General features: G+C 32.2%; 113 protein-coding genes, 8 tRNA genes, 3 rRNA genes, 2 pseudogenes and 2 other annotated features (1 of these 128 cut by a window edge). Of the genes and pseudogenes, 8 read left to right on the top strand and 118 right to left on the bottom strand.

All coding sequences use genetic code 11. The features are described from left to right. Positions 1–151 precede the first annotated feature (151 nt). The 10 genes from KEC93_RS01225 to cdaA form a co-directional block, all read right to left on the bottom strand. Complete coding sequence (locus tag KEC93_RS01225) at positions 152–460, bottom strand: YerC/YecD family TrpR-related protein (RefSeq protein ID WP_039772824.1); 309 nt, start codon at positions 458–460, stop codon at positions 152–154. 199 nt (positions 461–659) lie between these two features. Beyond that, positions 660–1,496, bottom strand: coding sequence for an AIM24 family protein (locus KEC93_RS01220; protein ID WP_039772695.1), 837 nt, complete (start codon positions 1,494–1,496; stop codon positions 660–662). Positions 1,497–1,534: 38 nt separating this feature from the next. Next, on the bottom strand, positions 1,535–2,359 hold the full coding sequence (gene folK, locus KEC93_RS01215; RefSeq protein WP_039772697.1) for a 2-amino-4-hydroxy-6-hydroxymethyldihydropteridine diphosphokinase: 825 nt from the start codon (positions 2,357–2,359) through the stop codon (positions 1,535–1,537). Positions 2,360–2,371: 12 nt separating this feature from the next. Then, positions 2,372–3,181, bottom strand: a complete 810-nt coding sequence (folP, locus tag KEC93_RS01210; RefSeq protein ID WP_039772826.1) for a dihydropteroate synthase — start codon at positions 3,179–3,181, stop codon at positions 2,372–2,374. A 16-nt stretch (positions 3,182–3,197) separates the two neighbouring features. Beyond that, positions 3,198–3,671 (bottom strand): HD domain-containing protein, encoded by a 474-nt coding sequence (locus tag KEC93_RS01205; protein WP_039772699.1) that lies wholly within the window; start codon positions 3,669–3,671, stop codon positions 3,198–3,200. 144 nt (positions 3,672–3,815) lie between these two features. Continuing rightward, positions 3,816–4,883, bottom strand: a complete 1,068-nt coding sequence (gene buk / locus KEC93_RS01200; protein ID WP_039772701.1) for a butyrate kinase — start codon at positions 4,881–4,883, stop codon at positions 3,816–3,818. Between the two features lie 144 nt (positions 4,884–5,027). Then, the gene (gene ptb, locus KEC93_RS01195) at positions 5,028–5,936 is read right to left on the bottom strand and encodes a phosphate butyryltransferase (RefSeq protein WP_011967555.1); all 909 of its coding nucleotides are present in this window, start codon (positions 5,934–5,936) and stop codon (positions 5,028–5,030) included. A 272-nt stretch (positions 5,937–6,208) separates the two neighbouring features. Beyond that, positions 6,209–7,810, bottom strand: a complete 1,602-nt coding sequence (locus KEC93_RS01190; RefSeq protein ID WP_039772828.1) for an NAD(P)/FAD-dependent oxidoreductase — start codon at positions 7,808–7,810, stop codon at positions 6,209–6,211. 171 nt (positions 7,811–7,981) lie between these two features. Further along, on the bottom strand, positions 7,982–9,202 hold the full coding sequence (locus KEC93_RS01185; RefSeq protein ID WP_039772704.1) for a CdaR family protein: 1,221 nt from the start codon (positions 9,200–9,202) through the stop codon (positions 7,982–7,984). Further along, positions 9,175–10,023: a diadenylate cyclase CdaA gene (gene cdaA / locus KEC93_RS01180; protein ID WP_011967552.1), complete on the bottom strand. Its 849-nt coding sequence runs from the start codon at positions 10,021–10,023 to the stop codon at positions 9,175–9,177. Before cdaA ends, KEC93_RS01185 begins: the two co-directional genes overlap by 28 nt. Positions 10,024–10,264: 241 nt before the next feature. Between cdaA and KEC93_RS01175 the strand changes: the two genes are divergently transcribed. Together KEC93_RS01175 and KEC93_RS01170 are read left to right on the top strand one after the other, a co-directional pair. Further along, on the top strand, positions 10,265–10,870 hold the full coding sequence (locus KEC93_RS01175) for a cell wall hydrolase (protein WP_011967551.1): 606 nt from the start codon (positions 10,265–10,267) through the stop codon (positions 10,868–10,870). A gap of 127 nt (positions 10,871–10,997) precedes the next feature. Next, a pseudogene (locus KEC93_RS01170) lies at positions 10,998–12,609 on the top strand (IS1182 family transposase). 85 nt (positions 12,610–12,694) lie between these two features. On the opposite strand, the gene KEC93_RS01165 reads toward KEC93_RS01170, so the two are convergent. The 3 genes from KEC93_RS01165 to KEC93_RS01155 all read right to left on the bottom strand — a co-directional run bounded on the left by KEC93_RS01165 (position 12,695) and on the right by KEC93_RS01155 (position 16,932). Continuing rightward, a complete protein-coding gene (locus tag KEC93_RS01165; RefSeq protein WP_111944659.1) occupies positions 12,695–14,089 on the bottom strand; it encodes an IS5 family transposase in 1,395 nt (464 codons plus the stop codon). Positions 14,090–14,324: 235 nt separating this feature from the next. Continuing rightward, complete coding sequence (gene iadA / locus KEC93_RS01160; protein ID WP_039772707.1) at positions 14,325–15,500, bottom strand: beta-aspartyl-peptidase; 1,176 nt, start codon at positions 15,498–15,500, stop codon at positions 14,325–14,327. Between the two features lie 160 nt (positions 15,501–15,660). Next, positions 15,661–16,932: a tetratricopeptide repeat protein gene (locus KEC93_RS01155; RefSeq protein ID WP_077870056.1), complete on the bottom strand. Its 1,272-nt coding sequence runs from the start codon at positions 16,930–16,932 to the stop codon at positions 15,661–15,663. Between the two features lie 215 nt (positions 16,933–17,147). Between KEC93_RS01155 and KEC93_RS01150 the strand changes: the two genes are divergently transcribed. Further along, a complete protein-coding gene (locus KEC93_RS01150; RefSeq protein WP_111944693.1) occupies positions 17,148–18,470 on the top strand; it encodes an IS3 family transposase in 1,323 nt (440 codons plus the stop codon). 72 nt (positions 18,471–18,542) lie between these two features. On the opposite strand, the gene ptsP is transcribed toward KEC93_RS01150, so the two are convergent. The 72 genes and pseudogenes from ptsP to radA all read right to left on the bottom strand — a co-directional run bounded on the left by ptsP (position 18,543) and on the right by radA (position 79,335). Beyond that, positions 18,543–20,162 carry a phosphoenolpyruvate--protein phosphotransferase gene (gene ptsP, locus KEC93_RS01145; protein WP_077868553.1) on the bottom strand — a complete coding sequence of 540 codons (1,620 nt, stop codon included), beginning with the start codon at positions 20,160–20,162 and terminating at the stop codon, positions 18,543–18,545. A gap of 230 nt (positions 20,163–20,392) precedes the next feature. Continuing rightward, the gene (locus KEC93_RS01140; protein ID WP_039772711.1) at positions 20,393–21,427 is read right to left on the bottom strand and encodes a ribonucleotide-diphosphate reductase subunit beta; all 1,035 of its coding nucleotides are present in this window, start codon (positions 21,425–21,427) and stop codon (positions 20,393–20,395) included. A 254-nt stretch (positions 21,428–21,681) separates the two neighbouring features. Continuing rightward, positions 21,682–23,913, bottom strand: coding sequence for a ribonucleoside-diphosphate reductase subunit alpha (locus KEC93_RS01135; RefSeq protein WP_077868552.1), 2,232 nt, complete (start codon positions 23,911–23,913; stop codon positions 21,682–21,684). Positions 23,914–24,109: 196 nt separating this feature from the next. Then, positions 24,110–25,465, bottom strand: coding sequence for a sensor histidine kinase (locus KEC93_RS01130; protein WP_023974807.1), 1,356 nt, complete (start codon positions 25,463–25,465; stop codon positions 24,110–24,112). Beyond that, positions 25,437–26,129: a response regulator transcription factor gene (locus KEC93_RS01125; RefSeq protein ID WP_023974808.1), complete on the bottom strand. Its 693-nt coding sequence runs from the start codon at positions 26,127–26,129 to the stop codon at positions 25,437–25,439. The genes KEC93_RS01130 and KEC93_RS01125 overlap by 29 nt, the downstream gene beginning before the upstream one ends. Positions 26,130–26,194: 65 nt before the next feature. After that, positions 26,195–26,956, bottom strand: coding sequence for a tetratricopeptide repeat protein (locus tag KEC93_RS01120; RefSeq protein ID WP_023974809.1), 762 nt, complete (start codon positions 26,954–26,956; stop codon positions 26,195–26,197). A 40-nt stretch (positions 26,957–26,996) separates the two neighbouring features. Beyond that, positions 26,997–27,554: a Fe-S-containing hydro-lyase gene (locus tag KEC93_RS01115; protein ID WP_023974810.1), complete on the bottom strand. Its 558-nt coding sequence runs from the start codon at positions 27,552–27,554 to the stop codon at positions 26,997–26,999. Between the two features lie 204 nt (positions 27,555–27,758). Further along, positions 27,759–28,601: a fumarate hydratase gene (locus tag KEC93_RS01110; protein WP_077868551.1), complete on the bottom strand. Its 843-nt coding sequence runs from the start codon at positions 28,599–28,601 to the stop codon at positions 27,759–27,761. 578 nt (positions 28,602–29,179) lie between these two features. Continuing rightward, positions 29,180–29,842 carry an N-acetylmuramoyl-L-alanine amidase CwlD gene (gene cwlD / locus KEC93_RS01105; protein WP_017209690.1) on the bottom strand — a complete coding sequence of 221 codons (663 nt, stop codon included), beginning with the start codon at positions 29,840–29,842 and terminating at the stop codon, positions 29,180–29,182. 505 nt (positions 29,843–30,347) lie between these two features. After that, entirely contained in the window at positions 30,348–30,740 is a 393-nt protein-coding gene (rpsI, locus tag KEC93_RS01100) for a 30S ribosomal protein S9 (RefSeq protein ID WP_008426638.1), read from the bottom strand. Positions 30,741–30,766: 26 nt separating this feature from the next. Beyond that, positions 30,767–31,201: a 50S ribosomal protein L13 gene (gene rplM, locus KEC93_RS01095; RefSeq protein WP_011967539.1), complete on the bottom strand. Its 435-nt coding sequence runs from the start codon at positions 31,199–31,201 to the stop codon at positions 30,767–30,769. Between the two features lie 160 nt (positions 31,202–31,361). Further along, positions 31,362–32,096 carry a tRNA pseudouridine(38-40) synthase TruA gene (gene truA, locus KEC93_RS01090; RefSeq protein ID WP_023974813.1) on the bottom strand — a complete coding sequence of 245 codons (735 nt, stop codon included), beginning with the start codon at positions 32,094–32,096 and terminating at the stop codon, positions 31,362–31,364. Positions 32,097–32,112: 16 nt separating this feature from the next. Next, positions 32,113–32,919 (bottom strand): energy-coupling factor transporter transmembrane component T family protein, encoded by an 807-nt coding sequence (locus KEC93_RS01085; protein ID WP_017209692.1) that lies wholly within the window; start codon positions 32,917–32,919, stop codon positions 32,113–32,115. 8 nt (positions 32,920–32,927) lie between these two features. Further along, positions 32,928–33,797 (bottom strand): energy-coupling factor transporter ATPase, encoded by an 870-nt coding sequence (locus tag KEC93_RS01080; RefSeq protein WP_023974814.1) that lies wholly within the window; start codon positions 33,795–33,797, stop codon positions 32,928–32,930. Next, the gene (locus KEC93_RS01075; protein ID WP_023974815.1) at positions 33,782–34,633 is read right to left on the bottom strand and encodes an energy-coupling factor transporter ATPase; all 852 of its coding nucleotides are present in this window, start codon (positions 34,631–34,633) and stop codon (positions 33,782–33,784) included. The genes KEC93_RS01080 and KEC93_RS01075 overlap by 16 nt, the downstream gene beginning before the upstream one ends. Before the next feature lie 233 nt (positions 34,634–34,866). Continuing rightward, positions 34,867–35,208 carry a 50S ribosomal protein L17 gene (gene rplQ / locus KEC93_RS01070; protein ID WP_011967534.1) on the bottom strand — a complete coding sequence of 114 codons (342 nt, stop codon included), beginning with the start codon at positions 35,206–35,208 and terminating at the stop codon, positions 34,867–34,869. Between the two features lie 12 nt (positions 35,209–35,220). After that, positions 35,221–36,168 carry a DNA-directed RNA polymerase subunit alpha gene (locus KEC93_RS01065; RefSeq protein WP_011967533.1) on the bottom strand — a complete coding sequence of 316 codons (948 nt, stop codon included), beginning with the start codon at positions 36,166–36,168 and terminating at the stop codon, positions 35,221–35,223. 102 nt (positions 36,169–36,270) lie between these two features. Continuing rightward, positions 36,271–36,891 (bottom strand): 30S ribosomal protein S4, encoded by a 621-nt coding sequence (gene rpsD, locus KEC93_RS01060; RefSeq protein ID WP_011967532.1) that lies wholly within the window; start codon positions 36,889–36,891, stop codon positions 36,271–36,273. Between the two features lie 30 nt (positions 36,892–36,921). Continuing rightward, positions 36,922–37,317, bottom strand: a complete 396-nt coding sequence (gene rpsK / locus KEC93_RS01055; protein ID WP_011967531.1) for a 30S ribosomal protein S11 — start codon at positions 37,315–37,317, stop codon at positions 36,922–36,924. A gap of 15 nt (positions 37,318–37,332) precedes the next feature. Further along, positions 37,333–37,701 (bottom strand): 30S ribosomal protein S13, encoded by a 369-nt coding sequence (gene rpsM, locus KEC93_RS01050; protein WP_011967530.1) that lies wholly within the window; start codon positions 37,699–37,701, stop codon positions 37,333–37,335. 216 nt (positions 37,702–37,917) lie between these two features. After that, positions 37,918–38,031, bottom strand: coding sequence for a 50S ribosomal protein L36 (rpmJ, locus tag KEC93_RS01045; protein ID WP_003156543.1), 114 nt, complete (start codon positions 38,029–38,031; stop codon positions 37,918–37,920). A 54-nt stretch (positions 38,032–38,085) separates the two neighbouring features. Beyond that, positions 38,086–38,304, bottom strand: a complete 219-nt coding sequence (gene infA, locus KEC93_RS01040) for a translation initiation factor IF-1 (protein ID WP_002582630.1) — start codon at positions 38,302–38,304, stop codon at positions 38,086–38,088. 7 nt (positions 38,305–38,311) lie between these two features. Next, positions 38,312–38,593: a KOW domain-containing RNA-binding protein gene (locus KEC93_RS01035; RefSeq protein WP_011967529.1), complete on the bottom strand. Its 282-nt coding sequence runs from the start codon at positions 38,591–38,593 to the stop codon at positions 38,312–38,314. Positions 38,594–38,680: 87 nt separating this feature from the next. Next, complete coding sequence (gene map, locus KEC93_RS01030; protein ID WP_023974816.1) at positions 38,681–39,430, bottom strand: type I methionyl aminopeptidase; 750 nt, start codon at positions 39,428–39,430, stop codon at positions 38,681–38,683. Further along, entirely contained in the window at positions 39,430–40,080 is a 651-nt protein-coding gene (locus tag KEC93_RS01025) for an adenylate kinase (RefSeq protein WP_011967527.1), read from the bottom strand. Before KEC93_RS01025 ends, map begins: the two co-directional genes overlap by 1 nt. Before the next feature lie 25 nt (positions 40,081–40,105). Next, entirely contained in the window at positions 40,106–41,404 is a 1,299-nt protein-coding gene (secY, locus tag KEC93_RS01020) for a preprotein translocase subunit SecY (protein WP_023974818.1), read from the bottom strand. A gap of 1 nt (position 41,405) precedes the next feature. After that, positions 41,406–41,846 carry a 50S ribosomal protein L15 gene (gene rplO, locus KEC93_RS01015; protein WP_011967525.1) on the bottom strand — a complete coding sequence of 147 codons (441 nt, stop codon included), beginning with the start codon at positions 41,844–41,846 and terminating at the stop codon, positions 41,406–41,408. A gap of 21 nt (positions 41,847–41,867) precedes the next feature. After that, positions 41,868–42,047 (bottom strand): 50S ribosomal protein L30, encoded by a 180-nt coding sequence (gene rpmD / locus KEC93_RS01010; protein WP_011967524.1) that lies wholly within the window; start codon positions 42,045–42,047, stop codon positions 41,868–41,870. Between the two features lie 12 nt (positions 42,048–42,059). Then, entirely contained in the window at positions 42,060–42,557 is a 498-nt protein-coding gene (gene rpsE, locus KEC93_RS01005; RefSeq protein ID WP_011967523.1) for a 30S ribosomal protein S5, read from the bottom strand. Between the two features lie 20 nt (positions 42,558–42,577). Continuing rightward, positions 42,578–42,937 (bottom strand): 50S ribosomal protein L18, encoded by a 360-nt coding sequence (gene rplR / locus KEC93_RS01000; protein ID WP_011967522.1) that lies wholly within the window; start codon positions 42,935–42,937, stop codon positions 42,578–42,580. 18 nt (positions 42,938–42,955) lie between these two features. Continuing rightward, entirely contained in the window at positions 42,956–43,498 is a 543-nt protein-coding gene (gene rplF / locus KEC93_RS00995; protein ID WP_011967521.1) for a 50S ribosomal protein L6, read from the bottom strand. 68 nt (positions 43,499–43,566) lie between these two features. Continuing rightward, positions 43,567–43,965: a 30S ribosomal protein S8 gene (rpsH, locus tag KEC93_RS00990; RefSeq protein ID WP_008426597.1), complete on the bottom strand. Its 399-nt coding sequence runs from the start codon at positions 43,963–43,965 to the stop codon at positions 43,567–43,569. Positions 43,966–43,997: 32 nt separating this feature from the next. After that, complete coding sequence (locus KEC93_RS00985) at positions 43,998–44,183, bottom strand: type Z 30S ribosomal protein S14 (protein ID WP_009167825.1); 186 nt, start codon at positions 44,181–44,183, stop codon at positions 43,998–44,000. A gap of 16 nt (positions 44,184–44,199) precedes the next feature. Beyond that, positions 44,200–44,739 (bottom strand): 50S ribosomal protein L5, encoded by a 540-nt coding sequence (rplE, locus tag KEC93_RS00980; protein WP_023974819.1) that lies wholly within the window; start codon positions 44,737–44,739, stop codon positions 44,200–44,202. Between the two features lie 22 nt (positions 44,740–44,761). Then, the gene (rplX, locus tag KEC93_RS00975) at positions 44,762–45,076 is read right to left on the bottom strand and encodes a 50S ribosomal protein L24 (protein ID WP_011967519.1); all 315 of its coding nucleotides are present in this window, start codon (positions 45,074–45,076) and stop codon (positions 44,762–44,764) included. A gap of 15 nt (positions 45,077–45,091) precedes the next feature. Then, the gene (gene rplN, locus KEC93_RS00970; RefSeq protein WP_011967518.1) at positions 45,092–45,460 is read right to left on the bottom strand and encodes a 50S ribosomal protein L14; all 369 of its coding nucleotides are present in this window, start codon (positions 45,458–45,460) and stop codon (positions 45,092–45,094) included. A 28-nt stretch (positions 45,461–45,488) separates the two neighbouring features. Beyond that, complete coding sequence (rpsQ, locus tag KEC93_RS00965; RefSeq protein ID WP_011967517.1) at positions 45,489–45,743, bottom strand: 30S ribosomal protein S17; 255 nt, start codon at positions 45,741–45,743, stop codon at positions 45,489–45,491. A gap of 23 nt (positions 45,744–45,766) precedes the next feature. Continuing rightward, positions 45,767–45,979, bottom strand: coding sequence for a 50S ribosomal protein L29 (rpmC, locus tag KEC93_RS00960; protein WP_009167820.1), 213 nt, complete (start codon positions 45,977–45,979; stop codon positions 45,767–45,769). Next, positions 45,979–46,413: a 50S ribosomal protein L16 gene (gene rplP / locus KEC93_RS00955; RefSeq protein ID WP_008426579.1), complete on the bottom strand. Its 435-nt coding sequence runs from the start codon at positions 46,411–46,413 to the stop codon at positions 45,979–45,981. The genes rpmC and rplP overlap by 1 nt, the downstream gene beginning before the upstream one ends. A 17-nt stretch (positions 46,414–46,430) precedes the next feature. Continuing rightward, a complete protein-coding gene (gene rpsC, locus KEC93_RS00950) occupies positions 46,431–47,096 on the bottom strand; it encodes a 30S ribosomal protein S3 (RefSeq protein ID WP_011967516.1) in 666 nt (221 codons plus the stop codon). 24 nt (positions 47,097–47,120) lie between these two features. Next, a complete protein-coding gene (rplV, locus tag KEC93_RS00945) occupies positions 47,121–47,456 on the bottom strand; it encodes a 50S ribosomal protein L22 (RefSeq protein WP_009167817.1) in 336 nt (111 codons plus the stop codon). A 20-nt stretch (positions 47,457–47,476) separates the two neighbouring features. Continuing rightward, positions 47,477–47,749: a 30S ribosomal protein S19 gene (gene rpsS / locus KEC93_RS00940; protein WP_023974821.1), complete on the bottom strand. Its 273-nt coding sequence runs from the start codon at positions 47,747–47,749 to the stop codon at positions 47,477–47,479. Between the two features lie 65 nt (positions 47,750–47,814). After that, positions 47,815–48,648 carry a 50S ribosomal protein L2 gene (rplB, locus tag KEC93_RS00935; protein ID WP_017209698.1) on the bottom strand — a complete coding sequence of 278 codons (834 nt, stop codon included), beginning with the start codon at positions 48,646–48,648 and terminating at the stop codon, positions 47,815–47,817. 64 nt (positions 48,649–48,712) lie between these two features. After that, complete coding sequence (gene rplW, locus KEC93_RS00930; protein WP_011967513.1) at positions 48,713–49,009, bottom strand: 50S ribosomal protein L23; 297 nt, start codon at positions 49,007–49,009, stop codon at positions 48,713–48,715. Beyond that, positions 49,009–49,629 carry a 50S ribosomal protein L4 gene (rplD, locus tag KEC93_RS00925; protein ID WP_011967512.1) on the bottom strand — a complete coding sequence of 207 codons (621 nt, stop codon included), beginning with the start codon at positions 49,627–49,629 and terminating at the stop codon, positions 49,009–49,011. Before rplD ends, rplW begins: the two co-directional genes overlap by 1 nt. Positions 49,630–49,655: 26 nt before the next feature. Next, positions 49,656–50,285 carry a 50S ribosomal protein L3 gene (gene rplC / locus KEC93_RS00920; protein WP_011967511.1) on the bottom strand — a complete coding sequence of 210 codons (630 nt, stop codon included), beginning with the start codon at positions 50,283–50,285 and terminating at the stop codon, positions 49,656–49,658. A 73-nt stretch (positions 50,286–50,358) separates the two neighbouring features. Then, complete coding sequence (gene rpsJ, locus KEC93_RS00915; RefSeq protein ID WP_002582605.1) at positions 50,359–50,667, bottom strand: 30S ribosomal protein S10; 309 nt, start codon at positions 50,665–50,667, stop codon at positions 50,359–50,361. Between the two features lie 456 nt (positions 50,668–51,123). Further along, positions 51,124–52,317 carry an elongation factor Tu gene (gene tuf, locus KEC93_RS00910; protein ID WP_031276475.1) on the bottom strand — a complete coding sequence of 398 codons (1,194 nt, stop codon included), beginning with the start codon at positions 52,315–52,317 and terminating at the stop codon, positions 51,124–51,126. 187 nt (positions 52,318–52,504) lie between these two features. Next, positions 52,505–54,571, bottom strand: a complete 2,067-nt coding sequence (gene fusA / locus KEC93_RS00905) for an elongation factor G (protein WP_023976906.1) — start codon at positions 54,569–54,571, stop codon at positions 52,505–52,507. An 83-nt stretch (positions 54,572–54,654) separates the two neighbouring features. Then, the gene (gene rpsG / locus KEC93_RS00900) at positions 54,655–55,125 is read right to left on the bottom strand and encodes a 30S ribosomal protein S7 (RefSeq protein ID WP_017210137.1); all 471 of its coding nucleotides are present in this window, start codon (positions 55,123–55,125) and stop codon (positions 54,655–54,657) included. Between the two features lie 149 nt (positions 55,126–55,274). Further along, the gene (gene rpsL / locus KEC93_RS00895) at positions 55,275–55,652 is read right to left on the bottom strand and encodes a 30S ribosomal protein S12 (protein ID WP_011967508.1); all 378 of its coding nucleotides are present in this window, start codon (positions 55,650–55,652) and stop codon (positions 55,275–55,277) included. 256 nt (positions 55,653–55,908) lie between these two features. Next, positions 55,909–59,445 carry a DNA-directed RNA polymerase subunit beta' gene (gene rpoC, locus KEC93_RS00890; protein WP_023976907.1) on the bottom strand — a complete coding sequence of 1,179 codons (3,537 nt, stop codon included), beginning with the start codon at positions 59,443–59,445 and terminating at the stop codon, positions 55,909–55,911. A gap of 21 nt (positions 59,446–59,466) precedes the next feature. After that, the gene (rpoB, locus tag KEC93_RS00885) at positions 59,467–63,177 is read right to left on the bottom strand and encodes a DNA-directed RNA polymerase subunit beta (RefSeq protein WP_039772555.1); all 3,711 of its coding nucleotides are present in this window, start codon (positions 63,175–63,177) and stop codon (positions 59,467–59,469) included. Positions 63,178–63,507: 330 nt separating this feature from the next. Next, entirely contained in the window at positions 63,508–63,873 is a 366-nt protein-coding gene (gene rplL, locus KEC93_RS00880) for a 50S ribosomal protein L7/L12 (RefSeq protein ID WP_011967505.1), read from the bottom strand. A gap of 50 nt (positions 63,874–63,923) precedes the next feature. Continuing rightward, a complete protein-coding gene (gene rplJ, locus KEC93_RS00875) occupies positions 63,924–64,427 on the bottom strand; it encodes a 50S ribosomal protein L10 (protein WP_023976909.1) in 504 nt (167 codons plus the stop codon). 35 nt (positions 64,428–64,462) lie between these two features. Then, positions 64,463–64,588, bottom strand: a sequence feature (ribosomal protein L10 leader region). A gap of 43 nt (positions 64,589–64,631) precedes the next feature. Then, the gene (gene rplA, locus KEC93_RS00870) at positions 64,632–65,321 is read right to left on the bottom strand and encodes a 50S ribosomal protein L1 (protein ID WP_023976910.1); all 690 of its coding nucleotides are present in this window, start codon (positions 65,319–65,321) and stop codon (positions 64,632–64,634) included. Between the two features lie 54 nt (positions 65,322–65,375). Continuing rightward, a complete protein-coding gene (rplK, locus tag KEC93_RS00865; RefSeq protein WP_008419834.1) occupies positions 65,376–65,801 on the bottom strand; it encodes a 50S ribosomal protein L11 in 426 nt (141 codons plus the stop codon). Between the two features lie 78 nt (positions 65,802–65,879). Next, a complete protein-coding gene (nusG, locus tag KEC93_RS00860) occupies positions 65,880–66,401 on the bottom strand; it encodes a transcription termination/antitermination protein NusG (protein WP_023976911.1) in 522 nt (173 codons plus the stop codon). A gap of 37 nt (positions 66,402–66,438) precedes the next feature. Continuing rightward, complete coding sequence (gene secE / locus KEC93_RS00855) at positions 66,439–66,669, bottom strand: preprotein translocase subunit SecE (protein ID WP_023976912.1); 231 nt, start codon at positions 66,667–66,669, stop codon at positions 66,439–66,441. A gap of 48 nt (positions 66,670–66,717) precedes the next feature. After that, a complete protein-coding gene (gene rpmG, locus KEC93_RS00850) occupies positions 66,718–66,867 on the bottom strand; it encodes a 50S ribosomal protein L33 (RefSeq protein ID WP_002583138.1) in 150 nt (49 codons plus the stop codon). 177 nt (positions 66,868–67,044) lie between these two features. Then, a pseudogene (gene tuf, locus KEC93_RS00845) lies at positions 67,045–68,239 on the bottom strand (elongation factor Tu). Positions 68,240–68,304: 65 nt separating this feature from the next. Further along, positions 68,305–68,380, bottom strand: a tRNA-Thr gene (locus KEC93_RS00840). Positions 68,381–68,456: 76 nt separating this feature from the next. Next, a complete protein-coding gene (sigH, locus tag KEC93_RS00835; protein WP_023976573.1) occupies positions 68,457–69,104 on the bottom strand; it encodes an RNA polymerase sporulation sigma factor SigH in 648 nt (215 codons plus the stop codon). 59 nt (positions 69,105–69,163) lie between these two features. Next, the gene (locus tag KEC93_RS00830) at positions 69,164–69,676 is read right to left on the bottom strand and encodes an NYN domain-containing protein (protein WP_011967497.1); all 513 of its coding nucleotides are present in this window, start codon (positions 69,674–69,676) and stop codon (positions 69,164–69,166) included. A 13-nt stretch (positions 69,677–69,689) separates the two neighbouring features. Next, on the bottom strand, positions 69,690–70,463 hold the full coding sequence (rlmB, locus tag KEC93_RS00825) for a 23S rRNA (guanosine(2251)-2'-O)-methyltransferase RlmB (protein ID WP_236886761.1): 774 nt from the start codon (positions 70,461–70,463) through the stop codon (positions 69,690–69,692). 159 nt (positions 70,464–70,622) lie between these two features. Continuing rightward, positions 70,623–71,036 carry a Mini-ribonuclease 3 gene (locus KEC93_RS00820; protein ID WP_023976575.1) on the bottom strand — a complete coding sequence of 138 codons (414 nt, stop codon included), beginning with the start codon at positions 71,034–71,036 and terminating at the stop codon, positions 70,623–70,625. Between the two features lie 49 nt (positions 71,037–71,085). Next, a complete protein-coding gene (cysS, locus tag KEC93_RS00815; RefSeq protein ID WP_077868549.1) occupies positions 71,086–72,486 on the bottom strand; it encodes a cysteine--tRNA ligase in 1,401 nt (466 codons plus the stop codon). 17 nt (positions 72,487–72,503) lie between these two features. Beyond that, complete coding sequence (locus KEC93_RS00810; RefSeq protein WP_039772853.1) at positions 72,504–74,216, bottom strand: proline--tRNA ligase; 1,713 nt, start codon at positions 74,214–74,216, stop codon at positions 72,504–72,506. Positions 74,217–74,610: 394 nt separating this feature from the next. Beyond that, positions 74,611–75,291 (bottom strand): 2-C-methyl-D-erythritol 4-phosphate cytidylyltransferase, encoded by a 681-nt coding sequence (ispD, locus tag KEC93_RS00805; RefSeq protein ID WP_023976578.1) that lies wholly within the window; start codon positions 75,289–75,291, stop codon positions 74,611–74,613. Positions 75,292–75,312: 21 nt separating this feature from the next. Then, positions 75,313–76,413, bottom strand: a complete 1,101-nt coding sequence (locus KEC93_RS00800) for a PIN/TRAM domain-containing protein (RefSeq protein WP_011967491.1) — start codon at positions 76,411–76,413, stop codon at positions 75,313–75,315. A gap of 242 nt (positions 76,414–76,655) precedes the next feature. Next, a complete protein-coding gene (disA, locus tag KEC93_RS00795; RefSeq protein WP_077869654.1) occupies positions 76,656–77,720 on the bottom strand; it encodes a DNA integrity scanning diadenylate cyclase DisA in 1,065 nt (354 codons plus the stop codon). 238 nt (positions 77,721–77,958) lie between these two features. Next, positions 77,959–79,335: a DNA repair protein RadA gene (gene radA / locus KEC93_RS00790; protein ID WP_077869655.1), complete on the bottom strand. Its 1,377-nt coding sequence runs from the start codon at positions 79,333–79,335 to the stop codon at positions 77,959–77,961. 487 nt (positions 79,336–79,822) lie between these two features. Here radA and KEC93_RS00785 point away from each other — a divergent pair, with 487 nt between their 5' ends. After that, a complete protein-coding gene (locus tag KEC93_RS00785; protein WP_011967488.1) occupies positions 79,823–80,050 on the top strand; it encodes a glutaredoxin family protein in 228 nt (75 codons plus the stop codon). A gap of 75 nt (positions 80,051–80,125) precedes the next feature. Here KEC93_RS00785 and trxB read toward each other — a convergent pair whose 3' ends face one another. The 5 genes from trxB to KEC93_RS00760 all read right to left on the bottom strand — a co-directional run bounded on the left by trxB (position 80,126) and on the right by KEC93_RS00760 (position 85,746). Continuing rightward, positions 80,126–81,061, bottom strand: a complete 936-nt coding sequence (gene trxB / locus KEC93_RS00780; RefSeq protein ID WP_039769019.1) for a thioredoxin-disulfide reductase — start codon at positions 81,059–81,061, stop codon at positions 80,126–80,128. Positions 81,062–81,191: 130 nt separating this feature from the next. Beyond that, on the bottom strand, positions 81,192–83,666 hold the full coding sequence (locus KEC93_RS00775) for an ATP-dependent Clp protease ATP-binding subunit (protein ID WP_039769017.1): 2,475 nt from the start codon (positions 83,664–83,666) through the stop codon (positions 81,192–81,194). Positions 83,667–83,691: 25 nt separating this feature from the next. Beyond that, complete coding sequence (locus KEC93_RS00770; RefSeq protein ID WP_077869656.1) at positions 83,692–84,705, bottom strand: protein arginine kinase; 1,014 nt, start codon at positions 84,703–84,705, stop codon at positions 83,692–83,694. Further along, positions 84,698–85,276: a UvrB/UvrC motif-containing protein gene (locus tag KEC93_RS00765; RefSeq protein ID WP_011967484.1), complete on the bottom strand. Its 579-nt coding sequence runs from the start codon at positions 85,274–85,276 to the stop codon at positions 84,698–84,700. The genes KEC93_RS00770 and KEC93_RS00765 overlap by 8 nt, the downstream gene beginning before the upstream one ends. A gap of 14 nt (positions 85,277–85,290) precedes the next feature. After that, complete coding sequence (locus tag KEC93_RS00760) at positions 85,291–85,746, bottom strand: CtsR family transcriptional regulator (RefSeq protein WP_011967483.1); 456 nt, start codon at positions 85,744–85,746, stop codon at positions 85,291–85,293. A 169-nt stretch (positions 85,747–85,915) separates the two neighbouring features. On the opposite strand from KEC93_RS00760, the gene KEC93_RS00755 reads away from it, so the two are divergent. Then, complete coding sequence (locus KEC93_RS00755) at positions 85,916–86,566, top strand: MBL fold metallo-hydrolase (protein ID WP_023976583.1); 651 nt, start codon at positions 85,916–85,918, stop codon at positions 86,564–86,566. Between the two features lie 64 nt (positions 86,567–86,630). On the opposite strand, the gene KEC93_RS00750 is transcribed toward KEC93_RS00755, so the two are convergent. The 7 genes from KEC93_RS00750 to KEC93_RS00720 form a co-directional block, all read right to left on the bottom strand. Next, the gene (locus tag KEC93_RS00750; RefSeq protein ID WP_008426524.1) at positions 86,631–86,801 is read right to left on the bottom strand and encodes a 4Fe-4S ferredoxin; all 171 of its coding nucleotides are present in this window, start codon (positions 86,799–86,801) and stop codon (positions 86,631–86,633) included. A 122-nt stretch (positions 86,802–86,923) separates the two neighbouring features. Further along, positions 86,924–87,127 carry a heavy-metal-associated domain-containing protein gene (locus tag KEC93_RS00745; RefSeq protein ID WP_077869657.1) on the bottom strand — a complete coding sequence of 68 codons (204 nt, stop codon included), beginning with the start codon at positions 87,125–87,127 and terminating at the stop codon, positions 86,924–86,926. Between the two features lie 11 nt (positions 87,128–87,138). Continuing rightward, the gene (locus tag KEC93_RS00740) at positions 87,139–88,044 is read right to left on the bottom strand and encodes a PSP1 domain-containing protein (RefSeq protein ID WP_023976584.1); all 906 of its coding nucleotides are present in this window, start codon (positions 88,042–88,044) and stop codon (positions 87,139–87,141) included. A 3-nt stretch (positions 88,045–88,047) separates the two neighbouring features. Beyond that, complete coding sequence (locus tag KEC93_RS00735) at positions 88,048–88,980, bottom strand: DNA polymerase III subunit delta' (RefSeq protein ID WP_023976585.1); 933 nt, start codon at positions 88,978–88,980, stop codon at positions 88,048–88,050. A 19-nt stretch (positions 88,981–88,999) separates the two neighbouring features. After that, positions 89,000–89,332, bottom strand: coding sequence for a cyclic di-AMP receptor DarA (locus KEC93_RS00730; protein WP_011967478.1), 333 nt, complete (start codon positions 89,330–89,332; stop codon positions 89,000–89,002). 73 nt (positions 89,333–89,405) lie between these two features. Next, entirely contained in the window at positions 89,406–90,047 is a 642-nt protein-coding gene (gene tmk / locus KEC93_RS00725; RefSeq protein WP_023976586.1) for a dTMP kinase, read from the bottom strand. Between the two features lie 49 nt (positions 90,048–90,096). Beyond that, on the bottom strand, positions 90,097–90,279 hold the full coding sequence (locus KEC93_RS00720; protein ID WP_011967476.1) for a sigma factor G inhibitor Gin: 183 nt from the start codon (positions 90,277–90,279) through the stop codon (positions 90,097–90,099). A 406-nt stretch (positions 90,280–90,685) separates the two neighbouring features. On the opposite strand from KEC93_RS00720, the gene KEC93_RS00715 reads away from it, so the two are divergent. After that, positions 90,686–91,846 (top strand): zinc-binding metallopeptidase family protein, encoded by a 1,161-nt coding sequence (locus KEC93_RS00715; RefSeq protein WP_077869658.1) that lies wholly within the window; start codon positions 90,686–90,688, stop codon positions 91,844–91,846. A 277-nt stretch (positions 91,847–92,123) separates the two neighbouring features. Beyond that, positions 92,124–93,071 carry a magnesium transporter CorA family protein gene (locus tag KEC93_RS00710; protein WP_039769009.1) on the top strand — a complete coding sequence of 316 codons (948 nt, stop codon included), beginning with the start codon at positions 92,124–92,126 and terminating at the stop codon, positions 93,069–93,071. Positions 93,072–93,110: 39 nt separating this feature from the next. Here KEC93_RS00710 and KEC93_RS00705 read toward each other — a convergent pair whose 3' ends face one another. The 9 genes from KEC93_RS00705 to KEC93_RS26400 all read right to left on the bottom strand — a co-directional run bounded on the left by KEC93_RS00705 (position 93,111) and on the right by KEC93_RS26400 (position 101,126). Beyond that, the gene (locus KEC93_RS00705; protein WP_023976589.1) at positions 93,111–94,508 is read right to left on the bottom strand and encodes a sugar porter family MFS transporter; all 1,398 of its coding nucleotides are present in this window, start codon (positions 94,506–94,508) and stop codon (positions 93,111–93,113) included. Positions 94,509–95,187: 679 nt separating this feature from the next. Further along, a tRNA-Cys gene (locus KEC93_RS00700) sits at positions 95,188–95,262 on the bottom strand. A 4-nt stretch (positions 95,263–95,266) separates the two neighbouring features. Continuing rightward, a tRNA-Phe gene (locus KEC93_RS00695) sits at positions 95,267–95,342 on the bottom strand. A 5-nt stretch (positions 95,343–95,347) separates the two neighbouring features. After that, positions 95,348–95,464 (bottom strand): 5S ribosomal RNA (gene rrf / locus KEC93_RS00690). Positions 95,465–95,535: 71 nt separating this feature from the next. Then, a 23S ribosomal RNA gene (locus KEC93_RS00685) occupies positions 95,536–98,446 on the bottom strand. Positions 98,447–98,558: 112 nt separating this feature from the next. Further along, a tRNA-Ile gene (locus tag KEC93_RS00680) sits at positions 98,559–98,635 on the bottom strand. Positions 98,636–98,638: 3 nt separating this feature from the next. Further along, positions 98,639–98,714: transfer RNA gene (locus KEC93_RS00675), tRNA-Ala, on the bottom strand. A gap of 143 nt (positions 98,715–98,857) precedes the next feature. Then, a 16S ribosomal RNA gene (locus KEC93_RS00670) occupies positions 98,858–100,368 on the bottom strand. The 16S, 23S and 5S rRNA genes sit together here with 4 tRNA genes alongside, the layout of an rRNA operon. A gap of 554 nt (positions 100,369–100,922) precedes the next feature. Then, positions 100,923–101,126 (bottom strand): hypothetical protein, encoded by a 204-nt coding sequence (locus KEC93_RS26400; protein ID WP_243099094.1) that lies wholly within the window; start codon positions 101,124–101,126, stop codon positions 100,923–100,925. 55 nt (positions 101,127–101,181) lie between these two features. Between KEC93_RS26400 and KEC93_RS00665 the strand changes: the two genes are divergently transcribed. After that, positions 101,182–101,928 (top strand): DUF5050 domain-containing protein, encoded by a 747-nt coding sequence (locus KEC93_RS00665; protein WP_243099093.1) that lies wholly within the window; start codon positions 101,182–101,184, stop codon positions 101,926–101,928. Between the two features lie 62 nt (positions 101,929–101,990). Here the strand turns inward: KEC93_RS00665 and murD are convergent, their stop codons facing one another. The 12 genes from murD to hpt all read right to left on the bottom strand — a co-directional run. Continuing rightward, a complete protein-coding gene (murD, locus tag KEC93_RS00660) occupies positions 101,991–103,367 on the bottom strand; it encodes a UDP-N-acetylmuramoyl-L-alanine--D-glutamate ligase (protein WP_023977052.1) in 1,377 nt (458 codons plus the stop codon). Positions 103,368–103,515: 148 nt separating this feature from the next. Beyond that, complete coding sequence (locus KEC93_RS00655; RefSeq protein ID WP_011967470.1) at positions 103,516–104,907, bottom strand: glycine--tRNA ligase; 1,392 nt, start codon at positions 104,905–104,907, stop codon at positions 103,516–103,518. A gap of 50 nt (positions 104,908–104,957) precedes the next feature. Then, positions 104,958–105,131, bottom strand: a binding site (T-box leader). A gap of 75 nt (positions 105,132–105,206) precedes the next feature. Further along, positions 105,207–105,281 (bottom strand) — tRNA-Asn (locus KEC93_RS00650). 439 nt (positions 105,282–105,720) lie between these two features. After that, a tRNA-Asn gene (locus tag KEC93_RS00645) sits at positions 105,721–105,795 on the bottom strand. Positions 105,796–106,232: 437 nt separating this feature from the next. Then, positions 106,233–106,307 (bottom strand) — tRNA-Asn (locus KEC93_RS00640). Between the two features lie 311 nt (positions 106,308–106,618). Then, positions 106,619–108,124, bottom strand: coding sequence for a lysine--tRNA ligase (lysS, locus tag KEC93_RS00635; RefSeq protein WP_011967469.1), 1,506 nt, complete (start codon positions 108,122–108,124; stop codon positions 106,619–106,621). 14 nt (positions 108,125–108,138) lie between these two features. Next, a complete protein-coding gene (gene greA / locus KEC93_RS00630) occupies positions 108,139–108,621 on the bottom strand; it encodes a transcription elongation factor GreA (protein ID WP_011967468.1) in 483 nt (160 codons plus the stop codon). 480 nt (positions 108,622–109,101) lie between these two features. Next, entirely contained in the window at positions 109,102–110,067 is a 966-nt protein-coding gene (gene dusB / locus KEC93_RS00625; protein WP_023976913.1) for a tRNA dihydrouridine synthase DusB, read from the bottom strand. Between the two features lie 49 nt (positions 110,068–110,116). Then, positions 110,117–110,917, bottom strand: a complete 801-nt coding sequence (locus KEC93_RS00620; RefSeq protein WP_011967466.1) for a type III pantothenate kinase — start codon at positions 110,915–110,917, stop codon at positions 110,117–110,119. Between the two features lie 191 nt (positions 110,918–111,108). Continuing rightward, a complete protein-coding gene (locus KEC93_RS00615; RefSeq protein WP_023976914.1) occupies positions 111,109–112,779 on the bottom strand; it encodes a formate--tetrahydrofolate ligase in 1,671 nt (556 codons plus the stop codon). Between the two features lie 204 nt (positions 112,780–112,983). Further along, on the bottom strand, positions 112,984–114,792 hold the full coding sequence (gene ftsH, locus KEC93_RS00610) for an ATP-dependent zinc metalloprotease FtsH (RefSeq protein ID WP_023976915.1): 1,809 nt from the start codon (positions 114,790–114,792) through the stop codon (positions 112,984–112,986). Between the two features lie 74 nt (positions 114,793–114,866). Further along, positions 114,867–115,343: the 3' portion of a hypoxanthine phosphoribosyltransferase gene (hpt, locus tag KEC93_RS00605; protein WP_011967463.1), read on the bottom strand. The gene runs 63 nt beyond the window's last position; 477 of the gene's 540 nt are visible here — the last part of the coding sequence; its start codon lies beyond the right edge, outside the window — the gene reads right to left on this strand; it ends in the stop codon at positions 114,867–114,869.

The following is a 115,343-nucleotide window of genomic DNA, read 5'->3' as shown; positions in this document are numbered from 1 at the left end:
CAATGGATAATATTATTTGTAATTTCTTCAGTGCCTACCTTAAATAGTATAATATTTTTAACACGTATTTACAATCTTCTCTTTCTGTTATAATATTACTATTTTACAATCAATTACACATAAGAATAATATTTTTAGAATCAGCGTCTATTTAGTCTATATTTTCATCTTTTAATCTTTCTAAAACTAAATTATATCCATCACTGCCATAGTTCAAACATCTATTAACTCTACTAATCGTTGCAGTGCTCGCTCCAGTTATTTCAGCTATTTCTGAGTAAGTCTTTTTACATTTAAGCAGCTTTGCTACATGTAATCTTTGTGCTAATGATTTAACTTCATTTATTGTCGCTACATCTTCAAAGAATTTATAGCATTCATCTATATTTTTAAGTTCTAAAATTGATTTAAAAAATAAATCTAATTCTTTACTTTTTAGCTTTGACTCTAAAGAACTCACTTTATCACCTCTTGTAATACTTATTTTCTCTTTAATTATAACCATCTAAAGCTTACTTTACAACTTTAATATATCAAAGCATATATTAATATGGATTATATAAAATCCGTAAAACAAAAAAAGAAGCTTATTACAAAATAAAATTTATAATACACTTCTTCTTTAATTAAATTTATAATAATATATTGATATATTCTAATTATAGATCTTCAACATTACTTTCTGCGTTTATACCACTTATCGCGTCCAATCCTTTAATATTTAAATCCTTGTATATGCTTTTTGTAGGTACTAGCCAAACTTCTCCGGTGCCTCTATATACATTAACCATACCTTCTCCACTAACTGCAGTTCCTATAATTGATTTAGATGATTTCTCCACTGAGAATTCAATGTTTCCCGTCCTTAATATAGCAAAGTTTCCATCCACCTTTAAAGTATCGTTAATTAATATACATTTAAATATTTCACTTTCTGGAACTGGGACCTTAAGAACAACTATTCCGCTACCTTCTATCCTAGTTTGATACAGCCCCTCATTCCCTAGAAAAGCTGATGATACATTTTTTTGTATTGTTGCATCAATTTCTATACCTTCTTCACATGCATAAAACATATTATCTCCCACAACTATTTCATCATCCTCTAATTCTATTAATGCAAAATGACCAAAAGAAGGCTCTAAAAATATTTCCCCAGTCCCACTATAAGTAGGCCTAAATATACTTTCCCCTATTAGTTTACTTGATATTATCTTTTTGCCAAGTCCCAACAACCCACCTGATTTATTTGTTATTTGAATCTTCCCTTTCATATAGCTCAAAGAACCTGGCTCAAGTGTTACCGAACTATCTTCTAGCAATATTCTCACTTGTTTTAATTTTATCCCACTCTTTTTCATTATGTTAAGTCCCAAAGCAGTTTGAACATCAGTCGCTCCATCTAAATTCTCGTATTCTAGGATTTGGAACCTTGATTCACATTCCATTTCAGATAACATATTTAATTTGTTAGTAAACTTTAGTGAACTTCTCATAAAATTACCCCTACCTTATAATAAGCTGTTTAATGTTTTTAATTTCCCCTTTTCTCTAACTCCTCTAAAAGAGTGAATACTCTCTTATTGAGCACAGGATGCATAAGATATGGTGCTATTTCACTTAATGGTTTTAATACAAACTCTCTCTCATGCATTCTTGGGTGTGGGAGAATCACCTTTTCATTTGAAGAAACCACTGAATCATATATAATAATATCCAGATCAATAGTTCTAGGTCCCCATTTTATAGTCCTCTTTCTATCTAGATCTGTTTCAATGCCAAGTAATACATCCATAAGTTCCTCTGCTTCTAATATAGTTTCTATTTCAACAACACCATTTAAAAAATCTTCCTGTTCTAAGTATCCCCATGGTTTTGTTTTAATAAACGATGACTTTCTTATTATTTCAATATTTTTTTCTGCAGATATTTTATTTATTGCGTCCTCTAAATACTGTTCTTTATTCCCAATATTAGATCCTAAACTTATATATGCTTTGTGCCTTCTTCTTTCAATCATTATTTCTACAGTATCTAAATGTTTTTTTATAGGTGCCCAAGGCTTTTTTAAAAACACCTTAACACCTTCTATTATCTTATATTCGTTAAGAATAAAGTCAGCTAAATTTAAAGTTGCTGTTTCTATAAGCTCATAGTTCTTTCTTTTAAATTCATCTTCAATTTTTTCACACAATTCACCATAATGAACTGTTTTAGTTAAATCTCCAGTTTTTCCTGCTAATTTCAAATCTATGTCTAGCTCAAAAGATAAAATGAACTTTTGACCTAATCTTTTTTCCTCTTCGAAAACTCCATGAAATCCAAATAACTCTAGCTCTCTTATATACATCTTATCCAAAACTCATCCATCCTATCTTCTTACGATTGCATCAGTCATCTTTGCTGCTCTTGAATTTTCAAGCACATCATGAACTCTTACAAAATCGCAAGCATCTTTCATTATTCCAATAACTGTTGTTGCAACTGTCCCCTCTATTCTTTCCTCTACAGGTAAATTAAGAGCTAACCCTATCATAGACTTTCTGGAAGTGCCAAGTAATATCGGATATCCCAAGTCCTTGATTCTTTCTAAGTTATTCATAGTTTCTAAATTTTGTTCATAGGTCTTTCCGAAACCTATACCTGGATCTAATATTATATTTTCATCTTTTACTCCAGCATCCTTAGCAATATTAATACATTCTTTCAGATCATTTAATATATCTTCCACTAAATTTTTATAATCTGTATTATCTCTATTATGCATTAGACAACAAGGTACATTATATTTTGCCGCAACTTTTGCCATATCTTTATCTTTTTTAAATCCCCATATATCATTAATAAGGTCAGCACCAGCTTGTATTGCCTGCTCTGCAACTTTAGCTTTATATGTATCTATTGATACTGATATATCAAAATTTTCTTTTATAGCTTTTATTATAGGTACAACTCTTGAAATTTCTTCTTCTTCACTTACTAACTTATATCCCGGCCTTGTAGATTCCCCTCCTACATCTATTATGTCAGCTCCATCATCTATCATTTCTTTCACATGTTTTACAGCAACATCGATGTCATTAAATTTTCCTCCATCTGAGAAAGAATCTGGAGTAAAATTTAATATTCCCATAATATATGTTTTTTCCCCTATATTAAATTCCTTACTTCCTATTTTCATTAACTTATAGCTCCTTCTAATAATATATTTTAAAATTTTTCTTTTCATCTCCCCAATTACATTCATCAATAGACTTACAGCTAATACATAGCCGTGAGAGTTTATCTGCTCTATACATGAGCTGTGCAAAGTTTTCACTTTTTTTATCTCTATGGCCTAGTATTCCTTGTCTTATAATTTCAATTTCTTCCTCATTATATCTGTAATTATGTAAAATTTCTTTTGAAATCTCCCATGATGCTATTTCATGAGGTGTTCCAGTTTCATACTGAAGCGACTTTCCTATATCATGGAGAATTGCAGTCGTATATATGATTTCTTTGTTAAATCCTAAACTTTCTTCAATATTTATTAATTGTGCTATTCGTGCTACATCTAAAAAGTGCTTTAAATTATGCTTGCAGAACTTTCTATCTTTTTCAAACTTTTTATTTCTTTTTAGATAATATATATATTCTGTGTCATTCAAAATACAATTAAATCTATCCATATCATACCCCAATTAAACTTATTCTTTACTAAATATCATTACGATTATTTTATTATATCATTTGGTCACAGTTTAGCGATATACATATGCGAATTTTATGTAAAAAAATACACCTAGAAAATATCTCTAGGTGCATCTTTACGTCTAGTAAACCTTAGCTTGTTCTTCTCCATCAAGTACTCTTATAGCACCTTGAGCTAGAGCAAGTAATTCATCTTCTCCAGGATAAACTGTAACTGGGGCTATCCATTCAACTTTTGCTTTAAGGTCTGGAACAAGTGTTGGTGAGTATGCAATTCCTCCGGTAAAAATAATTTGATCAACTTTACCTTCTAATACAACTGACATTTCTCCGATTGCTTTTGAAATTTGATAAACAAATGCTTTGTATATTGATTCACATTCTTTATCTCCTTCTTCCATCTTATCAATAACACCTTTTACATCATTTGTATTTAGATAACCAACAAATCCACCTTTTCCTACAACCTTGCCATATACTTCTGCTTCACTATATTTTCCACTAAAACACATTTTAACTAAATCACCAATTGGAACTGATCCAGCTCTTTCTGGTGAGAATGGGCCATCTCCATCTAATGCATTATTTACATCGACAACTTTCCCATGATTGTGAGCACCAACCGAAACGCCTCCACCCATATGTACAACTACAAGATTTAGGTTTTCATATCCTTGTCCACTTTCTTTTCCATATCTTTTAGCTACTGCTTTTTGATTTAAAGCATGGAATTTACTTTTTCTTGGTAATTCTGGTACTCCAGATAGTCTTGCTACATCCGCTAACTCATCTGTAACAACTGGATCTACTATAAATGATGGAATATTTAATTCATCTCCAATTGACTTAGCAATTATTCCGCCAAGGTTAGAAGCGTGAGGTCCTTGAACTCCAACTTTTAAATCTTCAACCATTGCATCATTTACTGCATATGTTCCCCCTTCAACTGGTCTAAGCATTCCACCTCTACCAACAATAGCACTTAAAGTCTTTATATCAAAATTCTTTTCTTTAAGAACATTTAATATAACTTCTTTTCTAAATTCGAATTGATCATATATTGTATCATATCTCTTTATTTCTTCATTTGTGTGTCTTAAAGTTTCTTCAAATAGTTCCTTTTCTCCTTCGTAAACACCAATCTTTGTTGATGTTGAACCTGGATTGATTATTAATAGCTTATATGACATTCTGAATCCCCCTTAAATTTAATGCATTCTATACAGTCATAATGCATAATTTTCGGAAGAAATTATTATAGAATCTAAAAGTGCATTGCAAATTCCATATAAATCTCTCCATTAATTATGCATTAATTATTATGGATTGATTTATTACTTATTTCTTGCTGCAACTAATGCTGCAAGAGCAATTGAATTAACTTTAGTTTCGAACGAATCTGCTCTTGAAGTTAAAATTACTGGTGCTGATGTACCTACTAAAAGTCCACCATTTCTTGATTTCGAGAAATATGTTAATGTCTTATACATTACATTTGCTGCTTCTATATTTGGTAATAATAATATATCAGCTTTACCTGCTACTGATCCTGTAACACCTTTATGATGAGCTGCTTCTTCTGATATTGCATTATCTAAGGCAAAAGGTCCATCAATTACGCATCCTTTAATTTGCCCCCTGTCACTCATTTTAGCTAACAATGCTGCATCAACTGTTGATTGCATACTTGTATTTACAACTTCAACTGGGCATATAGGTGCTACTCTTGGAACATCTATTCCACATGCATGAGCAACTACAACTGCATTATTTATCATTCCAACTTTATCCTTAAATTCTGGATATGTATTAAATGCTGCATCAGTTAAAAATAATAGTCTATCCCAACCTTCCACATCAAACACAGCTACATGGGACATTAATTTTCCTGTTCTAAGACCAACCTCTTTGTTTAATACGCTTCTTAGGAATGTTGCAGTATCAACTAGACCTTTCATTAACATATCTGCATGACCACTAGAAACTAATTTTACTGCTTCTAACGTTGCTTTCTTTGGATCTTTAATATCCATTATTTCATAATCAGATAAGTCCAAGTTTATTTTCTTTGCGATTTCATGGATTTGTTGTTTATCACCAACCAATATTGCTTGTGCGATGTTATTTTCTGTAGCTTCTTTTATAGCCTCTAATACTGGTTCATCTTGTGCTACGGCTACAGCCACTTTTTTTGTTGGAACTTCCTTTAATCTTGATAATAACTCATCAAAGTTTTTACTCATTTTTTGCACCTCTACTTTAATAATTTTTAACTTTTATATATAATTAATTTAGTTGTTTGTTAAATTTATATCAATCAATGCCATGAATATTTCTTTATACCTTATTGTAACAAAAAAATATTGGAAATGTTGAATTTTCAGAATATTATTTTTATTATATTATTAATTTTATATATTCATTTTTATAAGATTTCACAACATGAACGTAATATAATATATCTTCCTCATCTTCTGAAAAGATTATACTAATTCCATTCATGTTACTTATAATCTTATTTTGGTAAATCGAATTTTTCAATTATATGTTCGGCAACCCTTATCCCATCGACAGCCGCTGATATTATACCACCTGCAAATCCTGCTCCTTCTCCAGTTGGATAAAGTCCGCATACATTTATACTTTCAAGTGAAGCATTTCTATTCAATCTAACTGGTGCTGATGTTCTTGTCTCTATTCCAGTTAAAATTGCATCTTCTCTTGCATACCCTTTTATCTTTTTATCAAAATTTATGATTCCTTCTTTAAGAGCCTCTACAACATAATCAGGTAGACATTCTTTTAATTTCCTAAATTCATACCCTGCAGTATAACTCGGGATGACCGCACCCAACTTAGTTGACACTCTATCTTTCATGAAATCTCCTACTAATTGAACAGGTGCTTTATACTTTCCACCACCTAGCTTAAATGCTAAACTTTCATAATGCCTTTGGAATTCCATTCCTTTAAGAGGTGAACTTCCTTCAAAGTCTTCTGGAGAGACAGTCACCACTAGTGCTGAATTCGCATTATCTAAATCCCTTGCGTGATAACTCATACCATTAGACACAAGTCTTCCTTCTTCTGATGCTGCCGCAACCACTACTCCACCAGGGCACATGCAAAATGAATATACACCTCTTTTTAGCTTTTCACTTTGATATGTAAGTCTATAATCTGCCGCATGTAATTTAGGATGATTATGATTGTTGCCATATTGGTTAACATTTATTAATTCTTGTGGATGTTCAATCCTTACCCCTATTGCAAATGCCTTTGCATCCATTGATACATTTTCTCTATATAACATTTCATATGTATCTCTTGAACTATGTCCTATAGCTAGCACTAAAGCCTCACATGTAATATTCTTTCCATTGACAACTATGTTCTCTAACTTTCCATCTTTATATGTTATTTTCTCTAACTTAGAATTAAAGTTAACCTCTCCTCCAAGTCTCTTTATTTCTTCTCTGATATTCTTAACCACACCTTTTAAAAGATCTGTTCCAACATGAGCTTTGCTCTCATATTTAATTTCTGTCGGTGCTCCTGCCTTTATTAGTTCATCAAGAACGAATGAGCATCTGTGATCTTTAATTCTTGTAGTTAATTTTCCATCAGAAAATGCACCTGCTCCTCCTTCTCCAAATTGAACATTTGATTCTAAATTAAGACGTCCATCCTTCCAAAACTTTTCCACAGTTTCAGTTCTTTTATCTACATCTTCCCCACGTTCATACACAATTGGTTTATATCCATACCTTGCTAATGTTAATGCTGCAAAAATTCCTGCTGGCCCAAATCCTACAACTACTGGTCTCGCTTTAATTTCTTCGGTACCACTTTTTATTGACTCAATTTCTCTAATTTCTTCAAAACTTATATCCTTATCATGTATTCTTGATAGTAACATTTTCTCTTTTTTACAAAATAAATTAACGCTAAAGCTTACCTTTATATCATTCTTTTTTCTTGCATCTATACTTCTCTTGATTATATCTAACCTACTAATATCTTCTTTTGATATATTAAGCTTTTTACATATTTTTTTCTCTAAAACATTTAAATCATCGTCTAAACTCAGATTTATATTATTTATTCTTATAGCCACAGACTTATCACCATATCCTTTCAACAAGCAATCTATAATTATATATCTATTCAATCAAACTTCATATTTTATTTATTATTTCCCATCCTACCTTACTCCAAACTAATTCAAAGAAATTATATCATAAAAAATCACAGTATTAACAAATTAATTAATACTGTGATTTTATTATTATCCCTTTTTCTTTATTGTTACACTAACATTTCCAACATCTGATACTGTTACATTATTAGCATTAACAAGTGTTGCCTGAGGTGTGTAATCAAAAGTCCCTTCTTCTTTTACATTAGCTAAATCTAGTATGACACTTAGATTTTGTGAACTTATCTTATCTAATGCTTCTTGTGTACCTGATAATTTTACATTGGATACTAAACTTTGATTTGTAACCAAAAATGTATCACTTAAATTCTTGTACTGAACATTACATTCTATATTTTTAGTTGTATTCTCTTCCTTCTTTAATTTAAATTTAGCCTTAATTGATCCATCTCCATCACCTATCGAAATACCTTCTGGTAAGTTAAGTTTGACATCGACTTCACTATCAGGCTGCAATGACGACATGTCCACGGCCTCTGTATCTATTGATTCCAACTTATTTAAAACCTGACTATCACCTAATACAGTTACATTATTTTTACTTAATTCATACCCATCTAAAACAAATCCTTGAGGTACATTTCCTTTAGTCTTTAAATTAACTGGTACGGTCTTTCCATTCGTAACCGTAATTGATAGCTTTGCGGTTTTTATATTAGATTCAATATTGCTAACTGCATTTCCAAATGAGTCTATAAATTGTATATTATAATCACCTTGCTTATTTTTATCTACATCCTTTTCTTCGCCAGTCAAAATAGCTTCAGTAACCTTATCTACGGAACTTTTACCCCCTGTTATTGTTACGGTCTTTGGATTTATATTTTGCTCTTTTTCATAAATGTTTTCTTTATAAGTTACTTTTACTTTTGAACTTATAGTAAGTTCCTTTTGGGTCAATTCCTCTAAGTTAACTTTTATACCTAACATCCCATTATTCTTTATAGTTATATTTTCAGGATAACTCATTATTTGAACTGGTATAGTATTTTCCCCTACTTTAAGTGCATAAGCCGACATATCAGCTACAATCTTAAAATCTTCTTTCTTCACCTTTAATATTTCACTTGATGGCCCCTCTAATTTTAGATCCACCGTAAATGGCTGTTTATTTACAATTGCGAATTTTGAATCTACTAGGGAGTCCTCATTAGTTAATTCTACTGGTATTCCTTTTAATTCATATGTTCTGAGCGGGTTCTCAACATTCGAGATATATAGCCACAGAACCACTGATAACAGTAAACAAATAATTTTAACAATTAACGTTCCGTTTTCACTTTTATCCATGACCTCACCTTCTCTCCCGCCGTTTTAACTCTTTTCTGGTTTCTATTTTCTACTACTTTAGTAAGTATAAGTTTTAATCTATCTTTATCATAACCTCGTGTAATTTTTCCATTGATCGCTAGCGATACTACACCAGTTTCTTCAGATACGATTATAACTAGCGCATCAGATACTTCTGATAAACCTATCGCTGCCCTATGCCTTGTTCCTAATTTCTTATTTATAGAATTATTACTAGTAAGCGGTAAAACGCATCCAGATGCTAAAATTCTATTATTTCTTATTATTGTTGCTCCATCATGTAGAGGAGTATTAACAACAAATATATTTTCCAAAAGATTCGAGGTGATTTTGGCATCTAATACTGTTCCTGCGCCAATTAATTCATTCAACCCGGTACTTTGCTCCATTACGATTAAAGCTCCTGTTTTGCTCTCTGCTAAGTTTTGTACAGCAATTGTAATTTCATTAATCATAGTATTAAAATCTTCTCTATTATTAAGATAATGATCATCGAAAGCACTTCTTCCCAAATGTTCTAAAGCCCTTCTAATCTCTGGTTGAAAAATTATAACTACAGATAATACCCCGATGGTTAATGTCTTATTTAATATAAAATATAACATATCTAGCTTTAATAAATAACTGATTGGAATAAGTGCTATAATTAATACTATTCCCTTTAATAGCTGTTCTGCCCTGGTTTCCTTTATTAGCATATATCCTTTATAAAATATATAGGACACTACTAGTATATCTAATATGGACCATATCGATATATTAGAAAAGCTTTTTATTAACATTGTTAAAAGTTCTTGCAAATTTCTCACCTCTTTTTCTCTCACAATAAAATTATACAACAAATACTATGATATTAGATATAAAGAGAATTATTATTTTCTTACTTTTTAATTATTTTTATAGTAATTTTTTATTACTATTAATTAATTATAGTTTATATCGTTATAAAATCCTATAAATGATTATACGAATAAATAGTGTATATAATTACTTTCTTTGGCAATAATATTATTTGTTGCATTATACCGAAGGAGGTTTTTTATGAAAAAGACATATAGTATTTTTGTAACTGCGTTAATACTATATCTTTCCGTTATTAATATGAATCCAGCATTCGCGTCTAATTTGGCTGGATCTCATGGTGAAATTAAGACTACTTATGAAAATCCAAAAATGAAAGTAAACTACTTAAGTGCTAATATAAACAATTCTCAGTCTGATGAGAAAAACAACGAAGTTTTAGAAGTTTTCAAACATGATACTCAACAATTATATATAACGGGTGAAGATATAGATCTAATGGCAAAACTTGTATCTGCTGAAAGTGGTGGTGAACCATATGCTGGAAAGGTTGCTGTAGCTTCTGTAGTATTAAATCGTACTATTGATCCTCATTTTCCAAATACTATTAGAGAAGTTATATTCCAAAAAAATGCCTTTTCATGCGTTAAGAATGGTAAAATAACTGCTAATCCAGATCAAGATTGCTATAATGCAGTATACGATGCGATTAGGGGCGCTGATCCAACAAATGATGCCTTATTTTTCTATAATCCGGCTACCGCAACATGTCATTGGATGAAAGAAACACAAAAAGTGAACGAAAAAATTATAGGGCATCACACTTTTTTCAAAGTAAAAGTGTAGCCTCTATATATTGATTTAAAAATAGGGGCTGTTGCAAAACTAACATAGTTAGTTTTGTAGCGGCTCATTTTTTTAGATATAAAAAATGTGAATTCCGAAGAACTCACATTCATTGTATAATTTACTTATGCTAAAAACCAAATTACACAATAAAGATTATACTGAGATTAATGATAATTTTCAACTTATATTACCATTAAATCTAGAAAATTTAATACCATCAGATGATTCAGTCCGCTTGCTAAGCCATGTATTGGAGGGATTAGATTACACGAAGTTGTATAAGGCGTACTCTTCCGTTGGAAGAAAACCGGCAGTGGAACCTAAAATTATGTTCAAAATAATATCATATGCTTATTCTCAAAATATTTATTCAAGCAGGAAAATCGAAAAAGCATGCAAAAGAGATATAAATTTTAAGTGGTTACTTCAATGTTATAAGGCACCGGATCATGCTACAATCAGTAGATTTCGTAAAGACTATATTTCAAATGAGGTAATTGAAGATTTATTTTATCAACAAGTTAATTATTTAGCAAATCAAAATGAAATACTATTTGAAAATGCATTTATTGATGGTACTAAAATCGAAGCGAATGCTAATCGTTATACATTTGTTTGGAAAAAAACTATTTTAAAAAATGAAGAAAAAATGTTTGATAAAATTCTTGTTCTTTTAGAAAATATTAACCTTGGAGAATTAAAAAAATTTACTGTTCAGAAAGAAACATTAATAGATGATATTGATAAAATTCTTCAATGGCTTGAATATGAAAAAAAGAAAAGAAACATAGAGTTTGTTCATGGAATTGGTAAAAGAAAAACCAAAATTCAAAAGTGGACAGAGCAACTATCTGAATATAAAGAGAGAGAAGAAAAATATAATTTGAGTAAAAAAATATTTTCAAAAAGAAATAGTTATTCTAAAACTGATCCAGACGCAACTTTCATGCATATGAAAGATGATCATATGAGAAATAGTCAATTAAAACCTGCATATAATGTGCAAATCGCAGTTGAAAGTGAATACGTAACCGGCGTCGGAATATTTGATGATAGAAATGATATAGCAACATTAATACCTATGCTTAATAATATGAAAGAAAAAAATTGGTCGTAAATATCTTAATATAATTGCAGACTCAGGTTATGAAAGCGAAGAAAACTATTTATTCTTAGAATCAAATAAGCAAACTCCTTATATAAAACCACAAACTTATGAGAAGTGGAAAAAAAGAAGTTTTAAAAATGATATAAGTAAGCGCGAAAATATGAAATATGATGCTGAATCGGATTTTTATATTTGTCATAACAATAGAAAATTAATACCTACCTCTATTATTTATAGAAAATCCGCAAGTGGATACAAATCAGAAGTAACTGTGTATGAATGCGAAAACTGTGATAATTGCGATTACAAAGTAAAATGCACAAAAGCAAAAGGAAATAGAAAAATGCAGGTTTCAAAAACTTTTGTGGAAAAGCGTGAAATATCCTATAAAAATATTACAACTGAATTTGGAACTAAATTAAGAATGAATAGATCTATTCAGGTCGAAGGAGCATTTGGAGTTCTAAAAAGTGATTATGAATTCAATAGATTTTTAACACGTGGAAAAAATAGCGTTCAAACTGAATTTATTTTGCTTTGTTTTGGTTATAATATTAACAAATTACATTCAAAAATACAAAATGAAAAAACTCAGAATCATCTTCATGAATTGAAACCTACTGCCTAATTATGGAATAAATTAACTAGGCTTATTTTAGTGTGCTTAAAAATCAGAATTCTTTAAATAGGGGGTGCTTTAAAACCCCCTATATTTATATGTAGTATTCCAAAATATAGTAATTTGTAAAATGGCGTAGAATGACCCTCAATTTTTTATCAAGGTTCATTACAAAAAATGCCATATTAATAACGCACTCAGCAGTTTCTTTTAAATCTGCAAATATTCTGGCTAAACCATATCTAGTTTTACCAGTACCAAACTTTCCCTCAACTTCATTTCTTTCGCATGTATCAACATACTCTTGATTTTTTTCAGCTTTAGTTTTATTCTTTTTAGGTCTGCCTAAAGCAGGGCCGGTAATGCTAATTCCATTTTCTTTGCAATAGTTTAAGTTTTTTCTATTTCTATAAATTTTATCAGCCAATATTCTTTCAGGATAAAAGCCATTTCTTGCTTTATAACTCTCTGTTATAGGTATTAAGCTTTCGCATTCGTTGTAAGCATCCCAACTCAACTTTTCCATTCTAACATAACCATTAGCAACACTTATTTCAACTTTTGCCCCGAATTCCGTAGGAGCTTTAGTTTTTCCTCTAACAATTGGTCTAACATGTGGTTGACTGATACTAACAATCCTATTTTCTACTGTATGTTTTCTATTATCAAACATATATTTTTGTTGATGATATAACTGTAAAATCACTTCATATTCTTCTGATTGTCGACTATTAAGCTTTTTTCCATTCGCAATAAAATTTACTACATATCCAATATCTCTAGCAATATAATTTAATTGTTTCCTTATAGCTTTGCGCATCTTTTTAGAATTTTTCTTTCTGGCCTTTGAAACATTTAGAAAATCCTTACGCGCAATTTTCCTATAAGTTCTAGGCTTTTTAGATTCAGAAGGATTATGCAATTGATCAATATATCCTTCAAGTTTTTCTCTTGCAGAATTTAAAAGATTTAAATCTTGTGGATAAGTTATATCGGCTGGAGTACATGTTGCATCAATAATGATAGTGCCTTGATTAGATTGATCTGAATCATTTCCATCATCATTATCGTCATGCTTATCTTTATCATCATTATTTTTAGTAGTATCTTTAAGAATAGTATTATTCATTTCAATAATCATATCATCATCAATTCTTTTTCGAAATTCAACCATTGAAGACGCTCCAAATGGTGCGGAATTTTGGAATTCTTTCAAACCAATAAAATATTGAAGGTAAGGATTTTCGGCGATAGCAGATACCGTTTCACGATCGGAACAATTAAGTTTTTGCTTTATTATTAAGCTTCCTAATACAATTCGAAATGGTTTTGATGGACGACCATTATTAATGAATTGTTTAGCATATGTTTCTTCAAATTCATGCCATGGTATTATTGACGCTAATTTAACCCACCTATTATTTTTATCTAATTCTCCGTATGGAAATATAAAATCTTCTATTTTTAATTGGTTATCAATTGAATACATATAAATTCACTCCTAAGTGCAAGGGTTTTTACCCTATATTTAAAATATCTATGCACTTAGTATTCCATAAAATATCATACATAATACTATTCCAAACACTTAAGCCAATTTGGAGCAGCCCCTAAATAATTAATATTGTATTTCAAATATTTGGAGATTTGCTGGCTTAAACCGAAAAGGAGCATCGCTCCTGATTAAAATTTAATCATTTTGCGACACTCCCCTCTTATTACAATTACTTTTCAAAAAATCCTTTTACAATCACTTCTCCATTCTCCATCATTTTCTTTCCATTTGCAAAAACCATTTCTATATCTAAAGATTTTTCATCCACTATCACTAAATCTGCATCTTTTCCTAACCCAATTGCTCCTTTATTAGCTAATTTCATGATTGAAGCAACGTTCGATGTTACTACTTTAATAGCGTCTTCAATTGGCACATTTTGTTCAGTAATTGCATATTTAATTTCCCTGTATAATGTTGAAACTGAGCAAATTTCATATCCTTCTAACTTTCCGTCCTTATCAAATTTCTCCATGCTTCCATTTCCATCTGAAGTGAAAGTTATATGATCTATAGGTAATTTTTCATCTAAGTATTTTTTTAATCCTTCACCAGCTCTAAGTTCACCTTCTCCTAAATTCTCTAGGTCACAGCTGGTTGTTAAATCAATGAAACCACCTCTTTTAACATACTCTAAACCTTCCTTAAATAGCTTACCGTTTCTATTGATATGAGTCGGCAATAACTGAGTCTCAGGAATTTCTGTCTTATCTAGTAATTCAAATAAATAATTTAATTTCCTGTTTCCTTCACCTAAATGTATGTTAACAATTCCACACTTATTTGATAGAAGACCTCCAACTCTACTTTCTGCTACTGCATTTGCAAATACTTCAAAGGTTTGCTGAGAACTTCTATGATCTGAAATAGCTATTTCCCCTATTCCGATTATTTCTTCAATCAACATTAAATCGCTTTTAATTGAGTCTGTTACAGTCTTAACAGGCAACTCATATGAACCAGTAAAACAGTATGCAGACATGCCATCTTGTTTTAGTGCTTTCGCCTTTGCTATCAATGATTTCATACTTCTGCATGTTCCATCTGTTCCTATACATCCTACAACCGTGGTTATTCCTGCCTTAACCAAGCTAGATAATGGCATTTCAGGAGTTCTTGTGTTATATCCACCTTCGCCTCCAGCACCTATAATGTGAACATGACCGTCTATAAACCCTGGGAAAAGTAATTTATTTCTTCCATCAATAACCTCAACATCTATGGGAGCAATTTTAATATTAAGATTTTCATATATACCTTCTATTTTGCCCCCGGCTATCACAACATCTTTTATTCCAAGGTGTTTAGGTGCATACACGTTACATCCTTTAATTATTGAAATCATATTCTCACCTATCCTTTATTTAAATAAATACTCTAAATCATCACATCTAATAATAAAATGCCGATTATGTGATTATCTTTTCCTAATAGATATATTAATATGACAGTAATTTACTTTTAAATTAAGAAGAATAAGTAATTTCTAATTTGAAACTTATTTCTTATTCCTTAAGTATATTTTTTATATTATTATTAGCATACATTGAATCTGGATAATTATTTATTAGTATACTTGCATACTGCTTACTCTTATCCATATTTATAGAACTGTTTAGTAATGCCAGATCATAGAGTGATTCCTCTACATATACACCATTAGGATACTGACTATAATATTCCTCATATTGTCTTATTGCTGCAGAGTTGTCAGATAACTTTGAAGAGCTGCTTGCTCTATAAAACAATATATGTTCTTTTAAACTATTCCCTTCACAGTATGCATACGCTTTATCTAAAAAAGCTTTAGCATCTGAATATTTATTTTCATTAAAACTCTTTAATCCATTTTCATAAAATCTTGAAACCCCTTGATTTTTTATTAAATCAACAGCTTGCTTATATACTTCTTGATCATCACTAGTTATAGACTCCTGTTTAATATCCTTTATTTGTTCATATATACCATCTAAATCATTGGTATTTATTAATGCTATCATCTTATCTTTATTAAAGTTAATATTATTATTATTATGTTCATCTTTTACTTCTTCTTTTAATATCTCCGGAGCGGATTCTGTATTATCCTTTACCTCATATGTATCAGCTTCTTTATTAATATCACTTTCATCTTTCGTTGTTTCTTCAACGGTATTATTTAAACTCTTATATTTTGATACAGCTGCATATCCACCCACTACAATAGCGACCACTATAACCATAATTATTATTCCAAATAACCCTTTTGAGGAATTTCTTTCCTCTATAAATGTTCCACTGTCTTTCAATTCTTTCTCGATTTTTTTTGCTGTAATTGCATTCTTATCGATATTTAGTACTTTCTCTGCATATTCTCTTGCTCTGTAGAAATCACCTTTCCTTTGATAGCACATAGCAATTCCAGTATTCACCTTAATGGCATTAAAGTCACTTTCTGAACATCTCATAAATATATTTAATGCCTTATCAACCTTTAACTGCTTTAATGCTTGTTCTCCCTGCCTAAATAACTCTAATCTCTTTCTATCTAAAATAGAATCATTTATGTAACTTTTTGCAATATCATCATTATTTAAATCACTATTCATCTTCCATACTGTAACTGCTTCGTCTAAATTACCCTTTTGATATAGTAAGAGCCCTTTAAAGTTCAATACATTTGGGTTATCTAAACCTTCTAGTAATATATCTTCACATATTTCTAAAGCTTTATCTATTTGTCCTATCTCATAGTAACTCATAGCTTTATCATGAGCCCTTTTAACCTTTTTATTCATAAAATTCCCCTTTGTAATTCTTAATGCAATATGTTCTATCAGTTCATAATATATATTATATCGCACTCAATTATAATAATTAAGTATAAAAATTAAAGCTACCTCAATTAATTAAAATGGAACCTATGAAATAGACACTAAAAAAAGACTATTTCAATAGGTTCTTTTTTTGTACAATAAAAGATAAGAAGAAATATAGTAAGGTTGTGAAAAGAATGAGTAAAAAATTATTTTCAGATGAAGAAATTAAAAGTTTATCAAAAAATAGATATGTTAAATCTGTAAGTAAACGTGGAATTACATATACAGATGAATTTAAAATATTGTTTATCGCTGAGCGTAGCAAGGGAAAACTACCTATTCATATTTTTCAAGATGCTGAATTTGATATAGATGTTATTGGAAATAATAGAATTTGGTGTGCAAGTAAAAGATGGCGTAATGCTTATAATGAATCAGGAGAGCTTGGTCTAAGAGATTCTAGAAAATTAAACAGTGGTCGTCCACTTAAACGTGAACTAACCGTTGAAGAAATAATAGCCAAAAAGGATGCAGAAATTGCTTATTGGAAAGCTGAGGCAGAACTATTAAAAAAAATCGAGCTGCAAGAAAGGCAGGTGAAAAATAGTAAACTAAGTGCATCATCAATCTTTGTAATAATACAACATATAATTTTGACATATAACTATAAAAATATGGTTTCACATTTATGCGAAGTAGCTTTAGTATCTAGATCAGGCTATTATAATTATTTAAAATCAACAGGCAAACGTAATCGTAGAGAAGAAAAGGATTTAGAATTGAAGGATATCATTCTTAAAGCATTTAATCATAGGGGCTACAAGAAAGGTTCTCGTTCTATAAAAATGGTGTTAGAGAATGAATTTAATCTTATAATAAATCGAAAATGTATACAACGAATCATGAGAAAATATAATATTGAGTGCCCAATTAGAAAAGCTAACCCTTATCGTAGAATGATGAAAGCTACTCATGAGCATACTGTTGTACCTAATATTTTAAATAGAGAATTCAAGCAAGATTTGGTCGGAAAAGTTTTATTAACAGATATAACTTATTTAACATATGGAGCATCCAATAGGGCTTATTTGTCAACTATTAAAGATGCTTCAACAAATGAAATTCTTTCATATCAGCTTTCCAATAGCCTTACATTAGATATAGCTACCGAAACTATTAAAAAGTTGATGAAAAATCACAAAAATTTACTAAATAAAGATGCCTTTATTCATTCGGATCAAGGAGTTCATTATACTAGTCCTAGATTTCAAAAACTTCTTAAAAAATATAAAATTGGTCAGTCTATGTCTAGGCGCGGAAATTGTTGGGATAATGCCCCGCAGAAATCATTTTTTGGTCATATGAAAGATGAAATTGACTTAAAAAGTTGTTCAACATTTGAAGAATTAGAAGCTTCAATTGATAACTATATGGAGTATTATAATAATTATAGATATCAGTGGGGACTTAAAAAGCTGGCTCCTGTACAATACAGAAACCAGCTCATAGCTGCCTAGCCTTTTTCAAAATGTCCTTGACATAGGAACCATTTTAAATTTTGAGATAGCCTTAATTATATAAACGATATATTATTCTTGTTCTAACATTATCTTTTTAGCATTTAAGATTGATGTAGCACTCATTGAGAATTCATCTAATCCATATTCAACTAATGTTGGGATAGCTGCTTCATCTCCAGCCATTTCTCCACACATTCCAACCCATTTACCGTGTTTATGAGCTCCATCAATAGTCATCTTTATTAATCTTAATACTGCTGGATGCATTGGATTATAAAGATATGAAACTTTTTCGCTCATTCTATCAGCTGCTAATGTGTATTGAATTAAGTCATTAGTTCCTATTGAGAAGAAATCAACATGTTTAGCTAATTCATCTGCATAAACTGCTGCTGCTGGAATTTCAACCATTATGCCCCATTGGATTTTTTCTGAATATTCTTTTCCTTCAGCTTTTAATTCTGCTTTACATTCTTCAACAACTTCTTTTTCTTGCTCAAATTCTTCTAATCCAGAAATCATTGGGAACATAACTGCAAGATTTCCATATATAGAAGCTCTAAGCAATGCTCTTAACTGAACTTTAAATATATCTTTTCTATCTAAACAAAGTCTTATTGCTCTATATCCTAAGAATGGATTCATTTCTTCTGGTAATGGTAAATATGGAAGCGTTTTATCTCCTCCGATATCTAAAGTTCTTATAACAACTTGCTTACCTTCCATTTTTTCAAGAACAAATTTATATGATTCATATTGTTCGTCCTCTGTTGGAGCACTATCTCTATCCATGTATAGAAACTCTGTTCTGAATAATCCAACACCGTCTCCACCATTTGCTAAAACACCTAGTACATCTTCTGGTTTACCAATGTTTCCGCAAACTTCTATTCTTCTACCTGATTTAGTAGTTGTTTTAACATCTATTAATTTCTTTAATTCTTCTTGTTCTGCTTGGAATTTTGCTTTTTTCTCTCTATATTCTGCTAAAACTTCTTCTGATGGATTTATAATAACATCTCCTGTTATTCCATCAACTATAACTGCATCCCCTGTTTTAACAGCTGTAGTTATATCACCTAATCCAAGTACTGCTGGAATCTCTAAAGTTCTAGCCATTATAGCTGCATGTGAAGTTCTTCCACCTATATTAGTTATAAATCCAACAACCTTAGTTCTATCTAATCCTGCTGTATCAGATGGAGTTAAATCGTGAGCTACAACTACTGTATTTTCTTCAGTAATTGCAAAAGAATCTCCGCCCTTACCTGCAAAATTTGATAATATTCTCTTAGATACATCTTTAATATCAGCAGCTCTTTCTCTCATATATTCATTATCCATAGATTCAAATATAGCAACAAAAGTATTAGCAACACTCTCAATAGCCTTTAATCCATTTATACTATTGTTTTCAATTTCCATCATCATTGCTCCAGTAAATTCTGGGTCATCTAATAATGTAATGTGTGCTTCAAATACAGCTGCCTTCTCTGCACCCATTTCTTTTTCTGCCTTATCTTTAATAGCTTCTAATTGTACTTTAGAATCATCCAATGCTTTTTGCATTTTTGCTTTTTCTGCATCTATATCTGCAATTTTACTGTCATTTATAATGATTTCCTCATGCTCTTGTAAAAATACTTTTCCTATTGCATATCCTTTAGAAGCAGCAATACCTTTTTTCATAATATGGAACTCCTCCTTGATTGTAAATTTCATTTATTAAGTAAGTATTTCTTACATTAATTCGTGTATTTGCAAGTTTTATTTTAAGTATAAACCTTTTCTATTATAACATAATTCACAAAAAAATTAACTTAAATTTAATCGTTTTTTATGATTTTTACTAAAAAAAGTATCTCTCCATTTATCTATTACCATCTATTTCCTATTATTTTTATATTTTATAAATCTATTTATAAATCATCAATCAAAGTTGTCACTTTTGCATACGCAGTAGATCTTGCTTCGAAGAAATCAGTTTTAACAGAATTTGCATTTGATAGAGTATCTACCCATGAAGCTGGGTTCTTATCTTGTTCTTTGAATAATGGAGATAAATTTATTTCTTTCAATCTTTTATTTCCTAAATATTTTATATAATTTTCAATTAATTGCTTATTTATCCCTTGTATCTTATCTCCTATAACATAATGTCCCCATAAAATTTCTTGTTCTACACCAATCTTCATCATATTTCTTAATTCATTTTTTACTTCTTCAGTAAATAGCTCCGGATTTTCATTTTGTAGCTCTTTTATAATATTTCTAAAAAGCCACAGATGAGTATTTTCATCCCTATTTATATACCTAATTTCTTGTGCAGATCCTGGCATCTTACCATTTCTCTCCAGGTTATAGAAGAACATAAATCCAGAATAAAAATATATACCTTCTAATATGTAATTAGCCATAAGTGTTCTTAATAAATTGTATTCCGTTGGATTCTCTATAAATTCATTGTATAAGTCTCCTATGAATTTATTTCTTTTCAAGAGTATCTCATCATCTTTCCATTGATATAATATTTCGTTCCTTTTTTCAGGAGAACATATGCTATCAAGCATGTAGCTATAGCTTTGCGAATGTACTGCTTCTTGAAAACTTTGAATTGTTAAACACAGATTTATCTCACTTGCTGTAATATAATTATTTATATTACTTAAGTTTGCTGTTTGTATAGAATCTAGAAATATTAAAAATGACAATATCTTATCATATGCAATTCTTTCTTCTTCTAATAGGTTTTGATAATCCTTTAAATCTTGTGAAAGATTTACTTCCTCCGGTATCCAGAAATTATTCATTCCTTGCCTATACCAGTCTGAAACCCAGCTATATTTCATATTATTAAAATCATTTAAGTTTGTAGTATTACCGTTTATAATTCTCTTTTTACTGATTTCTCTATCTCCCAATTCATTAAAAAGAGGTTTTTTATTTATAGTCATATCTGCACTCCTATTCTCTAAGCATTATATAGCTAACATGTGTTAGTTATATAGCAATTAATTCTAAACATTTTATATCTAAAATATATCATAATTATTCATATATTTTAGTTTTCATAAGTTCAAATAACCAATTAGTATCAAAGAACTAAATTAACTTGAGAACTCAAATATAAAATTTGAGTTCTCGTTTATCAATCTCACTATGTATAACCCCTAATACTAAGTATTGATACGTAGATTATAAAGTACACTTACGCTGAACAAGTTTCACATTCTGTCACTTCTAATGATTTTGATCTGACATAATATATAGATTTAACACCACATTTACATGCTTCTATATATAAGTTCATTATTTGCCTCATTGTATAGCTACTCGTTATATAAAGATTAAAGGATTGACCTTGATCTATATGCCTTTGACGTATTCCATTCATTTTAACACACCACATTTGTTCTATATTATAAGCCGAATTATAATACCAATAATTATCTTCTGAAAGATTTGGTGCAGTCTTAGGAATTATACTTCCCTTTTTTTCTTCTAAATAGAATCTCGCCATAATAGGATCAATTCCTTCTGTTGTTCCTGCAATTGTTGCCGTCGAACCATTTGGTGCTACTGCAATTAAATATCCATTTCTAGTTCCAAATTCATGAACTAGCTCCTTTAGTTCATTCCATTTAGAGCTATTGTAGTTTCTTAATCTGAAATACTCTCCAGTATCCCAATCAGATCCCTTAAACAATTCATAGCATCCTTTTTCTTTTGATATGTTCATACTGGCTTTTACAGCATAGTAGTTTATCTTCTCATAAATTTTATCCACAAAACTTTTATGTTCTTCTTCCGTCCAATGTATCTTATTGTTAACAAGCATATGATGATATCCACTAGTTCCAAGACCTATTGCCCTATACTTTTTGTTCGTAATCTCAGCAAAAGGAACTGAATAATAGTTTAAGTCAATTACATTATCCATTGCTCTAATCTGAGTTTCAACAACATATTCTACTTCTTTATCATTACATACATCTATATTTCCAAGTACTACTGATGAAAGATTACATACAACAAAATCTCCTGGTATTATTTTCTCAACCACAGCATATTCATCTTTATCACTAAGAATTTGACTTTTTTGTATCTTCATCGGACTCATATTCTGCATAATTTCAGTACATAAATTTGATGAATATATCATTCCGTTATGCTTATTAGGATTCATTTTATTTGTCATATCTCTATAAAATGCGAATGGTGCTCCTGTTTCAACTGCACTCTTTATGATTAATCTCACTAAATCTTTTACTGACATTACTCTTTTCTCTATTCGCTCATCGCTTACACATTCATAATACTTTTCTTCCCATTGCTCTCCATAAAAGTCTTCTAATGCATATCCTTTAATGTTCTTAATCTCATGTGGACACATCATATACCAATTAGCATCTATATCATTTTCAGCAAGCCTCCAAAATAGGTCTGGATAACATATACCTGGAAATACGTCATGTGCCTTTTTCCTATCATCCCCATTATTAGTCCTTATTTGAAGAAACTCAGGAATATCCTTATGCCATGCATCTAACCATATTGCTACCGAGCCATTTCTCACACCTAACTGATCTACAGCTATTGCTGTATCATTAAATAATTTAACCCACGGTATTACCCCTCCAGATGCTCCCTTAAATCCTCTTATTGGTGAACCTAATGCTCTAATTTTCCCCATATATATACCCATTCCACCGCCAAATTTAGATACTTTAGCGAAATTATCAAGGGATTTATAGATTCCCTCTAAACTATCTTCCACTGAATCTATAAAGCATGAACTTAATTGATAAAATGGCTTTCGTGCATTAGACATTGTCGGAGTTGCCATAGTGGCTTTTAACGAACTAAGTACATCATAAAATCTCTTTGCCCAATATACTCTATTTTCCTCTTTCTCTGGAATTGCAAGATGCATAGCTATTCCCATAAACATTTGCTGAGGAAGTTCTATAGGGCTTCTATTATAATCTTGAACTAAGTATCTACTTGCTAAAAGATTAATTCCACTATAATTAAATAGAAAATCCCTTTCTGGCTTTATATCCTTCTCCAGTTCTAAAATATCATCTCTTGAGTAATTCTTTAAAATATATTCTCCATAAAGACCTCTTTCAGTTAGAGATTCAATAAATTCGTAATAATCCTGGTATAAATTCTTATCATCCTCTAAGTTTCTAGAACTTCTAACTCTATCATAAAGTTCATATGTATACGCCCTAGCTGCTACATATTGCCAATTAGGCTCCATATCTGTAGTTAATTCCAGAGCTACTTGTATCAATGAATTTCTTATTTCTCTTTTATTCATATCTTTTCTTATAATTGGATTTAAAGCATCTAATAGTTTATCTTCTGTATAAAGCCCCTCATTATCTTTAATTGCATTAATAGCATCTTTGCATAATTCACTCAAAAGCGACATTCAATTATCTCTCCCTACTACATATTGTGTTTTTTGTATGTAATTTAATTTTTCTATACAACATATCGTATATTATAATTGTTAGCATCATAATTGTAAAACCTTAAAATTTATAGATATATATGAAAAAAGTAGCTAATCTTTAGTTTTCTATAGATTAACTACCTAATTGATAAAATTTATTTATTAATATTTTTTATCCCTTATTTATTGGAAGCATAAGATAAATTTTAAACATATCTCCTTCTTTTTTTATTTTAACTTCTCCACCATGAAGTTCAACTATACTCTTTGTGATTGCTAGACCTAATCCCGAACCTTCTACTTTCGAATTTCTAGACTTATCTCCTCTTGCAAATCTTTCAAACATTTCGTCTTCATTAAAATCCATTTCGTAATTAGCAATATTTTTCACGCCGACATTAACATAATCACCATCTATTTTTACATTAATATAAACCCTAGTATTGCTCATTGAATACTTTAGTGCATTAATTATTATATTTTCTAAGGCTCTTGACATCATCTTTCCATCAAGTTCCATATATACAGCATCTTCTTCACTTGTTACTTTAAAGGAAATATTTTTTTCCTCATATAAAGTACTGTATTCACCTATACCTTGATGTATTAATGATAGTATGTCTATTAACTCTCTATTTAACTTAATTTTCCCACTATTGATTTTTGACATTTCAAATAAATCTTCAATTAATACTTTTAATTTTAGCGACTTTCTCTCTAATATTAACAAGTATTCTTCTCTTTCTTCCTCCGTTATATCACTATTCTTTAGTATGTTAACATAATTTATAATTGATGTTAAAGGCGTCTTTAAGTCATGCGATACATTCGATATTAATTCTGTTTTCAGTTTCTCATTGTGGACACCATCTTCTAATATTTCCTTATATCCCGCTTTTATTAAGTTAATATTTTTTGCAAGTTCTTTTATCGCAGGCGATCCATCCAATTTAATATCATCTTGCAAATTTCCTTCACTAACTCTTCTGAGTGCATCATTTACGACTATTATGTCTAGAGTCTTCTTTAATGCATACATCATAGTGAAAAATAATATTATAATAACAAATACACTTCCTTTAAACGGATACGTTTGAAAAAACTTCACAAATATATTATTTTCATATCCTCCAGTAGCAAGAAAATATAAATATGCAATTAACAATATCAATGCTAATGCAATGGATATTATTAATTTGCTCCTTGTTTCTTTATAATGAAATCCATTTTTAATTACAAAAATCACATTATTAACAAAATCAGATTGTATTCTAGGTGAATTTTGATTCTTTTTCAATATGAAAATAATCTTTGTAATAAACGCCACATATATGGCAGCTAAGAAAATTAGTCCTCTTAAATCACTTTTAATTCTATTAACTGCTAAGCTGTGTTGCGACCTATTGATCTGTATATAATCACCCAATGCTGAAAGTAAAAATAATGTTATCAATGCTACGATTATTATATCTACTAAATAGATGCTACTAAAATATAGCTTAATCTTCCTTTTCAATCTTGTATCCAATCCCCCACACCACCTTGATATATTCAGGCTCTTTTGTGTTTATTTCAATTTTTTCTCTTATTCTCCTAATATGTACGGTTACTGTATTTTCACTTTTGTAAAATATCTCTTCCCACACGTTTTCGTATATCTCTTTAATAGAAAATACTTTTCCTAAGTTTGATGCTAGCAAATATAATATTTTGTATTCTGTAGCTGTTACCTTAACATCTTCCCCTCGCAAAGTAATCTTTTTTGCAACGGTATCTATTACTAAATCTTTAACTTTAATTATATCCTTACCCTCTTCTACATTTAGAGGTTTCTCATACCTTCTTAATTGAGATTTAACTCTTGCTACCAATTCTAAGTGGTTAAATGGTTTAGTTATATAATCATCCGCCCCTACATTTAATCCTAATATTTTATCTGAATCTTCGCCTTTTGCAGATAACATTATTATAGGTAAGTTTTGACTTTCTCTTATCTTTAAACAAGTACGTATCCCATCAAATCTAGGCATCATTATATCTAGTATAATTAAATGTATTTTTTCTTTTTCAAGAATATCTAAAGCTTCCAATCCATCCTCAGCCTTAAATACTTTTAAATTTTCGCCTCTTAAATATATTTCAATTGCATCTCGTATTTCCTTTTCGTCATCAACTACTAATACATTGAACATACAAATTCCTCCTAAAGTTCACGTCTCACATAATATTGTTTTACAATGAACTTATCTTCTAAATATTAATTATACACTGCTTTTTTAAATTCTTCTGAATTTTTGACTGGATCAAAATCATGTTCTTCTTTTGCTATTTCCTTTATTGATGCATCTATTTGTATTGCTTTATTCAAATACAGCATTGTATTTTTTATGTCTCCTCTTCTTCCATAAATAGATGCTATACCATAATAACTCCATTCATAATCTTCAACATCTAAAGCCTTATTATACCATTCAAGTGCATCATCCATTCTTCCATATAATTCATATGTAAGTGCTTTATTAAACCTTGCATATCCATAATTGTTATCAATACTTAATGCCTTATCTATATCATCTATACCACTATTGAAATCTCCATTATAAGACTTCGCAATTCCTCTTATATTATATCCCATTGCATTACTTGGAAATTCATTTATAAGCAAATCTGCTTTGCTAATTGACTCAGTGTACTTATGTGAAAAAAATAAATTATATGCTTCGTCGTATAATTCATTTTCCCTTTCCGAATAACTAGACTTTTCATTTGTTTTATCATTAACAGCCTTTTTAGAATCATCCTTCATATCTATACTTTCTAGTTCTTTATTGGCTACATTATTATCTGATTGTTGCGTTCCCTCAGGCATTATTATTTCTTTTTCTTCTTTATATTTCTTATCCTTTCCATTTCCATTTTCTATAAATTCATGAGATATTATTCCCAATGCTATTAGCACTAGCACAAATAATAGTATTCTTTTATTTTTCTCTTTTCCTGGTAACTTAATTCTGCTCATATATTTCTCCTTTTAATACGGCTTAATATATAACTTCATTTTATTTTACCGAATCTAAATATTCTCTTTGACCAATTTCATACAAGTTATTTCCTTGAGCATCTATAATAACAACTAGAGGCATATCCTTAACCTCCATTTTTCTTATAGCTTCAGCACCTAAATCTTCATAAGCGATTATTTCAGACTTAATAATACTTTTTCCTATTAATGCGGCCGCCCCTCCAATTGCTCCAAAGTATACTGCCTCATTGCTTTTGATTGAACTAATTACTTCACCGTTTCTTGCACCTTTACCTATCATTCCTTTTAGTCCAATGTCCATTAATTTAGGTGCATAAGCATCCATTCTGTAGCTAGTTGTTGGACCAGCAGATCCTATAACAGTACCTGGCTTAGCTGGTGATGGTCCAACATAGTATATAACCTGATCTTTTATATTAAAAGGCAGTTCCTTCCCTTCATAAAGCAATTCTATCAATCTTTTATGTGCGGCATCTCTAGCAGAATATATTATCCCACTTAACAAAATACTATCTCCTGCTTTTAATTGTCTTATCTTTTCTTCATTAAGAGGTGTCTCTAATTTAATTTCCATACCTTTTCTCCAATCATACATATAATTTCAATTTTTATTTCTAATGCATTCTTACCAATTAGACTTTTAATAAAATATATGACTCTAAAAAATTTAATTCATCAAAGCTTCATCTTAAGCAGTCAAATAATGAAAGTTAGATAGTTCATAAAGAATTAGCTATGTTATTTAGAACTTATATATATCTTATTTAAATCATAGTTTTTATAGTATTACCTCTTTATGTCTGGTAGCATGACAATTTATATTTACCGCAACAGGTAACCCCGCAATATGCGTTGAATAAGTCTCTATATTTAACCCTAATGCAGTTGTTTTACCTCCGAAGCCTTGTGGTCCAATTCCCAATTTATTTACTTCTTGTAATAGTTCCAATTCTAATTCCTTATAAAATTCATCTTCATTCCTTATATCGATGGGTCTTAATAATGCTTTCTTAGCTAAGTATGCTGCCTTATCAAAAGTCCCTCCAATTCCAACACCTATTACCATAGGAGGACATGGGTTAGGTCCTGCCGCTTTAACTGTATCTATTATGAACTTCTTCACTCCATCCAGTCCATCTGATGGCTTTAACATACCTATTTTACTCATATTTTCAGAACCAAATCCCTTTGGTGCTAATATGATCTTAACCTTATCACCATCCACTATGTCATAATATATTATAGCTGGAGTGTTGTCCTTTGTATTAACTCTTCTTATCGGATCTTTTACTACCGATTTTCTTAGAAATCCTTCCTCATATCCCCTACGTACTCCTTCATTAATAGCATCTTCAATCCTTCCACCAACTAAATGAACATCTTGTCCTATTTCAATAAATACACATGCCATTCCCGTATCTTGGCACATAGGCATTTTTTCATTTCTTGCAATTTCTGAATTTATTAATATCTTATCTAAAACATCTGATGCTAATTTCCATGGTTCTTCTTTCTTAGCATTTAATAATGCATCATTAATATCTGATCCTAAGAAATAATTAGCTTCAATTGATAAATTTTTAATAGCTTCTGTTATAAGTTCAACATTTATTTCTCTCATTCTTACAGCTCCTTTATTATCGCTTATAAACTATACATTTATACTTATTACTACATATAAGTTTAAAAGTATTTCTTACTATTTACAACCCCAAATAAATTTTATTTGATCCAATAATTCTCAGACCTCCATACAAGCAATTGCGGTATATACTGTACATCATAATCATAAACGGAGCATTCTCTATGATGATTTTTAGTATTTTCCTGCTTAATATTACTAAATACTTTCTCTATTTTTAAATTTATCGCTCATAATTATAGTTCATTACTACTATAATTATATATATATGTTGCAATAACTGGCTTACATTTAAAATACTTGTAAGCCAAGTATTGAATTTTAAAAATGCAAGAATTCAATTGCAACATATATAATTATTTTATATATTTGAGAGGTTAATTTATGAACCCTAAAAATTTAGATAAATTCCTTACTATACTAATTTACTTTTTAATTGTTCTTTTAACCTGTTTGTTATTGTATAATCTTTTTTTATTAGTAGACAAATTATACCACTCTTATGACTATCCAAAAAACAGCATAAAAGTTGGTCCCATTTTTATGAAATTAAATAACTAGCTATCTTTACTTTCAAAATATTTATTGATACCAGCTGTTATTCCTTTTGCTATTTTGTCCTGATGTTCATCACTTTTTAGTTTTTGCTCTTCCTCATAATTAGATAAAAAGCCACATTCTACGAGAACACATGCACCCTCATATCCATCTCTAAGTATTCTATATTGTTCCTTTGCTGCCTTGGGAACTCTCTTATTATTGTCATTTATTGTTTCTTTGAGTGATGCTTGAATATTTTCTGCTAAAGACTTGCTGATCTCATTCGATGAATACCAAACTTGAGACCCAAAGCAACTGGACTGTGGAAACATATTCTGATGTATAGATATAAATGTATCACATTTAACATCTTTCTTCATTTGACATCTGGCATTGAGATCTTTAACTTTCTTCGCATCCAATTGAGAATCTCCTTCTCTTGTCATATACACAGCATATCCAGCATCCTCCAGCTCCTGTTTTAACTTTAAGGATATAGATAAATTTATATCCTTCTCTATAGTTCCACTCTTTGATTTTGCTCCCCCATCAATTCCTCCATGACCAGGATCTATCAATATTATCCTTTTATCTTTATTTTCTTCGGAATTTGTTCTTACTGGAATTCCAGACATTAAGCAAAATATGCAGAACAATGCTATCCATTTTTTCATTCTCATAAAACTATTCCTCCAAATCATTTAGACTTACATAGTGTATTGTTTGCTATACAATCTTAATTATTCAAATTCATTTATATTAATAAACTTTTATTTTTTATTAAGCATATTTTATAGAACACCCAATAGATGTATCACCACAATTTTTAATATAATATCTAAAATATTTCATCAATTGAAATCCATTTGTAATTACCATATATAGAAATGTTAATAATTTTATTAAAAATGAATTATACCATTTAGAACTTATATATATTGTATATAGTAGCGCCATATTTAGACTTGTAATAGCTAAAGAATTCATTTAAGGCAAAAATATATAGGCTTAGTTTGAACATATATATAATAGAAGAATTTATAACTATATTAGGAAGTGGCACCAGAACCGCATTACTAGAAATGTAATAACTATTATTTATATTTGTTCTTTAAAATCACATATTTTTATATAAAATAAAAATCCCACAAACACCGCGTTTGTGGGATTTTTGATCTCCAAATATTATCTCTTTGAGAATTGTGGAGCTCTTCTTGCTGCTTTAAGACCGTATTTCTTTCTTTCTTTCATTCTTGGGTCTCTTGTTAAGAATCCAGCCTTCTTTAATTCTGGCTTTAAAGCTTCATCAGATTTAACTAATGCTCTAGCTATACCATGTCTAATAGCTCCTGCTTGACCTGTAAATCCACCACCGTGAACATTTACTAAAACGTCAAATCTATCCTTAGTTCCAGTTAAAACTAATGGTTGGTTTACGATAACTCTTAATGTTTCTAAACCAAAAAAGTTTTCTATTTCTCTTTTATTTACAAGAACCTTACCACTTCCTGGTACAAGTCTTACTCTTGCAACTGATTTCTTTCTTCTTCCAGTTCCCATGTATTGAACTTTTGCCATTTCTTTTTCCTCCTCCCGAGATCGTATTAGTATCTTAATTCTAGTACTTCTGGTTTTTGAGCCGCATGATTATGTTCTGCACCTCTATATACATTTAATTTCTTTAACATTTGTCTTCCTAAAACACCGTTTGGAAGCATTCTTCTTACTGCTTCTTCAAAAGCAAATTCAGGCTTTTTATCTAATACTACTCTATAAGGAGTTTCTTTTAATCCGCCTGGGTAAAGACTATGCTTTCTCATTAATTTTTGATCTAATTTCTTACCAGTTAAAACTACCTTTTCTGCATTAATTACAATAACAAAATCTCCGCAGTCAACATTAGGTGTAAATGTTGGTTTATTTTTACCTCTTAAAATTGAAGCAACTTGGCTAGCAACTCTACCTAGTGGCTTACCAGCAGCATCAACTACATACCATTTTCTTTCAATTTCACTTGCTTTAGCAATGTATGATTTCATCTGTTTCCCTCCCTGAACTTACATTAATTCTTTACTTATTATTTTAAGTAAGATTTTTTATGTCAAGACCCGGGGCTAGTGGATCTTATATACATAAATGTTTTAACAAACAAACCTATTATAATACACGCACACGGGCGTGTCAACACATTTTTATCATTTAATAGAAAACTTTTTCTAATATTAATCCGTTTGGCGGTACGCACATTCCTGCTTTTTTTCTATTTCCTTCTTCTATTATATCTTTTATATTTTCTGCTTCCAGCTTTCCATTTCCAATCTTTATTAATGTGCCTACTATTATTCTCACCATATTATACAAAAATCCATCAGCCGTAATAAATATTTTTATTTCATTTCCATTTTGCTCTATATAGAGATCCTGAATAGTTCTTGTTGTAGTTTTTATTGAGCTTCCTGGAGACATAAACGCCCTAAAGTCATGTCTCCCTATAAAATATTCACATGCTCTTCTCATCTCATTTATATCCAATTTATACTTATAATGATACAGATATTGATGACCTAAAGATAACCTTTCATATCTATTTACGATTGTATAAGAGTATGTCTTTCCCTTTGATGAATATCTTGCATGAAAATCTTCACTTACCTCTTCTGATTTAATTATAGATACATCTTCTGGCAATCTTGTATTAATAGCTTCTCTGAACTTATCTCCAGGTATTGAAGAATTAGTCAAAAAATTTGCAACCATTTCCCTTGCGTGAACACCCGCATCAGTCCTGGAACTTCCATTAATCATAATTTCCTCTCCAGTAGCCTTAAATATTGCTGTCTCTATTACTTTTTGAACAGTTCTTCCTTTAGGTTGCCTTTGCCATCCGCAAAAGTTACTTCCATCAAACTCAATAATTAATTTTATATTTCTCATTTAAGTTATCTTACTCCTATAGCATAATGAATCTTACAGCTATGCACCATAAAACTAAAATACAAAATACAATAAAAGCAACCAGGTCCCTATACGAAAATTCAAGTATTTTCATTCTAGTTCGCCCAGCACCACCTCTATAGCCTCTTGCTTCCATTGCCATTGCTAATTCATCTGCTCTTCTAAATGAACTGATAAATAGAGGCACTAATAATGGTACTAAACTCTTAGCCTTTTTTATTATTCCGCCTGACTCAAAATCAGCTCCTCTAGCCTTCTGAGCTTTCATTATTTTATCCGTTTCATCTATTAAAGTAGGTATAAATCGTAAGGCTATTGTCATCATCATAGCAAGTTCATGAGCCATTTCTTTTCCAATTGGCCTTAATAATTTTTCGATTCCATCAGTTAACTCAATTGGAGATGTTGTTAATGTTAACAGTGATGTTCCTACTATTAATAGAATTAATCTTATTGCCATAAATGCTGCAATACTTAACCCCTCTGGATATGCCTTTAAAAATCCAATACTAAAAACTTCTGTCCCTTCAGCTCCCCTAACCATAAATATATTTAGAGCAGCTGTTAAGACTATCAATAGAAAAATTGGCTTCAATCCATTAAAAATAAATCTAAATGGCACCTTTGCGATCAATATTATAGCTAGTAAAAAAACAACGACAAAAGTATAACCTATAAATTTATTTATGATAAATAAACATGCAATAAAAAGTATTGATATAAGTATTTTTGTTCTAGGATCTAACTTATGAACAAATGACTCTCCAGGTAAATATTGTCCTATTGTAATATTCTTCAACATAATTTTGTCTATTCCCCTTTCACTTTATTTATCCTCAAAGTAGACAAAAGTTGCTTTTTTGCTTCCTCTATCGTAAATATATTATCTGGAATGTCAAATCCTTTTTTTCTTAGTTCTCTTATTAGATATGTTACCTGAGGAACGCCAAGTCCTATCTTCTCTAGCACATCAACTTCTTTAAATACTTCTGCTGGAGTTCCTTGTAGTGCTACTTTTCCACCATTCATCACAATAATTCTTTCTGCAATCTTTGCAACATCCTCCATACTATGACTAACTATAATTATAGTCATATTATAATCCTCATGTAGCTTTCTTATCTGATCTAATATATCATCTCTACCCTTTGGATCTAACCCTGCCGTAGGCTCATCCAATATTAGTGTTGTAGGTTGCATTGCTATAACTCCTGCAATTGCAACTCTTCTCTTCTGACCGCCGCTTAAATCAAATGGCGATCTATCTTTATAAGTCTCATAGTCTAGACCAACCATTTCCATCGCCCTAATTACTCTATCATTAATTTCGCTATCGGAAAGTCCTAAATTTCTAGGCCCAAATTCAATATCCTTAGCTATAGTTTCCTCAAAGATTTGATATTCTGGATACTGAAATACCAAGCCAACCTTTTTTCTTATATCCGTAAGCTTTGCTTTTTTATCAGTAATATTTGTTCCATCAACAATTATTTCTCCACTAGTTGCTTCTAGTAAACCATTAAAATGTTGTATTAAAGTAGATTTACCAGAGCCAGTATGCCCAATTAGTGCTACAAATTCTCCGTCTTTTATTTCTAAAGACACATTGTCCAATGCAATCTTTTCAAATGGACTCTTAGGCATATATATGTGTGTTAAATTTTCTACTTTAATTGACATAATTCATTCACCATCTCATCCACATTTAATATTTTTTCATTTATATCTATTCCTGCCTTTTTTAGCTCATAAGCTAATTCAGTAACCTGTGGAACATCTAAACCTATTTTTTTCATTCGCTCTACCTGAGGAAAAATTTCTCTAGGAGTCCCCTCCATTTTTACACTTCCACCATCCATTACTACAATTCTATCAGCTTGAGCTGCCTCATCCATATAATGTGTTATTAATACTATAGTAATACCATGAACTTTATTTAATTCATTTATGGTTTTTAGAACTTCTCTTCTTCCTGATGGATCCAACATTGCTGTAGGTTCATCAAAAATTATGCATTCAGGTTGTATTGCAAGTATTCCTGCTATAGCAATTCTTTGCTTTTGCCCACCAGATAAAAGATGTGGTGCATGCCTTTTATATTTGCTCATTCCAACTTTCTCTAGACTCTCATCGACTCTTTTTCTTATCTCTAATGGTTCTATTCCTAAATTCTCAGGTCCAAAAGCTACATCTTCTTCTACTATGGTAGCAACTAATTGGTTATCAGGATTTTGAAACACCATTCCTGCTCTAGATCTAATCTCCCAAACATTCTCCATTTTACTAGTATCCAAGCCATCTACAATCACTGTTCCCTCTGATGGTACGACCAATGCATTCATATGCTTAGCTATCGTTGATTTACCTGATCCATTATGCCCTAAAACTACTAAAAACTCCCCCTTTTTCACCTCTAAATCTACATCTTTTATCGCATATTTTTCTTGCTTAACTCCTTCTGTATCCTTTACATATTTAAAAGATACTTTTGCACACTTTATCATCGCATCACTCATAGTGTACCTCCCCATAATGTTTTATAGTTTTAATATATTATACAAATGTTTTTCAAAGACAACATTGTTATCTTTGATATTAAATTATTATTTTCATTATATCTCAAAATCCAGCATATTCAACAAAAAAATATATATCTTGAGTAAGAAAACATCTCTATAATAAATTAAGTTCCAATTTTATTTTCTATGTCAAAATGGGGATTAAGTTTAAACTTAATCCCCCATTAGTATTATACTAATTCAAGTATTACTATCTCAGCTCCGTCCCCTCTTCTAGGACCTTTTTTAATTATTCTTGTATATCCGCCATTTCTTTCAGTATACTTTGGAGCTACATTATCAAATAAATTCTTAACAACTAATTCTTCTTGAACATAAGATAATACTTGTCTTCTAGCATGAAGATCTCCTCTTTTTCCAAGAGTAATCATTTTTTCTGCTATTGATCTAGTTTCTTTAGCTCTTGTTTCAGTTGTCTCGATTTTACCATGTTTTAATAGACTAGTAACAAGATTTCTTAGCATAGCTCTTCTTTGGTCTGTAGGAAGACCTAATTTACGATGACCTGCCATGGATTTACCTCCTTACTCCTCGGTTAGTTTTAGGGCTAAACCTAATTCTTTAAGCTTTCTTTCAACTTCTTCTAAAGATTTCTTTCCTAGATTCCTTACTTTCATCATATCATCCATAGATTTTGTAGCAAGTTCTTGGACTGTATTAATTCCGGCTCTCTTTAAACAGTTATATGATCTAACTGATAAATCAAGTTCTTCTACAGTCATTTCTAGGACTTTTTCTTTCTTATCGTCTTCTTTTTCTATCATTATTTCAACGTCATTAGTATTATCTGTTAATGACATGAATAATTTAAAGTGTTCAATAAGTATTTTTGCTGATAAACTAATAGCTTCATCTATTTTTATAGTACCATTAGTCCAAATTTCTAAAGTTAATTTATCATAATCAGTAATTTGACCAACTCTTGTATTATCAACAGTAAAATTAACTCTTTTTACTGGTGTATAAATAGAATCAACTGCTATAGCAGAAATTGGTAATTCATCACTCTTATTTTTATTCTGAGTAACATATCCTCTTCCTTTATTAACTGTCAATTCCATATAAAGTCTTCCATCGTTATCTAAAGTTGCAATATGTAAATTCTTATTAACAACTTCAACATCACCATCAGTCTTTATATCTGCTCCAGTAACTTCTCCTGGTCCTTTAGCATCAATATAAATAACTTTTGGACCTTCACCATTCATCCTTAGAGCTAATGATTTGATATTAAGAATTAATTCAGTAACATCTTCTTTAACTCCTTGAACAGTAGAAAACTCATGAAGCACACCGTCAATTTTGACAGAGGTTGTTGCAACTCCTGGAAGGGATGATAATAGTATTCTTCTTAGGGCATTTCCTAATGTAATACCGTATCCTCTTTCAAGTGGTTCAACAACGTACTTACCATAAGTACCATCTTCATTAGCTTCTATACATTCTATTATTGGCTTTTCGATTTCTAACATTGACAAACCCTCCTTATTTTAAAAATGGCAACCTTATTATGAGGGCAACTGATTCTATATTTGCATATATTGTGATAAATTTCTCTAACAAATATAAATATATTATTTACTGTATAACTCAACAATAAGTGTTTCGTTAACAGGCACATCTATATCTTCTCTTGATGGCTCTGCAACTACTTTTCCTTCATAGTTATCAACATTAGCTTCTAACCATTTTGGTAAAGTTTTTGGATTTTCAACAAAAGTTTTGAACTTTTCACTTGATCTGCTCTTTTCGCATACAGTAATTACATCATTAACTGAAACATGATATGAACAAATGTCAACCTTTTTACCATTTACTAAGAAATGTCCGTGAGTCACTAACTGTCTTGCCTCATTTCTTGATGAACCATAACCTAATCTATAAACTATGTTATCAAGTCTCATTTCTAGTAATTTAAGTAAGTTTTCACCTGTTATACCTTTAATATGCTCAGCTTTTTCATAATATGTTCTAAATTGGCCTTCTAATATGCCATAAATTCTTCTTGCTTTTTGCTTTTCTCTTAATTGAACACCATAGTTTGATACTTTCTTTTTGTTAGCTCCATGTTGTCCTGGTGCATAGCTTCTTCTAACGAAAGCACACTTATCTGTAAAACATCTATCACCTTTAAGGAAAAGTTTCATACCTTCTCTTCTACATAATCTACATGTAGCGCCAGTATATCTTGCCATTAAATTACACCTCCTATTACTACATTTATATTAGACTCTTCTTCTCTTTGGTGGTCTACAACCATTATGTGGTATTGGAGTAACATCTTTGATCAAAGTTACTTCTAGTCCTGCTGCTTGTAAGGATCTTATAGCTGCTTCTCTTCCTGAACCAGGTCCTTTAACATAAACCTCTATACTTTTTAAGCCGTGTTCCATTGCTACTTTAGCTGCAGTTTCTGCTGCCATTTGAGCTGCAAATGGTGTGCTCTTTCTTGATCCTCTGAAACCTAGTGCTCCTGCACTTGACCATGATAAAGCATTTCCTACTGCATCTGTTAAAGTAACTATTGAATTATTAAAAGTTGACTTAATGTGTGCAGCACCATGCTCAACATTTTTTCTCTCTTTTCTTCTTCTAGTTTTCTTTACTGTTTTAGCTGCCATTATCTTCCCTCCTTACTATTTCTTCTTATTTGCTATTGTCTTCTTAGGACCTTTTCTAGTTCTTGCATTAGTCTTAGTTTTTTGTCCTCTTACTGGAAGACCTCTTCTATGTCTAATTCCTCTATATGATCCTATTTCTACTAATCTCTTGATATTTAAAGCGACATCTCTTCTTAAGTCACCTTCAACCATTAAATTCTTGTTGATATAAGTTCTGATTTCATTAACTTCTTCTTCTGATAAATCCTTAACTCTTGTATCTGGATTAATTCCTGTTACAGCTAAGATTTTTTGTGAAGTTGATAATCCTATTCCATATATATATGTTAAACCTATTTCAACTCTTTTTTCTCTTGGTAGATCAATACCTGATATTCTTGCCATTAAAATTTACACCTCCTGATAATTGAAATGTATAAAAGTTGATTTTATAATTTATAATTTATAATAAAATTTTAGGTCAATAGACGATTCTATTGCCAGCCGCCCTAAAATTTATTTTTGATTAATTAAACGACTATATAATCATATTTGACTTTTGCTGAAATGTCAATATTATTTACATTTATTTTAATGTAAATAATATTGTAAACTTGATCATTAGCCTTGCTTTTGCTTGTGCTTAGGATTTTCACAGATTACCATTACTTTTCCTTTTCTTCTGATTACTTTGCACTTTTCACAAATAGGCTTAACTGATGGTCTTACTTTCATAGCTAACCCTCCTCATATTACTTTTGTAGTAGATCAATGTAAGTTATATCTACTTTATTTTGCTCTCCATGTAATTCTACCTCTGGTTAAATCATAAGGAGAAAGTTCTACTGTAACTTTATCTCCTGGTAAAATTCTTATGAAGTTCATTCTTAATTTACCTGATATGTGTGCTAGAATCTTATGGCCACTTTCAAGTTCAACTTGAAACATAGCGTTTGGTAAAGATTCTAATACCGTACCTTGCATTTCTATAACATCATCTTTTGACATAAGGTAATCAACCCTCCTTAACAATGCCTCTAAGCTTTAGGAATCTCTTAATCTTTAAATTAGTACTCTTATCGCATGAGTTTATTAATGATAATAATTCATCATCTACATCTTCTAAAATACTTAAGTGTTTAATTTTTTTCTTCTTAGGCATCTCAATTAATTTTGTATCTCCATTAGCTAGTAATACATAATCATCATCTATCTGCCTAACAACAACATATAAGTGATCTTTATCTCTTCCTGCTTTTGAAAGTACTACTTTTCCAATCAAGTCATTGTTTTGCAAATTTTTCACCTCTATGATTACCTTAGTATAAATTAACACTACCACAACGGTATTATGCAAATTTATAACTAAGCAACACTCTTTATTCTACTTAATCAGTGTTAATATTTCAGGTCCATCTGATAAAATTGCAACTGTATTTTCATAATGTGCCGATAAAGAAGAATCCGCTGTTACAACTGTCCATCCATCTTTTAATGTCTTAACCTTATAAGTACCAGCGTTAACCATAGGTTCTATTGCTAACACCATACCCTCCAGTAATTTCGGACCTCTACCAGACTTTCCGAAATTAGGTACATTAGGATCCTCGTGAACTTTTCGCCCAATCCCATGACCTACAAAATCTCTTACAACTGAGAAACCTGCTGCTTCTACGTAGCTTTGTATCTCATGTGATATATCAGTTAATTTATTTCCTTGTTTTGCAAACTTTATACCTTGGAAAAAACTTTCTCTTGTTATATCAATTAATCTTTGAGCTTCTACTGAAACTTCCCCTACAGAGAAAGTTCTTGCAGCATCTCCATGGAATCCATCAAAAAACGCCCCACAGTCAATACTAACTATATCGCCTTCTTTAAGAACATATTCTCCTGGGAATCCATGTATTACTTGCTCATTTACTGAAATACATAGTGACGAAGGAAAACCATATAAGCCTTTAAATGAAGGTTTTGCTCCATGCTTAGTTATAAATTCTTCTGCTATTCTATCCAAATTTGCAGTTGTTACTCCGGGTTTTACCTCTTTTTCAAGCAATAGCAATGTTTCTCCTACTATTCTACCTGCTTTTCTCATTATGGCTATTTCATCATGATTCTTTACAGTAATCATTATTTGTTGTTCCCTAACAATTCACATATTCCTCTGAAAACTTCATTAATAGCTTTTGTGCCATCCACTTCTGAAAGCAAGCCTTTTTCACCGTAAAATTCAATTAGCGGTTGTGTTTCCTTTTGATATACATCAAGTCTTTCCTTTACAGTCTCAACTGTATCATCTTTTCTCTGTATAACTTCACTTCCACACAAATCACATTTTCCTTCATTTGTTGGAGGATTAAATTTAACATGATAACTTGCTCCGCATGATGGACATACTCTTCTACCAGTCATTCTTTCTAGAATAAATTCATTAGGTACCTTTATAAGCAATGCGGTATCTAATTGTTCATTCTTATCTACAAGAAAGTTGTTAAGAGCATCAGCTTGAGCCACAGTTCTAGGAAAACCATCTAATAAATATCCGACCTTACAATCGTCCTGTTGCAGTCTATCCTTAACCATATTAATTGTTACTTCATCAGGAACTAATTGTCCGTTATCAATATAACCCTTTGCTTCTATTCCTAAGGGAGTGTTTTCAGAAATATTCTTTCTGAAAATATCACCTGTAGAAATATGTGGTATTGAATATTTATTGCTAATTGATTTAGCCTGTGTTCCCTTTCCAGCTCCAGGAGGACCTAGTAATACTATCTTCACTGGCTTCATCTCCATTTATTCTAATCTATTTAAGAAATCCTTTATAGTGCCTAACTACCATTTGTGATTCTACTTTTCTAGTAAAATCTAACGCAACATTTATAACAATTAATAATCCAGTTCCTGAAAAAGCTATATTTTGAAATTGTGTATAGTTTTGTATTATAACTGGAGTTACAGCCAATACCGCTGCTAATATACCTCCAATAAAAGATAGTCTGTTTAAAACTCTTTCAAAATATGTTGTGGTTTCTTCACCTGGCCTTACTCCAGGCACAAATCCTGCCGATTTATGCAAATTCTCAGACATTTCATCTGGTTTAAATGTAATCTGAGTATAAAACCAATTAAAGAATATTGTCAGTACTGCATATAGTACCATATACATCCAACTCTTTTGATTAAAGACAGATGTAGGATTATTTAATACCCACTTTGCCCACTCTTTTTGACTTTCACCTACTCCACCAAATAATGTGGCAATAGTTTTTGGAAAATCCATTACGGACATAGAAAATATAATAGCAAGAACCGCTGATCCAATTATACTTAATGGTATATGTGTTGATTGTGATTTAACCATATTACTATTGCCTGATGCAAATTTACCAGCATACTGCACAGGTATCCTTCTTTCTGATAAAGAAAAATATAGTATAGTCGCAAGTAGAAATACGGTAAATACTCCAAATAGTACAATTTCCACAATACTTGCACTTCCTGCTTGCTGAAGTGTCATCATTGAAGCAATTGTTGCTGGAACTCTCGAAATTATATTAACGAATATTAGTATTGAAGTACCATTTCCAATGCCCTTAACTGTAAGTTGATCACCTAACCACATACAAAATGTTGTTCCAACCACTAGTGCAAAAACAACAATAGTCTTTTGGATTGCAGTTAATCCAACTGTAGCTCCACTACTTGAAATTGTTGCAAAAATTCCATAAGCTAAGATAAAAGCTATTCCAAGAGATACATAACGTGTTGCATTTTGTATCTTTTTTCTGCCAGTATCTCCTTCTTTTGATAGTTGCTCCAATTGTGGGATAGCAACAGTTAATAATTGAATTATTATTGATGCATTAATGTATGGCATAACTCCTAATGCTAATATACTGGATCTGCTAAAAGCTCCTCCAGAAAGCATATCATAAAATCCTAATAGTCCACCAGACTGAGATAGATTTTTTAAAAAATCAGAGTTAATTCCAGGAAGAGGAATATGACTTCCCATCCTGAAAACTGCAACTAATAATACTGTCCATAAAATCTTTTTTCTAAGTTCAGGAACTTTGAATGCATTGCTTAAAGTTTGAAGCACTTTACATCACCTCAACTTTTCCCCCAGCTGCTTCAATCTTTTCTATAGCAGACTTAGAGAACTTACATCCTTTAACCGTTAAGCTTTTTTCTAATGTTCCGTTTCCAAGAATCTTTACTCCATCCAAAACTTTACTTACAACTCTTCTTTCAAGTAATAATTCTGGAGTAACTTCAGTACCATTTTCAAAGATATTTAATCTGTCAAGATTTATGCTAACAATCTTCTTTGCAAAAATGTTTGTAAAACCTCTCTTAGGAAGTCTTCTATATAAAGGCATTTGACCGCCTTCAAAACCAGGTCTTACGCCACCACCTGATCTTGCATTTTGACCCTTTTCACCTTTACCAGCATTTCTTCCTAATCCAGAACCAGTACCTCTACCAATTCTTTTAGGTGCTTTCTTGCTACCTGCTGCTGGTTTTAATTCGTGAAGTTTCATATTCAGTGCACCTCCTTGTTTTTATACTTCTTCTACTTTTAATAGATATTCAATCTTTTTTATCATACCTTGAACTTGAGGTGTTGCCTCAGGTTCTACTGTTTTTCTTATCTTTGTTAGTCCAAGAGCATTTGCAGTAGCGATATGGTCTTTTTTTCTACCTATTAAGCTCTTAACTAATGTAATTCTTAATTTAGCCATTGCAATATCTCCTTAACCTAATATTTCTTCAACAGATTTGCCTCTTAATTTAGCTATATCTTCTACTGTTCTTAAGCTAGCTAATCCGTTTATTGTTGCATTTACCATGTTATTAGGATTATTTGAACCTAATGATTTAGCTCTAACATCCTTTAATCCTGCTAATTCAAGTACTGCTCTTGCTGGACCTCCAGCAATAACTCCTGTACCTTCTTTAGCTGGCATAATTAGAACATTTGCAGTTCCGAACTTACCATTAACTTGGTGAGGAATTGTTGTTCCTACCATTGCAACGCTTACTAAGTTCTTCTTAGCATCTTCTATTCCTTTTTTTATTGCTTCTGGGATTTCGATTGACTTACCCATTCCAACGCCAACGTGTCCGTTCTCGTCTCCGACAACAACTAGAGCGCTGAATCTGAAGTTTCTACCACCCTTAACAACCTTAGTAACTCTGTTTATGAAAACAACCTTTTCTTTAAGGTCTAGTGTACTAGGATCGATTCTCATTTATTTCCCTCCTTGTTTAATTAGAATTTCAAGCCAGCTTCTCTAGCTGCTTGTGCTAATTCTTGAATTCTTCCGTGATATATGTATCCGCCTCTATCAAATACCACTACGTCAATTCCTTTTTCTATAGCTTTTTTAGCTACTAATTCACCTACAAGTTTAGCACCTTCTTTGTTTCCGCCTTTTGCAGCAAAATCTTTTTCTAAACTTGAAGCAGCTACTAATGTAACACCATTTATATCATCAATAACTTGTGCATATATATTCTTTTCACTCTTAAATACTGAAAGTCTTGGTCTTTCCGCAGTTCCAAAAACTTTTTTACGAACTCTAAGGTGACGTTTTTCTCTGCTCGCCTTTTTGTCTACCTTTTTGAACATAAAACTCACTCCTTTCTATTATTTCTTACCAGTCTTACCTTCTTTACGTCTGATCACTTCATTTTCATACTTAATACCTTTACCCTTATATGGTTCTGGTACTCTCCATTTTCTTATATCCGCTGCAGCAAATCCAACTTTTTCTTTGTCGATTCCACTAACTATTACTCTAGTTGCAGCTGGAGTTTCAAATGTGATTCCGTCAATAGGTTCAATTTCAACTGGATGTGAATATCCAAGGTTCATTACAAGCTTTTTACCTTGTAATTGAGCTCTATAACCAACACCAACTAAATCTAAAGTTTTTTGGTAACCTTGTTTTACTCCAATTACCATATTATTAATTAATGCTCTTGTTAAACCGTGAAGAGCTCTGTGATCTTTTTGTTCACTATGTCTAGTAACAATTACTTCATTGTTTTCAACAGCTATGCTAATATCTTTATGCATAGTTTTAACTAATTCACCTTTTGGTCCCTTAACTGTAACTAAATTGTCTGGTGTTACAGTAACAGTTACATCAGCAGGAATAGCTATTGGTAATCTACCTACTCTTGACATAATTGCACCTCCTGTATTATTTTAAAATTGCATTTTACAATTTTATCTAGTTTAATTTATCTGAGATATTACCAAACGTAGCAGATTACTTCTCCACCTAATCCGTTCTTTCTAGCTTCTCTATCTACCATTATTCCATTTGAAGTTGAAACAACAGCGATACCTAATCCATTAAGAACTTTTGGTACCTCGTCTTTCTTACAATAAACTCTTAATCCTGGTTTAGAAATTCTCTTAATACCAGTTATAACTCTTTCTTTATTAGCTCCATACTTAAGAGATAATCTTAACATTGGAACAACTCCATCGTTATATTCATTTATTTCTTTTATATAACCCTCTTGTAATAATATATTTGCAATTTCCTTCTTTACGTTTGAAGAAGGTACTTCTACCACTTCATGTCTTACAGCATTAGCATTTCTTACACGAGTTAATAAATCTGCTATAGGATCTGTCATAACCATTTAATGTGCCTCCTTTCGTTACATCGTATATCTTACCAACTTGCTTTTCTACAACCTGGAATTTCGCCCTTATAAGCAAGTTCTCTAAAACAAATACGGCATACTCCATATTTTTTTAATACAGCATGTGGTCTTCCACATATTCTACATCTTGTATAAGCTCTTGTCTTGTATTTAGGAGTTTTGCTCCACTTTTCAATAATAGCCTTACGTGCCAATGTGTTTCCCTCCTTATTATTGAGCGAATGGCATTCCAAGGAATCTTAATAATTCCCTAGCTTCTTCGTCAGTGTTAGCTGAAGTAACGAAGATTATATCCATTCCTCTAACTTTATCTATCTTATCATATTCTATTTCTGGGAATATTAATTGTTCTTTAATTCCTAATGAATAATTTCCTCTACCATCAAAAGCTTTGCTAGAAACCCCTCTGAAATCTCTAACTCTTGGTAGTGCGATGCTCATTAGTTTATCAGCAAACTCAAACATGTTAGCTTTTCTTAGAGTAACTTTGCATCCTAATGGCATGTTTTCTCTAATTTTAAAGTTAGCTACAGACTTTTTAGCTCTTGTTAATACAGGCTTTTGACCTGCTATTAAAGTCAAATCATTAACTGCTGATTCTAGCACTTTTTGATTTTCCTTAGCTTCTCCAACTCCCATATTGATTACTATCTTCTCTAGCTTTGGTACTTCCATTATGTTTTTATATCCGAACTTTTCAATCATAGCTGGAACTACTTCTTTTTGATATTTTTCTTGAAGTCTTGTCATATTAGTTACCTCCTTTCAAAATCTAGAATGTTTCTCCGCATTTTTTACATACTCTAACCTTAGTACCATCATCTAAAACTTTGTTACTAATTCTAGTCGCATTCTTACATTTGTTACAATATAACATAACTTTTGAGCTGTTGATCGCTGCTTCTTTTTCAATTATAGCGCTTTCAACTTGACCCTTATTAGCTTTTTGATGTTTTTTAACTATATTAACTCCTTGAACAAGAACTTTTCCTGTCTTTGGATACGCTTTTAACACTTCACCAGTTTTGCCTTTATCTTTTCCAGATATAACAATAACTGTATCATTCTTTCTTACATGTATCTTCAAGTTGGCCACCTCCTCTTATAGAACTTCTGGTGCTAATGATAAAATTTTAGTGAATTCTTTATCTCTTAGCTCCCTAGCAACAGGTCCAAAGATACGAGTTCCTCTTGGTTGCTTATCATCTTTGATTATAACTGCTGCGTTTTCATCAAATTTAATATATGAACCATCAGCTCTTCTTACACCTTTTACTGATCTAACTACAACTGCCTTTACAACATCACCTTTTTTAACAACTCCACCTGGTGTTGCACTTTTAACGCTAGCAACTATAACATCGCCGATATTACCAAACTTTCTTTTAGATCCACCTAATACTCTGATACACATAATTTCTTTTGCACCTGAATTATCTGCAACCTTTAATAAGGTTTGTTGTTGTATCATTAAATTACCCTCCTTTCAGTTTTAAAGCTTATTTAGCCTTTTCAACTATTTCAACAAGTCTCCATCTCTTATCTTTAGATAAAGGTCTAGTTTCCATTATTGATACTCTATCATTAATTTTAGCTTCATTATTCTCATCATGTACTTTAAACTTTGTAGTTCTATTAACTGTCTTACCGTATAATGGGTGTCTAACCTTAGTTTCAACGGCAACTACAATAGTTTTTTCCATTTTATCAGAAACAACCCTACCAATTCTTTTCTTTCTTAATGATCTTTCCATTAGGGCTTACCTCCTTCCAACTTTTATTGTTCCAATGCTTTTAATTCTTCTTCTCTTAAGATGGTTTTTATTTGGGCTATAGATTTCTTAACTTCTCTTATTCTCATTGGATTTTCTAATTGTCCTGTAGCTAATTGAAATCTTAAATTAAATAACTCCGCTTTAAGATCGCCCAATTTAACTGTTAAATCTTGAGGATTGCTTGATTTCAATTCTTTTAATTCTCTAGCCTTCATTATTCTTCACCACCCATTTCCTCAAAATCTCTTTTTGAAACAAATTTTGTTTTTACAGGAAGTTTATGTGAAGCAAGTCTCATTGCTTCTCTTGCAGTTTCTTCTGGTACTCCTGATAATTCAAATAGTACTCTACCTGGTTTAACTACTGCAACCCAGTATTCTGGTGATCCTTTACCTGAACCCATTCTTGTTTCAGCTGGCTTTTCTGTAACTGGTTTATCTGGGAAAATCTTTATCCAAAGTTTTCCACCTCTTTTAATGTATCTATTGATAGCAATTCTGGCAGATTCAATTTGGTTACTTGTTATCCATCCACAAGTTAGCGCTTGGATTCCGTAATCACCATAAGCTAAGAAATTACCTCTTGTAGCTTTACCTTTCATTCTACCACGTTGCACCTTACGATGTTTTACCCTTTTAGGCATTAACATGATCTATTCCTCCTTTCCTATGCGTTAGCCTCTTCCTTTTCTACTTTCTTAGTTGGAAGAACTTCTCCATTATAAACCCAAACCTTAACTCCGATTTTTCCATATGTTGTATCTGCTTCAGCAAATCCATAATCGATATCAGCTCTTAATGTTTGTAGTGGAATTGTTCCTTCATGATAATGTTCAGTTCTTGCTATTTCTGCTCCACCTAATCTACCAGAACAAGCAGTTTTTACACCTTTTATTCCGTGTTTCATAGCTCTTTGCATTGTTTGCTTCATAGCTCTTCTGAATGAAATTCTTTTTTCTAATTGTGCAGCAATATTTTCAGCCATTAATTGTGCATCAGCTTCTGCACTTTTAACTTCAACTATGTTTATTAAAACATTCTTATTTTCAACGAATTGAGTTAATTTATTTTTTAAAGCCTCAATTCCAGATCCACCTTTACCTATTATAACACCAGGCTTTGCTGTATATATGTTTAATTTTACTCTTTTCGCAGCTCTTTCAATTTCAATTTTAGAAATACCTGCAGAAAAAAGTTCCTTTTTCACAAATTTTCTGATCTTGTTATCTTCTATAAGATTATCAGCAAAGTTTTTCTTGTTAGCATACCATTTTGCGTCCCATCCCTTGATAACACCTACTCTAAGGCCATGAGGATTTACTTTTTGACCCACTTGCTTTTCCCTCCTTTTATCTTATTAAGCTCTTTCTTTAACAACTACTGTTATATTGCTTGTTTTCTTTAATATTTTAAATGCTCTACCTTGAGCATGAGGTTGGAATCTCTTTAATGTTGATCCTTGACCAACGAAACACTCTGAAACATATAAGTTATCAGCATTCAATTCCAAATTGTTTTCTGCATTAGCAACAGCTGATTTTAAAACTTTATTTATAACTACCGCTGCTTCTCTTGGAGTATATTGTAAAATAGCAAAAGCTTCGTTAACTTGTTTTCCTCTTATTAAATCAAGAATTACTCCTACCTTTGTTGGAGACATTCTAATATATTTTGCTATAGCTCTAGCTTCCATTTATGATCCTCCTTTCCAGGCTATCTTTTTGATGTTTTATCGTCATGACCTTTATAAGTTCTAGTTAATACAAACTCACCTAATTTATGGCCAACCATATCTTCTGATATATATACTGGTACATGCTTTCTTCCATCATGAACAGCAATTGTATGACCTATGAATTGTGGAAAAATTGTTGAACTTCTTGACCAAGTCTTAACAACCTTTTTTTCTCCATTACCATTCATTTCTTCTATTTTCTTAAAAAGTCCCTCATGAACAAAAGGTGCTTTCTTTGTTGATCTACTCACTAATATGCCTCCCTTCATAAACACTAAGGTCTAAGTTGTGAAGAGAACTTACTATTCTCCTCAAACTACTTAGCTCTTCTATCTTTGATAATAAATTTATCTGAATATTTCTTAGTCTTTCTAGTTTTGTATCCAAGTGCTGGTTTACCCCATGGAGTAACTGGACTTGGTCTACCAACTGGAGACTTACCTTCACCACCACCATGAGGGTGATCATTAGGGTTCATTACAGATCCTCTAACTGTTGGTCTCCATCCCATATGTCTCTTTCTACCAGCTTTACCGATATTAACAATATCGTTTGTCGCATTAGAAAGTGTTCCTATTGTAGCTCTACATTCGATTCTTACATATCTCATTTCACCTGATGGTAATCTAAGAGTTGCATAATCTCCTTCTTTAGCCATTAATTGAGCTGATCCACCTGCTGCTCTAACTAATTGACCACCTTTACCTCTTTGTAACTCTATATTGTGAATAACTGTACCTACTGGTATGTTCTTTAATGGAAGTGCATTACCAGGTTTGATATCAGCATTAACTCCAGACTCTATTACATCTCCAACTTTTAATCCTGCAGGCGCAAGAATATATCTCTTTTCTCCATCGCTATATATAACAAGAGCAATATATGCTGATCTGTTTGGATCATATTCTATAGTTGCAACCTTTGCTGGGATTTCATCTTTATTTCTTTTAAAGTCTATTATTCTATATTTTCTCTTAACACCGCCGCCACGATGTCTAACAGTAATTTTACCTTGAGCATTTCTACCCGCTTTACTCTTTAATGCAACAAGAAGTGACTTTTCTGGTTCTTGTGAAGTTATTTCTTCAAAAGTTGGCATAGTCATTTGTCTTCTTGCTGGTGTAATAGGGTTAAACTTTTTAACTGCCATTTAAAATTCCCTCCTTCTTCAAGCTTCTCTGGTGTTGATCACCAATAATGGCTTTATTCTACTATTATTGCATTCCCTCGAAGAATTCAATTCCATTACTTTCTTCAGTTAATGTAACTATAGCTTTCTTGTAATCTGATCTCTTACCTACATGTACGCCCATTCTCTTAGTTTTACCTAAGCCGTTTATAGTGTTAACAGATTCAACTTTAACATTGAAAACTTCTTCCACAGCTCTCTTTATTTGAGATTTATTAGCATCAACATGAACTATGAAAGTGTACCTTTTTTCGGCCATAGACGCCATACTTTTTTCAGTTATGATTGGCTTTCTTATTATATCATGGCTTGTTAATTTCATTATGCGTACACCTCCTCAATTTTTGATACAGCATCTTTAGTTATGATTAATTTTTCATATTTTAATAAATCATATACATTGATGTTGTTTGCAGGAATAACACTTATTCCTTGAATGTTTCTTGCTGACTTATAAACAACTTCATTTGATTCAGCTGTTATAATTAATGCTTTATTAGCTTCTAAAGCCTTTAGCATTTCTATCATACTCTTAGTTTTTGGTGCTTCAAAATTTAACGAATCAAGAACTATCATTTGATTATCTTGAACCTTGCTAGTTAAAGCAGATTTCATAGCAACCTTTCTCATACTCTTTGGAACTGAAACTCTGTAGTCTCTTGGCTTTGGTGCGAATACAATTCCACCTTTGATCCATTGTGGTGATCTGATAGAACCTTGTCTTGCTCTTCCAGTACCCTTTTGTCTCCAAGGCTTGATTCCGCCTCCTCTAACTTCAGATCTAGTTTTAGTTGATTGAGTTCCTTGTCTTTTGTTAGCTAATAATGCAACTACTACTTGGTGCAATGCATATTCATTAATTTCTGCCGCAAATACATTTTCATTTAATTCCATATCTGCAACTTTATTTCCTTCTTTATTAAATACTCCTACTGTAGGCATTTTATTTCCTCCTTTCTTCAAAGAAATTAAGCTCTAACTGTATCTTTAATTACTACTGTACCTTTATTAGGTCCTGGGATTCCACCCTTAATTAGTATTAAATTCTTTTCAGCTATTACTTTAACAACTTCTAAATTAAGTACTGTTGTATTTACAGATCCCATATGTCCTGGCATTCTCTTGTTTTTGAATGTTCTAGATGGATCTGATGAAGCTCCCATTGAACCTGGCGCTCTATGGAACTTAGAACCATGAGTCATAGGTCCTCTTTGTTGATTCCATCTTTTAATTGATCCTTGGAAACCCTTTCCCTTAGATACTGCAGATACATCAACTTTATCTCCTGCTCCAAATACATCAGCTTTTATTTCATTTCCAACTTCGTATTGACTTATATCGTCAAGTCTAAATTCTTTAAGAGTTCTTCTTAAAGTAGCTCCAGCCTTAGCAAAGTGACCTTTTCTTGGCTTATTAGCTAATTTTTCTCTTATTTCATCGAAACCAACTTGTATTGCTTCATAACCATCATTTTCTAATGTTTTCTTTTGAACAACAACACATGGGCCAGCTTCTACTACAGTTACAGGAATCACTTTTCCTTTTTCATCAAAAATTTGTGTCATTCCAACTTTTCTTCCAATTATAGCTTTTTTCATGTATTTACACCTCCCAAACTAATTAGCGGACTGTTAACAATCATAACTAGCCGTTTTTATATTATTTCCAGTACTAAAGCTTGATTTCTATATCAACACCCGCTGGAAGATTTAATCTCATTAATGCATCAACAGTTTTAGGTGATGGATTAACAATATCGATTAATCTCTTATGAGTTCTTATCTCAAATTGTTCTCTTGAATCTTTGTACTTGTGAACCGCTCTTAATATTGTAACAACATCTTTTTCAGTTGGTAGTGGCACTGGTCCTACAACCTTAGCTCCTGATGTTTTTGCAGTTTCAACAATTTTTTCAGCTGATTGATCTAAAATTGTATGATCAAAAGCCTTTAATCTAATTCTTATTTTTTGCTTTGACATTTCATTTCCCTCCTTTTATGTACGTTTTACTTCTAACGCACAACAGCGGCTATTCTGTAAACTGTTCCAGGTGTTTCGTGATATCCAAACCTAATACAGAATCCCTGTCGTCGGATTCTAGATCCAAACTTACTCATCAAGAATTACCCGGAAGTCCGGCAACCTCTTGAATCCTCGCTGTATGCTATGCAACTTCTTAATTATACTATTGTTATATTGTCTTTTCAAGCTTTTTTTTACATTTTCCTATTTTTTTTTAATTCCTTATATTGGGTGATTTTTTAATTATCTTTACTAAAAATTTTATATCAGTTTGTTATGATTTATTTTGCGATAATAAATAAATATTTGTGATAACAATCCGATTTTATTATGAAATACTAACTAAATTATATAATTCATAAAATAAAAGCAAGGAAATTATACCTTGCTTTTACCGTCAAATATAAATGTATCTTATTCTACTATTTTAGTAACAACTCCAGAACCTACAGTTCTTCCGCCTTCTCTGATAGCAAATCTTAATCCTTCATCCATTGCGATTGGAGTGATTAATTCAACATTCATATCAATGTGATCTCCAGGCATTACCATTTCCATTCCGTCTGGTAATTTGATTGATCCTGTAACGTCTGTTGTTCTGAAGTAGAATTGTGGTCTGTATCCATCGAAGAATGGAGTATGTCTTCCACCTTCTTCTTTCTTAAGTACGTATACTTGACCTACAAATTTAGTATGAGGATGTACTGAATTTGGTTTTGATAAAACTTGACCTCTTTCAATATCAGTTCTTTGAACTCCTCTTAATAATGCTCCGATGTTATCTCCTGCTTGCGCTTCATCCAATAACTTTCTGAACATTTCGATTCCAGTTACTACAACTTTCTTCTTTTCTTCACTTAATCCAACGATTTCTACTTCATCTCCTACATGAAGTACTCCAGCTTCAACTCTTCCTGTTGCAACTGTTCCTCTTCCTGTAATTGTGAATACATCTTCGATTGGCATTAAGAACGGCTTATCTGTTGCTCTTTCTGGAGTTGGGATATAGCTATCTACTGCTTCCATTAAATCCATGATTGGCTTAATTGCTTCTTCATCTGTTGGATTTTCTAATGCTTTTAATGCTGATCCTGTTATTACTGGAATATCGTCTCCTGGGAAGTCATATTCACTTAATAATTCTCTTACTTCCATTTCTACTAATTCTAATAATTCTGGATCGTCTACCATATCTGCTTTATTTAAGAATACTACGATATATTGGATACCAACTCTTGATCCTAGTAGTATATGTTCTCTTGTTTGTGGCATTGGACCATCTGCTGCTGATACAACTAAGATAGCTCCATCCATTTGTGCTGCTCCTGTGATCATGTTCTTAACATAGTCAGCATGCCCTGGACAGTCAACGTGCGCATAGTGTCTGTTTTCTGTTTGGTACTCAACGTGTGCTGTATTGATTGTGATTCCTCTTTCTTTTTCTTCTGGAGCCTTATCAATATCTGCATAGTTAAATGCTTCTGCAAATCCTTTATTTGCTAATACTGTTGTGATTGCTGCTGTTAATGTTGTCTTACCATGGTCTACGTGACCTATTGTTCCAATATTAACGTGTGGCTTACTTCTTTCATACTTTGCTTTTGCCATTATAATTTTCCTCCCTTGATAGACATAATTTAAAGAATCTTTTCGTAAATATTATAACTTATAGATATTTTAATATCTATATTTATTATTCAAGTTTTTTACCATATTATATGAAAATTATTAAAACACATTATATGCTCCGTAAAATAATTTAATATACAATATGATAAAAACTTTATATTACTCTTTATTTAGCTCTGCTACCTGCAATTTGTTCTTGAATATTCTTTGGAACTTCATCATAGTGATCAAATACCATTGAGTAAACTCCTCTACCTTGAGTTCTAGATCTTAAAGTAGTAGCATATCCAAACATTTCTGATAATGGAACAAACGCTCTAATAACTTGCGCTCCATTAAGAGCTTCCATACCTTCCATTATACCTCTTCTTGAATTGATATCTCCGATAACATCTCCCATGTATTCTTCTGGAACTGTTACTTCAACTTTCATCATTGGTTCAAGAAGTACAGGGCTTGCTTTAGCCATTGCATTCTTAAATGCCATAGAACCTGCTATTTTAAATGCCATTTCAGATGAGTCAACTTCATGGTATGAACCGTGTACTAATTTAACTTTGAAGTTAATAACATTATAGCCTGCAATTATACCATTTTTAGATGCTTCTTGAATACCTGCATCAATAGCTGGTATGTATTCCTTAGGAATAGCTCCTCCAACAACAGCATTTTCAAATACATATTCGCCTTCAGTTGGTTCCATTTCAATTACAGCATGACCGTATTGTCCTTTACCACCTGATTGTTTAGCATATTTAGCTTCTGCTTTAACAGCTGATCTAATTGTTTCCTTATAAGCAACCTGAGGTGCTCCAACATTACATTCAACTTTAAATTCCCTTTGAAGTCTATCAACAATTATTTCTAAGTGAAGCTCTCCCATACCCGCAATAATTGTTTGACCTGTTTCTGTATCAGTCCAAGTCTTAAATGTAGGATCTTCTTCTGCTAATTTAGCTAATGCCATACCCATTTTTTCTTGAGCATCTTTTGTCTTTGGTTCAATAGCTACTCTTATAACTGGTTCTGGGAACTCCATAGCTTCAAGAATTATTGGACTATTTTCTGCACATAAAGTATCACCTGTTGTAGTGTTTTTTAATCCAATTACTGCACCAATTTCCCCTGCTTCTAATGATTCAACTTCTGATCTTGAATTTGAATGCATCTTAACAAGTCTACCGATTCTTTCTTTCTTACCTTTTGTTGAGTTAAGAACATATGAACCACTCTGCATTACGCCAGAATATATTCTTGTAAATGCCAATTTACCAACAAATGGATCAGTAGCTATTTTAAATGCTAAAGCTGATAATGGTTCAGAGTCTGAAGAATTTCTATGATCTTCTTCTCCATCTAATGTTGTTCCTTTTATTGCTGGAACATCTAATGGTGATGGTAAGTAATCTACAACTCCATCAATCATTTCTTGAACACCTTTGTTTTTGTATGAAGAACCACAAATACAAGGATATATTTCGTTAGCAATTGTAGCTTTTCTTAAAGCAGCTTTTAATTCTTCAATTGTAAGTTCTTCACCTTCTAAATACTTTTCCATTAATTCTTCATCTGTTTCAGCAATAGCTTCTATCATTGCTGCTCTGTATTCTTCAGCTTGATCAGCATATTCAGCTGGTATAGCTTCTTCTCTCATATCTTTTCCAAGATCATCATAGAATATAAAAGCAACATTCTTTATAAGGTCAACCATTCCTTTGAAGCCTTGTTCGCTACCTACTGGAATCTGAATCGGAACTGCGTTTGCTTTTAATCTATCTTTAACTGTTTGAATACATCTAAAGAAATCAGCACCTGTTGCATCCATTTTATTTACATAAATCATTCTTGGCACACCATACTTATCCGCCTGTCTCCAAACAGTTTCAGTTTGTGGTTCAACACCGCTCTTTGCATCAAGAACTGTAACAGCTCCATCAAGTACTCTTAATGATCTTTCAACTTCAACTGTGAAGTCTACGTGACCAGGAGTATCTATAATATTAAGTTCATGTTCTTTCCAGAAACATGAAGTTGCTGCTGAAGTAATTGTTATACCTCTTTCTTGTTCTTGAACCATCCAGTCCATTGTAGCTTCACCATCATGAACTTCCCCTATTTTGTGACTCACTCCTGTATAGAACAATATACGTTCAGTAGTTGTTGTCTTACCAGCATCTATATGAGCCATTATACCGAAGTTACGGAATTTATCTAAAGGATATTTTCTAGCCATTTATTTGTCCTCCTCTCAATGAGTAAAATATAATTTAATTTGACAAAACTGCCTTAGCATAAGCCAAAACAGTTTTATAGATATTAGTATCTGTAATGAGCAAATGCCTTATTAGCTTCTGCCATTTTATGAGTATCTTCTCTCTTCTTAACAGCTGCTCCTGTATTATTAGATGCATCTAATAATTCACCAGCAACTCTTTCACTCATTAGCTTTTCGCCTCTTTTTCTAGCTGCTATTAACATCCATCTTATTCCTAATGTCTGTCTTCTTTCTGGTCTAACTTCGATTGGAACTTGATAAGTAGCACCACCTATTCTTCTAGCTTTAACTTCTAGTAATGGCATTACATTGTTCATAGCTTCTTCAAATACTTCTAAAGCTTCTTTTCCACTTCTTTTTGCTATTAATTCAAATGCTTCATAGCATATCTTTTGGGCTACACCCTTCTTACCATCTTCCATTATACTATTTATAAATTTAGTAACAACCTTTGAATTGTATACTGGATCTGGTAATACGTCTCTTTTTGCGATATGTCCTTTTCTTGGCACTTTTCTTCCCTCCTTAACATTTTAAATTTAAGTTCATCGGTACTCGGTATTTTTCATACCGTAAAGTGCTACATCTTTTACATGTATATAAACTCAAAATAAAATCTATAATTTCTGTTGAAGATAAGCACTATTCTTTGTTAAAATTCCTATTTCTTCTTAGGTCTCTTAGCACCGTACTTTGATCTTCCTTGTAATCTGTTAGCTACTCCAGCGCAGTCTAGCGCACCTCTTACGATATGGTATCTAACACCAGGAAGGTCTTTAACTCTTCCACCTCTTATAAGAACAACACTATGTTCTTGTAAGTTGTGACCTACTCCACCAATATATGCAGTTACTTCAAATCCATTTGTTAATCTAACTCTAGCAATTTTTCTTAACGCTGAGTTAGGTTTTTTAGGAGTTGTTGTTTTAACTACTGTACATACACCTCTTTTTTGAGGACACTCTTTAAGTGCTGGTGCAGTTGATTTAACTACTGCTGTTTTTCTGCCTTTTCTTACTAATTGGCTAATAGTTGGCATTTTTTCACCTCCTGAAATTTATTTATCTATTTTAAAATTAAGATAAACACTAATTTATCAAGTTATATGAATTAGTATATCATACAACTTATCAAATATACCTAAATTTTACACAATAAATCAATATCCTATGTATTAAGCTATAAATTTACTTTTATAAAATGATATATTCACATTAATTTGTGTGATTTCACATTTAAAATCACACAAATTGTATTTTATCATTTAATTTTACACATGTCAATATAATACATGCTTATTCTTCAACAGTTTCTCCAATAGTTTCTTCAACCAATTCACTATCTGTTTCCACCTTTAAAGATCTATATCTCATCATTCCAGTACCAGCTGGAATAAGCTTACCAATTATTACATTTTCTTTTAATCCAACTAAAGGATCAACTTTTCCTTTAATTGCTGCTTCTGTTAGAACTCTTGTCGTTTCTTGGAACGAAGCTGCTGATAGAAAACTATCAGTTGCTAATGCTGCCTTAGTTATACCTAGTAGAGTTTGTTCTCCTTTTGCTTCTTCTCCACCAAATTCTCTTACTCTAGCATTTTCTTCATAGAAATCAAACATATCAATCATAGTTCCTGGTAATAATTCTGTATCTCCCGAGTCAACAATTTTTATCTTTCTAGTCATTTGTCTAACAACTACTTCTAAGTGTTTATCATTGATATCAACACCTTGTAGTCTATAAACCTTTTGAACCTCCGAAAGTAAATATCTTCTTGCTCCATCTATTCCTTTTATGCTCATTATATCATGAGGATTTACTGAACCTTCTGTAATTTCATCACCAGCTTCAATATAATCACTTTCATTGACTCTCAATCTTGATCCAAAAGGTATATCGTAACTACGTTCTTCTCCATCAGCACCCATAATTATTACTGTTCTCTTCTTCTTCGTCTCTTCTATTCTCGCAGTACCAGCAATTTCACTTACTATTGCAAGCCCTTTTGGCTTTCTAGCTTCAAATAGTTCTTCAACTCTAGGTAAACCTTGAGTGATATCTGCTCCTGCAACTCCACCGGTATGGAATGTTCTCATTGTAAGCTGTGTACCTGGTTCTCCAATTGATTGTGCTGCTATTATTCCAACAGCTTCTCCAATATCAATCTTTTTAGCTGTTGCCATATTCATACCATAACATCTAGCACACACACCAACTTTACATTTGCAAGTGAACACAGATCTAATTTTTACTTTCTTAATTCCTGCTGAAACTATCTTGTCAGCTGCATACGGATCCATATATTCATTTTTTGGATGTACTATATCACCAGTTTTTGGATCAACAATATCTTCTGCTGTATATCTACCAATTAATCTTTCTCTTAATTCTTCGATAACTTCATTACCTTCTTTAATTTCACTTACAAATATTCCTTCATCTGTACCACAATCTTCTTCTCTTACAATAACATCTTGAGAAACGTCAACAAGTCTTCTAGTTAAATATCCAGAATCCGCCGTCTTTAACGCTGTATCTGCATTACCTTTTCTAGCTCCATGAGTAGACAAGAAATATTCTATTACATCTAATCCTTCTTTAAATGATGCTCTTATAGGCAACTCTATAATCTTACCTGACGGACTGGCCATAAGACCTCTCATACCAGCTAATTGCTTAATCTGAGATTTTGATCCTCTGGCTCCAGAATCAGCCATCATATATATCGGATTAAATTTATCAAGACTATCCATTAATGCATTGGCTACATCTTCAGTTGTCTGAGTCCATTTTTCTATAACTCTTTCATATCTTTCTTCATCAGATATGAAACCTCTCTTATACATCTTTTCAATCTTTTCGATCGTTTCATCTGCTTCCTTAAGTAAATCATATTTCACTTTTGGAACTATTATATCTGATGAAGCAACTGTTACAGCGCCGATTGATGAATAATGATACCCTAATGCTTTAATATTATCAAGCATTATAGATGTTTTAACCGGACCATGCTTCATGTAACATTGATCGATTATCGTTCCTAATGACTTTTTCGTAGCTAAGAAATCAACTTCTAAATTGAACATATCTTCTTCATTTTCTCTATTGATTAATCCCAAGTTTTGCGGAATTGATTCATTAAATATAATCTTTCCAACTGTAGTTTTAATTATCTTAGACTTAACTACACCATCAATTTCTCTAAACATTCTAACATTTATTTGAGCATGTATATCAATTTCTTTAACTTCATATGCCATTATAGCTTCATCTTTGCTTGAGAATGTCATTCCATCCCCTTTTGCACCATTCTTATCCATGGTTAAATAGTATGATCCAAGAATCATATCTTGTGTTGGAACACAAACTGGTTTACCATCTGATGGCTTCAAAATATTTGTTGCAGCTAGCATTAAGAATCTAGCTTCTGCTTGAGCTTCTACTGACAATGGAAGATGGACAGCCATTTGGTCCCCATCAAAGTCAGCGTTATAAGCTGTACATGCTAACGGATGAAGTTTTATTGCTCTACCTTCTACTAATACAGGTTGGAATGCTTGAATACCAAGTCTGTGCAATGTAGGTGCACGGTTAAGTAATACTGGATGATCTGCAATTACCTCTTCCAATACATCCCATACTTGTGGTAATACTCTTTCAACCATTCTCTTGGCGCTCTTTATATTATGAGCTATTCCATCTTGTACAAGCTTTTTCATAACAAATGGTTTAAATAATTCTATTGCCATTTCCTTAGGAAGTCCGCATTGATACATTTTTAATTCTGGACCAACAACGATAACTGATCTACCTGAGTAGTCAACTCTCTTACCAAGTAAGTTTTGTCTAAATCTACCTTGTTTACCTTTTAACATATCTGAAAGAGATTTTAAAGGTCTATTTCCAGGTCCAGTTACTGGTCTTCCTCTTCTACCATTATCAATAAGTGCATCTACTGCCTCTTGAAGCATTCTTTTTTCATTTCTCACAATTATATCTGGAGCACCTAAATCTAATAACTTCTTTAATCTGTTATTTCTGTTTATTACTCTTCTATATAAATCATTTAAATCAGATGTCGCAAATCTTCCTCCATCTAATTGAACCATAGGTCTTAAATCTGGTGGTATTACTGGTATCACATTTATGACCATCCACTGTGGATCATTGCCTGATTTTCTAAACGATTCTACAACTTCTAGTCTTCTAATAATTCTAACTTTCTTTTGTCCCGAACTTTGCTTTAATTCTTCTTTAAGTTCTTTTGAAGAAGTTACTAAATCAATTTCATTTAGTAAATCTTGAATTGCTTCAGCTCCCATGCCTGCTACAAAGCTTTCATCTCCATATTTATCTACAGCTTCTCTATATTCCTTTTCATTAAGAAGCTGCTTCTTCAATAGTGGTGTTTCCTTCGGATCTATCACTATATAAGATGCAAAGTATAAAACTTTTTCCAAAGCTCTTGGCGACATATCTAAAATCAATCCCATTCTTGATGGAATTCCTTTAAAGTACCAAATATGAGATACTGGGGCAGCTAATTCTATATGCCCCATTCTTTCTCTTCTCACTTTAGCTTTTGTGACTTCAACTCCACATCTATCACAAACTATCCCTTTATATCTTACTCTTTTGTACTTTCCACAGTGACATTCCCAATCTTTCATTGGTCCAAAAATTCTTTCGCAGAATAAACCATCTCTCTCTGGTTTTAAAGTTCTATAGTTAATAGTTTCTGGTTTCTTAACTTCTCCTCTTGACCATTGTCTTATTTGTTCTGGAGATGCTAAACCAATTTGTATTGCATCAAAATTATTTAATTCAAACAAGGGTAAATCCTCCCTTCAAAATTAGTGTTCATCATTAAAATCATCTAGTTCTAATTCAGTTTCAAGATCAGCTATATCGACACTCTCATCATAATCAATTTCATCTATGTCTTCATCAGTGTTTTGATCATAACTATCGTCCTCTAATACATCTGGTTCCGGCACCATGATCTCTTCACTGCCTTCTATATTAACTTCTAAATTTGCCATATCCTCATCCACAAATTCTTTTAAAGTAACTTCTTCATGTGCATCATTTAATACTTTAATATCCAGACACAATGCTTGTAACTCTTTAATAAGAACTTTGAACGATTCCGGTACTCCTGGTTCAGGTATATTTTCCCCTTTTACTATAGCCTCATATGTCTTCACTCTACCTACAACATCATCTGACTTAACAGTTAATATTTCCTGAAGTGTATGTGCCGCTCCATATGCTTCTAATGCCCAAACCTCCATTTCACCAAATCTTTGACCACCAAATTGAGCTTTACCTCCTAATGGTTGTTGAGTAACCAATGAATATGGTCCTGTAGATCTAGCGTGAATCTTATCATCTACTAAATGGTGAAGTTTTAAAATATACATTATACCAACAGTTACTGGATTATCAAACGGTTCTCCAGTTCTACCATCATATAATATAGTTTTAGCATCTTCTCTAAATCCTGCTTTTATCATGCATTCTGTGATTTCAGGTTGTGTTGCACCATCAAATACAGGTGTAGCTATATGCCATCCTAAATGGCTAGCTGCCCAACCCAAGTGAACTTCAAGTACCTGACCTATATTCATACGAGAAGGTACTCCTAATGGATTTAAGCATATTTGAAGAGGTCTACCGTCCGGTAAGAATGGCATATCTTCTTCTGGTAATATTCTAGAGATAACCCCCTTATTACCATGACGTCCTGCCATTTTATCCCCAACTGAAATTTTTCTTTTTTGTGCAATATAACATCTTACAAGTTCATTTACTCCTGGGTTTAATTCATCCCCATTTTCTCTTGTAAATACTTTTATATCAACTATTATTCCAGCTTCACCGTGAGGTACTCTTAATGAGGTATCTCTTACTTCTCTTGCCTTTTCACCAAAAATTGCTCTTAACAATCTTTCTTCTGCTGTAAGCTCAGTTTCACCTTTTGGCGTTACTTTTCCAACCAATATGTCTCCTGATCTCACTTCTGCACCGATTCGTATGATTCCTCTGTCATCTACATCCTTAAGTGCATCATCACTTACGTTTGGTATGTCTCTTGTAATTTCCTCTGGTCCTAGCTTCGTATCTCTAGCTTCACATTCATATTCTTCTATATGCATAGATGTAAAGACATCTTCTCTGACCAATTCTTCTGAAATTAACATAGCATCTTCGTAATTATAACCTTCCCAAGTTATGAATCCCATTCTGATGTTCTTACCTAATGCAATTTCACCTAAATCTGTAGATGGACCATCTGCAATAACTTGATTCTTGTATACTATTTCTCCCGTATCAACTATCGGTCTTTGATTAATACAAGTTCCTGAGTTACTTCTCTTAAACTTTAATAATTTATATACATCTGTGCCACCATCTGAGTCTCTCTTAACACGAATCTCACTACCCGAAACATAAGTAACTACTCCAGCATTCTTTGCCTTTGGTAATACCCCTGAGTCAACAGCAGCTTTAAATTCGATTCCTGTTCCAACTATTGGCGCTTGAGGACTTAATAATGGAACTGCTTGACGTTGCATGTTTGAACCCATAAGCGCTCTTGATGCATCATCATTTTCAAGGAATGGTATCATCGCAGTTGCAACAGATACAATTTGTCTTGCAGATACATCTATTAAATCAACGTCAGTTGTTGGAACAACTAATATATCCTCTAAATGTCTTACTCTGACCTTTTTATTTATAAAGTACCCATTTTCATCCATGGGCTCCTTTGCTTCAGCTATTAAACATTGATCTTCTTCATCAGCAGTGAAATATCTTATTTCATCTGTAGCTCTTCCATTTTCTTTGTCAACAATTCTATATGGCGTTTCAATAAATCCATACTCATTAACTTTTGCGAAAGTTGCTAACGAATTTATAAGACCTATATTAGGACCTTCTGGTGTCTCAATTGGACACATTCTACCATAATGTGAATGGTGAACGTCTCTTACTTCAAAACCAGCTCTTTCTCTTGAAAGTCCTCCTGGTCCTAATGCCGATAATCTTCTCTTATGCGTAAGTTCTGATAATGGATTTGTTTGATCCATGAACTGTGATAATTGTGAACTACCAAAAAATTCTTTGATAGCTGCTGCTACCGGCCTTATATTAATTAACATTTGAGGAGTTATAGCTTCTTGATCTTGAATAGTCATTCTTTCCTTAACTACTCTTTCCATTCTAGATAGACCAATTCTAAATTGGTTCTGCAATAATTCCCCTACAGATCTCAATCTTCTATTACCTAAATGATCTATATCATCAACATAACCTATTCCATAAGTTAATCCTAGTTCATAGCTTATAGTTGCAAATATATCATCTCTTATAATATGTTTAGGAATAAGTTTACTAATATTCTTCTTGATTTCCTCTTTAATACTTACTTCATCAGAAAAATTATCTAATATTTCCTTCAAAGTAGGATAATGAACTAATTCTTTTATCCCTAGGTCTGAAATATCAAAAGAAACTTGTTTCTTCAAATCTACAAAGTTATTACTAATTACTCTAATAACTTTATCTTCTATTAATACATCAACCGATTTAACACCTGCATTCTGAATCTCTTCAGCTACTAATCTACTTATTTTCTGACCCTTCTCCACCATTATTTCTCCAGTTTGTGGATTAACAATATCAGTGGCTGCTACTTGGTTAGCTATTCTTAGATTTAATGCAAGTTTTTTATTAAATTTATATCTTCCGACTCTAGATAAATCATATCTTTTTGCGTCAAAGAATAATGTATCAATTAAAGATATAGCACTATCTACTGTTGGTGGTTCACCAGGTCTCAATCTCTTATATATTTCAAGTAGTGCTTCCTCTTTAGTTTTAGTATTGTCTTTTTCTATTGAAGCTCTAAATCTTTCTTCTTCGCCGAAGAAATCTAGCAACTCCTGATCACTGCCTAATCCCATAGCTCTTGCTAATATACTAATTGACAATTTTCTAGTTTTATCAATTCTTACATAAATTACATCATTAGAATCTGTTTCGTATTCCAACCATGCTCCTCTATTAGGGATAACAGTTGATGAATATAACTTTTTACCACTCTTATCTATAGAGTAGTTATAATATACACCCGGTGATCTTACTAATTGACTAACTATAACTCTTTCAGCACCATTAATTACAAAGGTACCTTGCTCTGTCATTAATGGGAAGTCACCCATAAATACTTCTTGTTCTTTAATTTCACCAGTTTCATTATTCTGCAATCTGATTGAAACTTTTAATGGCGCAGCATAAGTCGCGTCTCTTTCCTTACATTCTTCGACAGAATACTTGATATTTTCCATATCAAGTTTATAGTCTACGAACTCAAGTACTAAATTCCCCGTGAAGTTTGTGATAGGATTAATATCATCAAAAACTTCATGCAGCCCTTCTCTTAAAAACCATTCATATGAATCTAATTGAACCTCAATTAAATTCGGCATTTCAGTAACATCATTAACCTTACCGAAACTCATTCTTGTTCTTTTTCCAACTTGGACAGGATGTACCATGAATTTTCACCCCTTGTATAAAATAAACTAAAATAGCCAAAAGCATACTTTCCCTAAGGACTTTGCTTTCGGACAGCGTCTTTCTATAGTATAACCATTATTCACCAGATTATACTCCTTATTTCCACTATAAATATATAGTATTCCATAGAGAATAATACATTATATTATAATATCATAGGATATTTTTCTTGTCAATAAATATTATTAAAGAATCCTTTTTAGTTATAAAGCTATATAAAATACCTATTTACCTAACAAGCATTTTATATAGCTTTATAAATTTAGTTTAAAAAAGGTGCTATAAAGCACCTTTTTCTTTAAAACAAACTACTTAACTTCTGCAGTAGCTCCTACTTCAGCTAATTTAGCTTTCATATCTTCAGCTTCGTCTTTAGAAACGCCTTCTTTTAATGTCTTAGGAGCTCCATCAACTATTTCCTTAGCTTCTTTTAATCCTAATCCTGTTATTTCTCTAACTACTTTGATAACTTTAATCTTGTTATCTCCTGCGCTTGCTAATACTACGTCGAATTCAGTTTTTTCTTCAGCAGCAGCTCCACCAGCTACAGCTCCACCAGCTACAACAGCAGCAGCAGCACTTACTCCAAATTCTTCTTCACAAGCCTTTACTAATTCATTTAAATCTAAAACGCTCATTTCTTTTATTGCTTGAATTATTTCTTCTCTTGTCATTTTTAATAGCACCTCCGAATTTTTTCTTAAAATTTTAATTAATCTTTAAATTATTCTGCAGATTCAGTTCCCTTGCTATCAGCAATAGCACTTAATACACGTGCAAAGCTTGATATTGGAGACTTGATACTTCCAAGAAGTTTTGCAATAAGAACTTCTTTTGATGGTATTGTTGCAAGCTGTTTAATTTTAGCTTCATCATAGATTTCTCCTTCTATGATACCAGCTTTTAATTCCAACTTCTTATGATCTTTAGCAAAGTCATTTAAAAGTCTTGCAGCTAATGTTACATCTTCATAACTAAATGCAACAGATACTGGTCCTTCTAAATATTCTGCTATACCATCTAAGCCTAATTCTTTAGCTGCTAAAGCTACTAAAGTATTTTTATATACTTTGTATTCAACTCCAGCGTCTCTTAAACTTTTTCTAAGAGCTGTATCTTCTTCAACATTTAGACCTTGATACTTACTAAGAACAACAGCTTTTGATTTTTCTAATTTTTCCTTAATTTCAGCAACTTTTGCTTCTTTAAGTTGTCTGTTTTTATTCATTACTGTAGTCCACCTCCTCACAGTTATAAACTGCTTCTTTTATTAAAAAAGACCTTCCGCAGACATGGAAGGCCTATAATATAATCTATTATATACACCTAGGCGGGCAGTTATCTTTACGCTTTCGCACCCACTGTCTACGGAAAAAATATTTTCTTTTTACAACATTTGAAATTATACTACATAATTTCACTCAAGTCAATACTAATCTAAAGCTCTTGTAGGATTAACTTTTGCACTTGGCCCCATTGTACTTGAAACAGATACTGATTTTAAGTATTGCCCTTTTGCTGCTGCTGGTTTAGCTTTAACTAAAGCTTCCATTAATGCAGTAAAGTTTTCTTTTAATTTTTCAGTTCCAAATGATTTTTTTCCAATTGGACAGTGAACTATTGCTGTTTTATCTACTCTATATTCAACTTTACCAGCTTTAATTTCTTCAATTGCCTTAGCAACATCAAATGTTACTGTTCCCGACTTTGGATTTGGCATTAGTCCTTTAGGTCCTAACACTCTACCAATTCTACCTACAACTCCCATCATATCTGGTGTTGCAACAACTACGTCATAATCAAACCAGTTTTCGCTTTGGATTTTTTGAACTAGTTCATCTGCTCCAACGAAATCTGCTCCTGCTTGTTGTGCTTCTGCAGCCTTATCTCCTTTAGCAAAAACAAGTACTCTAACTGTTTTACCTGTTCCGTTTGGTAATACAACTGCACCTCTAACTTGTTGATCTGCATGTCTTGGATCTACTCCAAGTCTTACATGTAATTCGATAGTTTCATCGAAGTTTGCCTTTGCAGTCTTTAATGTAAGATCTAATGCTTCTACTGGATTATATAATGCACTCTTATCTATAAGCTTTGCACTTTCAATGTATTTTTTTCCCATAATTTGCCTCCTCTGTGGTGTTAACGGTTTTGACCTCCCACTTATTTTTACGAATTACTCTTCAATAGTTACGCCCATACTTCTAGCTGTTCCTGCTATCATTCTCATAGCTGATTCAACATTTGCAGCATTTAAGTCTGGCATCTTAGTTTCAGCAATCTTTCTAAGTTGATCTTGAGTTAATTTACCAACCTTTGTTTTATTAGGTACTCCAGAACCACTTTCTAATCCTATTTCTTTCTTAATTAGAACTGCAGCTGGAGGAGTCTTTAATATAAAACTAAAAGATCTGTCTTGGTAAACTGTAATAACTACTGGTATTATATACCCAGCTTGATTTGCAGTTTTTGCATTAAACTCCTTACAGAATCCCATTATATTTACACCGTGTTGACCTAAAGCTGGACCTACAGGTGGAGCTGGTGTCGCCTTACCTGCTTGAAGTTGAAGTTTAATCATTCCAGTTACTTTCTTAGCCATTTTTGTTATTCCTCCTATTACTGTGGTATAACGAACTCTTTTTAGTTCTCCCACTTAATTAAAATTAGTTCATTATAGTTAAACTAATTTTTCAACTTGATTAAAGTCTAATTCGGCAAGTGTTTCTCTGCCAAACATCTCCACTAAAGCTTTCACTTTGCGTTTATCCGGAATTATCTCTTGTATTGTGGCTACTGAATCTCTCAATGGCCCAGAGATAATTCTTATACTTTCCCCTACCTCTAAGTCAATCTCAACAGGAACTTCTAACACTCCCATTGATTCCACTTCTTCATCAGAAAGAGGAACTGGTTTAGATCCTGGGCCTACAAATCCTGTTACGCCTCTAGTATTTCTAACAACGTACCAAGCTTCATCTCCCATTAACATTTTTACAAGCACATATCCAGGAAATTTCTTCTTTAATGAGACTTTTTGCTTTCCATCTTTTTCTTCAACCACTTCTTCCATGGGTACTTGTATATCATGGATTAATGCTTCAAGATTTCTATTTTCAATTGCTTTTTCTAAGTTTGCTTTTACTTTATTTTCATATCCTGAGTATGTATGAACTACATACCATCGTGCTCTATCACTCATATTCGTCAGGCGATATAAAATCGCCCAAACCTCCCTTTTACTTGAAATTTAAAATCATTTTAAAGAGGTTATTGAAAATAGAATCCAATCCACCAACTAATATAGTATACATTAGTGTGAACACAATAACTGCAACAAATGCTTTCTTTGTCTCATCTTTTGAAGGCCAAGTTATCTTCTTAACCTCTACCTTAACCTCTCGAAAAAAACCAAACAAACCATTACTTTTAATAGCTTTTTCAGTTTTCACACTGTTCTTTGCTGACATATCTTCACATCCTTAAATTTAATAACTATATGTCATTACTTCGGCTAATTACTTTGTTTCTCTATGAAGAGTGTGCTTTTTACAGAATTTACAATACTTTTTCATTTCTAATCTATCTGGATCATTCTTTTTGTTTTTCATTGAATCATAATTTCTTTGTTTACACTCTGTGCATGCTAAAGTTACTTTTGTTCTCATGACTGCACCTCCAGTTTTCTTATATATTAAATAGGAATCTTGAGTTCCTATTCACTTCTAAAATTTACGTTGCTTAAAATGTCACTTTTATACAATATCATAGAATATTTGACTTGTCAATCATCCTTTAAATAGGACTAAGTTATACAACTTAGTCCTATTAGTAATAAATGTATCTTATTCTACTATTTTAGTAACAACTCCAGAACCTACAGTTCTTCCGCCTTCTCTGATAGCAAATCTTAATCCTTCATCCATTGCGATTGGAGTGATTAATTCAACATTCATATCAATGTGATCTCCAGGCATTACCATTTCCATTCCGTCTGGTAATTTGATTGATCCTGTAACGTCTGTTGTTCTGAAGTAGAATTGTGGTCTGTATCCATCGAAGAATGGAGTATGTCTTCCACCTTCTTCTTTCTTAAGTACGTATACTTGACCTACAAATTTAGTATGAGGATGTACTGAATTTGGTTTTGATAAAACTTGACCTCTTTCAATATCAGTTCTTTGAACTCCTCTTAATAATGCTCCGATGTTATCTCCTGCTTGCGCTTCATCCAATAACTTTCTGAACATTTCGATTCCAGTTACTACAACTTTCTTCTTTTCTTCACTTAATCCAACGATTTCTACTTCATCTCCTACATGAAGTACTCCAGCTTCAACTCTTCCTGTTGCAACTGTTCCTCTTCCTGTAATTGTGAATACATCTTCGATTGGCATTAAGAACGGCTTATCTGTTGCTCTTTCTGGAGTTGGGATATAGCTATCTACTGCTTCCATTAAATCCATGATTGGCTTAATTGCTTCTTCATCTGTTGGATTTTCTAATGCTTTTAATGCTGATCCTGTTATTACTGGAATATCGTCTCCTAGGGAAGTCATATTCACTTAATAATTCTCTTACTTCCATTTCTACTAATTCTAATAATTCTGGATCGTCTACCATATCTGCTTTATTTAAGAATACTACGATATATTGGATACCAACTCTTGATCCTAGTAGTATATGTTCTCTTGTTTGTGGCATTGGACCATCTGCTGCTGATACAACTAAGATAGCTCCATCCATTTGTGCTGCTCCTGTGATCATGTTCTTAACATAGTCAGCATGCCCTGGACAGTCAACGTGCGCATAGTGTCTGTTTTCTGTTTGGTACTCAACGTGTGCTGTATTGATTGTGATTCCTCTTTCTTTTTCTTCTGGAGCCTTATCAATATCTGCATAGTTAAATGCTTCTGCAAATCCTTTATTTGCTAATACTGTTGTGATTGCTGCTGTTAATGTTGTCTTACCATGGTCTACGTGACCTATTGTTCCAATATTAACGTGTGGCTTACTTCTTTCATACTTTGCTTTTGCCATTATAATTTTCCTCCCTTATTATCTTCTAATAAACTTGGCCTAGTGTTTTTTTATTTTTTATTATTTGGAGCTCACAATCGGAATCGAACCGACGACCTCCACCTTACCAAGGTGACGCTCTGCCGACTGAGCTATGTGAGCGTTCAAAATTGCTATCTTCTTTGATATACCAATTATAAAGTTTACTATTATTCTTTTTATTTGTCAATATAAATTATCACTTTAAATCTAAGCATTTTTCTAATTTTCTCTTTACTCTTTGTAATGCATTATCTATCGACTTCGAATGTCGTTCTAAATCACTTGCAATCTCCTGATAAGATTTTCCATCTAGGTATGAAGTAAGAACCTCTAATTCCAAATCTGATAACACTTTCGAAATCTTTTTCTCGATATAATCCATTTGTTCCTTACTAATCATTAGCTCTTCAGGATCTGAAATTTTCAATCCTGCCAAAACATCAAGGAGAGTTCTCTCTGATTCCTCTTCATATATTGGCTTATTTAAAGAGACATAAGTATTTAACGGAATATGTTTCTGCCTAGTAGCTGTTTTTATTGCAGTTATTATTTGTCTGATTACACATATTTCTGCAAAGGCTTTAAATGATGTTGATTTTTCTGCATTAAAATCTCTGATAGCCTTATATAAACCTATCATCCCTTCTTGATAAATGTCTTCCTTGTCGGCTCCAATTAAAAAATATGATTTAGCCTTCGACTTCACAAAGTTCTCATATTTTGAAATCAAATATTCTTGCGCCCTACTATTACCACTCTTAGCTTTCGCAACAATTTCTTCGTCTGATTTATCTTTGAAATCTAAAAAACCTTTCAACTGCTTATTCTCAACTCTCTTCTGCATTAAACTAACCACTCGTTTAGACAATTATACCCCAGTAAAATTATGTTAGTCAACTGAATTTACTTACTTCTTCTGATTTCTTCTAATATTTTGACTATCCTATCATCTATATTATCACTTATTATATTTTTCTGTGAAATTCTGTTCTTATCTGCTTTATTTTTTATAGACTTCTCTATCCTTAGAACCTCATTATAAAATTCTAAAGATGACATTCTAACTGCACCTCTTTGAAAAATTGTTTGCTGCTCTAAGCTATCAGATGTTACAACAACTATTTCATGTTTCCTTCCTAGAGCATTTACTTGTTTCTCAATATAACTATCCGCAGTTTCTCCATCCTTTGTAAATACTACTGATATATTTCTATTTACCTCTTCTTTCTTTTCAATACTCCCAGTAACTTTATGAGCATCAAATACTAATATTATTCTACAAGCATTAAAAACTCCATAATTATGTAAAGTATCTATAAGAGTTTGTCTTGCACCCTCAAAGCTAGAATCTTTTTTTTGTTTTAAATTAGGCCAACTATTTATAACATTATATCCATCTACAAAAATAGTTTTCACGATATACCTCTCTCTATTTCAATCGTCCTTTTAAAACTTCATACATAATTATACCACCAGCTACAGATGCGTTTAAAGAATTAATCTTTCCGACCATTGGTATTTTTATTAGCTTATCACACTTTTCCACCGTTAATTTTGAAATACCTCTCCCTTCATTTCCAATTATAACCGCACAAGGTCCTCCAAAATCTACTTGGTAGCTATATTCTTCTGCTCTTATGTCCGCCCCATAAATCCAGATCCCCTTTTCTTTTAGTTCCTCTATTGTCGAATTTAAATTTGTTACTTTGGCTATTTTTACATGTTCTATTGCTCCAACCGAAGATTTATAAACGGTTGTACTTACAGATGCACTTCTTCTCTTTGGGAGTATAATTCCATGAACTCCAAATAATTCTGCAGTTCTTACTATTGATCCTAAATTATGCGGATCTTCAACCTCATCCAATATAACTATGAACGGAGCTTCCCCTCTTTTCTCTGCTAAATCCAATATATCCGATACTTCTGAATATTTATATGGAGTTACTTTTGCTATTACCCCTTGATGTACTTCTCCACCACACATTGAATCAAGTTTTCTTTTATCCACTTCTTTTATTAATATTTTATTTTCTTTTGCCAAACCAACAATAGTTTTTATTGAACCTTCTAATTTACTATTAGATATATATAGTGTTTCGATCGTTCTTTCTCCTCTTAGAGCTTCAATTACAGCATTTCTTCCAATAACTATATCTTCTCTCTCTTCAATAGCGCTTGTTGATTTATCATTTCCTACCATATTATCTTTCTTAGTTTTATTTTTTACCTGATTATAGCTTTTAGCTTTACCTTTTGATTCAGTTACAGATTTATCTTTATCTTCCATAAACTTGCCATTTAAAATATTTTTTTTCAGTTTACTATTCATTATAAACCCTCCTTTTTTTAATTTTATACACTAATTAATAATTTCAATACTTCTATCAAATATAAATTCTAATCTTTCCTTATCCCCCACTAGGTATAGATAACCAATTAATGCTTCAAACCCAGTCGCCATTCTATAATCCCTTATCTCTGCATTCTTAGGTACAGTAGGTGATTTCGCATTTCTTCCTCTTTTATAAACCGCTTCTTCCTCCTCATTTAGGAGATTCTCAATTTCATGCATTATACACGCCTGACTTTTTGCTTTTACATATCCAATTGCCTTCACATGTATCTTATTTGCAGATAACGCTGTATTTTGAGTCAAAATATAATTTCTAATAAAAACTTCAAACACACCATCACCTATTAATGCCAATTGTAATGAATTCAACATTCTTACTTCATCTTTTGAAAATTTTCTAATTCTTAAGTCATCTAACATTATAATTCTCCTTTAAATAAGGGTTGCAAAAATGCAACCCTTCCTTTAATTAATCAATCTTTTTCCATCTAACACCCTGTGGTGTATCTTCCAAAATTATATTTCTGCTTTTTAAATCATCTCTTATTTTATCCGCAAGTGCAAAATCTTTATTTTTTCTGGCTTGCTGTCTCTTTTCAATAAGCTCCTGAATTTCTGTTTCCAAATCCTTCTCAATACGATCTTGAAGTATACCTAGCGGATTTCCTAGTTCTCTAACCATTGATTCTGCTTTCTCACATAATTCAGAGGATGAACTAATATTCACATTATTGTTAATATCTTTAGTCAAATCAAACAATACTGAAATAGCATCTGCTGTATTAAAATCATCATCCATCTTCTCAATAAATTTTTCTCTATATTTATCTAAAGACTTTAGATATTTTTCTTCCGCTTCATCCATTAATTTTTTAGTCACTTCATCTTTTAAATTTTCAAGATTATTTATGCAATTATATAATCTTTCTATTGATGATTTTGCTGAATCTAAAAGTTCCTTAGTAAAATTTATTTGTATTCTATAGTGTCCAGACAACATCAAAAACCTTATTGCATCCGAACTATATTCCTCAAGAACTTCTCTTGCGGTAAAGAAGTTATTTAATGATTTTGACATTTTCTTATTATCTACATTAACAAATGCTGCATGGAGCCAATAATTTGCAAATGGTTTTCCTGTTAGAGCTTCACTTTGAGCTATTTCATTTTCATGATGCGGGAATCTTAAATCCATACCACCTGCATGAATATCTATTGTATCTCCCAACAATTTCTTCGCCATGCACGAACACTCTATATGCCACCCAGGCCTTCCAGGTCCCCAAGGGCTTTCCCAAGCAGGTTCACCTGGCTTTTGTGCTTTCCACACTGCAAAATCCATAGGATCTTTCTTTCTTTCATCAACAGATATTCTTGCACCAACCTGCAAATCATCTAAGTTCTGTCCTACCAATTTTCCATAATTATCAAATTTTTTTGTGCTATAGTAAACATCACCATCAACTTCATAAGCAAATCCTGCTTCAATCAACTCTTCAACAAATTTGATTATATCATGAATATATTCTGTTGCTCTAGGATTTACAGTAGCTCTTTCAATCTTTAACGAATCGGCATCTTGGTAGTATTCTTTTATATATTTATCTCCAAGCTCTTTTACTGTAATTCCCTCATCATTAGCTTTATTAATCATTTTATCGTCTATGTCAGTAAAGTTTTGGACAAATCTAACCTTGTATCCTCTATACTCCAAATATCTCCTTATAGTATCAAAGACAATAAATGTTCTTCCATTACCTATGTGAAAAAAATTATATACAGTTGGCCCACAGACGTACATTTTAACTTCGCCAGGAATAATAGGGATAAACTCTTCTTTTTGTCTTGTTAAAGTATTAAATACCTTCATTAATTTACCTCCTAAAATTATTTTAGTTTTATTTTGTTTTTCTCAAATTCACCTTTTATTATATTATAAACATCTTCTATTTTGATTACTTCCATTTCTCCATCTCTAAGTTTAAATTCAATTTCTCCCTCATTAATCTTTTTACCTACTGTTATTCTCATTGGTATTCCCATTAATTCTGAATCTTTGAATTTCACTCCTGCTCTTTCATTTCTATCATCTAAAAGAGCTTCTATTCCAGCACTTGTTAATTTTTCATAAATTTCATTTGCAATTCTAGCTTGTTCCTCATCTTTTACATTAACAGGAATTACAGAAACATGGTATGGTGCAACAGACAATGGCCATACTATACCATTCTCATCATGATGTTGCTCAATTATAGATGCCATTGTTCTTGTAACTCCAATTCCATAGCATCCCATTATAAATGGCTTTTCTTTTCCATCTTCATCTATAAACTTAGCATTCATGGCTTCCGAATATTTAGTACCAAGTTTAAATATATGCCCTACTTCTGTTCCTCTTGCAATAGTAACCTTACCACCGCAAACTGGGCACTTTTCACCTTCAGTTACGTTTCTATAATCTCCTATTACACCTTCAAAGTCTCTTCCATAATTCACATTATTAATATGGTAACCTGTTTCATTAGCACCCACAATAAAGTTATACATATTAGCTACTTCTTCATCAACTAATAGCATATCTACTTTTATCCCCATTGGTCCCGCGAATCCTATTTCTGCTCCCGTTGCCTTTTTTACATCTTCTGAACTAGCAAGATCTAGATTAATCACTTCACCAATTGCATTGCTAACCTTAACCTCATTAATTTCTCTATCTCCCCTAACCATAACTGCTACTATTTTGCCATCTGCATTAAACAAGATAGTCTTTGCGAATTTTTTTTCATTAGTACCGAAAAACTTAACCAATTCATCTATAGTTTTTGTATTAGGTGTCTCAACTTTATTTATTTCCTTAAATTCTTGTTTTAACTCTTTCTCTGCTGGTGATGAAGCTTTCTCGATATTTGCTGCATAGTTACATTCACCACAAAATACCACATCATCCTCTCCAACTTCCGATTTAACCATAAACTCTGCTGAATTTGAACCACCAATAGCACCAGAATCAGCAGCAACACATTTTGCATCCAAACCACATCTATTAAATATTTTTACATATGCATCATGCATTTTATCATAAGCTAAATCTAGCCCACCTTGATCTTTATCAAAGCTATAAGCATCCTTCATTACAAATTCCCTAGATCTCATCACCCCAAACCTAGGTCTACGCTCATCTCTATACTTTGTTTGGATCTGATATAAATTAAGAGGTAATTGCTTGTAAGACTTAATTTCATTTCTCGCTATATCTGTAAATACTTCTTCATGAGTTGGCCCTAAACAGAAATCTCTATCACCTCTATCTTTTAATCTAAACATTTCTGCTCCATATGCATCCCATCTACCAGATTCCTGCCATAATTCAGCTGGAATAATAGCTGATGCTAGAAATTCCTGCGCACCTGCTGCATTCATTTCTTCCCTAATTATATCCTCAACTTTTTTTAAAACTTTTAATCCAAGAGGCATATAATTATATACTCCTGCAGCCATTTTTCTTATCATTCCAGCTCTTAACATAAGCTTATGGCTATCAATCTCTGCTTCCGCTGGTACTTCTCTTAATGTTGATATTAACATACTAGACATTTTCATTTGGTGTTCCTCCTAAAATAATATTGGTTAAATTGCGAATAATATTATATATATGATGTAATAAAATCTGAATATCAGATTTTACAAATAATTAATAGGTTAAAAATATATAATTAGATAAATAAAAAAGCCCCCCTAATAATATATATTAGGGCGAACTTTATATCGCGGTACCACCTAAATTTGTTCTCTAACAATGATAACGGTTTTAGACCGATAGTTTTTCCCTATACTCAAAAGCTGGTTCAAAGCCTGTTTAAAAGTCTTTCAGCCCACGGACTTTTTCTCTTATATAATCGGCTTCTACTATTCTTCATCAACGTTTTACAATCTTAATTAAATTTTATTTTAATATATTATAACTTCCTGAATTTAGCCTGTCAATACATTATCACTATACTATATCTTTTACAAAATACTCTGCAAGTATTAAATCTTCCGGTGTAGTTATTTTTATATTTTTATAATCACCCTCATAAATATAAACTTTATGCCCAAAAAGTTCTACCACACTAGTATCATCAGTAACTGATATACATCTTTTCTTTATCTCTTTATGGCATTCATATATCAGGTTAAAATCAAAAGCTTGTGGCGTTTGAATTGCAACAAGTTCACTTCTAACTAAAGTATCGACTGAAAAATTATTACCATCTTTAATTTTTATAGTATCTTTCGGCATAACTCCAGGTGCTGCAGCTTTATAGCGCTTAGCATATTCAACCGCATCATTTATTATTTTCTGAGATGCAAATGGCCTAGCTCCATCATGAATTAATACTATATCAGATTTTTCTAATTTCTCCAAGGCGTTATATACTGATTCTTGTCTTTCGCTCCCACCAGATACTAAATCATCTATTTTTAATCCATATTTATTTAATACTTCTCTTTTACAATAATCTTTTTCATCTTCAGGCACTACTAAAATGATCTTATCTATTAAATCATTTTCTATAAACTGTTTTAACGTGTAATAAAGAATGGGCGCACCATTCAAATCAATATATTGCTTGCTTTGAATATAACCCATTCTCTTACCTCTGCCTCCAGCTAATACTATCGCACTAACCATACAGAAAACTCTCCTTAACTTTTAATTATCTTTTGGTTTTGCAAAAATCATTCGTCCAGCTGCTGTCTGAAGAACTGATGTAACTATAACACTTGTTGTTTGTCCTATGTATTTTCTTCCACCTTCAACAACAATCATAGTTCCATCTTCTAAATACGCAACACCTTGGCTTGATTCTTTCCCATCCTTTACTATATCAATTGTCATTTCTTCACCAGGTAATACTACTGGTTTTATTGCATTTGATAATTCATTTATATTTAATACCGGTACTCCTTGAAACTCAGCCACTTTATTTAGATTATAATCATTAGTTATAACCTTTCCTTCCATCTTTTGTGCAAGTTTAAGCAACTTTGCATCAACTTCTGCAATTTTAGGAAAATCATCTTCTACAATTTGAGTTTCTATGGCTAGCTCTTTTTGTATTTTATTTAATATATCTAGACCTCTTCTTCCTCTATTTCTTTTTAGTGAATCAGAAGAATCGGATATATGCCTTAATTCATCCAATACAAAGTTAGGTATAACCAGTGGTCCTTCAACAAATCCAGTCTCACAAATATCAAATATTCTTCCATCAATTATAACTGATGTATCTAATACTTTCGGAATTCCTTTTATAGACTCTTTTATTACCTCTTTAACTTTTTTCTCTTTAATTACAGGCTTTTTCATATTAACAAGAAGAGCTGTTATATCTTCCTTTTTTTTAATCATTATTTCTGCACCTATTATAGCAGCTAACACATTTAATAAAATTAATAAAATTGGCCCAATTATATTTATATCATTTATTGGTTTTGCAATAAATGTCATAAGAATTAAAGCAATTACAGCTCCAAAAGTTCCATAAATGATTTCAGTTATGCTCATTTTTTGCATACTCTTTTCAATATACTCAATTAAATTAGAAATTCCTTTGTATATAATAGGAGAAATAATATAAAATATAAGTCCAAAGATAAAAGATATAATAATAATAAATAAAACTCTAGTAATAGTGGTTGAAATGTAAGTCAAATTATCAACCTGAGGGATTGTAAGTAATATTTCAGATATGAAATATCCTAGTATCAATCCAATTACAGAAAAAATTCCCCTTAATAGTCTTTTTAACACATACTTCACCTCCTTCTAATTATTTACAATTAGATAGTATTTTAATCATTTTTTCAACATTTCTCTAAGTCATATTAATTATATCATACAATAAGTACCTCTAAAATGAATAAATTATTAAGTTTACTAATAATTTCATTCTACTTTGAAGAATCAAATTAAATCTTAGATTAATAAATCTAAATAAATAGTATTTTCTTTGTAAAAACTAAATCCTATTTAATTTAACACAAATTTAATTATCATATTTCCTTTTTTAATGAAACTTGCTCTTTTATACGTTTCAATCCCTCTTTAATGGCAGTAGCTCTCGCTTCTCCTATTCCTTCAACATTATCTAAGTCATTTATATCAGCATCAATTATATTACTTAATTCTTCAAATTCTTTTATAAGATTATCAATAACATTAGATGGTATTCTTGGCACCTTACTCAACATTCTATATCCCTTTGGAGATATTAATGTATCCATAAGTGGAATTCCTCCACGACCTAATGTTCTTGCAACTGCGTCTAATTCTAATAATTCTGAAGAATTTAATTTTTGAATGTGCTCATATACCTCGTTATATTGAAGTCCATCTTTACAGTAATCCCTAATTAGCAATATTCCATCTCTTTCTATATGCTTAACTAATTCATTTAATTGCATTGATATTAATCGTCCTTCATTCCCCAACTCTAGTATATACATATTAATTTCTTCCACTATTCTCATTACCATTTCAGTTCTTTGAATTGCTGTAACTACATCGAATAGTGTTGTTAAGTCTTGAAACTCCAATAAATTCAAGTTATTAATAACACGTTCAAGTACTGCAACATATTTTTCTAGTGTTTGAAGCGCTTGATTTGCCTTTCCAAGAATTACACTACTTTCTCTTAATACATACTTTATATCACCCTTGTACATAGTTATTATATTTCTTCTTTGAGAAATTGCAATTACTATGTTATTCGTTTGCTTAGCTACTCTATGCGCCGTTCTATGCCTAGTTCCTGTTTCATATGTTGGAATAGATGAATCAGGTATTAATTGCGCATTAGCACAAACGATTTTCTTTAAGTCTCCAGTTATGACTATAGCTCCATCCATTTTAGCTAATTCGTATGCATATGATGGTGTATACTCTGAATTAATATAAAAACCGCCATCAACGAGTTTCATAACTTCTTCATCGTCACCAATCACTAATAATCCACCTGTTTTAGCTCTTAATATATTTTCAAGACCTTCCCTTAGTTGAGTGCCTGGGCACATTATCTTTAAGACATTCTTTATTCCTATTCCCTTTTCTATTCTCATACACTCACCCATTTTCTTTAAAAATCATTTTAATACTTTTCTAGATTTATTTAAAATCAAATATTAAACATTTTGACTGATATTATTTTCCGAGTAAATTTAACCTAGGCTCTAGAAACTATAATACTATAATAAATATAATCCCTCAACAACATTTGTTAAATTTAAGTTATAATATATTTATTTGTAAGAAATAGCTCTATTCTCTTCATATTTAATATGGCATTTCTATAATGTTCTAGCTTCTATAAATATTATTTATTACATCCATCAAGGTCTTTAATTCAATTATATCTATTTTCTTTAAGTTACTGCTTTTTCCTATAGAATCCTTTGGAACATAAACCTTTTTAAATCCCATTCTCTCAAGTTCCCTAATCCTACTTTCTAATGATGGTACTTTTTTAAGTTCCCCAGTCAGTCCTACATCTGCTATAAACGCTATATCTGATTCTATCCCCTGCTGCTTTACTGAGGATACTATACTCATTATTACAGCTAAATTAATGCCCTGTTCTCTTATTTTTATACCACCTGTAGTTTTAATAATTACATTCTTATCGTATAAATTAATTCCTCCACGTTGTTCAAGTATAGATATCAAAGTGTTTAATTTATCCTTTCCTAATGTTTCCCCTATTCTTGTAGGATACGGAGTAAAACTCTTCGACACTAAACTTTCTATTTCAGTTATTATTGCTCTTGTTCCTTCTTTAATTACTGTTAATGCACTTCCTGATACAATTTCTCCTTCTTCACGCTTTGTCATGAAGAATTCTGAGGGGTTATCTATTGAAATAATCCCTCTCTCCCCCATTTGAAAGAAGCCATTTTCAATACCGCCAAATCTATTTTTAGAACTTACAAGTACTCTTAACTCTTCATCACTATCATCTTCTATTATAAGCACCGTATCAACTAAATGTTCTAAGGCTCTTAGCCCTGCAAGTTCATCACTTTTAGTCATCTGCCCAACTATTATAACCGCTCTTGGCCTTCTACCGTTTTTAGCCATTTGGAGCAATGCATTAGCACATTCCATAGTTTGTGTAGGTGACCCTGCTCTCGCTGGCAAAGATGATTCCATAGTAAATGTTTGTATACTATCTATTATTATAATATCCGGATCTATTTCTTCAACTGCATCTAAAACATTATCAAGACTTGTTTCTTGTAGTACCCATATATCTTCGTGGATTTTATTAAGAATTCTGTCTGCTCTGTTTTTTATCTGACTATCACTTTCTTCCCCTGACGCATAAATTACTTTATATCCTTTTTGGGCGACAGCATCGGAAATTTCAAGAAGAAGTGTTGATTTTCCTGCTCCCGGTCTTGCTGTTATAATTGAAATTGAATCCTTTACGATTCCTCCACCCATAACCCTATCAAATTCATTTATCCCTGTTACTATTCTATCGCTTTTGTTGGAAACTATCTCCAAAAGTTTTTTTAACGGTTTTTTTGCTACTTGTCTGGATCTAGTCTCTAAATTTTTTGCTTCAATAGTAATTTCCTCTAATGTATTCCAATTATTGCATGTTGGGCATTTACCAAGCCACTTTATACTTTCAAAACCGCAACTATTGCATCTATATAATGTTTTTTTCTTCATAAACCTCTCCCTTCGTTTCTAGATCTTTATTACATCTTACTTTTTTAATAATAATATTAATTATATTATAGCATATTACTTTCTTACTCATATATTTTGAATTAAATATAGCTAGTGCTTAGCCTTCAATCAATTATTATATATAATACTTTATAACTATTTTATTTTTTGTTCTTAGAATATTTAATAAATTATTGCAAAAGCTATTATAAAATAGATTAGTAAAGAACAAATATATAATAATATAGAAATTATAATATTAACATCAACACTAGAAAATAAACATAATATATAATTCACCAGTTATGTATTAACTAAATTACTCTCTATAATGATTATTCTAATAATGAGACAACAATATATAACCAAGTTATAATTTAATTGATAATAAACATCATTATTTTATAGCTATATTGAATGATTATAAAATCTATATTATAATATTAATTACAATATAATAACTATTATTAAGGAGGCGTATTCATTTATGGTAAAAGTATATACTACCAATACTTGTCCTTGGTGCGTTAAAGCAAAAACTTTTCTTAAATCAGAGAACATTGAATTTCAAGAATTAAATGTTCAAGATGATATGGAAGCTAGAGAAGAAATGATAAAAAAGTCTAATCAGATGGGTGTCCCAGTATTAGATATTAATGATAATATTATTATAGGCTTTGATAAGCCTGCTATTCTAAAGGCTTTAGGTAAATAATTAAGAGGCGTATATCCGCCTCTTTTATTTTGGCTTATATCAATTAATATCTGATTTATATTCTCATCTTTAATGCTATTTTCTTTTTCGTAATATATATTTTTCTGCATTTAAAAGCGCAATCGTACCATCTGATACAGCAGTTGTTATTTGCCTATACTTCTTTTGTCTTACGTCCCCTGCTGCATATACTCCTTGAATATTTGTTTGTAAATCTTCATCGGTAATTATATATCCTTGTTCATTCAATTTTATATAATCCTTTACTTCTTTTGTTCTAGGCTCTGTTCCTATATATCCAAAAACTGCATTAACATCTAAGCTACTACTTTCTTGAGTCTTAGTGTCTTTTATAATAACTGATTCCAAAAATTCCTTACCATTGGCTTGAGTCAAATCCTTATTTAATAGAACTTCTATTTTAGGATTATTGAAAACTTCATCAATTAATGACTGTTCTCCTTTAAAATAATCATACCTTCTTATTAAGTACACTTTTTCAGCAAACCTAGTTAAAAATATAGACTCCTCTAGTGCAGAATTTCCGCCGCCTACAACAGCAACTTTTTTGCCTTGATAAAGTGCTCCATCACAAATAGCACAGTAATGAATTCCTCTTCCTGAAAATTGTTCTTCTTGAGGAAGAGGCAGTTTTCTTGGTGCAGCTCCTGTAGCAATTATTACAGCTTTAGGTTGGTATACATATGATTCAGTTTCTATAATCTTTTCATCATCTGATATATATATCTTTTCAATTGAATCAAATTCATCAATATTTGCTCCAAGATCTCTAGCTTGTTCTTGAAATATGTCAGCTAAATCTCCTCCACCTATACTTTTAAATCCCGGGTAATTCTCTATAGTATAACTATTTCTAACTTGACCTCCCACAAGTTCATTTTCTAACAACAATGTATCCAACTTTGCCCTTCCTGCATACATTGCTGCTGTAAGACCTGCTGGTCCACCACCAATTATAATTAAATCCAATTCTTTCTTTTCTTTACTCATATCTATTTTCTCCTAATATTTAATACATTTTAAACTACTCAATACCCAAATATTATATTAATCTTTAAACTAAACAGACTATTTCAATGTATAAATAATTTATAGCGTTGAAATAGCCCATTAACATAAATTAATTCTTATTGAGCTCCAAATTGCTTTCAGCCAATCTTCTGAAAATAAGTTTGTTTTCTAACTCACTTACCTTTACCCTATCTCCAATTCTTATATTTCCTTGTAATATTTCCTCACTTAATTTATCTTCTACCTCTTTTATTATTAATCTTCTAAGTGGCCTTGCACCATAATCAAGGTCAATTCCTTTGTTTAGCAGGAACCTTTTACTATTATCTTCAAAGTTTAAGTATATATCTCTGTCTTCAAGCCTTTTTCTTATTGATGCAAGCATTAAATCTATAATTTGATTTAAATCTTCATCACTCAACTTATGGAATACTATTGTATCATCTATTCTATTTAAAAATTCTGGCCTAAATTTTTGCTTTAATTCTCCTAATATATTTTCCTTCATCTTTTCATATTCAGTTTCATTTTCGTTTTTAGAACTAACACTACTAAATCCTATGCTTTTTTGTTTTTTAATTTGATGAGCCCCAACATTTGAAGTCATTATAATTATTGTATTCTTAAAATTAACTATTTTTCCTTTACCATCAGTAAGCCTTCCATCTTCCATAATTTGAAGCAATATATTGAATACCTCTGGATTTGCCTTTTCTATCTCATCTAAAAGAACTATTGAATAAGGTTTTCTTCTAACAGCTTCTGTAAGTTGACCACCTTCTTCATGTCCTACATATCCTGGAGGCGATCCTATTAATCTAGATACCGAATGACCTTCCATGTATTCTGACATATCAATTCTTATAATATTATTTTCATCACCAAACATAGCTTCTGCAAGTGCTTTAGAAAGCTCAGTCTTTCCAACTCCAGTTGGTCCCAAAAATATAAAGCTTCCTATTGGTCTATTAGGATCCTTTATTCCAACTCTTGCCCTTCTCACAGCCCTTGCTATAGATTTAACCGCCTCATTTTGTCCAACAACTCTCTTGTGTAGTATTTCCTCTAATCTTAATAACCTTTCACTTTCCGATTCAGTTAATTTTTGAATTGGAATCTTAGTCCAAGATGATACTACACTCGCTATCTTTTCTGCATCTACAACTAGTGTCTTTATAGAATTCTGAGTATCCCAACTATCTTTCATATTACCTAACTGCTCTTTTAAAATTCTCTCTTTATCCCTTAAATTCGCAGCTCTCTCAAAGTCTTGAACTCGTATAGCTTCTTCCTTTTCTTTACCTATATTTTCAATTTTTTCTTCTAAATCTTTTAAATCCGGAGGGGCTGTTAAACTTTGGATTCTCACTTTAGCAGCTCCTTCATCAATCAAATCAATGGCTTTGTCTGGCATAAATCTATCTGTTATATACCTATCTGCCAAATTAACGGCCGCTTCTAAAGCTTCATCTGTTATTTCAACTCTGTGATGAGCTTCATACTTATCTCTTAATCCTTTAAGAATTTTTAGCGTTTCTTCCTTTGAAGGCTCTCCCACTGTTACAGGTTGAAATCTTCTTTCTAATGCAGAATCCTTTTCAATATACTTTCTATATTCATCTATAGTTGTGGCTCCTATACATTGAATCTCTCCTCTTGCTAAAGCAGGCTTTAATATATTAGATGCATCGATAGCACCTTCTGCTCCTCCTGCTCCTATAATAGTGTGAATCTCATCTATAAAAATAATTATATCTTTATCTTTAATTATTTCATCCATAGTTTTCTTAAGTCTTTCCTCAAATTCACCTCTATACTTAGCTCCTGCAATCATAGATGTTAAATCTAAAGAAACAACTCTTTTATTTCTAAGTATCTCTGGAATATTTCCCTCAACTATTCTCTGTGCTAGTCCTTCAACTACAGCAGTTTTACCAACGCCTGGTTCCCCAATCAGACACGGGTTATTTTTAATTCTCCTACAAAGAATTTCTAATAACCTTTGAGTTTCATTATCCCTTCCAATTACAGGATCTAGTCCTTGTTCCTTAGATAGTACTGTTAAATCCCTTCCATACTTATCAAGCATTGGAGTATTAGCTTTCTTATTATCAATTATATTTTTATCGCTAGCTTTATCTTCATAAGTACCGGATAAGAATACAAGTAATTCTTCACTTATAATGGTAAAGTTAAGATTCAAGCTTTTTAAGATAGTGTATGCCATTCCTTCTTCTTGGTTAAGTAAGGCTAATAAAATATGTTCAGGGCTAACATATTTATGATTTAATCTTTTTGCTGCTGCAAAACTTTCATCTATTAACCTTTTGGTACGAGGGGTAAGTAAAATATTATCGTCTGTTTTCTTGATATCCCCATAACCCAAGTATCTTTGTATCATATTTCTAATATTCTCACTATTAACCCCATATTTTTTTAATAACTTAGCAGAATATCCATCTTCTTTTAATATGCCAAGTAATATATGCTCAGTTCCAACATACCCATGTTTAAATTTTTCTGATTCATTTTCAGCTTCTAAAATTACTGCTTGTGCCCTTTCTGTTAATTTATTATATTCCATATACTTTAAACCTCCTATCTTCTCCTTAGGTTAACATTTCTTTCACTAATTTAGCTCTTTCATACTTAATTTCCTTATCATCTAGTGATTTTTTCAAATAATTTTGAAGGGATGAATTAGTAATTAGAATAAATAGTTTATCTAACTTACCCTTATCAATATTTATAATTGATAATTCCGCTCCTAATCTAAGATTTGATAATAGTTCAATAGACTCTTTAAAATCCAAAATCATTGCATATTTCAGTATTCCATATGCTCTATATATCTTATCCTCTAATTCATGTCTACATTTACTAAGTAATATTTCTCGGAATTTATTTTCCTCTATTATTATGCTCCAAACTGCTTCTTTTAATTTATTTATAATATTCTCCTCTGTCAAACCTAATGACACTTTATTAAATATTCTGTATAAATTTCCAAAAACTTTTGTACCATCTAGATGAACTCCCTTTATAGCAATTCCTAACTTACCAAGCCTTTTGGATATATTATTAATTTCTTCACTCATACTAAGAGCTGGCAAATGTAATACTACTGAGGCCTTCATTCCTGTTCCGATATTCTCTGGTGATGCTGTTAAATAACCTAATGTTTCATCAAAAGCATAGTCAAAATTTTCTTCTATCTTATCATCAATAACAGTTACTCTCTCAAAAATTTCTTCTAATTTCAATCCATCACTTACACATTGAAGATTTATATGATCTTTTTCATTTATCATAATGCTAAGATCTTCTTCTTTATTCAATATAAATGAGCCCTTATCAGAATTTTTCAAAAGCTCTTTGCTGATTAGATCCCTTTCTAAATATTGTTTACTAAATTCCTCTTTTGTATTCCAAATCTCATATAACGTAATTTCTTCATTATCTAATTCATTTTTAAGAACGTTATATACTTCTTTGCCATTTTCTCTACCCTTAATATAGTTTAGTTTATTAGGAAAAGGTAAATTACTAAAGTTTCTAGCTAACAACACTTTGCTACTTAATACTGCTCCAAGTCCTTCCTTATCATCTTCCCAGCTATTCATCACAATTTCCCTCCTTTCTATTTATAATTTCCTTAGTGTTACTTTCTAATATATATAATTCTAGTTTTTTAATTTCATCTCTTACTATTGCTGCTCTCTCATATTCCTCAGCTACTATCAATTTTTGCATCTCTTCTTTTAAATCCTTAAGGTTTTTTCTTTGAACCAATTCCTTTCCCTTTACCTTAGGAATCTTACCAATATGTTTACTTCCAACTTGTAAGCTCTTTATCCTTGGCTCAAGTACAATATTAAATTCTTTATAACAATCAGTACATCCCAATCTTCCTGATTTCTTAAATTCCTGATAAGTTAACCCACAATTTGGACAGATAATTTCCTTTACTTTATTATTATCTATATTTGATTTACCATTATCTACATTAGATAATATTTCTGTAAGTATTCCTTGAAATGGAACATTTATATTTTGCATTATTGGATTAAAGAACGGAATATTAGCTATATCTTTTGCACAATTTTCACATAACCAAATTTCTTGTTTCTGACCATTCATCACTGTAATTAAATTTATCTTTGCTTCATTTTTTTTACATTTTTCACATAACATATATATCCCCACCTTTAAGATAAAATTATCATAATCATAGCTTTTAAAATATCAGCTCTTACTTTATTTTTATTATCTGCTGAAGTTAAACTTCTATCATTTATTGCTATTTTCATTATTTCACATTCTCTTTCTTCAATAACTCCAGATTCTAATAAGTGATTAAGCAATGCGTTTGCATTATGATATGTTATTGTTTCTCCTATGCTTTGGTTAATTAATTCTTCTCTTCTATTGGAGTTGTCATCATCCAACTGCTTGATCGCTATATGACCTCCGCCGCCTCTCTTGCTCTCAATTAAATATCCTCTTTCATAGGTAAATCGAGTTGTTAATACATAGTTTATTTGGGACGGCGCGCATCTAAATTGATCTGCTAACTCATTTCTTTGTATAAAAATCACATTATCTCTATTCTCATTAAACATTTGTTTTATAAACTCTTCTATTATATCTGAAAGTCTTGCCATAACATCACCTGCTTAAACCTTTATTTAATTATTTGTTTTTGACTTACTTTGACTTTATAATATTATACTATACTTCTTCTACTTTTTGAAGTATCAATATAAATTTATGATTATTTATATTACTGTATGTTAATAATATCTAATATATTTCAATTTATGGAGGTTTTATATGCAAATTATTTGGTATGGACATTCTTGTTTCCTTATGAAAACATCCATTGGTAAAAGAATTCTAATTGATCCATTTAGCAACAATTTAGGTTATGATAATAATTTCCCTAAATCTGATTTAATTACCATTAGTCATAACCATTTTGATAGTTCATATATTAATGATATAAATAATACAACCAAGATTATTAATGAGAGCGGAAACTTTAACTTAAGCTTCCTTAATATAGAAGGGTTTGACTCCTTTCATGATAAGTGCAATGGACTAAAAAGAGGCTCAAATATTATTTATATATTTAAGGATGATAAACTTTCCATATGCCATTTAGGACATTTAGGCCATATACCTTGTTCATTGATTTTAGAAAAGCTTAAAAATATTGATATTTTACTTATCCCTATTGGTGGACATTTCACTCTCAACGGTTTTGAGTCTGCGAAACTTTGTAACCTTATTTCCCCCAAATACATAGTTCCTATGCATTATAAAACTAATACAACAACTTTATACTTAGACGACCCTAAGAATTTTATAATATCTATGAAGAGCGTAAAAAAAATAAATTCTAATATATTAGATACTTCTGACTTGTATATAAATTCTAACCTTAAGTCTGAATGTATCTTGTTAACACCTCCATATAAATAGTGAAAATAACTATTTCAACTATTTTTAAATAAAAAAAGACCGCCTAAAGACGATCTCTCTTTTATTACTCTTGGTTTGGAGCTCCCACTGGGCAAACATTAGCACAGTTTCCGCAATCGATACAAGTATCTGCATCAATAACGAATTGAGTATCTCCTTGAGTTATAGCACTAACTGGACATTCTCCAGCGCATGCTCCACAGCTAACACATGAATCATTAATAACAAATGCCATCTAGAACACCTCCTAATAAATTGTGGTAATTAACCTCTTACATTTTAACACGTATTCGTATGTTTTAAAAGTGTTTTGTATTCTAGACTTCTTATTTTTTAATATTGTTATATCATTTACGATTACAAAACAACATATCCTAAATCCTCTATGGAATTTATAATACTTTCGAGTTTTAAAAAGATATCATTATATATCACTGTTATCTCCCTTTTTGCAAGCGAAATTTCAGTAGCTATTACTCCCGAATTCTTAACAACTGTATCTTGAATTATCTTGGCATCGTCATTAGACTCCATATTACAAATCTTAATAACAGATTTCATAGAAATTCCTCCTATTTTTCATTAATAAGATTTTTTATTAATGTTTTATCTTCCTCTGACTCAACAATCAATTTTATATTATTTTCATCAATTGTGTCTTCATATTTTCCTGAAACGAGCTCTACATCAGTTATTTTGAATTCCTCAACAACTTCCTCGTCTCCTCTTCTAACCTTAACCTTTACCATCTCTTTAACTATTGAATTACCAACAACTTCTCCATTCCCAGCCTCTGTCTTAACAATAGAACCAATCTTAGGCAATCTCTTTCTTATACCTTCATATGTAGTTTGCTCATAGTTCAAACAGCACATCAATCTTCCACATATTCCAGATATCTTGGTTGGATTCAAAGAAAGATTCTGTTCCTTTGCCATTTTTATTGACACAGATGCAAAGTCTCCTAAGAATGTAGAGCAGCACATAGGCCTACCACATGGTCCAAGTCCTCCAACCATTTTAGCCTCATCTCTTACTCCTATTTGTCTTAATTCTATTCTGGTTTTAAATATAGTAGCTAAATCCTTAACTAATTCTCTAAAATCTACTCTACCATCTGCTGTAAAGTAGAATATAACCTTATGATTATCAAATGTATATTCTACATCTATTAATTTCATATTTAATTTATGTTCTTGAATTTTAGCTAAACATATATCTAATGCTTCTTTTTCTTTATCCTTATTTTCTTTATGTTTTCTAATATCATCCTCATCAGCAATTCTAATAACATTCTTTAAAGGTGATACTATATCTTCCTCTTTTATCTCCTTAATTCCTATAACGCATTCACCAAATTCTATACCTCTAGCTGTCTCTACTATTACATAATTGCCCTTTTTTATATCCAATTCTAATGGACTAAAGTAGTAAATCTTTCCTGCCTTCTTGAATCTTACGCCTATAACTTTTATCATTAATTATACCTCCGCAAAGCCCATAAGCAAAACACTTATGACCATTGAATAGTTCGTATTACTATTAAAATTTATTCTAGCTTCTTTTATGTATTCTAACATACTATTTAATTTCTTATAAGATATTCCTCTTGATATATTTTTTATCTTATATATTTTATCAAAATTAACAACGAGTTCACTATCATTAAGTTCTTTAAGAAGTAAGATATCTCTTATATATGATAGAAGTATATTTAGTAACTCTAATTTATCTTCTTTTGCACTTTTTAATAATTCTTCATACTTTAATATAATACCTTTTTGTCTACTTACGATATCTTCAAATAATTCTATACATATATCTCTCAAATTTCTCAACTTATCATCGCTAAAAAATCTATCTACATTTCCAGGTATTCCAGCACTATAAGCTAATGCAGCTTTTTTATCATCTTCACTTAAATTATTATATTTTTCCTCAAGGTAACTCAAAATTTCTTCTTTATTTAATGGTGTTAACCTATATATTTGGCAACGCGATTTTATTGTATCTAAAATTACTTCTAAAGAATCACTTAGTAATATTAAATGTACACCTCTTGGTGGTTCTTCAATAGTTTTTAATAATGCATTTTGAGCTTGAACTGTTAGCTTGTCACATTTATATAATATTAATACCTTTTTATCACCTTCATAAGGCTTTTTATTGACTTCACTTATAATGCTTCTCACATCATCAACACCAAATGAATTGGAATTAGGAGAATACCTTACAATATCAACACTCTCTACACCATTTCTCTCTTTAATAATCTGGTTTGAAAGATACTTAGCTACTATACTTTTTCCTATTCCATCATTACCAATTATTAGATTTGCATGAGAAAATGAATCCTTTTGTCTTCTATTATTTATATTATCGATAATATTTTTATGTCCGATTATCTTTCTCAATGCTTATCTCTCCTTGATATCATATTTTTACGAACTTATCCACATCAATTACGAATACAGTAGCACCTCCCACGCTAATTTGCACTGGGTATTGTTGCATATATCCACTTTCACTTCCCCCAAGGGTAGTTGGTGTAACTACTGTCTCATTTCGCTTTCTACATACATTCCTAATAACATCAATAACAAGTTCGACTTTTTCCTCTTCAATTCCTACCAATAATGTAGTATTACCAGATTTAAGAAATCCTCCTGTAGTTGCTAATTTTGTAACTCTATAATCCTCTTCTGTTAAAGCCTCTATGACATCTGCTGAATCTTCATCCTGAACAATTGCAATTATCAATTTCATTTTAATTCCCACCCTTAAACTAATAATAATTTACTACATATTATTTTACCACAAATAGGTGGCTTTTTATTACTTAGTTTATATTTGTCCATATTTTAGGTCTTAGTATATTTTTTATTTGATTAATTACATTTTCTTTCGTATTATTTGCATCTATCTTAACAATTCTATGATTATTATTTTTATAAACAATATCATATCCTTCTCTAACTCTTTCATGAAACTCTAACTTTTCTATATCTAATCTATTTACTTCTCTGCAATCATTATTAGCTATTCTAGCCAATCCTATTTTAGGATCAAGATCAAATAGCACTGATATATCCGGCATATACTCACCAATAGCAAATTTATTTATACTTAAAACTTCTTCTATTCCTAAATTTCTCGCATAACCCTGATACGCCAAAGAAGAATCTATAAACCTATCACAAAGAACTATTACACCTTGATTCAATGCTGGTATCACTTTTTCTACAAGGTGTTGTCTTCTCGCCGCTGCATATAATAGTGCTTCTGTTTTAGCATCCATCTCCTTGTTATCTTTGCTTAAAATAACTTGTCTTATTTGCTCTGATATTTTAATTCCGCCTGGCTCCCTCGTCTTTATACATTCAAAATTATTTTCTGTAATCCAATCATATATTGCGTCAATCGCCGTTGTTTTTCCGGTTCCCTCGCCACCTTCAAAAACTATAAATAAACCTTTTTTCATCTTAAAGTACCCCTCTGTATATTAGCGTTTAAATGTAAGAATTTAATTTCTAAGCATGTTCGCTAAATAAGATTATCCTAACATTATCCTTATAATAATCATAATCTGGATCCTCTACATTTGTATTAACAATTTTCTCTTCACATGCTTTACAAATCTTTTCTCCATTTAATATTATACCATCGCAATCACTTGCTCCACATAAAAAACATGATTTATTTGTATCCTCCATTAGTAATTCCCCCTTAATTTTATGATTCTTATAAAATTATTACCAATTATGTAGACTTTATACACCTTGTGGATGTTAATAACTTCTATATAGATATTTTTTTAATTTATGGTAATACTAATAAAGAGCAATATATATTTACACAATTACTACTGAATTTAATACAAATTGCATAATGTAAATATAGCTTGCAAAAATAGCTTATATTATTAAATTTTCAAACAATAATTTGCTCATAATATTTAAAATAATAGCTATATTAAGCTTATATTTAATACAGCTATTATCATGTTAACAATAAAAACATTAATATGAAAGGAGAACTTACTGTAAAACAAAGCAAAACCTGTACTATATACAAGATCTAGTAATTTATTTTGCAAGTTTTAAGTAAGGAATTGCGCTTATGAAAAACAAAATTATTTCATTTTTATCTACTTGTGCTGACGATATTAAAAATCTCTGTACCTATTTATATGAGAATCCCGAAAAAAGTTATAGTGAAGTTAACGCGTCTAATTGCATATGCAATTTATTAAATAAATATAAATTTGAAGTTGATAGAAATTTTTTAAACATTAACAATTCATTTATAGCAAAGAAAGGCCAGGGTCATCCTAAAATATGTTATCTATGTGAATATGACGCTATCGAAAATGAAGGTCATATTACCGGGCATAATATGGTTACTGCAATGTCAGTATCCGCTACATTAGCTTTAGGAAGTGTTATAGATGACATCGGAGGTTCTGTAATACTGGTAGGTTGCCCCGGTGAATACTTTGGCGGGACTAAAGGGACAATGGTAAAACAAGGACTATTTGATGACATAGATGTTGTAATGGTAGCACACCCTGACACATGTACATGTGAAAGTGGCTCTTCATCAGCAATTATCCCATTAGGACTTAAGTTTGAAAGCGAAAGCAAGTTAAGTTTTTTAAATCGGAATTCTTATACATCATTAGATGCCGTTTTACTAACTCTTAATATTTTAAACTCTATAAAAAAAGGATTTCCAGATAATTTAGAAATAAATTCGGTTATATCTAATGGTGGGTATACAACATTGCTATTACCAGCAGATTCTGAAATTAAATTTTGCATTCGTGCATCTAACACGAAAACTTCTAACGAAGCTTATGATAAAATAAGAGAAATTGCACATAATGTGACAGCATTAATAGATATTCCTAATAAATTTTTCTTATATGAGTCTCCTAATAAGGAGTTAATAACCAATAGAACACTAAATAGGCTATTTAGTCATAACCTTAAAGAAAGTGGAATAATAAATATTAATCCACCAAAAGATATATATGCTGGATTAAGCATTGGAGATGTAAGTCATAAGGTTCCTTGCATACATCCATATATATCTATAATAGATGATGAAAATATTAAATATGGAAGCCTAGATTTCGCAAAAGCAACTACATCTGAATTTGCTTTAAAACAATGCAATATAGCAGCTACAGCTCTTGCATTAACTGCTATTGACTTGATACAAAACGAAACTTTACTCTCTGAAGTTAAGTCTGAATTCTTTAATAATAGAAATTGCTAATAAAAAAATTTTAAGATATGGTATCTTAAAAATAATATAATATATGCTTTTGATAATAATAAACTCCATATATTATATCGATTTATATTTTAAGATACCATATTTCACTTCATAGATTCTGGCATAATAAAAAATCAAACGTAAAATCCTTTGATGTATTTTCATATTAAACTTACAGAATAATAAAAATAATAGTATATTACAAGAAATGCTATGTGTTTACAAACCATCTTATAATAGTATAATATTAGTTGTACTGCTTAGGAGGTGTTATAAATTGATTCAAATCTATAAAAGCGAAAGTGAATTTGATCCTTCCCTAAAATTAATAGATACGATAGAAAATGGTGCTTGGATAAATCTTATTGCTCCATCTGCTGAGGAACTAATATTAATATCAAAGAAAACAGGTGTCCCTTTGGAATTCTTAAAAGCAGCTTTAGATGATGAAGAAACCTCACGTATCGATATTGAAGAGGATTCATTATTAATAATAGTGGATATACCGTTTACCGAAATGGAAGATAACTCTCTTACTTATGATACATACCCATTATCAATAATACATACTAATAAACAATTGATAACTGTATGCTTAAAAAACAGTAAAATCCTAACGGATTTTGCTAATAACAAAATTAAATCTTTTTATACATTTAAAAAATCAAGATTTACATTACAAATACTAAATAGAATATCAACATACTATTTACTTTATTTGCGTCAAATAGATAAAAAAAGTTTAATGATTGAAAAAAGGCTTCATAAATCTATGAAAAATAGAGAGCTTATACAATTACATTCTCTGGAAAAATCACTTGTTTATTTTTCAACTTCACTAAAGGCTAATGAAATTACTTTAGAGAAAATGCTGAAATTAGAGCTTATGCAAAAATATGAAGAAGATAAAGATGTTTTAGAAGATGTAATTATAGAAAATAAACAAGCTATAGAAATGACTGAAATCTATAGTAATATATTAGCTAGTACAATGGACTTTTTTGCTTCTGTAATATCAAATAACTTAAATATTGTCATGAAAGTACTTGCATCAGTTACAATTCTTATGGCAATACCGACTATAATAGGTGGAATATTTGGTATGAATATAGCATTACCATTATCTGCGGATAATCCACATGCATTCTCCATAGTTATGGGCGTAACTATTGGCATTTGTGGACTTGTTGCCTTTATATTATATAAAAAAGATATGTTTAACTAACATATCTTTTTTATAATATCTTATAACTACTCTTATCCCCTAAGCCTTAGTTGTAGCATCTTGTGTGCAGATATCCTTTTGGAGTTTTTCTACTCCTTTATATGATCTAAGTTCAGCTTCTATATCTTCAAGTGAACGATTACGAGTTTCAAATACTTTAAATTGAACAAACCAAATTGCCGCAAAACAGATTATACCATAACCTATAAATAAACTACCTGTACCAAAGTAATTCAATAATGCTGGAAATGTCAATGATACCATCATATTAGCACTCCAATTAATTACACTACTAAATGAATTGCCTAAGCCACGAATATTTAGTGGAAATACTTCTCCTACCATAACCCACATTACAGGTCCCCAAGTAGCTGAGAAAAAGGCAATGTAGATAGTTAATGCAATAACACATATAATCGAAGCAACAGATGAACCATTAGAAAATTTCATTGAGATGCTCATAATCAATAGCGAAACTCCCATCCCAATAGCTCCATAAATAAGCATTTTTTTACGGTCAATCTTATCCATAATGGCTACAGCTATAGCAGTAATTATTATATTAAAGACTCCAATTCCAATATGGGCAAGCAAAGCTGCTTGTACACCAAATCCGACATCTGTAAATATAGTTGGTGCATAATAAAGAACTGTATTGCATCCCATAATTTGTTGAAAAATAGCTAGACCAAAGCCTATAACTAATGCCGGGCGTACAAATTCGCTAAATAGCTCTTTAACTCCACCACTTTTAATCTCAGCTTGTTTTTTTATTTGAGCTAATTCATAATTAACAGCACTTTTATCATTTTTATTCATATGTTCTAATATACTTCTTGCTTCGTCTACTCGTCCATCTTTTACTAAAAATCTAGGACTTTCTGGTAACACAAGTGCGCCTATTAAAAGAACTGCTGCTGGAATAGCTGCGAACCCTAACATCACTCTCCAACCAGTATATAAATCTGAAAATGCATAATTCGTAATATAAGCCAATAAAATTCCGCTCATAACCATTAGCTGAAACAAACTTGATATGGTTCCACGTTTTTCAGATGGTGATAGTTCAGCTAAATAAGTTGGAATTAGAGCTGAAGATGCACCAACTGCGACACCAAGAATGATTCTAAATATAATTAATGACCAAATTTCTGGAGCAAATGCTGATCCAAGTGCGCCGACAAAGAATATAACAGCCGATGTAAGAATTAGCTTTATACGGCCATATTTATCAGACATAGGACCAATGATTGCAGCCCCAAGAATAGCTCCTAATAATACAGAACTTACAACCCATCCTTGCTGCCATGAATCAAGGTGCATTTGTTCTTGAATAAATAAAATAGCTCCTGAAATAACTCCAGTATCATAACCAAACAAAAGCCCACTAAGTGCAGCGAAAATATATATTACAGAGTTACTAATTTTTATTTTCATTAAAATCATCTCCCATTTTTTATTTCATTTGATTTAAATTCGTATATTCCTAGTGCGTTTATAATATTCCTAAAATTTCTTCGTTCGGAAGACTATTTTTATCGTTTACAAAAGATACATTAATTGCCTAGTATATTTATAATTTGACTTCCATGAAACTTGGTAAAAATAACTAGCAAGGCCAATTTTCTCTTACATTCTTTAAATAATACTGTACTAGTTTTTATTCATATTTATCATATCGATAAATATACCTTCTATTAATAATCTAATAATGCATGCTTATCTATTAGCTTTTAGAAAAATAGGTACCCAATATTTATTTTCCTTAAATTTAGTATAGCACTCTTTGAAACCTTTTTCAATAAACTTTAAAAAGTAATTTAAAAAGTAATTTAAAAATTTATTTAATATATATTTATGATAATATCCTACCTTTGCAATTATAGTAAACCAATTTAACCAATGTAATACCATTAAATATATAAATTCAATCGCTGCAACACATGTCATGTGATATATAATTCATTAATTCACTCTATTAGTGACCCATTAACTTATAATATTTCTATGAATTAATTCAATTTTAAATTATAGATTTCCATAAAGCTTATTATATACATAAAAAATAGCCTATGCATCAACTATTTAGTTAATACATAAGCTATCTTAAATACATTGGAGGCGCCACCCAGATTTGAACTGGGGAATAAAGGTTTTGCAGACCTCTGCCTTACCACTTGGCTATAGCGCCATTATGGTGGCTCGAACTGGAATCGAACCAGTGACACGAGGATTTTCAGTCCTCTGCTCTACCGACTGAGCTATCGAGCCATCTTACCTCGCAACTTCCTACTCTCCCACATAGTCTCCCATGCAGTACCATCAGCGTAATAGACCTTAACTTTCCTGTTCGGAATGGGAAGGAGTGTTACCTCTATGCCATCATCACGAGATTTTCTTTTGAAAGAAATACTGTTCTTTCAAAATTGCATATAATTTTAATGTATATTACAACTTGATTATATTGGTCAAGCCCTCGACCTATTAGTATCAGTCAGCTAAATATGTTACCATACTTACACCTCTGACCTATCAACCTTGTAGTCTTCAAGGGGTCTTACTAGCTTATGCTATGGGAAATCTCATCTTGAGGTGGGCTTCACACTTAGATGCTTTCAGCGTTTATCCCTTCCCGACTTAGCTACCCAGCTATGCTTCTGGCGAAACAACTGGTACACCATAGGTCAGTCCATCCCGGTCCTCTCGTACTAAGGACAGCTCCTCTCAAATTTCCTACGCCCGCGACGGATAGGGACCGAACTGTCTCACGACGTTCTGAACCCAGCTCGCGTGCCGCTTTAATGGGCGAACAGCCCAACCCTTGGGACCTACTTCAGCCCCAGGATGCGACGAGCCGACATCGAGGTGCCAAACCTCCCCGTCGATGTGAACTCTTGGGGGAGATCAGCCTGTTATCCCCGAGGTAGCTTTTATCCGTTGAGCGATGGCCCTCCCACGAGGTACCACCGGATCACTAAGCCCGACTTTCGTCCCTGCTCCACTTGTAGGTGTCGCAGTCAGGCTCCCTTCTGCCTTTACACTCTTCGAACGATTTCCGACCGTTCTGAGGGAACCTTTGGGCGCCTCCGTTACATTTTAGGAGGCGACCGCCCCAGTCAAACTGCCCACCTAACAATGTCCTGTCACCAGTTTCATGGCATCCAGTTAGAACTTCAATACTATCAGGGTGGTATCCCAACAACGACTCCACCAAGGCTGACGCCCTAGTTTCCCAGTCTCCCACCTATCCTGTACAGACAATACCGAAATTCAATGCTAAGCTACAGTAAAGCTCTACGGGGTCTTTCCGTCCAATCGCGGGTAGCGAGCATCTTCACTCGCACTACAACTTCGCCGGATTTGCAGTTGAGACAGTGCACAAGTCATTACGCCATTCGTGCGGGTCAGAACTTACCTGACAAGGAATTTCGCTACCTTAGGACCGTTATAGTTACGGCCGCCGTTTACTGGGGCTTAAGTTCACACCTTCGCGTTACCACTAAGTGTTCCCCTTAACCTTCCAGCACCGGGCAGGCGTCAGCCCCTATACATCAGCTTTCGCTTTAGCAGAGACCTGTGTTTTTGTTAAACAGTTGCTTGTGCCTATTCTCTGCGGCCTGATTTCTCAGGCACCCCTTCTCCCGAAGTTACGGGGTCAATTTGCCTAGTTCCTTAACTGCAATTCTTCCGTCGGCCTTAGGATTCTCTCCTCATCTACCTGTGTCGGTTTGCGGTACGGGCACTACTTCTCTCTCTAGATGCTTTTCTTGGAAGCATGGAATCAGATACTTCGGTTCCGTAGAACCTTCCCCATCACGCCTCAGAATTGTTGGAACGGATTTGCCAATCCCAACTCCCTAAACGCTTAGACTAGCATCCAATAGCTAGCACATCCTATCCTTCTCCGTCACACCATCGATAATAACGATTATAGTGGTATTGGAATATCAACCAATTGTCCATCGACTACGCCTTTCGGCCTCGCCTTAGGTCCCGACTAACCCTGAGAAGACAAACTTTACTCAGGAAACCTTAGATATTCGGCCTGTAGGATTCTCGCCTACATCTCGCTACTAATGCCAACATTCTCACTCGTAATCAGTCCACCGCTCCTTACGGTACGACTTCAGCCCGATTACGACGCTCCTCTACCGCTCACGTTAAACGTGAACCCGTAGCTTCGGTGGTAAGTTTGAGCCCCGGACATTTTCGGCGCAGGATCTCTTGACTAGTGAGCTATTACGCACTCTTTTAATGAGTGGCTGCTTCTAAGCCAACATCCTAGTTGTCTTAGAAATCCCACATCCTTTTCCACTTAACTTACACTTTGGGACCTTAGCTGACGATCTGGGCTGTTTCCCTTTTGACCATGGAACTTATCTTTCATAGTCTGACTGCCGGACTGATAGTATGTGGCATTCGGAGTTTGATAAGGTTCGGTAAGCGCTATGCCCCCTAGCCTATTCAGTGCTCTACCTCCACTACTCACATTTTCCGACGCTAGCCCTAAAGCTATTTCGAGGAGAACCAGCTATATCCGAGTTCGATTGGAATTTCTCCGCTATCCACAGCTCATCCCATGCTTTTTCAACAGCAACGTGGTTCGGTCCTCCACGAGGTTTTACCCTCGCTTCAACCTATAGCCATGGATAGGTCACCCGGTTTCGGGTCTACAGCATGCAACTAGTCGCCCTATTAAGACTCGGTTTCCCTTCGGCTCCGTACCTTAAGTACTTAACCTCGCTACATACCGTAACTCGTTGGCTCGTTCTACAAAAAGCACATCATCACACACATAAGGTGCTCTGATCGGTTGTAGGCACATGGTTTCAGGTTCTATTTCACTCCCCTCCCGGGGTTCTTTTCACCTTTCCCTCACGGTACTGCTTCACTATCGGTCATCAGGTAGTATTTAGCCTTGGGAGGTGGTCCTCCCTGCTTCCCACAAGGTTTCACGTGTCTCGTGGTACTCTGGTGCAGAACTGATTATCATAGTTTTCACTTACGGGACTATTACCCACTGTGGTCCAACTTTCCAGTTGTGTTCAATTAACTATGATTTCTCGTTATGTTCTGTCCGCAACCCCAGAGATAAATCTCTGGTTTGGGCTCTTTCCTTTTCGCTCGCCGCTACTAAGAAAATCGATTTTTCTTTCTCTTCCTCCAGGTACTTAGATGTTTCAGTTCCCTGGGTATACCTTCATAAAGCTATGTATTCACTTTATGATACATGGGGTTTCCCATGTGAGTTTCCTCATTCGGAAATCTTCGGATCTCTGACTATGTGCGTCTACCCGAAGCTTATCGCAGCTTATCGCGTCCTTCATCGGCTCCTGATGCCAAGGCATTCACCATGCGCCCTTTGTAGCTTGACCTTTTAAGTTTTGTTAGTACAAAACTGGTTATATTAATCATTCACAAAGAATATATTTCTTGGCTTTGTTGTATTTTATATACATTAAATTATATGCAATTTTCAAAGAACATTGGTGGGCTTAAATGGACTCGAACCATCGACCTCACGCTTATCAGGCGTGCGCTCTAACCAGCTGAGCTATAAGCCCTCATGGTGGAGATTAAGGGATTCGAACCCTTGACCCCCTGCGTGCAAGGCAGGTGCTCTCCCAACTGAGCTAAACCCCCATGAGGCTTTTTGAAGGAAAATCCCTCAAAATTGAACAGAATAAATACTTCAAGTAACTTTTGAGCAAGTATTTAAATATTTAATACATACTATGATGTATTTGTACTAGTCAGACATCATGCTGATCTAGATTTCTCCATAGAAAGGAGGTGATCCAGCCGCAGGTTCTCCTACGGCTACCTTGTTACGACTTCACCCCAATCGCTGACCCTACCTTAGGTCGCTGCCTCGCTTGCGCGTTAGCTCACGAACTTTGGGTATTGCCAACTCTCATGGTGTGACGGGCGGTGTGTACAAGGCCCGGGAACGTATTCACCGCGACATTCTGATTCGCGATTACTAGCAACTCCAGCTTCATGTAGGCGAGTTTCAGCCTACAATCCGAACTGAGACTGGTTTTAAAGTTTGGCTCCACCTCACGGTTTAGCATCTCTCTGTACCAGCCATTGTAGCACGTGTGTAGCCCTAGACATAAGGGGCATGATGATTTGACGTCATCCCCACCTTCCTCCCGGTTAACCCGGGCAGTCTCGCTAGAGTGCTCAACTAAATGGTAGCAACTAACAATAAGGGTTGCGCTCGTTGCGGGACTTAACCCAACATCTCACGACACGAGCTGACGACAACCATGCACCACCTGTCTTCCTGCCCCGAAGGGCTTCCCCGATTAAGGGTAATTCAGGAGATGTCAAGTCTAGGTAAGGTTCTTCGCGTTGCTTCGAATTAAACCACATGCTCCGCTGCTTGTGCGGGCCCCCGTCAATTCCTTTGAGTTTTAATCTTGCGACCGTACTCCCCAGGCGGAATACTTAATGCGTTAGCGGCGGCACAGAGGTCATGACAACCCCTACACCTAGTATTCATCGTTTACGGCGTGGACTACCATGTATCTAATCCTGTTTGCTCCCCACGCTTTCGAGCCTCAGTGTCAGTTACAGTCCAGAAAGTCGCCTTCGCCACTGGTATTCTTCCTAATCTCTACGCATTTCACCGCTACACTAGGAATTCTACTTTCCTCTCCTGCACTCTAGATATCCAGTTTGGAATGCAGCACCCAGGTTAAGCCCGAGTATTTCACATCCCACTTAAATATCCACCTACGCTCCCTTTACGCCCAGTAAATCCGGACAACGCTTGCCACCTACGTATTACCGCGGCTGCTGGCACGTAGTTAGCCGTGGCTTCCTCCTCAGGTACCGTCATTATCGTCCCTGAAGACAGAGCTTTACAATCCGAAGACCGTCATCACTCACGCGGCGTTGCTGCATCAGGGTTTCCCCCATTGTGCAATATTCCCCACTGCTGCCTCCCGTAGGAGTCTGGGCCGTGTCTCAGTCCCAATGTGGCCGATCACCCTCTCAGGTCGGCTACGCATCGTCGCCTTGGTGAGCCGTTACCTCACCAACTAGCTAATGCGACGCGGGTCCATCTCATAGCGGATTACTCCTTTAATTGCTATGCCATGCGGCACTACAATCTTATGCGGTATTAATCTTCCTTTCGAAAGGCTATTCCCCTCTATGAGGCAGGTTACCCACGTGTTACTCACCCGTCCGCCGCTAATCCGTTCCCGAAGGAACTTCATCGCTCGACTTGCATGTGTTAAGCACGCCGCCAGCGTTCGTCCTGAGCCAGGATCAAACTCTCAATAAAAAGTTTAATCTTAGCTTACTCAAATAAAAATTGCTGGTTTACTTAAATGTATTTATCAAATTCTGTTCAATTTTCAAAGATCTCTCAGTCAACTTGACTGCTTTATTATGATAACATCATTAGCTATCGTTGTCAATAATTATTTTTAATATTTTTTCTAATTATTTAAAACTTTTTAACTAATTTCTTATCTGTTGTCCATCAATTACTCGTGACAACGAATATAATCATATCATGTTTTTTATATAATATTACCTCTACATCCATTGTTATTAAGAATTACAATAATATATATGCCTTTTCCTAACAAATACTCCTTATTACACTATAGGACACACGTGGAAGTGTTAATCGTATTATTTCAATTATTTTCTATAAAAACCCTGCAAAAACATATAACAACGCCTTTACTGTTATAGGAATCTACTCTAATATTAATAATATATAATAGAATATAATTAATTACTTAATAATTAATTATTCCTATTTATCTATAAATACTATTATATATAATTTTAGTTTCAGGAGATTTTAATTATGAATAGAGGAATTTTTTATTTCATTTTACCATTTACCATGTTTTCTTTTATAGGATGCTCAAGCAACATTGCTTCGCCATCCAACTCACAGACAGCTCCCCCTTCCAAAACATCAATACAAGTACAAAATACCCAAGCAATGGATGCAACTGAGCCTAATTCATTTATCTTAACTAGTAGCTCTTCATACTTTTGTCCATTCCTTTTTAATGGTAACAACTTAATATTTCCAAATCCCGATGAGAATAATAGAATTTCAATTATTCCTTCTCCTTTGCCTAAAGATATTCTCGAAAGTAAGAGCGTTACTGATTTTGCAAATTATTCTGCTGATAATATGACCTTAATTAATCAAATGATTTATTTTTCAAATGGTTCAGATAATAATGCTTTATCTTCATTTAACATTTCTGATAAAACTTACACAAAGTTGAATGACGATTCAGTAAATAATTTAATAGCTTCTAATTCAGAATTATTCTACATAAATAAAAATAACGAAAATAGGATTTACAAATATAATACATCAACATCAGAACACTCATTGGTATGTCCTGATAGTGTAGGCTCTTTTATAATTAATGGAGATTTTATTGTGTATCAAAACTTAAGTGATAACTCAAAATTATATTCAATAAAAACGGATGGTAGTAATAGACAAAAGCTTACCGATTACACAGCTAATAGCTTTATAGTTTTTGATGGGCAGTTACTTTTTTTCAATTCTTCTGATAACAACAATCTATACTCACTAGACCCATCTACATTAAGCTGCAAGAGAATTTCCATAATGAATGGATTTCAGTTAAAAATTATAGATAAATCCATATATTTTATTAACGGCAGTGACTCAAATAACTTATACTCACTATCAGTAGACTTAAAAAATTCAACCGCTACCTCTAAACCAGAGATATCAGAGGGTATAAATGAATATTATTTGACTACCTCAGGTATATTCTATAGCCCAAGTATAAATGTGAATAATATATACTTCAAAGATTTTTCTTCTAAAAGTTAATGCAAAATAGGAGATAAGTATTTATAACTAAACACTTATCTCCTATTTCTTGCATTATGAACTTATAAAGACTTCACTATCTCTTTAAACTTATTACCTCTTATCATAAAATTAGGATACATATCAAATGATGCACAAGCAGGTGATAGAGTGACAATATCGCCTGGATTCGCTATGCTTTCAGCAAGTCTTACTGCCTCTTCCAAAGACTCAACCATATTTATATTAATTTTAATTCCTTTTTCATTTTCTAAATTATCAAAAACATCTTTGATCTTGTGCTTTGTCGCTCCCATAAGGATCAATTCTTTTATATATGGGTACCCCTCATATGCTAAAGGTTCAAAAGGTATATTCTTATCATACCCTCCTGCAATAACTATTACTTTTTCATCAAATGCTCTAAGCCCCGCTAAAGTTCTTGTAGGACTTGAAGCAATAGAATCATTATAATATTTAACTCTGTCTATCTCTCTTACAAGTTCACACCTATGTTCAACGCCAGCAAATGTTTCAGCAACTTTTTTCATTACCTCCACAGAGACATCGTCTTTTGTTGCTAAAAATGCTGCAAGATAATTTTCAACATTATGCATCCCCTTAATTACGATATCGTCTTTTTTGCAAACTTCCTTGTCTTCAAGATAGAGTATCCCATTTTTATAGTATGCCCCATCTATCAGTTCTCTTTTTGAACTGAACTCTTTCACATTTCCTTTCGCTTCTTTTATAAATCCATGGGTAATTTCGTTTTCTCTATTCACTACTAAAAGTCCATTTGAATTTTGATATATAAAGATATTCTTTTTCGCATCTATATACTCTTTCATACTTTTATGCATGTCTAAGTGATTTGGGGATAAATTTGTACATACTGCAACATCTATTTCTTGAGTCATTGTCATAAGTTGAAAGCTAGATAACTCTAATACAACTTTATCTTCATCATGTATGTTTTCTATTTCTGAAAATAATGGAGTTCCTATATTTCCTCCGACCCATGTTTTATACCCTTGACCTTCTAGTAACTTAGAAATAATTGTTGTTGTTGTTGTCTTTCCATCGCTACCGGTTATTCCATAGACTTTTCCTCTTGTATACCTAACAAACTCTTCCATCTCAGAAGTAACATATGCTCCTTCTTTTCTAACCCTTACTAATGCTTCACTATCAATCCTCATTGATGGTGTTTTAAATATCACATCAAACCCTTTTAAGTTATCTAGATATTTTTCTCCAAGCTCCAGCTTAACTCCCCTTTTATTAAATCCTTCTGCAACGTCTCCAAGTTCTTCTAAACTCTTTTTATCAAAAGCCGTTACAGCAGCACCTAAATCTATTAAAAAATTGATTAACGGAATATTGCTTACTCCAATTCCAACAACTCCAACTTTCTTACCCACTATAAATTCCTTAAACTCATTAAAATCTTTCTTCATGATTTATCCTCCAAATTTAAATCTCTATCCATCGTATATATTATTGCCAAAATTTGTTCTTCGTTATTTTAATTATAACACTTGCAACAAAAAAATAAACTGACCCAAGAAGAAATTATCTTGAATCAGTTTTTGTTTAGGTATAATCCTAAAATTCCAAACTTGCTTGGATATAATTTTCTATTTCACTTATTTTAATTCTTTCTTGTTCCATAGTATCTCTATTTCTAATTGTTACTGACTCATCTTCTAATGTATCGAAATCTATTGTTATACAATAAGGAGTTCCAATTTCATCTTGTCTTCTGTATCTCTTACCTATACTTCCTGTTTCATCGAAATCAAGATTGAATTTCTTACTTAACTCCGCATAAATATCTAAAGATTTTTCTGATAGCTTTTTAGAAAGAGGCAATATTGCTGCTTTAAACGGAGCTAATGCTGGGTGTAAATGCATTACAGTTCTAACATCTCCACCTTCTAACTCTTCTTCATCATATGCTTCAATTAAAAATGCTAAAGCAACTCTATCCGCACCTAACGACGGCTCTATAACATATGGAACATATTTCTCATTAGTTGTTTGATCTAAATAGCTTAAATCCTGGCCAGAATGTTCTTGATGTTTAGATAAATCATAATCAGTTCTATCTGCTATTCCCCAAAGTTCTCCCCAACCAAATGGGAATAAATATTCTATATCAGAAGTTGCATTCGAGTAGAAAGATAACTCTTCTTCTCCATGATCTCTCATTCTTAAATTTTCTGCCTTAACATTCAAATTTAGCAAGAAGTTCCAACAATAGTCCTTCCAATATTTGTGCCACTCTAAATCAGTTCCAGGCTTACAGAAGAATTCTAATTCCATTTGTTCAAATTCTCTTGTTCTGAAAGTAAAATTACCGGGTGTAATTTCATTTCTAAAAGATTTACCTATTTGGGCTATACCAAATGGTACTTTTTTTCTTGATGTTCTTTGCACTGCTTTAAAATTAACAAAAATACCTTGTGCTGTTTCTGGTCTTAAATACATTTCTGATTTAGCATCTTCAGTAACACCCTGAAATGTTTTAAACATAAGATTAAACTTTCTTATATCTGTGTAGTTCATCTTTCCACATTTGGGACAAACTATGTTATTTCTTTCAATATATTCTTTCAATTGTTCGTTAGTCCATCCATCAGCTGTCGCTACTTCTGCTCCATTTTCTGTCATATGATCTTCAACTAATTTATCAGCTCTAAATCTTGCCTTACATTCCTTACAATCCATTAATGGGTCTGAAAAACCTCCAACATGCCCTGATGCAACCCAAACTTCTCTATTCATTAAAATAGCAGAATCTAATCCAACATTATACGGACTTTCTTGAACAAATTTTTTCCACCATGCTTTTTTTACATTATTTTTGAATTCTACCCCTAAAGGACCGTAATCCCACGAATTAGCTAGACCACCGTATATATCTGAGCCTGGAAATACAAATCCTCTATTTTTACAAAGAGCCACAATCTTATCCATTGTTTTTTCTACTGCCATTGTTTTATCCCTCCAAATATATTTTTATAAAATAAAAAAGGCTTTAAGCACAAAGGGACGAAATATAATTCCGCGGTTCCACCCTTCTTGGCTTAAGCCCATCTTTCTTCATCGATTTCCTCACACTCAAAAGCTCCATTCATTTATAACCAATAATGATTTCCACCAAACATCATCTCTCTTCAACTGACTTATAAATTACTTTTCTTTTTCAACATGTGTATTTAATTTATAAATTAATTTTAACAAAATCATTTTATATGTCAAGTCTGAATATTTTCTAAAAAAATATAAAAAAATGGCTCCGCGAAGAGGACTCGAACCTCCAACCTATCGGTTAACAGCCGAGTGCTCCACCATTGAGCTATCGCGGAACGTCATTACTTAATCTATTATATCAGTTTTTTTAGATTATGCAACCCTTTTTTAATAAAATATCAAAATTATATCTCTATACTATCAAAGTTATCAAATAACATCTACATTTTAGAATTAATACATATTATATATTCCTAATTCATCTTTATAGAGCCTGAAAAGAACAAAATCTCAAGCGATTGTGGAACTGTAGATTTTACCCACCTGATTTTTCAAATGTATGTGAGAAAAATTCAGCAGGATAATATATTTTTTCATTCTCTTTACAAACTGTGATTCTCTGAGTAAGTATTTCCATAACTTATGCCCTCAAGAGTTACAATATTCGCAACTTTAAATTTAGTATAAATTCATATGGAATAAAAAAAGCTATAACAATGCTTTCAAAATGCATGCTATAACTTATAATACTATTCTAAATAAAATAAAAAAAAATGGCTCCGCGAAGAGGACTCGAACCTCCAACCTATCGGTTAACAGCCGAGTGCTCCACCATTGAGCTATCGCGGAACGTCATTACTTAATCTATTATATCAGCTTTTTTAAATTATGCAACCCTTTTTTAGCAAAATATCAAATTTATATCTCTATACTATCAAAATTATCAAATTACATTTACATTTTAGAATTAATACATATTATATATTCCTAATTCATCTTTATAAAACTTGGAAAGAATAAAATCTCAAGCGATTGTGAAACTGTAGATTTTTGCGCATCTACTTTTTCAAATGTGTGTGAGAAAAATTCGACAGGCTAATATATTTTTTCATTCTCTTTACAAACTGTGATTCTCCGAGTAAGTATTTCCATAACTTATGCCATCAAGAGTAACAATGTTCACAAATTTAAATTTAGTATAAATTCATATGGAATAAAAAAGCTATAACAATGCTTCCAAAGTACATGTTATAACTTATAATACTATTCTAAAAAATATAAAAAAATGGCTCCGCGAAGAGGACTCGAACCTCCAACCTATCGGTTAACAGCCGAGTGCTCCACCATTGAGCTATCGCGGAACGTCATTACTTAATCTATTATATCAGCTTTTTTAGATTATGCAAGTCTTTTTTATATTTTATTTACTTTTGTAGTTTTCAGAAATACTTATAGCTTTTCTTTCTTATTATCCAGAAGAAATACTAATTCCTATAAATATTTATGCAGATAATAAAATATTTCTGAACTTATTATAGAGTTCCTGATTTCAAATTATGTTTCTTATATTTCATTTTTAAATCAACAACAATAAAAGGTTCATATATGCCTTTTATACATATAGAACCTTTTATAGAAATAAATATAATCTATTTACTTTAACTGTATCAAATTATTTCTGCGGTCTCATTGTAGGGAATAATATAACATCTCTGATTGAAGCTGAATCAGTTAAGAACATTATAAGTCTATCTATTCCCATTCCCATTCCACCTGTTGGTGGCATACCTGTTTCAAGAGCACTCATAAATTGTTCATCTAGCATATATGCCTCGTCATCTCCAAGTTCTCTCTCTTTAGCTTGTTGTTCGAATCTTTGTCTTTGAACTATAGGATCGTTTAATTCTGAGTATGCATTACAAAGTTCTCTACCAAATACAAAGCCTTCAAATCTTTCAGTGAATTCAGGATTTCCTCTCTTCTTCTTTGTAAGAGGTGAAATTTCAACTGGATAATCCGTAACAAATGTAGGTTGAATCATATTTGCTTCACCAAACTCTTCATATAAAGCATTTAAAACTTCACCTTTTGTTACTGTATTTAATGGTTTAGCAAATTCTAAGTGTTTTTCCTTTGCTATAGTTTGAGCTTCATCGTCAGATTTTATTTCATTGAAATCTACTCCAGCATATTCTTTTACAGCATCAACCATAGTGATTCTTCTCCATGGTGGCTTAAAGTCTATTTCTGTACCTTGATAAGCAACCTTAGTAGTTCCATTTACTTTTTCACAAATATATGCAACCATATTTTCTGTAATTTCCATCATGTCATTATAATCAGAATATGCTTCGTATAATTCTATAGCTGTAAATTCAGGATTATGTCTTACTGACATACCTTCATTTCTAAAATTTCTTCCTATTTCATATACCTTTTCAAAACCAGCAACTATTAATCTCTTAAGATATAACTCTGTAGCTATTCTTAAATACATATCCATATCTAAAGTATTGTGATGAGTAATGAAAGGTTTTGCTGCTGCTCCACCAGCTATTGCTCCAAGAATTGGAGTTTCTACTTCTATAAAGCTTTTAGCATCTAGGAATTCTCTTATAGCTGAAATGATTTTACTTCTTTTAATAAAAGTATCCTTAACTTCTGTATTTGTAATTATATCAACTTCTCTTTGTCTATATCTTAAATCTGGATCCTTTAACCCATGCCATTTTTCTGGAAGTGGCTTTAAAGATTTACAAGTCAACTCAAAAGTATTTACATTTACTGATACTTCACCTGTTTTAGTTGTAAATACTTCTCCAGTTGCTGCAATCCAATCACCTAAATCAAAAGTTTTATATTGCTTTAAATTTTCTTCCCCAACCTTATCAATCTTTAAGAATAGTTGTATCTTACCATCCTTATCATGTATATCTGAGAAAACAACTTTTCCCTGCCCTCTTTTAGACATTAGTCTTCCTGCAACGGTTACTTCCTTACCTTCTAGTGCATCATAATTTGCCTTAACTTCCTCTGATGTATGAGTTCTGTTGACTTTATAAACATCAAAAGGATCCTTTCCAGCACCTTGTAGCTCTGCTAGTTTAGCTCTTCTCAATCCTTCCTGTTCATTATACTGAGACTCTAACTCTTGCATGCTCATTTCTTCTGTTGACATTGCTGTACCTCCAATTAACTTCTACTTATTCCTAGTATTTCGAATTTATTAACTCCGTCTGGAACTGTTACCTCTACTACATCACCAACTTTTTTACCAACTAGTGCATTTCCAACCGGTGATTCGTTTGATATTTTAAAATTCATAGGGTCCGCTTCTGCAGAACCTACTATTGAATACTCTACTTCTTCATCAAATTCATAATCTTTAACTTTTACCTTTGATCCAACTGAAACAATATCACTTGGAATCTCTGACTCATCTACAACCACTGCATTTTTAAGCATATTTTCTAATTGAATTATTCTTCCTTCTGTAAATGCTTGGTCGTTTTTAGCTTCATCATATTCAGAATTTTCACTTAAGTCTCCGTATCCTAAAGCAATTTTTATCTTTTCAGTTATTTCTTTTCTTTTTACTGTTTTTAGATATTCTAATTCACTTTCTAATTTTTTAACACCTTCATAAGTCATAACATATTGTTTTGATTGGCTCATATACTTTAACTCCCCTTTAAAACCTTCTATATTATTTATTTTAGTTATTGATTATAATCTTTATTTTGATAAATTATCTATTAAATAAATATTTTAAGCAATCTCTTATTATATCGTTAACAGAGAGTACCTACAAATTTATAATAATTTGAAAAATATTTTAATCTGAAAATCATTTAACTTATTATAAATCAGCACATTTCATATGTCAATAAATCCTAATTTGAAGCAATTCGCTCCATTAGTTAGCAACTAATTCGGAACAACTTTACTCATAGCTATGATTGCTGTGAATCAAACATTAAATAAACCTAGTTTAAATATTAATATAAAAGTAAATTAGTAAAACATAAATTATAATTTTTACACAAAAATTAATACTCATATTTATACTAGATTTATTATTAAACCAAATTACATTTTTCTAAATATTAATAATATGCTTGAAACAATTAAATAATTCTAGTTATACTTACAAAACTATAATTCATCTTGATATTTTCTTAAAGCTTCAATAACTTTTTCACTATCATTTATAGTATTAATCTTATTTTTAAGTTCTGTGCATCTTGGAAGTCCTTTAATATACCATGATGCGTGTTTTCTCATTTCTCTTATCGCTTTAAATTCCCCATCATATTTTATTGCTAATTCGTAATGCCTAATACACATTTCAATTTTTTCATTATCTGAAACTTCTTGAATTACTTCTCCATTAAGCAAATTATTTATCTGTCTAAATATCCATGGATTTCCTTGACTTCCTCTTGCAATCATTATTCCATCACAATTTGTAGTTCTTTTCATTCTGATAGCATCTTCTGGAGAAAATACATCTCCATTTCCTATTACAGGAATTGAAACACTATCCTTAACTCTCTTTATTATGTCCCAATCTGCTTTCCCTTGATACATTTGTTTTCGTGTTCGTCCATGAACAGCAATAGCATCTGCTCCAGCTTGTTCCATCCCTTTTGCAAATTCTACTGCATTAATATTATCTTCATCAAATCCTTTTCTAAACTTGACAGTAACAGGTTTGGTTGAAACTTTTTTTATAGTTCTAACGATATCGTATGCAAGTTCCGGTTCTTTCATTAATGCAGATCCCTCTCCATTTTTAACTATTTTGGGAGCTGGGCATCCCATATTAATATCAATTATACAAATATCTTCCCTGTTATTTAAATATTCCTCACAAATTCTAGCCATCACATCTGGCTCTCTACCAAATATCTGGGCCGCAACTGGTTTTTCTTCATCTGCTATTCTAAGTAAGGTTTGTGTATTCTCGCTTCCATAATATAATGCTTTAGCACTAACCATTTCGGTGTAAACCAAACCGCATCCCATTTCCTTACATAATCCTCTAAATGATATGTCAGTTACTCCTGCCATAGGTGCTAGAAATATATTGTTTTCAAAGGTTAAATTCCCTATCTTCATTGTAGAATATACTCCTTACATCTTGTATAAATCTCAATTTCCATATAATTTATCTTTGGGAAATCTCTATTTCTTTGTTTTTTTCATATAATATTTTTAATCCTTCTAGTGTTAAATCCGAATCAACCTTATCAATAACATCAGTCTCTTTAGCTATTAAATTTGCTAATCCACCTGTTGCTAATACAAAAGGTTCTTCCTTATACTTAGAATTTTTCATTTCTTGTTTCATTTTTTTCACTATATATTCAACTTGCCCAATATAACCAAATATAATACCAGATTGCATACTTGATACAGTATTTTTGCAAATCATATTTTTTGGTACTTCTAATTCTACTCTAGGAAGCTTAGCTGCTCTTTCAAATAAAGCATCCGCCGAAATTCTTATTCCAGGGCATATGCATCCTCCAAGATAATCTCCATTCGCTCTTACTGCACAAAAAGTTGTAGCTGTTCCAAAGTCTATTATTATAACTGGTCTCTTGTAAATTTCATATGCAGCAACAGCATTTACTATTCTATCTGCTCCAACTTCTCTCGGGTTATCATATTTAATATTTATTCCAGTTTTCACTCCTGGTCCAACTATTATAGGTTCGTGACAAAAACATTTTCTTAACATATTTTCTAAAGAATGCATTATATTAGGAACAACAGAAGAAACTATAACTCCAGTAATATTTTTAGGATCAATGTCACTTAAGTTAAATAGTTGCATAACTTGTATACCATACTCATCTGAAGTTTTATTTCCTTCACTTGAAATACGCCAACTAGCTATATACCTTTCTCCATTATGTACTCCCAAAACAATGTTAGTATTACCTGCATCAACAAGTAAAATCATAGAAAGCACCACCTTAATATAGTTAAATTAAAAGCAGCCCGAAGAGCTGCCTTAATTTTGAAATTGACTAAAAAATAACAATATAATTTTAACAATTATATTTAATTTGTCAAGAGTTTAAATGTGATTTTAGATTAATACCACCATTTTCTAGCTTCTGTTTTCAACTTAAATACACATATATGCATTCATTAGAATAATCCTATTATTTCTCCACTTTTTAATACATCCATCTTATTTGCTGCTGGTACCTTTGGAAGGCCAGGCATAGTCATTATGTCACCTGTCTGAACCACTATAAATCCAGCTCCATTTGATACTCTGACTTCTTTAACTGTAATATCAAATCCTGTAGGCCTAGCTAAAAGGCTAGGATTATCTGATAGTGAATATTGCGTTTTTGCCATACATACAGGAAGTTTATCCAACTTGAACTTTTCTAATTCATCAATTTGTTTTTTTGCTGCTGGAGTATAATTAACTTTATCTGCTCCATAAATTTCACTAGCAATTGTAAATATTTTCTCTCTAATAGATTTTTCCTTATCATATATAGGCTCAAAATTTGATTCACTATTCTCTAGTGCATCTAACACTATATTGGCAAGGTCAATTCCACCTTCACCACCTTTAGCCCACACATCACACAATGCTACTTTAACCCCAATTCTATCGCAAAAATCCTTAATGAATTCCACTTCTTCCGAACTATCTGTAACAAACTTATTTATTGCAACAACAGGTGTAATTTTAAACTTCTTTATATTCTCTATCTGTTTTTCCAAATTAGCAATTCCATCTTTTAATGCTTCAACATTTGGAACATTTAATTCTGTCTTAGCTACTCCGCCATGATGCTTTAATGCTCTTATAGTCGCAACAACTACAACACATTCAGGTTCTAAATTACCATATCTGCATTTAATATCAAAGAACTTCTCTGCACCTAAATCCGCTCCAAATCCAGCTTCTGTTATGGCAACATCTCCCAACTTTAAAGCAAGCTTAGTTGCCATTATAGAATTACATCCATGAGCAATATTAGCAAATGGTCCTCCATGTATTAATGCAGGAGTATTTTCTAATGTTTGAACCAAGTTAGGCTTAATCGCGTCTTTCATTAGTAGCGCCATAGCTCCTTGTACTTCTAGTTCCTTAGCATAAACAGGATTTCCATCTAAATTATATGCAATTACTATATTCCCCATTCTTTCTTTCAAATCTTCTAGATCACTTGCTAAACATAATATAGCCATTATTTCAGATGCAACAGTTATATTGAATCCATCTTCTCTAACAAATCCATTAACCTTTCCACCCATCCCAACAATGATATGTCTTAACGCTCTATCATTCATATCCATTACTCTTTTAAATACAATTCTTCTAGAATCAATTCTTAAAACATTACCTTGGTGAATATGGTTATCTATTGCTGCAGATAACAAATTATTAGCAGATGTAATAGCATGCATATCTCCAGTAAAATGAAGATTGATATCTTCCATAGGAACAACTTGAGCATATCCTCCCCCAGCTGCTCCACCCTTGATCCCGAAAACCGGTCCTAATGATGGCTCCCTTAATGCTATAACGGCTTTCTTCCCAATCCTGTTTAAAGCCTGACCAAGCCCTACTGTAACTGTTGACTTTCCTTCTCCTGCAGGAGTTGGATTTATAGCTGTTACCAAAACTAACTTTCCATTATTATTATTTTTAACCTTATCATATACATCTAAAGATATTTTACACTTATATTTTCCATAGTACTCTATATCATCTTCGCAAAGTCCCAATTTTTCAGCCACATTTTTTATCGGCTCCATCTTTGCCTCTTGAGCAATCTGAATATCACTTTTCATTTAAAATCCCTCCTAAATATAAACCCAAAATCATACTTAATATAATTTATTATATCATTTCACTATACATAATAAAAGTTTTTTTCGAATAATAAGTATAAATAGACTCCGAATATTCGTATTAATATAAATATTCTATGATTCTACATATAAAAAATTAAAGGGCCATTTCAAACCCATTTTGTGCCTGAAATAGCCTGTGTATTAATTATTTACAAAAATATCTTCGAATTCTTCTGCATCAAGTTTTTCTTTTTCAATTAAAGCTTTTGCAACAGCATGTAATTTGTTTATATTTTCTTTTAGAAGCTTATTAGCTCTATCATAAGCCTCATCTATAAATTTCTTTATTTCTTTATCTATTTTAGAACCTATCTCTTCGCTAAAGTTTCTCCCCTTACCTAAGTCTCTTCCAAGGAAAACTTCATCATGCCCTGAAGTACTAAATGATATAGTTCCAATTTCTTCGCTCATACCATAATCCATAACCATACTTCTAGCTATATGACTTGCTCTATCTATATCATTTTTTGCACCAGTACTTATATCTCCCATAATCAATCTTTCAGCAACTCTTCCACCTAGGAGTCCAACCATCTCATCTTTTAATTTAGACTTAGATGTATAAGAAGTGTCCTCCTTTGGAAGATGCATAGTATATCCACCAGCTCTACCTCTTGGAATTACACTTATTTCATGAACCGGATCACAGTGTGGAAGCAATCTCATAACAACTGCATGACCTGCTTCATGATAAGCTGTTAATTTCCTATCATGTTCAGTTATTACCCTACTCTTTTTCTCAGGACCTGCAATTACTTTTGTTATTGCTTCTTCCATTTCAGACATAGAAATTTGTTTTTTGTCTTTTCTAACAGCAAGTAATGCCGCTTCATTTGTTAGATTTTCTAAATCTGCTCCCGAAAACCCTGGTGTTCTTCTAGCAAGCACATCTAACTTCACATCATCATTTAGTGGTTTCTTTCTTGTATGAACTTTAAGAATTTCCTCTCTACCTTTTACATCTGGAGCTCCAACAATTATTTGCCTATCAAATCTTCCTGGTCTTAATAACGCTGGATCTAATATATCAGGCCTATTTGTTGCAGCTATCATTATGATACCTTCATTAGCACCGAATCCATCCATTTCAACAAGAAGTTGATTTAATGTCTGTTCTCTTTCGTCATGTCCTCCACCTAAGCCTGCACCTCTCTGTCTTCCAACTGCATCAATTTCATCTATAAATACTATACAAGGTGAATTTTTCTTTGCTTCTTCAAATAAACTTCTAACTCTCGATGCACCAACACCAACAAACATTTCAACAAAATCTGATCCTGATATACTAAAGAATGGCACGCCTGCCTCTCCCGCTATCGCTTTTGCAAGTAATGTTTTTCCAGTCCCAGGAGGCCCAACTAATAAAACCCCTTTAGGAATTCTTGCGCCTATCTGTATATACTTTGATGGCAATTTTAAAAATTCAACAATTTCTTCAAGCTCAGCTTTCTCTTCATCCGCACCTGCTATATCTTCAAATGTAACTGTTTGTGTATCTGGAGTTACCATTTTAGCTTTGCTTTTACCAAAATTCATAACCCCTCTTCCACCACTTCCGCTTTGGGATTGTTGAGTAAATATAAATAGGAATATAAATATAAATACTGCCATTAATATAAATGGAAGTAATGTTGCTATCCACGTTGCATTATTAGATGGTTTCTCAAAAACGACTTTAACATCTAATTTAGGCTGATTTACTATAAGCGAACTAACAAGTTCACCCGGAGCAATAGTAACAAAACTTTTATTATCAGTAGTTTTTCCTTCTATAGTCATGCTGTCTTCCTTGACTAAGATACTTTCTATTTCATTTGAATTCCACTTTTGTATAAATGAACTATAAGTTATCTCATTAGAACCTTTTCCTGTTTGCCACATAGTAACTGCTGCTAAAATCAGCATAACTGAGCATACAATCCATACAGCCGCACTTGAATATTTTTTCATTCAAGGCCCCCCTCTCTCATCATATTTAAAATTTTACCATAGGAATATTTTTATTACAATTAAATTTGAACTTTCTATTTTTCATATACTTCAGGCTTTAATATCCCTATAAAAGGTAAATTCCTGTATTTTTCAGCATAATCTATTCCATAACCTACTATGAATCCATCAGGAACCTCAAATCCAATATATTTAACATCTAAATCAGATTTACGCCTCGCTTGCTTATTTAGTAATGCAACTATTTCTATACTATTTGCTTTTCTCGCTTTTAAATATTTAAGTAAATATGTTAAGGTTACTCCTGTATCAACGATATCCTCAACCACTAAAATATCTTTTCCTTCTATACTATTATCTAAGTCTTTTAATATTCTTACGACACCAGATGTTTCTGTAGAACTTCCATAGCTTGAAACTGCCATAAAATCTATTTCACATTTAATAGATATGTTTTTTATTAGCTCGGCAGCAAATATTACTGATCCTTTTAAAATACCAACTATAAGTAAATCTTTTCCTCTATAATCTGTACTTATTTCACTTGCAAG

Origin of the sequence: Clostridium beijerinckii (assembly GCF_018223745.1) — a bacterium.
GTDB lineage: Bacteria > Bacillota > Clostridia > Clostridiales > Clostridiaceae > Clostridium > Clostridium beijerinckii.
Note: the sequence above shows the minus strand (reverse complement) of the source record. Positions and strands in the feature narration are given on the sequence as shown.

Coding starts and splice junctions, on each gene's coding strand:
- KEC93_RS01220 (WP_039772695.1), bottom strand. CDS start 1,496: ATGAGAAGTTCACTAAAGTTTACTAACAAATTAAATATGTTATCTGAA.
- folP (WP_039772826.1), bottom strand. CDS start 3,181: ATGAAAATAGGAAGTAAGGAATTTAATATAGGGGAAAAAACATATATT.
- KEC93_RS01205 (WP_039772699.1), bottom strand. CDS start 3,671: ATGGATAGATTTAATTGTATTTTGAATGACACAGAATATATATATTAT.
- buk (WP_039772701.1), bottom strand. CDS start 4,883: ATGTCATATAAGCTATTAATAATCAATCCAGGTTCAACATCAACAAAG.
- ptb (WP_011967555.1), bottom strand. CDS start 5,936: ATGAGTAAAAACTTTGATGAGTTATTATCAAGATTAAAGGAAGTTCCA.
- KEC93_RS01185 (WP_039772704.1), bottom strand. CDS start 9,202: ATGGATAAAAGTGAAAACGGAACGTTAATTGTTAAAATTATTTGTTTA.
- KEC93_RS01175 (WP_011967551.1), top strand. CDS start 10,265: ATGAAAAAGACATATAGTATTTTTGTAACTGCGTTAATACTATATCTT.
- KEC93_RS01165 (WP_111944659.1), bottom strand. CDS start 14,089: ATGTATTCAATTGATAACCAATTAAAAATAGAAGATTTTATATTTCCA.
- iadA (WP_039772707.1), bottom strand. CDS start 15,500: ATGATTTCAATAATTAAAGGATGTAACGTGTATGCACCTAAACACCTT.
- KEC93_RS01155 (WP_077870056.1), bottom strand. CDS start 16,932: ATGAATAAAAAGGTTAAAAGGGCTCATGATAAAGCTATGAGTTACTAT.
- KEC93_RS01150 (WP_111944693.1), top strand. CDS start 17,148: ATGAGTAAAAAATTATTTTCAGATGAAGAAATTAAAAGTTTATCAAAA.
- ptsP (WP_077868553.1), bottom strand. CDS start 20,162: ATGAAAAAAGGTATTGCTGCTTCTAAAGGATATGCAATAGGAAAAGTA.
- KEC93_RS01140 (WP_039772711.1), bottom strand. CDS start 21,427: ATGACTATAAATAAAAAACCTCTTTTTAATGAATTGGGAGATAGAGAA.
- KEC93_RS01135 (WP_077868552.1), bottom strand. CDS start 23,913: ATGTCGCTTTTGAGTGAATTATGCAAAGATGCTATTAATGCAATTAAA.
- KEC93_RS01125 (WP_023974808.1), bottom strand. CDS start 26,129: ATGTTCAATGTATTAGTAGTTGATGACGAAAAGGAAATACGAGATGCA.
- KEC93_RS01120 (WP_023974809.1), bottom strand. CDS start 26,956: ATGAGCAGAATTAAGTTACCAGGAAAAGAGAAAAATAAAAGAATACTA.
- KEC93_RS01115 (WP_023974810.1), bottom strand. CDS start 27,554: ATGGAAATTAAATTAGAGACACCTCTTAATGAAGAAAAGATAAGACAA.
- KEC93_RS01110 (WP_077868551.1), bottom strand. CDS start 28,601: ATGAGAGAAATAAATGTTGAACTTATAACAGAAGCTATTAAAAATTTA.
- cwlD (WP_017209690.1), bottom strand. CDS start 29,842: ATGAGAATGAAAAAATGGATAGCATTGTTCTGCATATTTTGCTTAATG.
- rpsI (WP_008426638.1), bottom strand. CDS start 30,740: ATGGCAAAAGTTCAATACATGGGAACTGGAAGAAGAAAGAAATCAGTT.
- rplM (WP_011967539.1), bottom strand. CDS start 31,201: ATGAAATCATACATTGCTAAAGCAAGTGAAATTGAAAGAAAATGGTAT.
- truA (WP_023974813.1), bottom strand. CDS start 32,096: ATGAGAAATATAAAATTAATTATTGAGTTTGATGGAAGTAACTTTTGC.
- KEC93_RS01085 (WP_017209692.1), bottom strand. CDS start 32,919: ATGTTGAAGAATATTACAATAGGACAATATTTACCTGGAGAGTCATTT.
- KEC93_RS01080 (WP_023974814.1), bottom strand. CDS start 33,797: ATGTCAATTAAAGTAGAAAATTTAACACACATATATATGCCTAAGAGT.
- KEC93_RS01075 (WP_023974815.1), bottom strand. CDS start 34,633: ATGAGTGATGCGATGATAAAGTGTGCAAAAGTATCTTTTAAATATGTA.
- rplQ (WP_011967534.1), bottom strand. CDS start 35,208: ATGGCAGGTCATCGTAAATTAGGTCTTCCTACAGACCAAAGAAGAGCT.
- KEC93_RS01065 (WP_011967533.1), bottom strand. CDS start 36,168: ATGTTAGAAATCGAAAAGCCAATAATAGAATGTATAGAAGCTAATGAA.
- rpsD (WP_011967532.1), bottom strand. CDS start 36,891: ATGGCAAGATATACTGGCGCTACATGTAGATTATGTAGAAGAGAAGGT.
- rpsK (WP_011967531.1), bottom strand. CDS start 37,317: ATGGCAGCTAAAACAGTAAAGAAAACTAGAAGAAGAAAAGAGAGAAAA.
- rpsM (WP_011967530.1), bottom strand. CDS start 37,701: ATGGCAAGAATATCAGGTATTGATCTACCAAGAGAAAAAAGAGTTGAA.
- rpmJ (WP_003156543.1), bottom strand. CDS start 38,031: ATGAAAGTAAGACCATCAGTTAAGCCTATTTGTGAAAAGTGCAAAGTA.
- infA (WP_002582630.1), bottom strand. CDS start 38,304: ATGTCAAAAGATGATGTTATAGAAATGCAAGGTACGGTATTAGAATCT.
- map (WP_023974816.1), bottom strand. CDS start 39,430: ATGATTACTGTAAAGAATCATGATGAAATAGCCATAATGAGAAAAGCA.
- rplO (WP_011967525.1), bottom strand. CDS start 41,846: ATGAAACTTCACGAATTAAAACCAGCAGCAGGTAGCAAGAAAGCACCT.
- rpmD (WP_011967524.1), bottom strand. CDS start 42,047: ATGGCTAAATTAAGAATTACATTAGTTAAGAGCTTAATAGGTAGAAAA.
- rpsE (WP_011967523.1), bottom strand. CDS start 42,557: ATGAGAATCGATCCTAGTACACTAGACCTTAAAGAAAAGGTTGTTTTC.
- rplR (WP_011967522.1), bottom strand. CDS start 42,937: ATGTTCAAAAAGGTAGACAAAAAGGCGAGCAGAGAAAAACGTCACCTT.
- rplF (WP_011967521.1), bottom strand. CDS start 43,498: ATGTCAAGAGTAGGTAGATTACCAATAGCTATTCCTGCTGATGTAACT.
- rpsH (WP_008426597.1), bottom strand. CDS start 43,965: ATGGTTATGACAGATCCTATAGCAGATTTATTAACTCGTGTAAGAAAT.
- rplE (WP_023974819.1), bottom strand. CDS start 44,739: ATGACAAGACTTCAAGAAAAATATCAAAAAGAAGTAGTTCCAGCTATG.
- rplN (WP_011967518.1), bottom strand. CDS start 45,460: ATGATACAACAACAAACCTTATTAAAGGTTGCAGATAATTCAGGTGCA.
- rpsQ (WP_011967517.1), bottom strand. CDS start 45,743: ATGGAAAGATCATTAAGAAAGAAAAGAATTGGTAGGGTTGTTTCTGAT.
- rpmC (WP_009167820.1), bottom strand. CDS start 45,979: ATGAAGGCTAGAGAATTAAAAGAATTGAAATCAAGCAATCCTCAAGAT.
- rplP (WP_008426579.1), bottom strand. CDS start 46,413: ATGTTAATGCCTAAAAGGGTAAAACATCGTAAGGTGCAACGTGGTAGA.
- rplV (WP_009167817.1), bottom strand. CDS start 47,456: ATGGAAGCTAGAGCTATAGCAAAATATATTAGAATGTCTCCAACAAAG.
- rplB (WP_017209698.1), bottom strand. CDS start 48,648: ATGGCAGTTAAAAAGTTTAACCCTATTACACCAGCAAGAAGACAAATG.
- rplW (WP_011967513.1), bottom strand. CDS start 49,009: ATGAAATTAACAAGCCATGATATAATAAGAAAGCCAATCATAACTGAA.
- rplD (WP_011967512.1), bottom strand. CDS start 49,629: ATGCCTACAGTAGGAGTATTTAATAAAGAAGGAAATAAAGTTGCAGAT.
- rplC (WP_011967511.1), bottom strand. CDS start 50,285: ATGAAAAAAGCTATAATTGGAAGAAAAGTTGGAATGACACAAATTTTT.
- rpsJ (WP_002582605.1), bottom strand. CDS start 50,667: ATGTCAAAGCAAAAAATAAGAATTAGATTAAAGGCTTTTGATCATACA.
- tuf (WP_031276475.1), bottom strand. CDS start 52,317: ATGGCAAAAGCAAAGTATGAAAGAAGTAAGCCACACGTTAATATTGGA.
- fusA (WP_023976906.1), bottom strand. CDS start 54,571: ATGGCTAGAAAATATCCTTTAGATAAATTCCGTAACTTCGGTATAATG.
- rpsL (WP_011967508.1), bottom strand. CDS start 55,652: ATGCCAACTATTAGCCAATTAGTAAGAAAAGGCAGAAAAACAGCAGTA.
- rpoB (WP_039772555.1), bottom strand. CDS start 63,177: ATGGTACATCCTGTCCAAGTTGGAAAAAGAACAAGAATGAGTTTCGGT.
- rplL (WP_011967505.1), bottom strand. CDS start 63,873: ATGACAAGAGAAGAAATAATTCAAGCAATAAAAGAAATGAGCGTTTTA.
- rplJ (WP_023976909.1), bottom strand. CDS start 64,427: ATGAATAAAAACAGACAACTTAAAGAAGCAAAAGTTGCTGAAATTAAG.
- rplA (WP_023976910.1), bottom strand. CDS start 65,321: ATGGGAAAAAAATACATTGAAAGTGCAAAGCTTATAGATAAGAGTGCA.
- rplK (WP_008419834.1), bottom strand. CDS start 65,801: ATGGCTAAGAAAGTAACTGGAATGATTAAACTTCAACTTCAAGCAGGT.
- nusG (WP_023976911.1), bottom strand. CDS start 66,401: ATGAGTGATAGAGCACGATGGTATGTAGTTCATACATACTCAGGATAT.
- secE (WP_023976912.1), bottom strand. CDS start 66,669: ATGTCAGCAAAGAACAGTGTGAAAACTGAAAAAGCTATTAAAAGTAAT.
- rpmG (WP_002583138.1), bottom strand. CDS start 66,867: ATGAGAACAAAAGTAACTTTAGCATGCACAGAGTGTAAACAAAGAAAT.
- sigH (WP_023976573.1), bottom strand. CDS start 69,104: ATGCAGAAGAGAGTTGAGAATAAGCAGTTGAAAGGTTTTTTAGATTTC.
- rlmB (WP_236886761.1), bottom strand. CDS start 70,463: ATGGTAGGAAATGATAAATCAACAAGCGCTATTGAAGAGAGAGAAGAT.
- KEC93_RS00820 (WP_023976575.1), bottom strand. CDS start 71,036: ATGTTAGATGACTTAAGAATTAGAAAATTTTCAAAAGATGAAGTAAGA.
- cysS (WP_077868549.1), bottom strand. CDS start 72,486: ATGAAGGTATTTAATACTTTAACAAGACAAAAAGAAGAGTTTATCCCT.
- KEC93_RS00810 (WP_039772853.1), bottom strand. CDS start 74,216: ATGAAAATGTCTAGTATGTTAATATCAACATTAAGAGAAGTACCAGCG.
- ispD (WP_023976578.1), bottom strand. CDS start 75,291: ATGGTTAGTGCGATAGTATTAGCTGGAGGCAGAGGTAAGAGAATGGGT.
- disA (WP_077869654.1), bottom strand. CDS start 77,720: ATGAGAATAGAAAAGGGAATAGGAATAAAGAATGTCTTAAAGATAATG.
- radA (WP_077869655.1), bottom strand. CDS start 79,335: ATGAAGAAAAAAACATTATATAGATGCAATAGTTGCGGTTTTGAAAGT.
- KEC93_RS00785 (WP_011967488.1), top strand. CDS start 79,823: ATGGTAAAAGTATATACTACCAATACTTGTCCTTGGTGCGTTAAAGCA.
- trxB (WP_039769019.1), bottom strand. CDS start 81,061: ATGAGTAAAGAAAAGAAAGAATTGGATTTAATTATAATTGGTGGTGGA.
- KEC93_RS00775 (WP_039769017.1), bottom strand. CDS start 83,666: ATGGAATATAATAAATTAACAGAAAGGGCACAAGCAGTAATTTTAGAA.
- KEC93_RS00770 (WP_077869656.1), bottom strand. CDS start 84,705: ATGAATAGCTGGGAAGATGATAAGGAAGGACTTGGAGCAGTATTAAGT.
- KEC93_RS00765 (WP_011967484.1), bottom strand. CDS start 85,276: ATGTTATGTGAAAAATGTAAAAAAAATGAAGCAAAGATAAATTTAATT.
- KEC93_RS00760 (WP_011967483.1), bottom strand. CDS start 85,746: ATGGCAAGACTTTCAGATATAATAGAAGAGTTTATAAAACAAATGTTT.
- KEC93_RS00755 (WP_023976583.1), top strand. CDS start 85,916: ATGCAAATTATTTGGTATGGACATTCTTGTTTCCTTATGAAAACATCC.
- KEC93_RS00750 (WP_008426524.1), bottom strand. CDS start 86,801: ATGGCATTTGTTATTAATGATTCATGTGTTAGCTGTGGAGCATGCGCT.
- KEC93_RS00745 (WP_077869657.1), bottom strand. CDS start 87,127: ATGAAATCTGTTATTAAGATTTGTAATATGGAGTCTAATGACGATGCC.
- KEC93_RS00740 (WP_023976584.1), bottom strand. CDS start 88,044: ATGATAAAAGTTATAGGCGTAAGATTCAAGAAGGCAGGAAAGATTTAC.
- KEC93_RS00730 (WP_011967478.1), bottom strand. CDS start 89,332: ATGAAATTGATAATTGCAATTGTTCAGGATGAAGATTCAGCAGATGTC.
- tmk (WP_023976586.1), bottom strand. CDS start 90,047: ATGAAAAAAGGTTTATTTATAGTTTTTGAAGGTGGCGAGGGAACCGGA.
- KEC93_RS00720 (WP_011967476.1), bottom strand. CDS start 90,279: ATGGAGGATACAAATAAATCATGTTTTTTATGTGGAGCAAGTGATTGC.
- KEC93_RS00715 (WP_077869658.1), top strand. CDS start 90,686: ATGAAAAACAAAATTATTTCATTTTTATCTACTTGTGCTGACGATATT.
- KEC93_RS00705 (WP_023976589.1), bottom strand. CDS start 94,508: ATGAAAATAAAAATTAGTAACTCTGTAATATATATTTTCGCTGCACTT.
- murD (WP_023977052.1), bottom strand. CDS start 103,367: ATGAAGAAAGATTTTAATGAGTTTAAGGAATTTATAGTGGGTAAGAAA.
- KEC93_RS00655 (WP_011967470.1), bottom strand. CDS start 104,907: ATGGCAGTAGAAAAAACAATGGATAAGATTGTGGCTCTTTGTAAAAAT.
- lysS (WP_011967469.1), bottom strand. CDS start 108,124: ATGTCAACAGAAGAAATGAGCATGCAAGAGTTAGAGTCTCAGTATAAT.
- greA (WP_011967468.1), bottom strand. CDS start 108,621: ATGAGCCAATCAAAACAATATGTTATGACTTATGAAGGTGTTAAAAAA.
- dusB (WP_023976913.1), bottom strand. CDS start 110,067: ATGAAGATAGGGAATTTAACCTTTGAAAACAATATATTTCTAGCACCT.
- KEC93_RS00620 (WP_011967466.1), bottom strand. CDS start 110,917: ATGATTTTACTTGTTGATGCAGGTAATACTAACATTGTTTTGGGAGTA.
- KEC93_RS00615 (WP_023976914.1), bottom strand. CDS start 112,779: ATGAAAAGTGATATTCAGATTGCTCAAGAGGCAAAGATGGAGCCGATA.
- ftsH (WP_023976915.1), bottom strand. CDS start 114,792: ATGAAAAAATATTCAAGTGCGGCTGTATGGATTGTATGCTCAGTTATG.